The sequence below is a fragment of the Streptomyces sp. NPDC001889 genome (genome assembly GCF_053594535.1).
In genome coordinates this window covers 187,124-281,422 of sequence record NZ_JBSFER010000009.1, presented here as the reverse complement: position 1 = coordinate 281,422, position 94,299 = coordinate 187,124, and the positions used below count along the sequence as shown (strand labels likewise).

Annotated in this window: 76 protein-coding genes and 1 pseudogene; 44 read left to right on the top strand and 33 right to left on the bottom strand. The window is 74.4% G+C overall.

Translation table 11 applies throughout. The annotated features are described in order from the left end of the window. The 5 genes from ACWCRA_RS12845 to ACWCRA_RS12825 form a co-directional block, all read right to left on the bottom strand. A partial coding sequence (locus tag ACWCRA_RS12845) for an amino acid adenylation domain-containing protein (protein ID WP_451067432.1) occupies positions 1–5,279 on the bottom strand: 5,279 nt, incomplete at its 3' end. A gap of 210 nt (positions 5,280–5,489) precedes the next feature. After that, positions 5,490–6,515 carry an ABC transporter substrate-binding protein gene (locus tag ACWCRA_RS12840; protein ID WP_351556303.1) on the bottom strand — a complete coding sequence of 342 codons (1,026 nt, stop codon included), beginning with the start codon at positions 6,513–6,515 and terminating at the stop codon, positions 5,490–5,492. A 79-nt stretch (positions 6,516–6,594) separates the two neighbouring features. Further along, positions 6,595–7,956 (bottom strand): enterobactin transporter EntS, encoded by a 1,362-nt coding sequence (entS, locus tag ACWCRA_RS12835; RefSeq protein ID WP_451067431.1) that lies wholly within the window; start codon positions 7,954–7,956, stop codon positions 6,595–6,597. Then, on the bottom strand, positions 7,943–8,812 hold the full coding sequence (locus tag ACWCRA_RS12830; RefSeq protein WP_351556298.1) for an ABC transporter ATP-binding protein: 870 nt from the start codon (positions 8,810–8,812) through the stop codon (positions 7,943–7,945). Before ACWCRA_RS12830 ends, entS begins: the two co-directional genes overlap by 14 nt. 166 nt (positions 8,813–8,978) lie before the next feature. Beyond that, positions 8,979–9,242 carry a phosphopantetheine-binding protein gene (locus tag ACWCRA_RS12825; RefSeq protein ID WP_351556295.1) on the bottom strand — a complete coding sequence of 88 codons (264 nt, stop codon included), beginning with the start codon at positions 9,240–9,242 and terminating at the stop codon, positions 8,979–8,981. Positions 9,243–9,524: 282 nt separating this feature from the next. Here ACWCRA_RS12825 and ACWCRA_RS12820 point away from each other — a divergent pair, with 282 nt between their 5' ends. Beyond that, positions 9,525–10,049: a GNAT family N-acetyltransferase gene (locus ACWCRA_RS12820; RefSeq protein ID WP_451067430.1), complete on the top strand. Its 525-nt coding sequence runs from the start codon at positions 9,525–9,527 to the stop codon at positions 10,047–10,049. Positions 10,050–10,137: 88 nt separating this feature from the next. Here the strand turns inward: ACWCRA_RS12820 and ACWCRA_RS12815 are convergent, their stop codons facing one another. The 7 genes from ACWCRA_RS12815 to argC form a co-directional block, all read right to left on the bottom strand. Beyond that, on the bottom strand, positions 10,138–10,350 hold the full coding sequence (locus tag ACWCRA_RS12815; RefSeq protein ID WP_351556293.1) for an MbtH family protein: 213 nt from the start codon (positions 10,348–10,350) through the stop codon (positions 10,138–10,140). Beyond that, the gene (locus ACWCRA_RS12810) at positions 10,347–13,118 is read right to left on the bottom strand and encodes a condensation domain-containing protein (protein WP_351556290.1); all 2,772 of its coding nucleotides are present in this window, start codon (positions 13,116–13,118) and stop codon (positions 10,347–10,349) included. The genes ACWCRA_RS12815 and ACWCRA_RS12810 overlap by 4 nt, the downstream gene beginning before the upstream one ends. Positions 13,119–13,129: 11 nt before the next feature. Further along, positions 13,130–14,551: a lysine N(6)-hydroxylase/L-ornithine N(5)-oxygenase family protein gene (locus ACWCRA_RS12805; protein WP_451067429.1), complete on the bottom strand. Its 1,422-nt coding sequence runs from the start codon at positions 14,549–14,551 to the stop codon at positions 13,130–13,132. Positions 14,552–14,625: 74 nt separating this feature from the next. Continuing rightward, positions 14,626–15,828, bottom strand: a complete 1,203-nt coding sequence (locus tag ACWCRA_RS12800; RefSeq protein WP_351556284.1) for an acetylornithine transaminase — start codon at positions 15,826–15,828, stop codon at positions 14,626–14,628. Further along, positions 15,825–16,781: an acetylglutamate kinase gene (gene argB, locus ACWCRA_RS12795; RefSeq protein ID WP_451067428.1), complete on the bottom strand. Its 957-nt coding sequence runs from the start codon at positions 16,779–16,781 to the stop codon at positions 15,825–15,827. Before argB ends, ACWCRA_RS12800 begins: the two co-directional genes overlap by 4 nt. Next, on the bottom strand, positions 16,778–17,929 hold the full coding sequence (gene argJ / locus ACWCRA_RS12790) for a bifunctional glutamate N-acetyltransferase/amino-acid acetyltransferase ArgJ (protein ID WP_451067427.1): 1,152 nt from the start codon (positions 17,927–17,929) through the stop codon (positions 16,778–16,780). Before argJ ends, argB begins: the two co-directional genes overlap by 4 nt. After that, a complete protein-coding gene (argC, locus tag ACWCRA_RS12785; RefSeq protein WP_451067437.1) occupies positions 17,926–18,948 on the bottom strand; it encodes an N-acetyl-gamma-glutamyl-phosphate reductase in 1,023 nt (340 codons plus the stop codon). The genes argJ and argC overlap by 4 nt, the downstream gene beginning before the upstream one ends. A gap of 659 nt (positions 18,949–19,607) precedes the next feature. Here argC and ACWCRA_RS12780 point away from each other — a divergent pair. The 5 genes from ACWCRA_RS12780 to ACWCRA_RS12760 all read left to right on the top strand — a co-directional run bounded on the left by ACWCRA_RS12780 (position 19,608) and on the right by ACWCRA_RS12760 (position 27,512). Next, a complete protein-coding gene (locus ACWCRA_RS12780) occupies positions 19,608–20,411 on the top strand; it encodes a type 1 glutamine amidotransferase (protein WP_351556278.1) in 804 nt (267 codons plus the stop codon). Between the two features lie 207 nt (positions 20,412–20,618). Continuing rightward, complete coding sequence (gene lanKC, locus ACWCRA_RS12775) at positions 20,619–23,228, top strand: class III lanthionine synthetase LanKC (protein WP_451067426.1); 2,610 nt, start codon at positions 20,619–20,621, stop codon at positions 23,226–23,228. A 30-nt stretch (positions 23,229–23,258) separates the two neighbouring features. Beyond that, positions 23,259–23,390 carry a SapB/AmfS family lanthipeptide gene (locus tag ACWCRA_RS12770; RefSeq protein ID WP_351556272.1) on the top strand — a complete coding sequence of 44 codons (132 nt, stop codon included), beginning with the start codon at positions 23,259–23,261 and terminating at the stop codon, positions 23,388–23,390. 136 nt (positions 23,391–23,526) lie between these two features. Beyond that, complete coding sequence (locus tag ACWCRA_RS12765) at positions 23,527–25,731, top strand: ATP-binding cassette domain-containing protein (RefSeq protein ID WP_451067425.1); 2,205 nt, start codon at positions 23,527–23,529, stop codon at positions 25,729–25,731. Next, complete coding sequence (locus ACWCRA_RS12760) at positions 25,728–27,512, top strand: ATP-binding cassette domain-containing protein (protein ID WP_451067424.1); 1,785 nt, start codon at positions 25,728–25,730, stop codon at positions 27,510–27,512. Before ACWCRA_RS12765 ends, ACWCRA_RS12760 begins: the two co-directional genes overlap by 4 nt. Positions 27,513–27,571: 59 nt before the next feature. Here the strand turns inward: ACWCRA_RS12760 and ACWCRA_RS12755 are convergent, their stop codons facing one another. Further along, positions 27,572–28,180 carry a response regulator transcription factor gene (locus ACWCRA_RS12755; RefSeq protein WP_351556266.1) on the bottom strand — a complete coding sequence of 203 codons (609 nt, stop codon included), beginning with the start codon at positions 28,178–28,180 and terminating at the stop codon, positions 27,572–27,574. A gap of 578 nt (positions 28,181–28,758) precedes the next feature. Beyond that, positions 28,759–30,117, bottom strand: a complete 1,359-nt coding sequence (locus ACWCRA_RS12750; RefSeq protein WP_351556263.1) for a hypothetical protein — start codon at positions 30,115–30,117, stop codon at positions 28,759–28,761. Positions 30,118–30,648: 531 nt separating this feature from the next. Here ACWCRA_RS12750 and ACWCRA_RS12745 point away from each other — a divergent pair. The 9 genes from ACWCRA_RS12745 to ACWCRA_RS12705 all read left to right on the top strand — a co-directional run bounded on the left by ACWCRA_RS12745 (position 30,649) and on the right by ACWCRA_RS12705 (position 40,895). Beyond that, positions 30,649–31,743, top strand: coding sequence for a phosphotransferase (locus ACWCRA_RS12745; protein WP_451067423.1), 1,095 nt, complete (start codon positions 30,649–30,651; stop codon positions 31,741–31,743). A gap of 183 nt (positions 31,744–31,926) precedes the next feature. After that, positions 31,927–33,282 (top strand): aminotransferase family protein, encoded by a 1,356-nt coding sequence (locus tag ACWCRA_RS12740; RefSeq protein WP_451067422.1) that lies wholly within the window; start codon positions 31,927–31,929, stop codon positions 33,280–33,282. Then, complete coding sequence (locus ACWCRA_RS12735; RefSeq protein ID WP_351556254.1) at positions 33,279–35,033, top strand: 1-deoxy-D-xylulose-5-phosphate synthase N-terminal domain-containing protein; 1,755 nt, start codon at positions 33,279–33,281, stop codon at positions 35,031–35,033. Before ACWCRA_RS12740 ends, ACWCRA_RS12735 begins: the two co-directional genes overlap by 4 nt. After that, positions 35,014–36,399, top strand: coding sequence for a glycosyltransferase (locus ACWCRA_RS12730; protein WP_351556251.1), 1,386 nt, complete (start codon positions 35,014–35,016; stop codon positions 36,397–36,399). Before ACWCRA_RS12735 ends, ACWCRA_RS12730 begins: the two co-directional genes overlap by 20 nt. Next, a complete protein-coding gene (locus ACWCRA_RS12725) occupies positions 36,380–37,237 on the top strand; it encodes an SDR family NAD(P)-dependent oxidoreductase (RefSeq protein WP_351556248.1) in 858 nt (285 codons plus the stop codon). The genes ACWCRA_RS12730 and ACWCRA_RS12725 overlap by 20 nt, the downstream gene beginning before the upstream one ends. Before the next feature lie 478 nt (positions 37,238–37,715). Beyond that, positions 37,716–38,711: a methyltransferase gene (locus ACWCRA_RS12720; protein WP_351556245.1), complete on the top strand. Its 996-nt coding sequence runs from the start codon at positions 37,716–37,718 to the stop codon at positions 38,709–38,711. An 8-nt stretch (positions 38,712–38,719) separates the two neighbouring features. After that, a complete protein-coding gene (locus tag ACWCRA_RS12715; RefSeq protein ID WP_451067421.1) occupies positions 38,720–39,592 on the top strand; it encodes an endonuclease/exonuclease/phosphatase family protein in 873 nt (290 codons plus the stop codon). Further along, positions 39,589–40,179 carry a sugar O-acetyltransferase gene (locus ACWCRA_RS12710; protein WP_351556239.1) on the top strand — a complete coding sequence of 197 codons (591 nt, stop codon included), beginning with the start codon at positions 39,589–39,591 and terminating at the stop codon, positions 40,177–40,179. The genes ACWCRA_RS12715 and ACWCRA_RS12710 overlap by 4 nt, the downstream gene beginning before the upstream one ends. A 29-nt stretch (positions 40,180–40,208) precedes the next feature. After that, entirely contained in the window at positions 40,209–40,895 is a 687-nt protein-coding gene (locus ACWCRA_RS12705) for an HAD family hydrolase (RefSeq protein WP_451067420.1), read from the top strand. 31 nt (positions 40,896–40,926) lie between these two features. Here the strand turns inward: ACWCRA_RS12705 and lysA are convergent, their stop codons facing one another. From lysA to ACWCRA_RS12690, 3 genes are all read right to left on the bottom strand, one after another. Beyond that, positions 40,927–42,264: a diaminopimelate decarboxylase gene (gene lysA / locus ACWCRA_RS12700; RefSeq protein WP_351556233.1), complete on the bottom strand. Its 1,338-nt coding sequence runs from the start codon at positions 42,262–42,264 to the stop codon at positions 40,927–40,929. A gap of 43 nt (positions 42,265–42,307) precedes the next feature. Further along, positions 42,308–42,700: an SAV_915 family protein gene (locus tag ACWCRA_RS12695; protein ID WP_351556230.1), complete on the bottom strand. Its 393-nt coding sequence runs from the start codon at positions 42,698–42,700 to the stop codon at positions 42,308–42,310. 394 nt (positions 42,701–43,094) lie between these two features. Further along, a complete protein-coding gene (locus ACWCRA_RS12690; protein WP_451067436.1) occupies positions 43,095–43,916 on the bottom strand; it encodes a response regulator transcription factor in 822 nt (273 codons plus the stop codon). A gap of 159 nt (positions 43,917–44,075) precedes the next feature. On the opposite strand from ACWCRA_RS12690, the gene ACWCRA_RS12685 reads away from it, so the two are divergent. Both ACWCRA_RS12685 and ACWCRA_RS12680 read left to right on the top strand, forming a co-directional pair. Then, complete coding sequence (locus tag ACWCRA_RS12685) at positions 44,076–45,755, top strand: AMP-binding protein (protein WP_451067419.1); 1,680 nt, start codon at positions 44,076–44,078, stop codon at positions 45,753–45,755. 59 nt (positions 45,756–45,814) lie between these two features. Further along, entirely contained in the window at positions 45,815–47,443 is a 1,629-nt protein-coding gene (locus ACWCRA_RS12680; RefSeq protein WP_451067418.1) for an AMP-binding protein, read from the top strand. A gap of 8 nt (positions 47,444–47,451) precedes the next feature. On the opposite strand, the gene ACWCRA_RS12675 is transcribed toward ACWCRA_RS12680, so the two are convergent. Both ACWCRA_RS12675 and ACWCRA_RS12670 read right to left on the bottom strand, forming a co-directional pair. Then, positions 47,452–47,958 carry a GNAT family N-acetyltransferase gene (locus ACWCRA_RS12675; RefSeq protein ID WP_451067417.1) on the bottom strand — a complete coding sequence of 169 codons (507 nt, stop codon included), beginning with the start codon at positions 47,956–47,958 and terminating at the stop codon, positions 47,452–47,454. Positions 47,959–48,090: 132 nt separating this feature from the next. Further along, positions 48,091–48,744 (bottom strand): hypothetical protein, encoded by a 654-nt coding sequence (locus ACWCRA_RS12670; RefSeq protein WP_351556215.1) that lies wholly within the window; start codon positions 48,742–48,744, stop codon positions 48,091–48,093. Between the two features lie 122 nt (positions 48,745–48,866). On the opposite strand from ACWCRA_RS12670, the gene ACWCRA_RS12665 reads away from it, so the two are divergent. From ACWCRA_RS12665 to ACWCRA_RS12635, 7 genes are all read left to right on the top strand, one after another. Then, complete coding sequence (locus ACWCRA_RS12665; protein ID WP_351556212.1) at positions 48,867–49,142, top strand: hypothetical protein; 276 nt, start codon at positions 48,867–48,869, stop codon at positions 49,140–49,142. Beyond that, entirely contained in the window at positions 49,139–49,522 is a 384-nt protein-coding gene (locus ACWCRA_RS12660; RefSeq protein ID WP_451067416.1) for a helix-turn-helix domain-containing protein, read from the top strand. The genes ACWCRA_RS12665 and ACWCRA_RS12660 overlap by 4 nt, the downstream gene beginning before the upstream one ends. Before the next feature lie 119 nt (positions 49,523–49,641). After that, the gene (uraD, locus tag ACWCRA_RS12655) at positions 49,642–50,178 is read left to right on the top strand and encodes a 2-oxo-4-hydroxy-4-carboxy-5-ureidoimidazoline decarboxylase (protein WP_351556206.1); all 537 of its coding nucleotides are present in this window, start codon (positions 49,642–49,644) and stop codon (positions 50,176–50,178) included. 37 nt (positions 50,179–50,215) lie between these two features. Next, positions 50,216–50,584 carry a hydroxyisourate hydrolase gene (uraH, locus tag ACWCRA_RS12650; protein WP_351556203.1) on the top strand — a complete coding sequence of 123 codons (369 nt, stop codon included), beginning with the start codon at positions 50,216–50,218 and terminating at the stop codon, positions 50,582–50,584. Between the two features lie 167 nt (positions 50,585–50,751). Continuing rightward, positions 50,752–51,657 (top strand): factor-independent urate hydroxylase, encoded by a 906-nt coding sequence (gene pucL / locus ACWCRA_RS12645; protein ID WP_451067415.1) that lies wholly within the window; start codon positions 50,752–50,754, stop codon positions 51,655–51,657. A 28-nt stretch (positions 51,658–51,685) separates the two neighbouring features. Then, the gene (locus tag ACWCRA_RS12640; protein ID WP_451067414.1) at positions 51,686–53,071 is read left to right on the top strand and encodes an 8-oxoguanine deaminase; all 1,386 of its coding nucleotides are present in this window, start codon (positions 51,686–51,688) and stop codon (positions 53,069–53,071) included. A 955-nt stretch (positions 53,072–54,026) separates the two neighbouring features. Further along, positions 54,027–56,165, top strand: coding sequence for a hypothetical protein (locus ACWCRA_RS12635; protein ID WP_451067413.1), 2,139 nt, complete (start codon positions 54,027–54,029; stop codon positions 56,163–56,165). Positions 56,166–56,175: 10 nt separating this feature from the next. On the opposite strand, the gene ACWCRA_RS12630 is transcribed toward ACWCRA_RS12635, so the two are convergent. After that, positions 56,176–56,826 carry a TIGR03086 family metal-binding protein gene (locus ACWCRA_RS12630; RefSeq protein WP_451067412.1) on the bottom strand — a complete coding sequence of 217 codons (651 nt, stop codon included), beginning with the start codon at positions 56,824–56,826 and terminating at the stop codon, positions 56,176–56,178. Positions 56,827–56,912: 86 nt separating this feature from the next. Beyond that, on the bottom strand, positions 56,913–57,401 hold the full coding sequence (locus tag ACWCRA_RS12625; RefSeq protein ID WP_451067411.1) for a beta-class carbonic anhydrase: 489 nt from the start codon (positions 57,399–57,401) through the stop codon (positions 56,913–56,915). 198 nt (positions 57,402–57,599) lie between these two features. On the opposite strand from ACWCRA_RS12625, the gene ACWCRA_RS12620 reads away from it, so the two are divergent. Both ACWCRA_RS12620 and ACWCRA_RS12615 read left to right on the top strand, forming a co-directional pair. Then, complete coding sequence (locus ACWCRA_RS12620) at positions 57,600–59,276, top strand: YfcC family protein (protein ID WP_451067410.1); 1,677 nt, start codon at positions 57,600–57,602, stop codon at positions 59,274–59,276. 137 nt (positions 59,277–59,413) lie between these two features. Beyond that, on the top strand, positions 59,414–60,364 hold the full coding sequence (locus ACWCRA_RS12615; RefSeq protein WP_351558963.1) for a fibronectin type III domain-containing protein: 951 nt from the start codon (positions 59,414–59,416) through the stop codon (positions 60,362–60,364). Between the two features lie 114 nt (positions 60,365–60,478). Here ACWCRA_RS12615 and ACWCRA_RS12610 read toward each other — a convergent pair. Continuing rightward, a pseudogene (locus ACWCRA_RS12610) lies at positions 60,479–61,069 on the bottom strand (malate synthase A); the annotation flags it as partial. 155 nt (positions 61,070–61,224) lie between these two features. Further along, positions 61,225–61,851, bottom strand: a complete 627-nt coding sequence (locus ACWCRA_RS12605) for a nucleotidyltransferase family protein (RefSeq protein ID WP_351558961.1) — start codon at positions 61,849–61,851, stop codon at positions 61,225–61,227. Between the two features lie 212 nt (positions 61,852–62,063). Between ACWCRA_RS12605 and ACWCRA_RS12600 the strand changes: the two genes are divergently transcribed. Continuing rightward, positions 62,064–62,375 (top strand): DUF5955 family protein, encoded by a 312-nt coding sequence (locus ACWCRA_RS12600; RefSeq protein ID WP_351558959.1) that lies wholly within the window; start codon positions 62,064–62,066, stop codon positions 62,373–62,375. Positions 62,376–62,490: 115 nt separating this feature from the next. Beyond that, positions 62,491–63,183 (top strand): alpha/beta hydrolase, encoded by a 693-nt coding sequence (locus tag ACWCRA_RS12595; RefSeq protein ID WP_351558957.1) that lies wholly within the window; start codon positions 62,491–62,493, stop codon positions 63,181–63,183. A 212-nt stretch (positions 63,184–63,395) separates the two neighbouring features. Here ACWCRA_RS12595 and ACWCRA_RS12590 read toward each other — a convergent pair whose 3' ends face one another. Continuing rightward, positions 63,396–64,208, bottom strand: a complete 813-nt coding sequence (locus ACWCRA_RS12590) for an IclR family transcriptional regulator (protein WP_451067409.1) — start codon at positions 64,206–64,208, stop codon at positions 63,396–63,398. Positions 64,209–64,509: 301 nt separating this feature from the next. On the opposite strand from ACWCRA_RS12590, the gene allB reads away from it, so the two are divergent. From allB to ACWCRA_RS12575, 3 genes are all read left to right on the top strand, one after another. After that, positions 64,510–65,856, top strand: coding sequence for an allantoinase AllB (gene allB / locus ACWCRA_RS12585; RefSeq protein WP_451067435.1), 1,347 nt, complete (start codon positions 64,510–64,512; stop codon positions 65,854–65,856). After that, the gene (alc, locus tag ACWCRA_RS12580; protein ID WP_451067408.1) at positions 65,853–67,091 is read left to right on the top strand and encodes an allantoicase; all 1,239 of its coding nucleotides are present in this window, start codon (positions 65,853–65,855) and stop codon (positions 67,089–67,091) included. The genes allB and alc overlap by 4 nt, the downstream gene beginning before the upstream one ends. Before the next feature lie 130 nt (positions 67,092–67,221). Then, entirely contained in the window at positions 67,222–67,833 is a 612-nt protein-coding gene (locus tag ACWCRA_RS12575; protein WP_351558949.1) for a dihydrofolate reductase family protein, read from the top strand. Positions 67,834–67,908: 75 nt separating this feature from the next. Here the strand turns inward: ACWCRA_RS12575 and ACWCRA_RS12570 are convergent, their stop codons facing one another. Further along, positions 67,909–68,121, bottom strand: coding sequence for a hypothetical protein (locus ACWCRA_RS12570; RefSeq protein ID WP_351558947.1), 213 nt, complete (start codon positions 68,119–68,121; stop codon positions 67,909–67,911). A gap of 145 nt (positions 68,122–68,266) precedes the next feature. Between ACWCRA_RS12570 and ACWCRA_RS12565 the strand changes: the two genes are divergently transcribed. Further along, positions 68,267–69,496, top strand: coding sequence for a sensor histidine kinase (locus ACWCRA_RS12565; protein ID WP_351558945.1), 1,230 nt, complete (start codon positions 68,267–68,269; stop codon positions 69,494–69,496). Continuing rightward, on the top strand, positions 69,493–70,173 hold the full coding sequence (locus ACWCRA_RS12560; protein WP_451067407.1) for a response regulator: 681 nt from the start codon (positions 69,493–69,495) through the stop codon (positions 70,171–70,173). The genes ACWCRA_RS12565 and ACWCRA_RS12560 overlap by 4 nt, the downstream gene beginning before the upstream one ends. Positions 70,174–70,260: 87 nt before the next feature. On the opposite strand, the gene ACWCRA_RS12555 is transcribed toward ACWCRA_RS12560, so the two are convergent. Continuing rightward, positions 70,261–71,265 (bottom strand): Gfo/Idh/MocA family protein, encoded by a 1,005-nt coding sequence (locus tag ACWCRA_RS12555; protein ID WP_351555684.1) that lies wholly within the window; start codon positions 71,263–71,265, stop codon positions 70,261–70,263. 101 nt (positions 71,266–71,366) lie between these two features. Between ACWCRA_RS12555 and ACWCRA_RS12550 the strand changes: the two genes are divergently transcribed. The 5 genes from ACWCRA_RS12550 (at position 71,367) to ACWCRA_RS12530 (ending at position 76,391) form a co-directional block, all read left to right on the top strand. Next, complete coding sequence (locus ACWCRA_RS12550; protein WP_351555682.1) at positions 71,367–72,140, top strand: GntR family transcriptional regulator; 774 nt, start codon at positions 71,367–71,369, stop codon at positions 72,138–72,140. Between the two features lie 156 nt (positions 72,141–72,296). Then, positions 72,297–73,310, top strand: a complete 1,014-nt coding sequence (locus tag ACWCRA_RS12545; protein WP_351555679.1) for a substrate-binding domain-containing protein — start codon at positions 72,297–72,299, stop codon at positions 73,308–73,310. Between the two features lie 191 nt (positions 73,311–73,501). Continuing rightward, a complete protein-coding gene (locus ACWCRA_RS12540; protein WP_351555676.1) occupies positions 73,502–74,518 on the top strand; it encodes a sugar ABC transporter substrate-binding protein in 1,017 nt (338 codons plus the stop codon). Beyond that, positions 74,515–75,576, top strand: coding sequence for an ABC transporter permease (locus ACWCRA_RS12535; protein WP_351555673.1), 1,062 nt, complete (start codon positions 74,515–74,517; stop codon positions 75,574–75,576). Before ACWCRA_RS12540 ends, ACWCRA_RS12535 begins: the two co-directional genes overlap by 4 nt. Continuing rightward, on the top strand, positions 75,543–76,391 hold the full coding sequence (locus tag ACWCRA_RS12530; protein WP_351555672.1) for an ATP-binding cassette domain-containing protein: 849 nt from the start codon (positions 75,543–75,545) through the stop codon (positions 76,389–76,391). Before ACWCRA_RS12535 ends, ACWCRA_RS12530 begins: the two co-directional genes overlap by 34 nt. A gap of 109 nt (positions 76,392–76,500) precedes the next feature. On the opposite strand, the gene ACWCRA_RS12525 is transcribed toward ACWCRA_RS12530, so the two are convergent. From ACWCRA_RS12525 to ACWCRA_RS12500, 6 genes are all read right to left on the bottom strand, one after another. Beyond that, a complete protein-coding gene (locus tag ACWCRA_RS12525; RefSeq protein ID WP_351555669.1) occupies positions 76,501–76,992 on the bottom strand; it encodes a S24/S26 family peptidase in 492 nt (163 codons plus the stop codon). Next, the gene (locus ACWCRA_RS12520) at positions 76,993–77,652 is read right to left on the bottom strand and encodes an ABC transporter ATP-binding protein (protein WP_351555666.1); all 660 of its coding nucleotides are present in this window, start codon (positions 77,650–77,652) and stop codon (positions 76,993–76,995) included. Beyond that, positions 77,646–79,517, bottom strand: coding sequence for an ABC transporter ATP-binding protein (locus tag ACWCRA_RS12515; RefSeq protein ID WP_451067406.1), 1,872 nt, complete (start codon positions 79,515–79,517; stop codon positions 77,646–77,648). Before ACWCRA_RS12515 ends, ACWCRA_RS12520 begins: the two co-directional genes overlap by 7 nt. Beyond that, positions 79,514–80,044 carry a TlpA family protein disulfide reductase gene (locus ACWCRA_RS12510; protein ID WP_451067405.1) on the bottom strand — a complete coding sequence of 177 codons (531 nt, stop codon included), beginning with the start codon at positions 80,042–80,044 and terminating at the stop codon, positions 79,514–79,516. The genes ACWCRA_RS12515 and ACWCRA_RS12510 overlap by 4 nt, the downstream gene beginning before the upstream one ends. 274 nt (positions 80,045–80,318) lie before the next feature. Continuing rightward, a complete protein-coding gene (locus ACWCRA_RS12505) occupies positions 80,319–82,973 on the bottom strand; it encodes an FtsX-like permease family protein (protein ID WP_351555659.1) in 2,655 nt (884 codons plus the stop codon). 87 nt (positions 82,974–83,060) lie between these two features. Continuing rightward, positions 83,061–83,276, bottom strand: a complete 216-nt coding sequence (locus tag ACWCRA_RS12500; RefSeq protein WP_451067404.1) for a hypothetical protein — start codon at positions 83,274–83,276, stop codon at positions 83,061–83,063. Positions 83,277–83,573: 297 nt separating this feature from the next. Between ACWCRA_RS12500 and ACWCRA_RS12495 the strand changes: the two genes are divergently transcribed. Next, a complete protein-coding gene (locus ACWCRA_RS12495) occupies positions 83,574–84,737 on the top strand; it encodes an ROK family glucokinase (RefSeq protein WP_351555653.1) in 1,164 nt (387 codons plus the stop codon). 96 nt (positions 84,738–84,833) lie between these two features. Beyond that, positions 84,834–85,409, top strand: a complete 576-nt coding sequence (locus ACWCRA_RS12490; protein ID WP_351555651.1) for a hypothetical protein — start codon at positions 84,834–84,836, stop codon at positions 85,407–85,409. A gap of 298 nt (positions 85,410–85,707) precedes the next feature. On the opposite strand, the gene ACWCRA_RS12485 is transcribed toward ACWCRA_RS12490, so the two are convergent. Next, positions 85,708–88,428, bottom strand: a complete 2,721-nt coding sequence (locus tag ACWCRA_RS12485; protein WP_451067403.1) for a LuxR C-terminal-related transcriptional regulator — start codon at positions 88,426–88,428, stop codon at positions 85,708–85,710. A gap of 148 nt (positions 88,429–88,576) precedes the next feature. On the opposite strand from ACWCRA_RS12485, the gene ACWCRA_RS12480 reads away from it, so the two are divergent. From ACWCRA_RS12480 to ACWCRA_RS12465, 4 genes are all read left to right on the top strand, one after another. Next, positions 88,577–90,928: an ATP-binding protein gene (locus tag ACWCRA_RS12480; protein ID WP_351555647.1), complete on the top strand. Its 2,352-nt coding sequence runs from the start codon at positions 88,577–88,579 to the stop codon at positions 90,926–90,928. A gap of 256 nt (positions 90,929–91,184) precedes the next feature. After that, positions 91,185–92,480, top strand: coding sequence for a bifunctional 3-oxoadipate enol-lactonase/4-carboxymuconolactone decarboxylase PcaDC (gene pcaDC / locus ACWCRA_RS12475; protein WP_351555644.1), 1,296 nt, complete (start codon positions 91,185–91,187; stop codon positions 92,478–92,480). A gap of 12 nt (positions 92,481–92,492) precedes the next feature. Further along, complete coding sequence (locus tag ACWCRA_RS12470) at positions 92,493–93,119, top strand: MBL fold metallo-hydrolase (RefSeq protein ID WP_451067402.1); 627 nt, start codon at positions 92,493–92,495, stop codon at positions 93,117–93,119. Between the two features lie 30 nt (positions 93,120–93,149). Next, positions 93,150–93,929 carry an exodeoxyribonuclease III gene (locus ACWCRA_RS12465; protein WP_451067401.1) on the top strand — a complete coding sequence of 260 codons (780 nt, stop codon included), beginning with the start codon at positions 93,150–93,152 and terminating at the stop codon, positions 93,927–93,929. Positions 93,930–94,299: the final 370 nt, after the last annotated feature.

Below are 94,299 nucleotides of genomic sequence, written 5' to 3'. Positions count from 1 at the left end.
AGGGCGCGGACGCGCCGGCCGAGGCGTCCGGCCACCGGTTCGTACAGCGCGCGTTCGTGGTCGCGGTAGAGGTTGGTGAGGCCGCCGTGGGTGAGGACGACGCCCTTGGGGCGGCCGGTCGACCCGGAGGTGTAGATCACATACGCGGCCTGGGCGGGATCGACCGGTCCCCGGTCGAGCGGACCCGAAGGCAGCTCGGCCAGCCCTTCGACCGAGTCCAGTACCAGTCGGGGGACGCCGGGGAGTTCGGGTACGTCCTCGGTGGTGATGACGCAGATGGGTGCGGCGTCTTCGAGGAGGTGGGTGAGTCGTTCGGTGGGGTAGTCGAGGTCGAGGGGGAGGTAGGCGGCGCCTGCTTTGAGGACGGCGAGGGCGGCGGTGACGGAGTCGGCGGAGCGGGGGATGGCGAGGGCGATGACGCGGTCGGGTCCGGCTCCGTGGTTGATGAGGAGGCGGGCGAGGCGGTTGGCGCGCTGGTCGAGTTGGGCGTAGGTGAGGTGGGTGTCGCCGGCGATGACGGCGGTGGCGTGGGGGGTGGTGGCGGCGCGTTCGGCGAGGAGTTCGGCGACGTTGGTGGTGGGGATGGTGCGGTCGGTGGTGTTCCAGTGGGTGAGCTGGGCGTGTTCGCCTGCGTCCAGTAGGTCCAGCCGTCCGATGGGGAGTTCGGGGTCGGCCACGGCCTGGTCGAGGAGGCGCAGCAGCCGGTCCGCGAGCCGTTCCACCGACACCCGGTCGAAGAGATCCGCCGCGTAGAACACTTCGAGGTCGAGATCGTCGCTGTGCGCGGTATCGGAGAAGGTGATGTCCAGATCGAACTTGGTGACCCCCGGGTCCACCCGGTCGATCCGCGCCGTGAGACCGAGGAGACGGCGGATGTCCTGGGTGACCGTGCTGTGGGACACCATGGTCTGGAAGAGCGGGTGGCGGGTGAGGGAGCGCTCGGGGTTGACCGCCTCCACCACCCGGTCGAAGGGCAGATCGGTGTGGTCGAGTGCGGCGAGGTCGGTGGCGCGGACCCGCTCCAGCAGTTCGGCGAAGGTCGGGTTCCCGGAGAGATCGGTCCGCAGCACCACCGTGTTGACGAAGAAGCCGACCAGTTCGTCCAGCGCCTGGTCGCCCCGGCCCGCGACCGGGCTGCCGAGGGGGATGTCGTCGCCCGCGCCGAGCCGGTGCAGCAGGGCCGCGACCGCCGCGTGCACCACCATGAAGACACTGCTGCCGCGCTCCCGGGCCAGCCGCCGCACCCGTGCCGCCAGTTCGGCGGGGACCGCCCGGTGCACCATGCCGCCGCTCTGACCTGCCTCGGCGGGTCGCGGCCGGTCGGTGGGGAGGGCGAGCTCCTCGGGGAGCCCGGCCAGCGCCCCGCTCCAGTACGCGGCCTGGCGCGCGGAGAGGGAACCGGCGTCGCCGGGATCGCCGAGCAGAGCGCGCTGCCAGAGCGCGAAGTCCGCGTACCGCACCGGCGGTTCGCCCAGATCCGCCGGCGCGCCCGCGCGGTGGGCGGTGTAGGCCCGCTCCAGGCCGCCCAGGAACGGGCCCATGGACCACTCGTCGCTCGCGATGTGGTGCAGCAGGACGATGAGGGCGTGGGCGCCGGTCGCCGGGTCGCGCAGCACGGTCACCCGCAGCGGCACCTCGGTCGCGAGGTCGAAGCGGTGGCCGAGCGCGGCCTCCGCCTCGGCGTCGAACCGCTCGGCCGGCACCTCCACCACCCGGAGCCGCACCCCGGCGTCCGCGGGGCTCAGCACCCGCTGGCGCGGCTCGCCGCCGCTCTCGGCGAACACGGTCCGCAGCGCCTCGTGGCGGGCGACGACGGCGCGGAGCGCGACCTCCAGGGCCTCGGTGTCCAGCGGCTCGTCGAAGCGGGCGACGAAGGGGATGTTGTAGGCGGCGCTGGGGCCCTGCATCTGATGCAGGAACCACAGGCGCTGCTGGGCGTACGAGAGGGGCAGCGGCTCGGGCCGCCCGGCTCCGGAACCGGCGGTGAGCGCGGGGCGCTCGGCGCCCGTCGGCTCCCCGAGGCGGGCCGTGAGCGCCGCGACGGTCCGGGCCTCGAACACATCGCGGATGGCGCACTCGGCGCCGAGCGCCGCACGGACCCGGGCCACGACCCGGGCGGCGAGCAGCGAGTGCCCGCCGAGGGCGAAGAAGTCGTCATCGGGGCCGACGGCGTCGAGCCCGAGGACTCCGGCGACGATCCCCGCGACGATCTCCTCCCGGGCGCCGCGCGGCGCCCGGGACCCGGCCGATCCCCGCCCATCGGGGCCGGGCGCGGGGAGCGCCCTGCGGTCGATCTTGCCGTTGGCGGTCAGCGGGAAGGTGTCGAGCACCACGACCGCCGCCGGCACCATGTACTCGGGCAGCCGCCCGGCGACGGCCTCCCGCAGCACGCCGGGATCGATCACCGCGCCGCCCGCCCGGTCCCGCCCGGCGGGACGGTCCCCCGGGTCCGGCGGGTTCTGCCCCGCGCCGGCCCGGCCCTGCCCGGCGAGGGCGCGCCCGGCGCCATCGCCGTGCTCTGCGCACGGAGCCCCGCCCGCCTCCGCCGACGGCGTCACATAGCCGACCAGCCGCTGGACCCCGGGCCGGTCCTCGCGGACCACCACCACCGCGCGGCCGACCTCCGGGCGCTCCGTCAGGGCGCTCTCGATCTCGCCGAGTTCGATCCGGAAGCCGCGCACCTTCACCTGGTCGTCGGCGCGGCCGATGAAGTCGATCCGGCCGTCGGGGCGGCGGCGCGCCAGGTCGCCCGTGCGGTACATCCGGTCGCCGGGCGCGCCGAACGGGTCGGCGACGAAGCGCCCGGAGGTGAGCGAGGGGCGGCCCAGATAGCCGCGCGCGAGCTGGGCGCCCGCGAGATACAGCTCACCCGCCCGGCCCGCCGGCACGGGCCGCAGCGCGCCGTCGAGGACATGGGCCCGGGTGTTCCAGAACGGGGTGCCGATGTCGGGGGTCCCGGTGTGACCGGGGTCCAGGGTGACCGATGTCGCCCAGACGGTGACCTCGGTGGGGCCGTACACATTGGTCACCGACCGTGCCGCGCGGGCGAGCCGTGCCGCGAGGTCGGCGGGGAGCGGCTCGCCGCCGACGAGGACCCGGGTGCCGCCGAGCGCGGCCGGCCGGCCGTCCTCCAGCAGCGCGTGCCACAGCGAGGGAGTGGCCTGCATGGCGGCCGGCCGGTGGGCGTCCACCAGCGCGGCGAGCGCGCCGGGGTCACGGACGGTGTCCCGGTCGGCGAGGACCACGGCGGCACCGCTGATCAGCGGTACGTGGATCTCCAGCGCGGCGATGTCGAAGGAGATGGTGGTGACCGCGACCAGCCGGTCCCCGGCACCCAGCGCCAGCTCCCCGGCCTGCGTCTCCAGGAAGTTGGCGAGCGCGGAGTGCGGGACGACCACTCCCTTGGGGCGGCCGGTCGACCCGGAGGTGTAGATCACATACGCGGGGTTCCCTCCGCTCACGGCGCCGCCCGGCGCCGTGGGGGAGAGGTCGGCGAGCGCCGCGAGGGTGTCCGGGGCGTCGAGCACCACGGTCTCCACCCCCGGCACATCGGGCGCGTCGGCGGCCGAGGCCAGGGTGGTGAGCGTGCACACCGGGCGGGCGTCGGAGACCATGAACTCCAGCCGGTCCGCCGGATAGTCCAGATCGAGCGGGAGATACGCGCCACCCGCCTTGAGCACCGCGAGCACGGCGACGATCAGCTCGGCCGAGCGCGGCAGGGCGAGGCCCACCAGCGCCTCGGGGCCCACGCCCCGTTCGACGAGCAGCCGGGCCAGCCGGTTGGCGCGGGCGTCGAGTCCGGCGTAGGTGAGGGTGGTGGCACCGGCCACGACGGCGGGGAGCGGTCCATGGGCGAGCACCCGCTCCTCGAAGGCGTCGACGACCGTGCGGCCGGTCACCTCGTGCGCCGTGCCGTTCCCTGCGGCGAGCACCGCCGCCCGCGCCGCATCCGGCAGCAGATCGAGCCGGCCGACCGGGGTGGCGGGCCCGGCCGCCGCCGCCTCGCCGAGGAAGTGGGTGAACTCGGCGCACCGCGCGGCCAGCGACACGGCGTCGTACGCGCGCGGATTGCCGTCGAACTCGAAGCGGATCGTGCCGCTCGCGGCGTCGTGGTAGAGCCCGAGGGTCAGATCGTCGACCGGCCCGGCGGCGACATTGCGCACGGTGCCGGGGGCGCCGGCGAAGTCCAGGGCGGTGTCGAAGGCCTTCACATTGACCATCGGGCCGAGCAGCCCCCGGCCCTGCTCGCGGCCGACGAGCCCGAGGTCGCGCCGGATGTCCTCGGCGCGGTAGCGCTGGTGGCGGCGGAGGTCGCGGACATGTCCCGCGACCTCGGCGGTCAGCTCCGCGAGGGGGGTGTCCGGCCGGACCGCGATCCGCAGCGGCAGCACATTGACCACCATCGCCGGGACCTTCAGCGCGGTGGAGCCGAGCCGTGCCATGGCGGGCAGCGACAGCAGGACGTCACGGCTGCCGGTGGCCCGGTGGAGATAGCCGGCGAACGCCGCCGTCACCACATCCGCCCAGCTCGCCCTGGCCGCGCGGGCGAGAGCGAAGAGCCCGGCGGTGGCCTCGGGGGTGAGGGTGGCCCCGTCGCGCAGGAAGGTGTGCGAGGCGGGGAAGGAGACCCCGCCGAGCGGCTCCGGCTCGGGCAGCCCGGCGAGCCGGGACATCCAGTACGCGCGGTCCTCGGCGCGGCGCTCGGAGGCGCGGTACGCCAGCTCCTCCTCGACCACCGACGCGAGCGGGCCGAAGGGGGCGGGCGGGGGCTCCTCGCCGTGGGCGAGGGCGGTGTAGACCTCGGCGGTGCGCCGGGAGACGAGCGCGAAGCCGTAGGCGTCGAGCGCGATGTGGTGGGCGCGCTGGTACCAGAGGGTGCGTCCGGGGGCGACGGTGTGCAGCGCGAAGGCGTACAGTGGCTCGCCCGCCGGATCGACCGGGCGGTCCATGTCCGCGCGCATCGCGTCGAGCGCGCAGGCGTACGGATCGGGTGCCGCGCCGTGGTCGGTGATCAGCAGGGCCGGTCCCCCCGGGGGCGGCGGGCCGGTCACCTGGAGCGGCTGCCCGTCCCCGTCCTCCTCGAACCGCACGGTGAGCGCCTCGGCCTCGGCGACGGTCCGCCGCAGGGCCCGGGCGAAGAGCGCCTGATCGAGCGGGCCCTCGATCTCGACGTACTGCCCGACGTTGTAGACGGGGGACGCCGGGTCGAGCCGCTGGCCGTACCAGACACCGGTCTGGGCCCCGGTGAGGGGAAGACGCTGGGAAGCACGCTCGGTCATGGGATCTTGCTCCAGGGGTCGGACGCGACGGGACTTGGGTCGGGGGAGGGGTCGCGGTGGGCGCCGGCCCGGGGGACGGGCCGGGACCGGGGGCCGCCGTGCCGTGCCGGTGCCGCTGTCCAGCGCACCCGCACGGCCACGACGGCCCTCGCGCGGAACCCGCCCGGTCCTGGGACCTGGGAACCGGGCGGTCCCGCAGCCGGGCAGGACCTACGGCAGAGACTTCAGAATCCGCTCGAACCGGTCCAGGATCTCGACGCCCTCGGGGTAGCGGCTGATGAAGAAGCCGGGCACCGGGTGCACCTGCTCCGCCTTGGCGGCCTTCAGCTCGGACCAGTTCTTCTGCGCCATCAGCGACGTGGTCTCCGCGACCGGGGCGCCGTTCGCGCCGTCACCGTCGACGAGGATCACATCGGCGCTCTTCAGCCTGCCGATCTCCTCGAAGGAGAGGTCGTAGGAGAACTCGCCCTTCGGCGCGCCCGGGATCTCGGCGAACTTCATGCCGGCGTCCTTGACGACCGCCCCCAGCCAGGAGGTCTCGGTGTAGACGGAGAACTTCCCGGCCTCACCGGAGTTGACGACCGCGAAGGTGTTCCTCGCGAGCTTGTCGGCGTACGTGCTCCTGATCGCGGCGAGCTTCTCGTCGTACGCCTTCTTGAACCCGGCGCCCTTGTCCGCCTTCCCGGCCGCGTCGAGCACCTTGAGCGACGCCGGGAGCAGTTCGGTCGGCTGTCCGATGCCGTACGACAGCACGGGGGCGATCGGCTTCAGCTTGTCGATGTTGAAGGGGACGTGCTTGGGGGCGGAGATCACGATCAGGTCGGGCTTGAGCGAGAGGATCTTCTCGAAGTTCAGCTCATTGCCCTCGCCGACGATCGTCATCTTCCCGACGGCCGCCTTCTGCCCGGCGTCGAGCGCGCCCTCGTCGATGTCGGTGACGCCCACCATGGGCACCCCGGCGTCCAGCATCCAGGCGGAGGCGTAGGACAGACCGATGATCCGCCGGGGCTCGGCGGGTATTTCCACCGGCCCGTCGGGGGTCTGGACGGTGCGGGTGGACGGCTTGCCGTCCTCGCCGCTCCCGGCGGCGCCGGATTCGTCGGTGGTGGTGGAGCAGGACGCCGTGAGCGTGACGGCGACGGCGGCCACCAGTCCGGCCGCCGCCCTGCGGAAGCGGGCCGCCCTCAGGTGCGGGGCGCGCCCCGGTGCGGTCGCGCGCGCACGGGTTCTGAGCATGCTGGTTCTGCCTCTCTCGGTCCGCGCCGGTGGCGGACGGTGTTGCCGGTTGGGGGGTGTGGGGGTGCGGGGGCGTGGGTCAGGCGGTGGCGGGGCGGGGGTCGCCGGCCGGTACGGGGGTGCCGGCTCCTGGTCCGTCCTCACCGGTGCCGCCGCCGCTCTCGTCCTCGTCCTCCAGGGGGAGGGTGGCCTTGCGCAGCGCGGGCACCGCGATCGCGACCACGACGGCCGTCAGCGCGCAGACCGCGCCGTTGACCACGGCGGCCCCGGCCGGGCTGAACCACTTGGCCACCAGGGCGGCCTCGACATCCCCGAGGAGATCACCGGTGGTGTCCTGGGTGGTGCTGACGCTGACGATCCGGCCGCGCAGCCGGTCGGGGGTGTTGTGCTGGATGAGCGCGTACTCCAGGATCTCGTAGACCGTCCCGGCGCCGCCGGCCAGCGCCAGCATGAGCACGGCGAGGGAGAGATGCGCGGCCTGGCCGAGGCCGATCAGACCGCTCAGCCCGAAGCCGGCGGTGGCGACACCGCCGAGGAAGGCGGCGCCCAGCAGGAGTCCGCCGGGGCGGGTCGCGCGGGTGAGCCGGCCGCTGCCGGCGGAGACGATCACCGAGCCGACGGCGGGGGCGGTGAACAGCACCCCGAGGATCAGATCGCTGTCGCCGAACTCCTCGGCGACCATCTCGGGGAAGAGCACCACGGGCATGGTGAAGAGCGCCGTCACCCCGCCGAGGGTCAGCAGACCGCCGACGACCTTGTTGCGCCAGGCGTAGGCGAAGGCGACCAGCAGCGATCCGGTGTCCTCGGCCGCTTCCTCGTCGTCGTCCTCGCCCACACCGGGCGGCAGCGGGCGTATCCGGGAGATCAGCAGGGTGGTGATCGCCGTGGTGACGGCGGCGAAGGCATAGATGGGACCGGGCCCCGAGAGGGTGAGCAGCACACCGCCGAGCAGCGGCGCCGCGATGGAGCCGATCTCACCGGTCAGTGAGATCAGGGCACCGGCGGCGGGCAGTTGGTCGGGGCGCACGAGTGTGGGGGCGACCGCCATCAGCGCGGTGACGCTGACCCCGGTGGCCAGTCCGTCCCATGCCACACAGAGGAGGATGGCCCAGAGCCGGGGGTTGTCGGAGAACGCGTTGGCCGCGAGTCCGGCGAAGGCGAGCGCGGCGGCGGCCCGGGCGCAGACGATGATGCCGCGCCGGTCCATCCGGTCGGCCAGCACGCCGCCGGCGAGTGAGCCGAGCAGCACCGTGATGCTCATGACCATGCTGGCGACGGCGACCTGGAAGGTCGACTCGGTCAGGTCGTAGACCTGGGCGCTGAGCGCCACCGTCGCCATGCCGAGCCCGAACAGCGAGACGACGCGCGCGATGAAGATGGCGCGGAAGTCGGGGCTGGTGCGGAGGGGGGTGATGTCGATGAGGTGATCACGCACTGACACGCGGGGCCCCTCGCTCGTCGTCTCTCCCCGTCGCCGATGCCCCGGCCGGGAGGCGTCCGTGGCCGGCCCGGGCCTCGCGGGCCAGGGGCAGCACCAGGGGGGTGTCCGTCTCGGGGTCGGTGATGATCCGGCACTCCAGCCCGAAGACCTCCGCCACCAGTCCGGCGGTGACGATCTCGGCGGGCGGGCCCTGGGCGACCACCCGGCCGTCGCGCATGGCGATCAGATGGGTGGCGTACCGGCAGGCGTGGTTGAGGTCGTGCAGCACCGCGACGACCGTGCGCTGCCGCTCCTCGCGCAGTTCGGCGCAGAGGTCGAGGACATCGACCTGGTGGGCGATGTCGAGGAAGGTGGTGGGCTCGTCGAGGAGCAGGATCGGGGTCTCCTGGGCCAGGGCCATGGCGAGCCAGACGCGCTGGCGCTGGCCGCCGGACAGCTCGTCCACCTGCCGGGCGGCGAGTCCGGTGACCCCGGTGGCGTCCATCGCGCTCAGGACGGCGGTGTCGTCATCGGCCGACCACTGGCGCAGCAGCTTCTGGAAGGGGAACCGGCCGCGTGCCACCAGGTCCGCGACGGTGATGCCGTCGGGGGTGGTCGGCGACTGCGGCAGCAGTCCCAGATGGCGGGCGAGCACCTTGGGCGGCATCGAGGCGATGGGGCGGCCGTCCAGGACCACCGCGCCGGCCTGGGGCTTGATGATCCGCGCCAGGGCGTGCAACAGGGTCGACTTGCCGCAGGCGTTGGGCCCGACGATCACCGTCAGCGATCCGTCGGGGATGGCGATGCCGAGCCGTTCGGCCACGACCCGCCGGTCGTAGGCCAGGGTCAGGCCGTCGGCCCGCAGCCTCTCACCCATGAGTGTCTTCCTCCGTGAGTCCGTTGAGTCCGTTGCGTCCGTGGGGGCCCGTTCGCGCCCGCTGGATCTGCCGGGGTCCGCCGGGTTGGCCCGGTTGGCCGGGTTGGCTGTGCCGGCTGTGCCGGCTGGGTTGGCCGCGTCAGGACGGCCGGTGAGTCCGCGCCGGTCAGGACGGGGCGTTGAGCAGCGCGGCCCACTCGGTGAGGGTGGGCCGCTCGGCCAGCTCCACAAAGCTGATCCGCGCGCCGTCGTCGCGCCAGTTCTCGACGAGGGTCATGAGCCGGATCGAGTCGAGCCCCTGATCGAGCAGGTTCTCCGTCACATCGATGTCGCCGGCCTCGGTGTAGAGCAGCTCGGCGACATCGCGGACGAGCCGCTCCAGCGCGAAGGTGCCCTGCGCGGAGGTCTCCCGGGGGGCCGTGTCGGCCATCGTCTGTGTTCCTCTCCCCTGACAGGACTCCGCGAACCAGCAGCGGAGATTAGGTAAGCCTCACCTAACTATCTCTGGTTGTTCCGCGTCAAGCCGGAGGCGCTGTGAGTCCGAGTCCGCCGGGTGCGGCCAACTTCCGCCGGGCGCCCCCGTGGTGGGGGTGGGAGGGCGGTGTCGTAATGTAGCCATTGTTTAGGCAAGCCTTGCCTAAGTATTTGCGGTTGCCGTCGGTGCGGCGCACCGGCGCGCCGCGCACCCCGTGGACCGAGGAGAGGGAATCCATTGACCACGGCCGTGCCCCGTTCCGCCGTCAGGACCCCCGCCGCCCCCGCCCCGCGCCCGGCGGTGCGCCGGGCCCGGCCCGGTGACGCGGCGGCCCTGCACCGGCTCTCCGCGCCGTTCGTCCGCGACGGAGCGCTCCGGGAGCGCCCGCTCTCGCTGTACGCCGCCGACGCGGCCGACTTCCTCGTCGCCGAGCGGGCCGACGGCACTCTCGCGGGCTGTCTGGGCCTGCGCCCGCACCCGCACCCGCCCGAGGGGCCCGCGGGCGTTCTCTACAACTTCTGTGTCGCCGCCGGGAGCCAGGGCGCGGGCGTCGGCTCCGCCCTGCTGCGGGCCGCGCTGACGGCGGCCGGCGCCCACCCGCTGCGGGCGGTGTTCACGGCCACCGGCGGTGGCGGCGAACTGTTCCTGCGGCACGGCTTCGTCCCGGTCGCGGCCGGGCTCGCCCCCCGGTCCTGGGCGAACGCCCTGGACCCCCGGCGCGGTTCACGCGTCCTCGCCCGCACGCTGACCCCCACGAACTGAGCCCGCCCCGGTCCGCGCGCCACACGCCCGTCGGCCGGGCCGGAGCGGCAGCTCCGGCCCGGCCGACGGCGATGGGTCTCCCGGGGCCTCAGGCCGACTGGGCGATCAGGCTGGCCGGGCGCATATCGGTCCAGTGGGTCTCCACGTACTCCGTGCACGCCTGCCGCGAGTCCTCGCCGTGCACCACGGTCCAGCCCGCGGGCACCTCGGCGAACGCCGGCCACAGGGAGTGCTGGTTCTCGTCGTTGACCAGCACGAAGTAGCGCGCGTCGTCGTCCTCGAAGGGGTTGGTGGCAGTCATCGTGTTCTCTCCTCAGTCGTTGTGTACTCGGTCACAAGGGTCGTGATCGTTGCGGTGATACGAGTGGTCAGTACCCGTGCTTCGTCATCCGTGAACAGTCCGCCCGCCCAGCGCCAGCGCAGCGAGGGCCCGCCGCGCCGGCCGGCCCGCACGGTCAGCTCCAGCGCGCCCGGCACCGGCGGCTCCGCGCCGGGCAGGGCCGCGAGGGCGCCGTGCAGCGCCGCGCACTCCCCGGCCGGCGCCCGGGTCCAGCCCGGCAGCTCGTGCCACTCGGGCTCGCCGCCCCGCCGGACATAGCGGACAGGTGCGGGCGCGGCCCGGGCCAGCACGGGTGCCGTCTGCGGGTTGAGATGGCGCAGTTGCTCATGGCCTCGGCCCCGGTCCGGGACGCCCGGGGCGGCGCCGGCGGACCGCCCGGCCGATGGCACCCGTACCGGATGGACGGTCGTCAGCGCGCCGACCGTCCGCGGCGGCCGGGCCGACGACGGCCGTTCCACCTCCACCACCAGGGCGTCGCCGTCCGGCCGCAGTCTCGGCTCGTCCGCCGCCGCCCGGGCCAGCGCGGTGAGCACCGCACGGTCGAACAGGGCGGGGTCGCCGTCGGCGGGAGTACCCGCGCCGGTCACCAGATCCGGCCCGGGCGCGGCGTACCGGACGGGCCGGGGAGCCCCGCCGCCCAGCAGCCGCCGCCAGTAGGGGAGCTCCTCCGCCCGCTCCCGGCCGTGGGCCTGCTCGACCAGCGCGGTGGCCCACCCCCGCAGCCCGCCGCCCGGCGCCCCGGCCGCCGGCGCGCGGCCCCGGGCCGGCGCGGCGCACTCCGCCGCCAGTTCCGGGACGAGCAACTGCCAGGAGGCGTCGTCCACGGACAGCCGGTGCGCGGTGAGCAGCAGCCGCCCCGCCCGCTCCGGACCCGCGTCGAACCAGACGGCGCGCAGCACCGTCCCCGTACCCGGGTCCAGCGCCCGCACCGCCGACCGGGCCTCGGCCGTGATCAGCGCGGTCAGCGCGGCCCCCTCGGCCCGCCCGGCGTCGACCCGGCGCAGGGTGTCCGTGCCGACCACGGCCGGCGCCACCGACGACGGCAGGATCTCCGTCGTCCAGATCCCGTCCACACGGTGCAGCCGCAGCCGCAGCGCCGGATGCGCCCGGGCCAGCCGGGCCAGCGCCCGGCGCAGCACCGAGGCCGTGAGGCCCGGCTCCACCGACAGCAGCACCGAGTCCTGGAGCCGCTCCACGGGGGTGCCCGACTCGCGCAGCCGGTGCGCCGACGGCAGCAGCGGCAGCGGGCCCGCCTCCTCGCCGTCCGGGGCGCCGCCGTCCGCCGGCTCCCCCTCCCGGGCGCGGGCCGGCGCGGGAGCGCCCGCCCCGGTCTCCAGCGCCGCGGCGACCCCGGCCTCGTCCAGCAGCGGGAAGGCGGCCAGCGGCCGGTCCGGCTCGGCGCAGAGCCGCCGCAGCAGATCGGTGTAGCGCACGGCGTGCCGGGCCACCGTACGGGCGTCGTACAGCGCCGGGTTGGCGTCGACGTCCAGCCGCAGCCTGCCGTCCGCGTACCGCACCACCGAGAGCGAGAGATCGTCCACCGGCCCGGAGGCGAGGCTGACGACATGTCCGGGGACGCCCGCGAAGTCCAGTTCGGTGTCGAAGGGGCGCAGATTGACCAGCGGCCCCGGCAGCCGCCCGCTCCGCTGCGGCCACAGCTCCCGGGCGATCTCCTCGCCCCGGAACCGCTGATGGGCCCGGACGGCGGCGAACTCCCGGCCGGTGCGCTCCAGCACACCGCCGAAGGTGTCATCGCCGCTCAGCGGCAGCCGCACCGGCAGGGTGTTCACCGCCATCCCCGGCACCCGCAGGGTGCCCGGCTCGGTGCGGGCCATGGTGTAGAGCGCCAGCACCGGCTCCCGGGTGCCGGTGTCCCGGTGGAGCTGGACCGCGAGCGCGGCGCTCACCGCCTCCGCCCAGGTGACCCGTGCCGCGCGGGCCGCCTCCGTCACCGCCGCGCCGGCCCGCCGGTCCAGGACCGCGGTGTGGCGCAGCGCGGTGTCCGAGGGGGGCGCGGAGCCCGCCGCGAATCCGGTGGCCGGCGGCCGGTCGGCGTACCGTCCGGCCCAGTGGGCGCGGTCGGCCGCGTACTGCGCCGAGCCGGTGTAGGCGCGCTCCGCCGCCACCAGCGTCGCGACGGGGGTGAACGGCCGCCCGCGCGGCACGGTGCCCCGCAGCCGGGCCGTGTAGACCTCCGCGATCCGGCGGGTGAGCAGGGCCACCCCGTAGCCGTCCACGGCGAGATGGTGGAAGAACTGGAAGAGCAGATGGCGGTGCGGACCCACCGTCACCAGCACCGCGCCGGTGAGCGAGGGGGCCGGCCGCCCGATCCCGCCGCCCGCCGTGAAGAGCAGATCCAGCCGGGGCGGGCAGGCGAGCTGCTCGCGCACCAGCTCCACGGCTGCGGCCGTCGGATCGCCCGCCCCCGAGGTGTCCAGCCGGGGCAGCCGCCAGCCGGCCGCGTCGAAGGGCACCGGCTCCTGGTACAGCCGCCCGTCCTCCCCCTCCCGTACCCGGAAGTGGAGCCCGTCGGCCTCGGCGAGCGTGTGCCGTACGGCGTCCTGGAGCGCCGCCGTGTCGAGCGGGCCCGACAGCTCGATGTACTGGCCCACGTTGTACGCGGCGTTGCCGGGGTCGGCGCGCTGGGCGGCGAGCACCCGGGCCTGGGCGGCGGTGAGCGCCACGGGGCCGGTGGTGTGCCCGATCGGTTCGTGGGTGTGCGCGGCCACGGGGGCCGCCCTCAGCCGGTGTGCGCGGCGACGCCGCGCGCGGCCGTGGACAGCGGGCCGTCCGGGCCGTCGTCCAGTTCGTCCGCCAGCCGGTCCAGCTCCTCGCTCCCGGCGCGGCGCAGCAGCAGCGAGTCCCGTATCTCCCCGGAGCGCACGGCGAGCGTGGAGAGCAGGGACGAGGTGATGCCGTGGGTGTGCTCGGTGCCCGCGCCCTGGAGGTAGACGCCCGCGCGGACCCCGTCCGCCATGCGCAGCCGGTGGTCGCGGTCGATGCGCAGCCTGCCCTGGCCGTCCGTCAGGCAGGCGTCCGCGAGCGGTCCGAGCAGCTCCCGGGGGTCGCGCGGCCGGTAGCCGGTGGCCAGCACCACCGCGTCGCAGTCCAGGGCGGTGCGCTCACCGGTGGTGAGCGAGTGCACCACCGCCCGGGCGCCGCCGGCGATCTCCTCGACCCCGGTCAGCGCCGTGGTGTTGAGGACGCGCAGCCGCTCGGTGCCGGCCACCTTCTCCTGGTAGACGGTGCGGTAGAGCTGGTCGATCAGCTCACCGTCCACCACGGAGTAGTTGGTGTTGCCGTGGTAGTCGAGCAGTGCCCGCTTGACCTCCTCGGGCGCGTCGTAGAAGTCGTCCACGGCGCCCGGGTCGAAGATCCGGTTGGCGAAGGGGCTGTCGTCGGCCGGGCTGTAGCCGTAGCGGGTGAAGACGGCGCACACCTGCGCGTCGGGGAAGGCGCGGTAGAGGTACTCGGCGGTCTCGGCGGCCGACTGGCCCGCGCCCACCACCGTGAACCTCCGGTGGGGCCGGTGCGTCAGCCGGGGCGCCCGGAAGAGCAGATCGCGGTTGTGCCAGACGTGCTCCCCGGCCACGACCCCCTCGGGGAGCTGCGGGCGCAGCCCGGTGCCCAGGGCGATGTTGCGGGCCCGCACCACCCGCTCGTCGCCCGCGCCGCCGCCCGAGGGGCGGGTGACCACGTCGAAGCTCTCCACCAGTCCGCCGCGCTCCACCGCGCGGACCGCGACCGCGTCCCTGCCGTACGCCACCCGGTCCGTGAACCGCTCCGCGCACCAGCCCAGATAGTCGTGGAACTCCACCCGGGTGGGGAAGAAGCTCTTCTGGTTGATGAAGTCGGCGAGCCTGCCCCGGTCGTGGAGGTAGCGCAGAAAGGTGAAACGGCTCCCCGGGTCGCGCATCGTGGCCAGGTCCTTCAGGAACGACACCTGCATCGTGGCGCCCTCCAGCAGCATGCCCGGGTGCCAGCCGAAGGCGCTCTGGCGCTCCACGAAGGCCGAGCTGATCGCCCGTCCGGGCGCGCTCTGGCCGTTGTGCTCCGCGATGGCTATGGCCAGTGCGAGATTGGCCGGGCCGAAGCCGATGCCCACCAGATCCTCGGTGGGGGTGGTCTCCTGCTGTGCGGTGCTCGCGTGCCCTGCCGACATGCTCGTCCTTACTGGGTGGGGGGCCGGCTCCTGGGAGGGCCGGTGACGGTGGTCCTGGGGTGTACTGCCGTGGATCAGCCGAGCATGCGGGGCAGCGCCGCGAGAAACGCGTCGGCCTCCTCCTCGGTGAGCGTCAGTGCCGGCGCGAGCCGCACGGTCTCCGGTCCGGTGGCGTTCACCAGGAACCCCGCCCGCTGGGCGTCCCGCTGGACCCGGGCGGCGACGGGCCCGGTGAGGACGAGGGCGAGCAGCAGCCCCTCGCCCCGCACCCGGCTCACCGCCGGATGCCCCGCCCGCTCGATTCCGCGCCGCAGCCGCCTCCCGAGCCGCCGTGCCCGGTCGAGCAGTCCCTCGTCCTCGATGGTGTCCAGGACGGCGAGCGCGGCGGCGCAGGCCACCGGGTTGCCGCCGAAGGTGGAGCCGTGCTGACCCGGGGTCAGCAGCCCGGCGGCCGGACCGAAGGCGAGCGTCGCGCCGATCGGCAGCCCGCCGCCGAGCCCCTTCGCCAGGGTCACCACATCGGGCTCGATCAGCGGGTCCGCCCGGTGGGCGAACCAGTGGCCCGTGCGGCCCGTGCCGGTCTGGACCTCGTCCAGCATCAGCAGCGCGCCGGCGGCGCGGGTGATCTCCCGGGCCGCGCGGAGATAGCCGGCGGGCGCGGGGATCACCCCGGCCTCGCCCTGGACCGGTTCGAGCAGGACCGCCGCCGTCTCGCCGGTGACGGCGGCCCGCAGCGCGGCCGTGTCCCCGAACGGCACATGGACCACCCCGCCGGGGAGCGGGAGGAACGGGTCCCGCTTGCCCGGCTGTCCGGTCAGCGCCAGCGCGCCCATGGTGCGGCCGTGGAAACCGCCATCGGCGGCGACGACCCGGGTCCGACCGGTCCGCCGGGCGATCTTGAAGGCGGCCTCGTTGGCCTCCGCGCCGGAATTGGCGAGGAAGACCCGGCCCGGCCGGTCGCCGCAGAGCCGCAGCAGCCGCTCCGCGAGGGCCACCGGCGGCTCGGCCGCGTACAGATTGGAGACATGGCCCAGCCGGGCGATCTGCTCGCTCACCGCGCGCACCACCGCGGGGTGGGCGTGGCCGAGCGCGTTCACCGCGATCCCGCCGGTGAGGTCGAGATACGCGGTGCCGTCCGCGTCCCACACGGTGCGGCCCGCGCCGCGCACCAGCGCCAGCGGGGGAGTGCCGTAGGTGTCCATCATCACCGCCCGCCAGCGGTCGGTGAGCCGGGCGCCGCCGGAAGGGGCGGGTGCCGGTGCCGCTCCGGGGGTCATCGGCCGGTCCGTTCCGCCGCGACGGCCCGGTGCCGGAGGTCCGGCACCACGGTCGTGCCGGTGTGGTCGTCGGCGAAGACCTCCAGCAGCAGCGCGTGCGGCACCCGTCCGTCCAGGACGTGCGCCATCCGCACCCCGCCGTCGCGCACGGCCCGCAGACACCCCTCCATCTTGGGCACCATTCCGCTCGCGAGACCGGGCAGCAGCTTCTCCAGCTCGCTCACGGTCAGCCGCCCGATCACCTCGGTGCTGTGCGGCCAGTCGGCGTACAGCCCCTCCACATCGGTGAGCATCACCAGCTTCTCGGCGTCGAGCGCGACCGCCAGCGCCGAGGCCGCCAGATCGGCGTTGATGTTGTAGATCTGCCCGTCCGCGCCGCGCGCCACCGGGGAGACGACCGGGATGCGGCCCCGGTCCAGCAGCGCCCTCAGCAGCTCCGGATCGACCCGGACCACCTCGCCGACCAGGCCGATGTCCACCGGCTCGCCGTCCACCCACGCCGGGCGGCGCACCGCCGTCATGGTGTGCGCGTCCTCGCCGGTGAGGCCGGCGGCGAACGGGCCGTGCGCGTTGATCAGGCCGACGATCTCGCGCTGGACGCGACCGGCCAGCACCATCCGTACGACGTCCATGATCTCGGGGGTGGTCACCCGCAGCCCGGCCGCGAACTCGACCTCCAGATCCAGCCGGTTCAGCAGGGCGCTGATCTGCGGCCCGCCGCCGTGGACGACGACCGGGCGCAGACCCGCGTACCGCAGCGAGACGACGTCCTGGGCGAAGGCCCGCTTCAGCTCCTCGTCCACCATCGCGTTGCCGCCGAACTTGACGACGACGACCCGGTCGCGGAAGGTCTCCAGCCAGGGCAGCGCCTCGATCACCGTGCGGGCGCGGCCGGTGCGCGGCCCGGGTGCCGGGGACAGCGGCTTCGCGGGGTCGGCTCTTCGGGCGCTCATGAGCTGTACGCGCTGTTCTCGTGCACGTACTCGGCGGTCAGGTCGTTGGTCCAGACGGACGCGGACTCCCGGCCCGCGCGCAGGTCGACGGTGACGGTGACGTGCCGGCCGGAGAGGTCCGCCAGCCTCCTCGGCTCGCCCTCCGCGCCGTCCCGGCACACCCACACCCCGTTGATGGCCACATCGAGCAGATCGGGGTCGAAGACGGCGTCCGTCGTGCCGATCGCCGACAGCACCCGGCCCCAGTTGGGGTCCTCGCCGTGCAGCGCGCACTTGAGCAGATTGTTCCGGGCCACCGAGCGGCCCACCGTCACCGCGTCCCGTTCGGAGGCCGCGCCGACCACCTCGACGGTGATCTCCTTGGACGCGCCCTCGGCGTCGGCGACCAGTTGCCGCGCCAGGTCCCGGCAGACCGTGTGGACGGCCCGGGCCAGCTCCGCCGGCTCCGGGGTGACGCCCGACGCGCCGGAGGCCAGCAGCAGCACGGTGTCGTTGGTCGACATGCAGCCGTCGGAGTCGACCCGGTCGAAGGTGGTGCGGACGGCCTCCCGCAGCGCCGGGTCCAGGACGGCGGGGGACGCCTCGGCGTCGGTGGTGAGCACCACCAGCATCGTGGCGAGTCCCGGCGCGAGCATGCCGGCGCCCTTGGCCATGCCGCCGACGGTCCAGCCGTCGCCCGCGAACCGGGCCGTCTTGGGTACGGAGTCGGTGGTCAGGATGGCCTCGGCCGCGTCGGGGCCGCCGTCCGGGGAGAGCCGCGCCGCGGCGGTGGCGATCCCGGCGGAGTACGCCTCCATCGGCAGCCGGGTCCCGATCAGCCCGGTGGAGCACACCGCCACCTCATCGGCGGCGGTGCCCAGCGCACGGGCCGTCAGCTCGGCCCCGGTGCGGGTGTCCTCGGCGCCCGGGCGTCCCGTGCAGGCGTTGGCGCCACCGGAGTTGAGGACGACGGCGCGGACGCTGCCGTCCGCGAGCACCCGGCGGGACCAGCGCACCGGGGCCGCCTGGACCCGGTTGGAGGTGAACACCCCGGCCGCCGCGAACGACGGGCCGCTGTTCACCACCAGCGCCAGATCCGGCGCGCCGGACTCCTTGATCCCGGCGGCGATCCCGCTCGCGCGGAACCCCCCGGCGGCGGTCACGCTCATGGTGCCACTCCGTTCATGGGCAGGCCCAGGGTCTCCGGCAGGCCCAGGGCGATGTTCATGGACTGCACCGCACCGCCCGCGGTGCCCTTGGTGAGGTTGTCGATCGCGCTCACGGCGACGAGCCGGCGGGCGGACTCGTCCAGCGCGATCTGCACCTGGGCGGTGTTGGAGCCCAGCACGGCGGCGGTGGAGGGCCACCGGCCCTCGGGCAGCAGATGGACGAAGGGCTCGTCGGCGAAGGCCTTCTCGTACGCCGCGCGCACCTCGCGCACCCCGTCCCGCACCCGGGCCGAGCAGGTGGCGAGGATGCCTCGGGGCATCGGCGCGAGCGTGGGGGTGAAGGAGACGGTGACGCGCTCGCCGGCGGCGGCGGAGAGGTTCTGCGCCAGTTCGGGGGTGTGCCGGTGGCCGCCGCCCACGCCGTAGGGGGTCATCGAGCCCATCACCTCGGAGCCGAGCAGACGGGGCCCGGCCGCCCGGCCCGCGCCCGAGGTGCCGCTCGCGGCGACGATCACCGCGTCGGGCTCCAGCAGCCCGGCGGCGAAGCCGGGGAAGAGGGCGAGGGTGACGGCGGTGGGGTAGCAGCCGGGGACCGCGATCCGGCGGGTGCCGCGCAGGGTCGCGCGGGCGCCGGGGAGTTCCGGCAGGCCGTAGGGCCAGGTGCCGGCGTGCGGCGAGCCGTAGAAGGTCTCCCAGGCGCGGGGGTCCCGCAGCCGGAAGTCGGCTCCGCAGTCCACCACGAGCGTGTGCTCGCCGAGTTGTGCGGCGAGGGCGCCGGACTGCCCGTGCGGCAGCGCCAGGAAGACGACATCGTGCCCGGCCAGGGATTCGGCCGAGGTCTCGACGAGCAACCGGTTGTGGAGGGAGCCCAGTTGGGGCTGGACGGCGCTGAGGGGGCGGCCCGCGCTGCTGTGGCCGGTGAGGGCGCCGATCTCCACCTCGGGGTGGGCGGCCAGCAGCCGGAGGATCTCACCTCCGGCGTATCCGCTCGCGCCTGCTACAGCCACGCCGAAGGTCATCTCGGGCATCTTCTCTTTCGATCGCTGGTGACACGCAGTGAGCGAGCACCCCGCCGACAGGAACTTAGCTTAGCCTAACCTAAGGATCGCTCCAGGTGGGGAGAGTGTGACCGAACGCGCTACCGAACTGTTCGAACCCTGCCCGATGATGGCCGTGTTGACCGGTACGCCCCCGTCGCCCGGGGCCCGGGACACCGGCGGGACGCACCAGGGCGGCCCGCACCGAACACGGAGGCGGATCACCCATGACGATGCCCCGGCGCGTCCCACCACCTCGGCCGCGGCCCCTTCCCGCGCCCCCGGCCGGATCGCCCCCGTGCCCGCGGGGCACGACCCCGTTCCGCCCGCCGGTCCCCACCCCGCCGGGAACGCCTTCCGGCAGCGTGCCGGGTGCGCCGGCGCCGGTCGCCGCTTCGGGGCACCCGCCGGTCACCATCCCGCCGGGCACGACCCCGCCGGGCGCGCCTTCCGGCGCCGTGCGGGGTGCGTCGGCGCCGGTTGCCACGCCGGTGGGTACGGCCCGGGCGGAGGCGCCGCCGGAGGGCGTGCCGGGGGCGGGTGGCTTTCCGGTGGGCGGTCTTCCCCGGGGGGCCGTCGTGGTGGAGGCGGTCCCGGCCGGGCGGAACGCGGTGGCGGAACCTTCGACTCCGCTTCCGTGCGTGCTCGTGGTGCAGCACGAGGACGGGACCGGCCCCGGGCTGGTCGGAGAGGTGCTGCGGCGGACCGGGGTGCGGACCGCCGTCCACCACCCCTGGCGCGGGGAACCGCTGCCCGCCTCCCTCGCCGGGTACGGCGGACTTCTCGTGCTCGGCGGCGCGGCGAACTGCGACGACGAGACGGCGGCGCCCTGGATACCGGCGGTCCGGTCACTCGTGCGCGAGGCCGTCCGGCACCGCGTCCCCCTGCTCGGGATCTGCCTCGGCGGCCAGATCATGGCCTCCGCGCTCGGCGGCACCGTCACGGCCCGCGGCCGGGTTCCCGAGGTGGGCGCCGTGCCCCTGCGCAGACTGCCCGGGGCCGCCGCAGACCCGGTTCTCGGCCGGGTGCCCGACGGGGCGCCCGCCGCCCAGTGGCACTGGGACGAGATCACCGCACTGCCCCCGGGCGCGGTCCCGCTGCTGACCGGGGACGACTGCGCCCACCAGGCGTTCCGGGTGGGCGAGCGGGCCTGGGGCGTCCAGTTCCACCCCGAGGTCCTCGCCGCCCAGGTCGCCGACTGGGCCCGCTCCGACGGCCCGGCGGTCGCGGCGGCCGGCGGCGACCCCGAGGGCGCCGTCGCCTCCGTCCGCGCGGCGGAACCCGCGCTCCGCGCGGTCTGGAGCCGGGCCTCCGCCGCCTGGGCCGCCCTCGTCCACGAGTCCGCCGAGGGCGCGGAACACGCCGAGGGCACAGAGTTCGCCGAGTTCGCCGAATCCGCCGATCCGGCCCGGTGCGCCGGGCCCGCCGGGCGGCCGTCCCTCTGACCAACCGGCGGATGCCGTTCGCAGGCCCCCGCCGTGCGCGTGTGCTCCCCGCACGGGAACGACGCAGGACAACGGCGTGCGCCGGGTGTGCGATTCGCACGCCCGGGCGCACGCCGGAGTGGTGACAGCGACGACTGTCCCGCCGTCCCGGGCCATGACAGTTTCCTCTCGTATCCACTCCACAGCGAGCCGAGAGAGGGAGCACGGGTGAACCCTGAGTACGCCGCGTACACCCAGGCGGACCGCGACTTCTACGACGCCCCCCACCGCGCCCGGCGCGGCGGCACCGGCGACGAGCAGTCGCAGTACGCCCCGGCTCGTACCCCCGCCCCCGAGGGGTGGGAGACATCCCGGCGCGGCGACTGGCTCTCGTACACCCCGCTCGGACTCCAGCTGCCGCCCCAGGGCTGGAAGATTCATGTCTCGGCCGGACTCGACAACGCCGAATCGATCCTGCAACGGGTCTCCGCGTACTGCGTCCCCCGGCGCCTCGCGTTCAAGTTCGTCCCCGGCCCCGGCCTGCTCCTGCTGCGCAACGCCAAGTACGCCGACCGCGCCGGCAGCGGCAAGTTCATCACCGTCTACCCGCACTCCGAGGAGACCTTCCCCGAGGTCTGCACCGACCTCGTGGAACTGCTGGCGGACGAGCACGGGCCCACCATCCTCAGCGATCTGCGCTGCGGCGACAGCCCGGTGCACGTCCGGTACGGCGCGTTCGCCGCGAGGTACTGCGCGGGCCCCGACGGCCGGCTCGTGCCCGCCGTGGCCGACCCCGGCGGCACCCTGGTGCCCGACCCGCGCGGCCCGTCGCTGAAGATCCCCGACTGGGTGACACCCCCCGCCGTCCTCGGACCGTATCTGGCCGCCCGCTCCGCCGTGAGCATGCAGGACCTGCCGTACGAGGTCCTGGGCGCCCTCCACTTCTCCAACGGCGGCGGCGTCTACAAGGCCCGGGACACCCGGACCGGCGAGACCGTGGTGCTCAAGGAGGCCCGGCCGTACGCGGGACTGGCCGCCGACGGCGCCGACGCGGTCGCCCGGCTGGAGCGCGAGCGCGTCGCGCTGGAGCAGCTCGCCGGACTCGACTGCGTACCGGAGGTGCGCGGCACCTTCCAGGTGGGCGATCACCACTTCCTGGTGCTGGAGCACATCCCCGGCACCACCCTCAACACCGTCTTCGCCCGCCGCTTCCCGCTGACCGCCGCCGTCCCCGCCGCCGAACGGCTCGCCGAGCACACCGACTGGGCGCGCGGGATGTACGGCCGGGTGGAGCGCGCCGTCGAGCGGGTGCACGCCCGGGGCATCGTCATCAGCGATCTGCACATGAGCAATGTGATGGTCTCCGACGACGGGAACCGTGTCGTCCTCCTCGACTTCGAGGCCGCTTCCCAGGCCGCCGAGGAGCGCCGCCAGATCGTGGCCAACCCGGCCTTTGTCGCCCCGCCGGACCGCCGTGGCACCGCCATCGACCGGTACGCCCTGGCCTGTCTGCGCCTCGCCCTCTTCCTCCCGCTCACCACCCTCTTCGCCATCGACCGCCACGGCGCGGCCCGGCTCGCCCGGGACATCGCCCGCGTCTACCCGGTGACCGCCGAGGAGTTGCGCCCCGCGGTGGAGGAGATCCTGCGCGGCGCCCCGGAGCCCGCAGCGGCACCGGCCGGGGGCACGGTCCCGGAGCCCGGGGAGTGGCCGCTCGCCCGCGACTCCATGGCCCGCGCCATCGCCGCCTCCCGCACCCCCGACCGCGAGGACCGATGTTTTCCGGGCGACATCGCCCAGTTCGCCAACCCGGCCGGCGGCCAGTGTTTCGGCTACGGAGCGGCGGGAGTGCTGTACGCGCTCCACGAGACGGGAGCGCCGCCCTGTCCCGAAGCCGTGGAATGGCTCCTGGCCCGGATCAAGGACCCCGCGTCCGGCACCCCGGTCGGTTTCTACGACGGCCTCGCCGGCATCGCCTGGACCCTGCACCGCCTCGGCCACACGGCCCCCGCCGCCGAACTGGCCGATCTGATCGTCCGCCAGCCGCTCGACGGCCTCGGCTCCGATCTGCACGGCGGCCACGCCGGGATCGCCCTCGCCCTCGCCGACCTGGCCGACGCCATCGGCGGCACCGAGGCCACCGCGCTGCGCCGGGCCGCCGAACAGTGCACCGCACTCGCCGCCCGCGCCCTCGTGCACGGCCCGCCGTCCCCCCGCACCGGGCTGCTCCGCGGCGCCACCGGCCTCGCGCTCCTCTTCGTCCGCCGCTACGAGTCCACCGGCGACCCCGCGCTGCTCGACCTGGCCGCCACCGCGCTCCGGCGCGATCTGGCCCGCTGCAGGACCGGCGCCGAGGGCGCGCTCCTGGTGGTCGAGGAGAAGCGGACCATGCCCTATCTGGGCGCGGGCAGCGCCGGACTCGCGATGGTGCTGGACGAGTATCTGGCCCACCGGCCGGACGAGTCCTTCGAGACCGCGCGCCAGGAGATCCAGCCGGGGCTGCGCTCCGCCTTCTACGTCCAGTCCGGACTCTTCCGGGGGGTGGCGGGACTCGTTCTGCACCTGGCCCGCACCCCGCTCGGCGACCCGGCCGAACGGCAGCGGGCCATCGACCGCCACACCGCCCTCATCGGCCGGCTGGCCACGCCCTTCGCGGGCGAACTGGCCTTCCCCGGAGAGCAGTTGATGCGCCGGTCCATGGACCTGGCCACCGGCACCGCCGGTGTCCTCCTCGCTCTCGGCAGCGCACACCGGCCCGACCGGGTGTCCCTGCCGTTCCTCTCGCTCCGCGAGAGGCCCACGACCCGGCCCCATCCAGGGGCCGTGCACCACCCATGAGCACATTCGTCCCCACGGAAGGAAATCATCATGGCGCTTCTCGACCTTCAGGCTCTGGAGACCCCGGCGGACGAGGCGTACGGCGACCTCGAAGGCGGCAGCCAGGTCAGCCTGCTGGCCTGTGAGTACAGCTCGCTGAGCATCGTCCTCTGCACCCCGTGACACCAGGGCCGAGGGGCTGACCGGTGAACAACCGCACCGGGCCGCCCCTCGGCCACCGCGCCGGTCCCGGGCCGCTTCGGCCGCCCGGGACCGGTCGCGTGGGCCGGTGCCCGGCCGAGACCGGAAGGAATCCAGTGTGACGAGCAGTCCGCCCCTGGTGAAGTCCTCCCCGCCACGGGCGGCCTCCCTCCGGACGACTCCGGGCGCCGGCCGCCTCTCGCTGGCGGCCGTCGTCGTCTGCTCCACCGGCGCCGCGCTCGCCGCCCTCGCGCTGCCCGCCGCGCTCGGCGCGACCGTCGACGACCTGCTGACCCGGCGCCAGATCCCCTGGTCCGGGCTGCTGCTGTGCGCGGCGCTGACCGCCGCGGAAGTCGCCCTCGACGCGCTCGTCGCCCTCCTCGGCGGCTCCACCACCGCGACCCTCACCGCCCGGCTGCGGACCACCCTCGTCGACCGGGTCGTACGCGCCGAACCCCGCCACGGCCAGGCCGTGGCCTCCGGCGATCTGACCACCCGGCTCACCGCCAACGCCGCTGACGCCGCCACCGTCGCGGTCACGGCCGCCACCGCCGCGTCCGTGGTGCTGCTGCCGCTCGGCGCGGCGGTCGCCCTCTTCCTCATCGACCCCTGGGCCGCTGTCGCGCTGCTCGTCGGCGCCCCCGCCTTCGTCCTGCTGCTGCGCACCCTCATCCGCCGCACGGCCGATGTCTCCGCCGACTACCAGCGCGAGCAGGCCCTGATCGCCACCCGGCTCACCGAGGTGCTGGACGGGATCGACACCGTACGGGCGGCCCGCACCGCGACCTCCGAGCACGCCCGGATCACCGAGCCGCTCTCCGCCCTCTCCGGGCACGGCCACCGCACCTGGCGCATCCACGGACGGGCCGTCGGCGCGAGCGCCGTGCTGCTGCCGCTGCTCACCGTGCTGGTGCTGGCCGTCGCCGGGCTGCGGATGTCGACCGGGGCGATCAGCGTGGGCGACCTCTTCGCCGTCTCCCGCTACGCCGTGCTCGCCGTCGGTCTCGGCGCGCTGACCGGCGCGTTCGCCGCGATCTCCCGGGGCCGCACCGCGGCCCGCCGGCTGGAGCCGCTGCTGGATCTGCCCGCCGTGCCCCACTCCTCCCGCACCCTGCCGCCCGGCGGCCCGGGGACGGTTGAGCTGTGCGGCATCGAGGTCGTACGGGACGGCAGGCGGCTGTTGCGCGGGGTGAGCCTCACCGTGCCCGGCGGCAGCTCGCTGGCCGTGGTGGGACGGTCGGGTTCGGGCAAGTCCCTGCTGGCGGCGGTGGCCGGGCGGCTCACCGACCCCGACGCGGGCACGGTCACCCTGGACGGGGTGCCCCTGGACGGGGTCGACCCGGTGCGGCTGCGGGACGAGATCGCCTTCGCGTTCGCCCGGCCCGCGCTGCTCGGCACCACCGTCGAGGACACCATCGCCTTCGGTGCCACAGAGCCGCCCCCGGCCACGGTCCACGAGGCCGCCCGGGCCGCCTCCGCCGACGGATTCATCGCCCTGCTGCCGCTCGGCTACCGGACCCCGCTGGAGCGGGCGCCCCTCTCGGGCGGCGAGTGCCAGCGCCTCGGCCTCGCCCGGGCCTTCGCGCACCGGGGCCGGCTGCTGATCCTCGACGACGCCACCTCCAGCCTCGACACCATCACCGAGGCCCACGTCCAGCGCGCCCTGGCCCGCCACACGGGCACCGGCACGACGATCGTCGTCGCCCACCGCGTCTCGACGGCCGCCGGGGCCGACCGCGTGGTGTGGCTCGACGACGGCGCGGTGCGCGCCGTCGCCCCCCACGCCGCGCTCTGGCGGGACCCCGCCTACCGCGCGGTCTTCCACACCCCCGCGGACGCCCCCCCGGAAACCCCGAACCCCGGCCCGAACGGCCCCGGCCCGGACGGCCCCGTTCCGCCTCGGGCGCCGGAGGGTTCGGGGCCTGCTGTGCCCGTCCGCCCGGAGGGGCCCGCTCCGGCGCGGGCGCCGGAGACCTCGCCGTCTGTCGCGACTGCTCGTACGGAGGAGATCGTTCCGCCTCGGGCGCCGGACGGTTCGGGACTCGCTGGGCCCGTCCGCCCGGAGGGGCCCTTTCCGGCCCGCGCGCCGGGGACCTCGCCGTTTGCCGCGGCCCCCCGCCCGGACGGGCCCTGTCCGGTCCCGGCGTCCGGGCGGTCTGCCGCGACTGCTCGTGCCGACGGGCCCGCTCCGGCGCGCGCGCTGGAGACCTCGCCGTCTCCCTCAGCCCCCCGCCCGGACGGGCCCACCCCCGGGGCCTCGCGGCACGCGGTGCCGCCCGAGTCCCGGAATGGGGCGCCCGCCGGGCGGGAGGAGGTCCGATGACTGCCGGCGAGGCTCCCCCGGAGCAGCGGCGCACCACCGGTGAGGGCTCGCTGGGGCGGGTGTGGCGTGAGGGGCGGCCGTTTCTGCGCGTGCGGACCGGGGTGATGGTGCGGCTCGGCGGGTGGTCGCTGCTGGAGTTCGCGCAGACCTTCCTGGGCGGCTTCGCCATCGCCACCGCCATCGACCGCGGCTTCCTCGCCGGCTCCCCGGCCACCGGCCTCCTCTGGCTGGCCGTCGCCGCCGTCGCCACCCTCCCGGCCGCGCTCGCGACCCGGGGCATCTTCGGCCGGCTGGCGGATCTGGTGGAGCCGCTGCGCGACGGCCTCGTCCGCCGCGCCGCCGCCCGCGCCATCGGCACCGCGCTCGGCGGCCCGGGCGCCGCCACCACCACCCGCTCGGTCTCGCAGGTCACCCACCAGAGCGAGATCGCCCGCGACGGCTGGGCCGGCCTGGTGCTCTCGCTCCGCTCCTTCGTCTTCACCTCCGCCGGAGCCCTCGCCGGTCTCGCCGTCCTCTCGCCGAGGCTCCTCCTGGTGGTCCTGCCGCCGCTCCTCCTCGGCCTCGGGCTCTTCCTCGCCACGCTCATCCCCATGGCGGCCCGCCAACGGGCCTATCTCACCGCCGATGAGACCTTCGCCGCCCACGCGGGACAGACCGCGTCCGCGCTCCGGGACATCGCCGCCGCGGGCGCCGCCGGGCGGACCGTCGACCGGGCTGCCCTGCTCGCCGGCGAACAGGCCGTCGAGGCCCGTGCCCTGGCCCGCTGGGCGGCCGTGCGGATCGTCGCGCTCGGCGTCTGCGGCCGGGTTCCTCCGCTGGTCCTGCTGCTCGCCGCGCCCTGGCTGATGCGCCACGGCCTCACCAGCGGCGCGCTGGTGGGCGCGTTCACCTATCTGACGTACTCCCTGGCCCCCGCCCTGCACGCCCTGCTGACCGTGCTCGGCACCGCCGGAGGGCGGCTGGTGGTGGTGCTCGACCGCTTCACCGGGGCCGCGCCCCTGCCGCCCGCGCCCGGCGCGGACCCCCGCCGGGCCCCCGCGCCCCGCCCCGCCCCGGTGGTCCCCACCGCCGAGCTGCGGGCCGTCAGCTTCGCCTACGGCCCCGCCGCCCGCCCGGTGCTCGACCGGCTCGACCTCACGCTCCGGAGCGAGAGCCGGCTCGCCGTCGTCGGCCCGAGCGGCAGCGGCAAGTCCACCCTCGCGGCCGTACTCGCCGGGGTGGCCGCGCCCACCGGCGGCGAGGTGCGCTGGCTCGGCCGCCCCGCGACCGAGGTGGAACCCACCTCCGTACGCACCCTCCTCCCGCAGCAGCCCTATGTCTTCACCGGCACAATCCGCGACAATCTGCGCTATCTGCGCCCCGCCGCCCGCGACCCGGAGATCTCCGCGACCGTCGCCGCGATCGGCCTCCACGAACTGCTGGAGCGGCTCGGCGGGCTCGACGCGCCGCTCGACCCCCGGCTGCTCTCCCAGGGCGAGCGCCAACTCGTCGCCCTGGGACGGGCCCATCTGACCACCGCGCCCCTGCTCATCCTGGACGAGGCCACCAGCCATCTGGACCCCGTCGCCGAGGCCCGCGCCGAGTGCGCGCTCGCCGAGCGAGCGGGAGCCCTGGTGGTGATCGCCCACCGGCTCACCTCGGCGGCCCGCGCCGACCGGGTGCTGGTGATGGACGGCACCCGCACGGTCTGCGGCACCCCCGCCGAACTCCTCGCGGAATCAGCGCTCTACCGCGATCTGACCGGCCACTGGTCCGGTTCCGGTTCCGGTGCGTCCCGCTGACCGGGCGGCGCGCCCTCCCGGCCCGGCCCGCTCCCGCCGCCGCGCCGGCCCGCCCGGGCCTACAGCCAGCCGAACTCCCGCGAGAGTCTTATCGCGTCGAGCCGGTTCCGCGCCCCGGTCTTGCGGATCGCGGCGGCCAGATAGTTCCGCACGGTACCGCTGGCCAGATGCAGCACGCTGGCAATGGACGACACGGACTCCCCCTCCGCCGCCAGAGCCAGCACGCGTAACTCCCGTGCGGAGAGCGGCACCTCACTGGCCTGGAGCAGACCGAAGGCCAGCGACTGATCGATATGGCGCCCACCGGACGCGACCTTCCGCACCACCTCGCAGAAGTTGTCCACGGGGCCGAACTTGTCGATGTAACCTCTGGCCCCCGCGTCGGAGGCGCGGCGCAGATCCCCGGCCCGGTCGCCGCGGGCGAGCACGACCAGCGCGGTGCCGCCCCGGCCCGACGGCTGCCGTAACGACTCGACGAGCGTCAGCACTTCCACGGAATCCGGACAGTCGAGATCGGTGACCAGTATGTCGGCCGGGCACTCCTCCATGGCGGCACGCACTCCGCCCTTGTCCGTGGTGCGCACTCGGAAGCTCTGATCCTTGCTCAGCAGGCAGGCAAGCGAGGCGCGCCACAGGGACACCCCGTGCACCAACAGAACCGTCGTCATGGACCGCTCCTCTGACTTTCTTCAACGGCTGTCTTCACGAGCTCTCTCAACGGTCTTGTATCCAGCAAATGTTCTGTGTGCAACTACCACCAGTTCACCGCAGAAGGTCCGGGTTTCACTGACGAACTGCCTAATACCCCTGACAGGCGGACGTGAGGGGGGCGTGCGAAGGCACGCGCTCACCTCCTGTGCGCCTCTGTTGACCATGCTCCGCTTCCACGCGCGGGTTTAGCAGGGGAGTGCCGGAAGTGCCGGAAGTGCTGTACGCCCCGGGGGTACGATCTCCGGTTCGGACCGGCTCCGCCCCTCGGTGGGCCGGGCTCTCCGACGGAGCGGCGGACCGGCGGGGAAGCGTCTTCCCTGTGGCGGCGGAAGCAGTCACCCCGGGCCGGTTCCGCCCGCGGCCCGCCGCCACCTGTTCGTATGAAGATCCCGGCCCACCGGCCCCGCCGGGCCCGGGCCGCCGCCTCCGGGGCGGCAGGGTGGCGGCCATGCAAGATCCCCGCGCCTACGCCCTCGCCTTCCCCGCTCCGGCACCCCGCCCCACCGGAGGCCCCACCGGAGGTCCCGGAGCGGGCTCACCCCGCCGCGTCCGCCCGGGCGAGGAGTCCGGCGGCGGCCGGGTAGGCGCGGTGGGGCCGCAACTGCCGCCGCAGGGCGGCCAGCCGGCGGGCCGCCCGCACGGAGTCGAGTGACGGATACGCCTCCAGGAACGCGTCCCAGTGGGGGAGCGCGGCGTCGAGATGCCCCAGCCGCAACTGGGTCTCGGCCAGCCGGGCGTGGGTGAGCGTACGGGCGTGGCGCTCCCCGGGCGTACGGGCCCGGAGCGAGTCCGTGAGCGCGCCGACCGTCCCCGCCCGGTCGCCCAGCGCGGCGAGCGTCTGGGCCCGCTGGTAGTGCAGGGCGCCCAGCGAGTAGGCGGTGAAGGGCCCCGGCGCCGCGTCGTGCGGGGTGTGCAGCCGTTCCGCCCGCGCCAGCGAGGCCAGCGCCGCGCGGCGGTCGTGCCCGGCCTGGAGCACCGCCAGATGGGCCTGGGTGTACGCCTGGACGACGGGCGGCGCGTGCCGCGCGTGGTCCGACGCCCGCTCCGCGAGGTGGAGCACCGCCGGTCCGCGGTGGCCGAGTTCGAGGGCGTGGGTGGCCATGGTGCGCAGCGCTATGGCGAGCGTGGCGTGGTCGCGGGCGTCCGCGGCCAGCCGGGCGGCGAGCAGATGGTAGTGCTGCGCCACCGCGTCGTCGCCGCCGTCGGCGCAGATCCGGCCCAGCAGCAGCGTCAGCTGGGCGGCCTTGGACAGCAGCCCCCGGTGGACCGCGTCCGGCGCGGGCGCGTGGAGCCGCGCGGTGACATCCCGGGCGAGGTAGGCGGCCAGCGCGGCCCGCACCGGACCGCCGCCGAACTGCTCGGCCGCCGAGGCGAACACCCCGGCCATGGCGTGCATCTGCTCGGCCCCCGGCTCCCGGGCACCGGGCCCGGGGTCCGCCGGGGCCGGGTCCGAGGCGGCCCGGCGCGGCCGGGGCAGCAGCTCCGGCACGGCGAACGCGAGCGGGCTGAAGACCCCCGAGGCGAGCAGCCGCCGCCGGGCCGGGTCGAGTTCGGCCTCCGTGAGAAGGGTGAGCGTACGGAGCGGAGCGCTCTGCCAGGAGACCACCGGCACCCGGTCCGGAGCGCGGGTCAGCCCCGCCTGCTGCGCGGTGACCGGTCTCCCCAGCCGGCGGGAGAGCGCCTCCAGCAGAAAGGCGGGCACGGGCGGTCTGGGCTGGGCGCCCGCGAGCCACCGGACGACCGACGAGCGGTCGCAGGCCAGCCGCCGGCCGTGCTCCCCGGCGACCGAGCGGACCGCGCGGGCCAGCTCGCCGGCGTTCCACCCGGACGCCTCCAGCAGCAGCCGCAGCCGGGCGTTGGCCACGGGGGGCACGGTCACTTCTTCCGAAGACATCGGATCACCCTGCCTTCACAAACGCACGAAGTCGCACGGAGTGCCCTCCGCTCGCGGCCCTGAACTCTTGTGCGAGCAGGGCCGGGGACGGTCCAATGTGCTTACCCGGCAGTCCCGTCGGCGCACCAGATGTGCGCCGGTCCAATTCCGTATGGATATGCGCGACCGGGCCCGGCCCGGCGGGCACGGGGAAGTGCCCGAGGCACCGGCACACCGGCACACCGGGAACCGCGCCCGCCGCGCGCATCCGCCCCGGGCGGCACCCTTCCCCGTACGGCACCCCCGGACCGGCCACGGGGGCGTCGGCCGGGGAGCGGAACCGGAGCCCGCGGCCCGGAATCAGGTGGGGGCGTGATGCAGCAGGACGAGGACCAAGGCAGCGGAACCGGAACCGGAACCGGAATCGACACCGGCACAGGCATCGCCACAAGCACAAGCACAAGCACAGGCACAGGCACAGGCACAGGCACAGGCACAGGCACCGGGGCCGTCCTCCCGCGCGGTCGTGACCGGCCCGGGCGGAGCACCGCCGTGGGACGGCCGCCGCCCGGCAGCGCGCCCTGGGTGCGCCGGCTCCTCGCCGGCCGGTGGGGTCTCGACGCCCGGCACACCCTCGTCCGTCCCCTGCTCGTCGACGGCGCGCCGCCGCTCAGCCACACCGCCGGGCTCTGGCGGGTCCGGGGCCCGGCGGGCGACCATGTGCTGAAGGTCCGGCTCGTCCCCGAGGCCCTGCGCACACCGGAGTTCTACGGCCTCAAGGAGGAGATCGGGGCGCACTGCCGGCGGCACGGAGTGCCGGTGGCCGCCGCGATCCCCGCCCTCGACGGCACCACCACCGTCCGCTGCGACCACACCGTCTGCGAACTGACCCCCTGGTACCCGGGCCGGCCCGCGGACCCCGCCGACCCCGCCCAGTCCGCCGCCGTGGTCCGCTGCGGAGTACGGCTGCGCCGGGCCCTGGACCGGCTCCCCGCGAGCGCCCTGGACCGCCTCGCGTCCGTACCCCTCCCGCTGCTCGTCGAGGAGGAGGAGTGGCGGGCCGCGCTCCTGGACGCCGAGCGGCGGCTGCTGCCGCTGTCCGCCGGCCGCGCCGACGCCTTCTCCCGGCGGGCCGCCGCCGCGCTGCGCGCCGCTGTCGCCGCCGGGCCCCTGCTCCACGGCAGCCTCGGCGGGCTCCGCGCCGCCGAACCGGCCGCGATCCACAGCGATCTCCATCCCCAGCACTTCATCGTCGCCCCGCGCCCCGGCTCCACCGCGCCCGGCGGCGGCACCTGGGAGGTTCTCGCCGTGCTCGACTTCGACAATCTGCACACCGGCGACCGCCGGCTCGATCTGGCCTGGCTCGCCGAGACCGCCGGACGCGTCCGCGGCGACACCGCCCGGCGGCGGGCGCTGGCCGCCTTCCTGGACGGGACGGCCGGGACCGGCCTGCTCGGCGCGGGCGACGAGGCCCTGCTGATGCCCCTGCTGATGGCGCACTCGCTGCCCGTCGTCGTCGACATCGCCAAGGACATCCTGGAACGGGGCGACCTCAGCGACCAGTGGCCGGCCTATCTCGAACTGCTCTCCCCGGAGCGCAGAGCGGGCGTCCACGACTCCCTCACCGCCGCGTCCCGCGCCCGCTGACCGCCCCGCCACCGCCCGTCCCCGCCCGCCCCCGCCCGTCTGCGGACTCCGTCCGCTGACCGCCCCGCCCGTCCCCGCCCGTCCCCGCCCGTCCCCGCCCGTCTGCGGACTCCGTCCGCTGACCGCCCCGCCCGCCCCGTCCCGCGTCCGTCACCGGAACTCTCCCTGGGAGGCGACTTCGCCATGCTGTCCCCCGAGACCCCGACCGACTCGCCCTGGCCGGCCGATCTGTCCTCCTACTGCTTCGAGGTGCCCCACGCGCCGGACACGGTCCTCTTCGCATCCGGGAAGGGTGTCCGGCTCGCCGACACGGCGGGCCGGCCGTATCTCGACGGTCTCTCCGGCGTCTTCGTCACCTGCTTCGGCTACGACTGCGCCCCGATCGTCGCCGCCGTCACCGAACAGCTCCGGACGCTCCCCTTCCACCCGCCCCTGCACGGCACCAACCCGGCCGCGCTCGCCCTCTCCGCCGCGCTCGCCGCCCTCGCGCCGCCCGCGCTGACCACCGTCAGACTGGTCAACGGCGGCTCCGAGGCGGTCGAGGCCGCCATCCGGCTCGCCCGGCTCCACCACCGCTCGGAGGGCGAGCCCGGCCGGCTGAAGATCCTCAGCCACTACCACGGGTACCACGGGGCGACCTTCGGGTCGCTCTCCCTGACCGGGCGGCCCGATGTCGGACGCTTCGGCCCCGGAGTGCCCGGCGTGGTCCATGTCTGGCCGCCGGACTGTCTGGAGGCCACCCTCGGCGTGCCGCCCGGGGAGTCGGGGGAGCGCGCCGCCGAGCTGATCGAGCGGACCATCGAGGCGGAGGGCCCCGAGACCGTCGCCGCGCTGGTCGTGGAGCCGGTGATCCATCTGCGCGGTATGGCCGTCCCGCCGCCCGGCTATCTCGCCCGGCTGCGGGAGATCTGCGACCGGCACGGCGTCCTCCTGGTCTTCGACGAGATCGTCACCGGTTTCGGCCGCACCGGAGCGCCCTTCGCCGCCCAGACCTTCGGGGTGGTGCCCGATCTGATGTGCGCCGGCAAGGGAGTCTCCGGCGGGTACGCCCCCCTCGCGGCGGTCCTGATGACCGAGCGGATCGCGGCCTGCCTGGGCGGCGACGGCGGCCCGTACTCCTTCGCCCCCACCCACACCTACGCCGCCAACCCCGTCTCCGCCGCCGCCGGGCTCGCCGCCGTGACCCTCTTCACCGAGCAGGACTTCCCCGCCCGGATCAGCGCACTCGCCGCCCATCTGGAGCCCGGGCTCCGCCGGGCGCTGGACGGGCGCGGCACCCTGCGCGCCATCGGCCTGCTGTACGGACTCACCCTCACGGGCGGCCCCGACGCGGGCGAGCGGCTCGCCCGGGCCTGTCTGCGGCGCGGGCTGATCATCCGGGGCCAGGACGACTGGGCCGTGCTGGCGCCCGCCTACATCACCACCCGGGCCGAGGCCGACGAGATCGCCGGCATCCTCGCGGCGGCGCTCGACGAGACAGCGGCTCCCGGGACCCCGGGCGGCCCCTCCCGGCACCACACATCCCCGGGGCTCCGTTGAACACCCTCTTCCGGGGACCCGCCCGGGCCGCCCTGCCGCGCCTCACCCCCGAGGAGGCGTCCGTGGTGGAACGGGAGCTGGCCGAACTCGACAAGGGCGGGTACGACGGCCCGCTGCCCGGCGCGCTGCGCAGACTCGCCGCCGCCGTCCCGGAACGGCTCTACCACGACAGCGCCCGGCTGCTGCTGCGGATGCACCAGCTCGCCGGGACCGGCAATCTCTCCAGCAACCTCTCCTCCCTGGCCATCGTGCGGGCCTGCTTCGACCTGGGCCTGGTCCCCGACGGCCGCCCCGGCCCCGCCGAACTCATCGTGGGGCGCGGCCATATCGCCCCCGCCTTCTACGCCGAGCGCTATGTGCGCGGCACCTTCCCCTTCGTCCCGCTCGCCACCCTCCACCAGGGCGGCCTCACCGGGGTCATCAACCGCGCCACCGGCTTCACCAACACCATGCGCTACAGCCTCGGCGTCGGGGTCGCCCAGGCCGTCAGCCTCGCCTGGGACCTCGCCCGGCGCGGCGACGACCGCAAGGTCGTCTGTCTCGCCGGGGACGGCGAACTCCAGGAGGGCGTCGTCTTCGAGTGCCTGCGCTTCGCCCACGAGCACGACCTCCGCAATCTGATCCTGGTGGTCGACGCCAACGGCAAGGGCATCGAACCCCTCCCCAAACCGGTCAGCCTCGCCTATCTGAGCGCCTATCTGGGCCGGGTCGAACCCGTCGACGGCCACGACCGCCCCGCCGTGCGGCGCTCCCTGCGCTCCCTGCTCGCCGGGGACGGCCGGGCCGCCCTGGTCTGCCGCACCCGCAAGGGCGACCACAGCTTCCGCCCGCCCCCCGCCGGAACCCCCGCCCGGCCCTCCTTCGCCGCCGGGACCGGCCGGATGCTCGCCTCCCACCAGCGCCGCACCGGACGCGAACTGGCCGTCTTCACCGCCGACATGGCCGCCAGGTTCGGGCTGCGCGGGCAGGTCCCGTACACCAACACCGGGCTCGCCGAGACGCTCGGCGTCGGTCTCACCCTCTCCCTGCCCGAGCCCGTGCTCAAAGTGGTCGCCACCGACGCGATGTACTACATGGACTCGCTCAGCATGCTCACCGAGGCCACCACCGGCGTCCGCAATCTGCTGGTGCTCGCCGGGCGGAGCTGGGGCGCGTGGGGCGGCGCGCACAACGCCACCAACCTCCTCGGCCAGCTGCTCCACACCCGCGTCTACGAACCCGTCACCGAGGCCGAGTTCGCGGCCTGTCTCGACCGGCTCGCCGCCCACCCCGCCACCGCCCATGTGCTGAGCATGGTGGACGCCCGCTTCGACCCGCTCCCCGTGGACTGCTCGGCCGACCCCGACGGCGGGGTCTGGGTCACCCCCCTCCGGCGCCAGGGTCCCCGAACGGCGGTGGTCACCTTCGGCTACGCCGGGGTGCTGGTCGCCGAGGCCAACCGGGGGCCGCGAGTGCCGCATCTGCACTGCGCCGCTCTCGCCCCCGAACTCCCCGGCGCCACCCTGGCCGCCCTCGCCGCGTGCGACCGGATTCTGACCGTCGAGTACAACGGGGCCCACGGCGGCTTCGGCGAAGGGCTCCGCCAGCGCCATCTGCTCCCCGCGGCCGTGCACGCCGTACGCCGGGACATCGGCACCTGCGTCCACGGCGAACAGCTCCGCCGTCACGGGATGAGCCCGCCCCAGCTCCGCGAACTCATCGAACGGACCGCGACCGGGCAGGAGACGGACAGTGCGTCTGTACGCGCATGACCCCCGCTCGCCGCAGTCGGCGGGCACCGTCGACGGCGCCGTCCTCATGCACCGGGAGGCCGCCACCCTGATCGCCGCCTCCGGGCTGCCGGTGAGCTGGCACGACCTCACCCGGGGGCCGTGCGGCCTCGCCACCGCGGGCCCGAGCGACGTGGTGTACGCGGGCTCGGGCCCGTACGCCCATCTCCACCACGCCTGGCGGGAGGAGACCGGCGGCGGCTACCGGATCGTGCGCGAGGTCCACACCGCGCTCTGGTCGGGGTACTGGACCCAGGAGGAGCTGTGCGCCCCGCTGACCCGCCCCGGCGATCTGGTGCTCTTCCCCACCGAGTACACCCGCGGGCTCTATCTGCGGCATCTGCCCGGCGCGCGCCCGGAGAACTCCGCCGTCGTCTACCCCCTGCTGGACCTGCTCCCGCCCCGGCTGCCCGCCCGCCCCCGGCCACCGGCGGACCGGGTGCTGCGCATCGGCTATCTGGGGGCCCTCTCCCTGGCGAAGAACTTCGACCAGGTGCTCTCCGTGGTCGCCCGCTGCGGACGGCGGAGCCCCGTCACCCTGCTGTACGCGGGCAAGCCCAACCACCCCCGCTGGGAGCCCGCTTCCATCGGCCGGGAGCTGGCGGCGCTCGGCGCCGCCCCCGGGACGGCCCGGACGGCCGGGGTGGTGGGGAGGGCGCGGCTCGCCGGGTTCTTCGCGGACATCGATGTGCTGCTCTTCCCGAGCACCGCCTCCCGCGAGACACTCGGGCGGGTGGTGCTGGAATCCCTCACCCACGGGGTGCCGGTCCTGGCCGCCGACGCCGGCCCGGCGGCCGAACTGCTCCCCGCGCGGAATCTGGTCCCCACCCTGCTCGACACCACCACCGCGTTCACCATGGACCGGGTCGTCCCCCTCGGCCGGGTCGACGAGGACGCCCTGGTGGCCAAGCTCCTCGCCCGCGACTTCGCCCCCGCCGGCCCCGTCGACCGGGCGCGCTACGGCACCCGTGCCTTTCTGCGGGCCCTGGCCGGTGACCCCCCGAGCCCCGGGGGGCCCTGCGATCCGACCGTACGGGACCGGCTGACCGTCTCCCCGAGGCCGGAGCCGTCCCCCGCCCCGGCCCTCTCCCGGGCCCGGGAGGTGTTCGCCGCCTACTTCACCCGGCGCGACGACCGCGCCCTGCTCGACGCCATCGACAGCGCACCCGACGGTACGGACCGGGCGGCCCTGCGGGAGATCGTCCGCCGGCCGCACCGCGACCCGTCCGACTACCGGGCCTTCCCCCGGCTCGTCGACGCCCTGGTACTGCCGCCCCTCGGCTACGGCTTCGGCCGGCCGCCGGACCACGATCGCGAGGACCCCACCGATGGACGATCCACGCCCTGACCCCGTCACCTTGCCGCCCGGCAGCGAACTCACCGGCAGAACCGCCCTGGTCGTGGGCGGCGGCCGGGGCATCGGAGCGGCCGTGACCGAGGCCCTCGCCCGGCGCGGGGCCGCCGTCACGGCCGCCGACACCGACCGGCTGCCCGACGCCTGGAACCACTACACCTCCACCCGCGTCGGCGGATTCGCCGAGGCGACCTCGCTGGCCGCCCGCCTCACCCGGCAGGGCCTGAAGGTCACCGCCGAACAGACCGACGCCACCGACGAGGACGCGGTCGTCGCCCTGATGGACACGGTGGCGGAGGGGTCCGGGCGGCTGGACATCCTCGTCAACGCCTTCGGAGTCACCCATGTCAGCACCGTGGAGCGGATGGAACTCCCCGAATTCCAGTCCGTGGTGCGGGGGAATCTGGAGGGGGTCTTCCTCACCGCGAAGCACGCGATCCCGCTGATGCGGGCCCATGGCGGCGGGTCGATCATCAACTTCTCGTCCGTGTCCGGGCGCTCGGGGTTCGCGAGGATCGCGCACTACTGCGCGGCGAAGTTCGGGGTGATCGGGTTCACGGCGGCGCTGGCGCAGGAGGTGGCGAGGGACGGGATTCGGGTGAACGCGGTGTGCCCGGGGGTGGTGCGGTCGAATATGTGGGGGTATCTGCTGGGGGAGTTCGTGAGGGAGGGGGAGAGTGAGGAGGAGTGCTGGGAGCGGATGCGGGGGATGATTCCGCAGCGGGAGTTCCAGACGCCGGAGGATGTGGCGGCCCTCGTGGTCTTCCTGGCCTCGGCGACCCGCATCACGGGCCAGGCCCTCTCCATAGACGGCGGCATGTCCGCCCCCTGACTCCCCCCTCGGCCCCCGCCCGCCCGCCGTTTGAGGACGGCCCCCGCGCCACGGGCAACCCGGGCAATCCCAGCCCGTCCGGCGTTTGAGGACGGACCCTGTGCCACAGGACCCCGCATCCCGCGGGCTTCGGTCGGGGGCCTGCCCCCGAACCCCCGCTCCTCAATCGCCGGAGGGGCTGAGGGTGGCGGCTCACACGCCGGAGGGGCTGGGGGTGGCGGCTCACACGCCGAGGGGCTTGGGTGTGCTGCCTCGGCCCGGCCCGAGGTGCTGGGGTGGCGCGCGTCAACCACCGGCCGGGCTGAGGTTCCCGCCCGCCCGCCGTTTGAATACGGACCCCGCGCCACGGGTAAGCCGGGCAATTCCAGCCCGTCCGGCGATTGAGGACCGCGGGGTCCCGCGCGGCGGGGGAGAGGGGGAGGGGTGGGGGCGGTAGCGTGCTCCGGGTGGCCGGCCGCCCGGGACAAGGAGCCCCCGCATGCTCTCCCCCCTCCCCATCACCACCCTCATGTGGTCCCACTGGCAAACCCGCACCCTCCTCAGCGCCATCGAGCTCGGCGTCTTCCCCGCCCTCACCCACCACCCCCTCCCCGCCGCCGAACTGCGCGAGCGCCTCCGCATCCACCCCCGCCCCGCCACCGACTTCTTCGACGCCCTCGTCGCCCTCGGCCTCCTCGAACGCCACGACGGGCACTACCGCAACACCCCGGAGACCGCCGAGTACCTCGACCCCGCCCGCCCCCACAGCTACCTCGGCGCCGCCCTCGCCGCCCAGGGCGCCGGGCTCGCCGACGAACTGACCGCCGTCCTCCGCACCGGCCGAGCCCTGCGCGGCGCCCGCGACGGGCGCGACTACTACGGCGGCATCTGCGCCACCACCCCCACCCTCCGCGCCTTCCAGCGCGACATGACCGCCCTCAGCATCGGCTCGGCCCGCGCCATCGCCGAGAAGTTCCCCTGGCCGGACCGCCGCACCCTCGCCGACATCGGCTGCGCCGAGGGCGCCCTCGCCGGCCAGGTCCTCTCCCACCACCCCCATCTGCGCGCCATCGGCTTCGACCTCGCCCCCGCCCGCACCGGCTTCGAGGAGTACGCCGCCCGCCTCGGCCTCACCGACCGGATGACCTTCCACGCCGGGGACTTCTTCCGCGACGAACTCCCCACCGCCGATGTGCTGGTCCTCGGCCACGTACTGCACAACTGGAACCCGGACGAACGGCTCCTGCTGCTCACCAAGGCCCACCGCGCCCTGCCCCCGGGCGGCGCCGTCCTCGTCTACGAGACCCTCATCGACGACGACCGCCGCCGGAACACCACCGGTCTGCTGCTCAGCCTGATCATGCATCTGGAGGTGCCCGGCGGCGCGGACTACACCGGCGCCGACTGCCGCCGCTGGCTCGCGGAGACCGGCTTCACCTCCTCGTACACCGAACACCTCGACGGCCCCGAGTCCATGGTCGTCGGCATCAAGTGAGCGGCCCCGTGCACACCTCCCGCCCGGCGGACGCCCCCGCCTCCGCCCCCACCGACCTGATCATGTTCTGGAATCTGTACGAGGCCGCGATCGAGCGGCTCGACGGCGACCACGCCCGCTGGGAGGCCCAGCGCGAACTGATCACCGCACACCGGCCCCGGGTCCTGCTGACCACCGAGGGCTGGGGCTGGCACCGCGACGGCCGGAAGCTCTTCGACGACACCCGGGACGCCCTCGGCATGGACGGGGTGCTCTTCCCCGCCAAGACCGAGTGCGACCTCGCGGTCTTCTGGCAGCCCGACATCACCCGGGTGGAGACCGAGACCGTCCCCCCGGAACTCGCCGCCTGGCACGGCCACGGCGCCGTCACCCTGCGGCTGCCCGGCCACCCGGAACCCCTGCGGTTCGCCGTCGCCCATCTCGACCCCTTCAGCCCCACGAACCGGCTGATCGAGTCCGACCGGCTGCGGCGGTACGCCGACCCGGCCGGCCCCCCGACCATCCTGGCCATGGACGCCAACACCGTCCCGCCCGGCGACCCCGAACCCGACTGGGAGCAGGTCCCCGCCCACCGCCGCGACGACCACCTCCCGCCGGACTCCGGCACCGCCGACCGCACCCCGCTCCGCCGGCTCCTCGGCCGCCCCGGCGCCCCGCTCTTCCTCGACGCCGGCGCCCACACCGCCGACCGCGCCCCCACCTTCGGCTTCCACCCGCCGTGCGAGGCCCCCCGCCGCATCGACCTGATCCTCCTCGCGCCCGCCCTCGCGGAGAGCCTCGCCGGCTACCGCGCCCTGGACGACCCCCTGCTGACACCCGGCCCCGACCGCCCCGCCGCCTCCGACCACCGGCCGGTCACCGTCCGGCTGCGCCGCCGGTGACCGCCGCGCGGGCCGGGGGTCCGGCCGCCCTGGAGCGGTTCAAGGACCGGATGGCGCGGGGCGAGATGTACGACGCGTCCGATCCGCTCCTCGAACCCCACCGGCTGCGCTGTCTGGATCTGCTCGACGCCTTCAACCGCACCGCGCTGCGCGACTTCCCCGCGCGGGAGGCCATTCTCCGCCGACTGCTCGCCCGGGTCGGCCCCGGCGGCTGGGTGATGCCCCGGTTCCTCTGCGAGTTCGGCTTCTTCATCGAGCTGGGGCCCCGGGTGCGGATCAACTACGACGCCGTCCTGCTGGACTGCGCCCCGATCGTCATCGGCGCCGATGTCTGGATCGGCCCCCGCTGCCAGCTCTACACCGCCAACCACCCCTTCGACCCGGAGCTGCGCGGAGCCCTGCGCGAACAGGCCAGACCCATCGAACTGGGGGACAGCGTCTGGCTCGGCGGTGGGACCATCGTGCTCCCCGGGGTGTCCATCGGCGCGGGCGCGGTGGTGGGCGCCGGCTCCGTCGTGACCAGGGACCTGCCCCCGTCGGTGGTCGCCGCGGGCAACCCCGCGCGGGTGATCCGCCCGCTCCCCTGAGGCCGCGCCCTCGAAGGAAGGGCTCCGCCGTGCTCCCACCCCAGCGTCCCGCCGTCCGGGCCGTCGTCTTCGACCACGACGGCACCCTCGTCGACACCGTCCGCGCCGACTTCCTCTCCTGCTCCGCGCTCTTCGAGGAGTACGGAGCCCCGCTGCCGGCCCGGCGCTGGGCCGCCGAGGTGTGCGGCCACCCCGACGGCTACGACCGTCTCCTCGCCATGCTGCACGCCCTCGGCGGACCGCCCGTCGCGGCTCTCCGCGTCCGGCTGGAGAGCCACTGGGAACGGTTCTTCACCCCCGAGCACATACGGCTGCTGCCGGGCGTCCGCGAACTCCTCGACGCGCTCCGGGCCGACGGGGCGCGGCTCGCGGTGGCCTCGGCGGCCGACGGGCCGTGGGTGGGCCGCTGGCTCACCCACTTCTCCATCGCGGACCGCTTCGAGGCCGTGGTGACCGGGGACCAGGTGCCCTTCCGCAAGCCCCACCCCGCCGTCTATCTGGAGGCCGCCGCCCGGCTCGGCGTGCCGCCCGAGGAGTGCGCCGCCGTCGAGGACTCGATCACGGGTGTGGCCGCGGCGCGGGCCGCCGGGATGACCGTGATCGCCGTTCCCACCGAGCTGACCCGGCACTGCGACTTCACCGGGGCCCACCATCTGCTGCCCGGCATGGCCGCCCTGGAGGCCCTCGCCTGGCTCCGCCCCGGCACGGCCCGGTGAGGGGCCGCCGGGGCCCGGCCGGACGCGGCGCTCAGAGACCCACGTCCCGCCCCCGGTGGTCGTCGAAGGTCTCCCGCCGCACCAGCAGCCGGGACCGGCCCCCGGCGACCGCCACCACCGGCGGACGGCCCGTCAGGTTGTAGCCCGACGCCATCGACACGTGGTAAGCGCCCGCCGCCGGCACCGCCAGCACATCCCCGGGCCGCAGATCCTCCGGCAGCTCCACCGACTCCGCGAGCACATCGCCCGCCTCGCAGTGCCGCCCGACGACGGTGGTCGCCCGCATCGGCGCCGCCGACGGGCGCCCCACCATCCGCACGGTGTACCGGGCGCCGTAGAGCGCGGGCCGCGGATTGTCGCTCATCCCGCCGTCGACGGCGGCGAACACCCGGCCGCCCGTGCGCTTGAGCGCCAGCACCCGGTAGAGCGCGACCCCCGCCGGCGCCATGATCGAACGGCCGGGCTCCACGGTCAGCCGGGGCAGCGGATAGTCGAACTCCGCGCAGCAGCGGACCAGCGCGTCGTTGACGCGCCGGCCGTACGCCGCCGGGGCGGGCGCCGGGTCCCCGGGCCGGTAGGCAACGGCGAAACCCCCGCCGAGATCCAGCTCCGGCAGGGTGATGCCGAAGCGGTCCCGGACTCTCGCCATGAACGCCACCAGCCGCCGCACCGCGAGCGCGTACGGCTCCGGGGAGGCGATCTGCGACCCCAGATGGCTGTGCAGCCCGGTCAGCTCCAGACACGGCTGCCCCAGGATGCGGGCCACCGCGTCCTCCGCGTCCCCGTCCGCGATGGAGAGCCCGAACTTCTGCCCCTCCATGCCCGTACGGATCTTCCGGTGGCCGCCCGCCTCGATCCCCGGCAGCACCCGCACCATCACCTGCTGGGCCTCCGGGCCCGGCACCTGGGCGGCGAGCCGCGCGATCTCGCACTCGGAGTCGATGACGATCCGGCCCACCCCGAGCCGCAGCGCTGTCCGCAGATCCTCCGGAGACTTGGCGTTGCCGTGCAGCACCATCCGCTCGGCGGGAAAGCCCCGGGTGGCGGCGAGTTCCAGCTCGCCGGCCGAGCAGAGGTCGAGCCCCAGCCCCTCCTGCTCCATCCAGTCCACGACCGCCCGGCAGAGGAACGCCTTGGCCGCGTAGACCACATCGGCGTCCGGCAGCGCCCGCCGCCAGGCCGCCGCACGGGCCCGCACCTCCCCTTCGTCCAGCACATAGGCGGGGGTTCCGTACCGCTCGGCCAGCTCGGTCAGCGACACCCCTCCCACCGCCACATCGCCGCCGGGCGCCAGCACGGCGGAAGCGGGCCACACCGAGGGGGCGGCCAGCTCGGGCAAGCGCACCGGGTTCGCGGGTACCACCGTCATCCGTACACCTCTGTCCATGGGTCGAGTGCTTCGCGCGTGCGGGTCAGCCGGAGACGGCGGGGGCCACGGCGTCCGGGCCCCACTCCCGGCGGCGGGCACAGACTCCCGCCGCCGAGCGGGCCGTGGACCCGCGGGCGCCCGGGGCCGGGGCGGTGAGCCGGGGGTCCACCGTCACCGCGGTCACCCCGAGCGGCTCCGCGAGAGAGCGGAGCGCGGGCTCCGCGAGCCTGATCCACCGCTGGTCCGGGCCGAGCGCCCCGGCCAGCCGCTCCGGGCTGGTGAAGCCGACGGCCGTCCGCACCCCGAGCGGGGTGCGCAGAAAACGCAGCTGCCTGCCTCCGGCGGAGCCGAGCCGCACCGGCACGTACAGCGGCCCTGCCGGGCGGCGTTCGTCGGGGTCCGCGGTGTCCGCGCCCGCGGGGGTGGGGAATTCCATGGTGTGTCCTTCGCAGGGAAGTCGGTGAATGCTCCGGCCACCCGAAGCTATGCCCCCGCCACCGCTCCCCGGCACCTCCCTGACGCCCCGCTGACCGCCCACCCCCGCTCTTTGACGCCGCCCTAGCGCCGGGGAGGGATCATGCCGCCGCCCACCTGTCCGCCCGCCTGTCCGCCCGCCTGTCCGCCTGGCGCCCGCGAGTCCGCCCGGTCCTGCCCGTCCTGCGGTCCGTGCGTCCGCCTGCCTGCCCGGCGGTCCGGTCCTGCCAGGCCCCCGACTCCCGCGCCGGGAGGTGCCCCCCCGGGAAGCCCCCGGGGGCACGCGGGTGCCTCTTTCCGCCCCTCCGCCTGTCCCCACCCTGCGGGCCGGGGGCGCCGGGCCGCGCCCGGCGGGGCTACGGCAGCAGCCCCGCCCGGCGGGCCGCCACCACCGCCTCCAGCCGGGTGTGGGCGCCCAGCTTCCGCATCGCCGCGCGCAGATACCCCTTCACCGTCTCCGGGCGCAGCCCCAGCCGCTGCGCCGCCACCGCGTTCGTCGAGCCCGCGGCGACACACGCCAGCACATCCACCTCGCGGGGCGCCAGCGACACCGTCCCCGCCCGCTCCCCGGCGCCCGTCCCGGCAAGCGGGCCCGCGCCGGCCGCGGCCAGCCGCCCGCAGACGGCGGTCAACTGCTCCCGCAGCAGCGGGTCGGCGACCCGGGGGGTCAGCGCCCGCAGCACTCCGTGGATCTCCCGCACCTCCTCCCAGGCGCCGAGCCCCGCCGTGGGCTCCCGGGCGATGGCCAGCAGCCCCTGCACCTCGTCCCTGACCACCAGCGCCTGCTCCACATCACGCGCCGCCGCCACCGCCGCGTCGAAGGTCCGGTCACCCAGCGGCACCGGCCGCCGCAGCGCCCCGTACAGCACCCCGCGCACCTTCCGCCGCACCACCACCGGCACCGCGAGCACCGAGCGCAGCCCCTCCGCCGAGACGGCCGCGTCGTACTCATGGCTGATGTGCCGGGCCTCGCGGTAGTCGGTCACCGCGCACGGGCGCGACAGCGCCATCGACTTGCCGCCCAGACCGTTCCCCGCACAGATCGCCAGCCCGTGCAGCGCCTGCGTCTGCGCCCCGCTGAGCTGCGCGATCCGCAGCCGCTGGGCATCGAGCAGCAGCCCCCCGAAAGTGATCGGAATCCCGGTCGCACGGCGCAGCCGCAACAGCGCCGCCCGCATCTCCACCGCCTCGGCCGGTTCGGACACCGCTCCACTTCCCGTTCTCCCGCAGGGGGTCTCCCGCGGGGGGCCCGGCGGGGCCACCCCCGATCGGGGGTGGTGAGACGTACGTCACTGATTACACGATGCTACTGAGTGGTGAGGCAATGAGGAGGGCACATGACGGCAAGCAGCGGCGCTACCGGGGAGTTCCGGGCGGCCCGGGACTTCCTGCTGCGACACCGGGAGGAGTACCGGAGCGCGTACGACGGCTTCGCCTGGCCCCGGCCCGAGCGCTTCAACTGGGCGCTCGACTGGTTCGATGTCATCGCCGACGGCAACGACCGCACCGCCCTGCACATCGTGGAGGAGGACGGTACCGCGATCGAACTCTCCTTCGCCGAACTGTCCCGCCGCTCCGACCGGACCGCCAACTGGCTCCGCGCCCAGGGGGTACGGGCCGGGGACCGGCTGGTCGTGATGCTCGGCAACCAGCACGAACTGTGGGAGACCGCCCTCGCGGCGATGAAGCTGCGCGCCGTCGTCATCCCCGCCACCCCCCTCCTCGGCCCGCTCGATCTGCGCGACCGCGTCGAACGGGGCCGGGCCGCGCACGTCCTCGTACGCACCGAGGACACGGCCAAGTTCGACTCCGTACCCGGTGACTACACCCGGATCGCGGTCGGCGCCGAACCGCCCCCCGGCTGGCTCGACTACCGCGACGCCGCCTCCGCCGAAGCGGAGTTCCGGCCCGACGGGATCACCCGATCCGATGACCCGCTGATGCTCTACTTCACCTCCGGGACCACCGACCGCCCCAAGCTCGTCGAGCACACCCATACGTCCTACCCCATCGGCCATCTCGCCACGATGTACTGGATCGGTCTGCGCCCCGGCGATGTCCACCTCAACATCTCCTCGCCCGGCTGGGCCAAACACGCCTGGTCCAACCTCTTCGCGCCGTGGAACGCCGAGGCCACCGTCTTCATCCACAACTACCGCCGCTTCGACCCGGCCGCGCTGATGGCGCGGATGGACCGCGCGGGCGTGACCAGCTTCTGCGCGCCCCCCACCGTGTGGCGGATGCTGATCCAGGCCGATCTGAGCCGGCTGCGGGTGCCGCCCCGCGAGGCGGTCGCGGCGGGGGAGCCGCTCAACCCCGAGGTCATCGAGACCGTGCGGCGCGAGTGGGGCGTCGCCATCCGGGACGGCTTCGGGCAGACGGAGACCGCAGTCCAGGTCTCCAACAGCCCCGGCCAGCTCCTCAAGGCCGGATCGATGGGCCGCCCCAGCCCCGGCTACCGGGTGGAGCTGCTCGACCCGGTCACCGGTGAACCCGGCGCGGAGGAGGGGGAGATCGCCCTCGACCTCTCGGCGCGCCCGGTGGGTCTGATGACCGGCTACCACGGCGACCCGGAGCGGACGGCGGAGGCGATGGCCGACGGGTACTACCGCACCGGGGACATCGGCGCGCGCGACGCCGACGGGTACATCACCTACATCGGCCGCTCCGACGACGTCTTCAAGGCGTCCGACTACAAGATCTCCCCCTTCGAGCTGGAGAGCGCGCTCCTCGAACACGAGGCGGTCGCGGAGGCGGCGGTCGTCCCCGCGCCCGATCCGCTGCGGCTCGCCGTCCCGAAGGCGTACGTCGTGCTGGCGGACGGCTGGCAGCCGGGCCCGGAGACCGCACGGCTCCTCTTCGCCCACTCCCGTTCCGTCCTCGCCCCGTACAAACGGGTGCGGCGGATCGAGTTCGCCGAGCTGCCGAAGACCGTCTCGGGCAAGATCCGCCGCATCGAACTGCGCGAACGCACCGCGAAGGGCTCCACCGACGAGTACGCGGAGGACGAGCTGTGACATCCCGCTCCGCGCCGACCGAACCGCCCGAACCGCCCGCACGACAGACGGGACCCGCCATGGCCACGGACCGCGCCGGAGCACTCTCGTACGACCGCGGCACCGCCACCGCGCCGCTGCTCCGCGACACCATCGGCGCCAACCTCGACCGCGCGGTCCTCGCCCACCCCGACCGCGACGCCCTGGTGGTCGCGGGCGGACCCCGCTGGAGCTACGCCGAGTTCGGCGCCGAGGTGGACCGGCTGGCGCGCGGACTCATCGGCACCGGCGTCGGCCGGGGCGACCGGGTCGGGATCTGGGCGGTCAACTGCGCGGAGTGGGTGCTGGTGCAGTACGCCACCGCCCGCATCGGCGCGATCATGGTGAACATCAACCCCGCCTACCGGTCGCGGGAGCTGGAGTACGTACTGAACCAGGCCGGCGTCTCCGTGCTCTGCGCCTCCCCGCGCCACCGGACCACCGACTACCGCGCCCTGGTCGAACAGGTCCGTCCGCGCTGCCCCGGACTGCGGTCCGTCCACTACATCGGGGACACCTCCTGGGAGGCCCTGCTCGCGGCGTCCGCCGGGGTCACGCCGGACGAGCTGGCGGCCCGCGAGGCACGGGTGGAGTGCCACGACCCCGTCAACCTCCAGTACACCTCCGGCACCACCGGCTTCCCCAAGGGAGCCACCCTGTCCCACCACAACATCCTCAACAACGGCTACTCCGTCGGGGAACTGCTCGGCTACACCGAGCAGGACCGGATATGCATACCCGTGCCCTTCTACCACTGCTTCGGCATGGTGATGGGGAATCTCGCGGCCACCTCGCACGGTGCGTGCATGGTGATCCCCGCGCCGTCCTTCGACCCGGCGGCCACCCTGCGCGCGGTCGACGAGGAGCGCTGCACCTCCCTCTACGGGGTGCCGACGATGTTCATCGCCGAACTCCAGCTCCCCGACTTCCCCTCCTACGACCTCACCTCGCTGCGCACCGGCATCATGGCCGGCTCACCGTGCCCGGCGGAGGTGATGAAGCGGGTGGTCACCGAGATGCACATGGCCGAGGTCTCCATCTGCTACGGCATGACCGAGACCTCCCCCGTCTCCACCCAGACCCGGCGCGACGACGACCTGGAACGCCGCACCGGCACGGTCGGGCGGGTGCTGCCCCATGTGGAGGTGAAGATCGTCGACCCGGCGACCGGGGCCACGGTGCCGCGCGGGCGCTCCGGTGAGCTGTACACCCGCGGCTACAGCGTGATGGTCGGGTACTGGGACGAGCCCGAGCGGACCGCCGAGGCCGTCGACCGCGACCGCTGGATGCACACCGGGGATCTCGCGGTCATGCGGGAGGACGGCTGTGTGCAGATCGTCGGCCGGATCAAGGACATGATCATCAGGGGTGGCGAGAACGTCTACCCGAGGGAGATCGAGGAGTTTCTGTACACCCACCCCGGGGTCGCCGATGTGCAGGTCGTCGGTGTTCCGGACAGCCGGTACGGCGAGGAGATCCTGGCCTGTGTCATCCCCCGCGACCCCGCCGCCCCGCCGACCCTGGACGACATCGCCGCCTTCTGCCGGGAGCGGCTCGCGCACTACAAGATCCCGCGCAGGCTGGAGATCCTGGAGACCTTCCCGATGACCGTGAGCGGGAAGGTGCGGAAGGTGGAGCTGAGGGAGCGGTACGGGACGGGCGGGGGGTGAGCCGGGCGTCAGAGCTCCCGGCGCATGCAGACCCGGGGCCAGCGGTCCAGACCGAGCCGCTTCTCCACCCGTCTGACCTCGCGCAGGCCCTCGGTGAGCTCGTCCTCACCGAGGGTGCGGAAGCCGAGGCGGGTGTAGTAGGGGGCGTTCCAGGGCACCTCCGCGAAGGTGGTGAGCGTGATGCCGGCCGTCCGGTCCGCCGACGCGCGGGCGGCGAGATGCTCGATGAGCGCCCGCCCCACGCCGCGCCGCGCGGCGGCCGGGTGCACCGAGACCTGCTCGATATGGGCCGCCCCGTCGATCTCCTCGTGCAGCAGATACCCGACCACGACTCCGTCGTCGCCGACGGCGGCCCAGGCGCTCTGTGCCGCCCGGTAGCGCTCCAGCACATCCAGCCCGGGCGGATCGTCGTCGGCGATCTCCCCCATCCCGAGCCCCCGGAACGGTTCGCCCGCGGCGCGCTCGATGTCCTGGAGCCGTGGCAGCTCCGCGTCAGTGACCAGTCGGATACGCATCCCTCAAGTATCCTCCGCCCCCTGGAGACCTCACCACGCGCCTCCTCCGCCCCGCCCCGCCGGGGAGCCCCGCGCCTCCGCCACACGAAGAGCCCTCCGCCGGCTCCGAGCGGGTCGATCCCGCCGCCGCACTCAGGCCCCCGTGAGCACCAGCCGCATCGCCGCCGCGTTCACCGGCTCCGCCCTCCCCGTCACCTCCAGCACGAACAGCGGCACCCCCAGCCCCTCCGCCCGCGCCCTCGTCTCCTCCGCGTACCCCGCCAGCGCGAAGTACGCGGTCGACGCCGACGCCGCCATCCCGCTCAGCCACAGACACTCCACCTCGCGCGGCAGCACCGGCCGCGCCGAGGGATCGACCCGCGCGATCAGCCCCGCCGCCCGTACACCGGCCCCGCCGGGCGGCCGGAACTCCTGCCGCACCACATCCCGGTACCCCAGCCACCGCAGATACCGCGCCGCCACGGTCACGGCGTCCCGCTCGTTCCGTATGGTGACGGGCCGGAACAACGGGCGCGGCGACGGCCCCGCCGGACGCACCGGCATCCGCAGCACCACCCCGCAGGGACACCCCAGCTCCGGCTGCGGCCAGTGGTCGCGCCGACCGCACCCGCCGCAGCGCACCAGCACCCAGTCCTCCGCCCAGGTCCTGCGGGTCACCCGCTCCGGCGGCGCGGCCGGCAGCAGCGGCGGGGCCAGCGGCTCGCCGCACGCACAGGGGTAGACCGGCGCGGTGTACTCATGCTCGCGCCGGCAGGACGGACAGCGCACCGGTACCGCGTCGGACATCCCTCACCCACCCCACCGTCACCACCGTTGTGCCTCCATCGTCCACCAACGACCCCACCGGAGGGAGAGGTTCCCCCATCCCGTCGCCCCGGCCCCCGCTCCCGGGGCGTTAGGTTGTGCGGGTGCGACTGAGAGTGGAGTTCACCACCGAACCCTTCGACCTGGACGAGACCCCGGCCCACGCCGTCGTCGCCCGTGAGGTCATCGGGGCGCCCGGGGCCGGACTCGACGCCGTGGACGTGGGCCCGTTCGGCAACACCGCCGAGGGCACCGCCGACGCGGTGCTCGGCACGGTCGGCGCGCTGCTGCGCCGCACCCTGGCCGCCGGCGCCACCCGGATCTCGCTCCAGGTCACTGTGGCCGATGAGGTCAACACGGCCGTCGAGGACGGCACATGACCGGGCCCCCGCCGGGCGACCACCCGCTCGCCCGGGCCGTCGGCCCGCTGGTCGAGGCCCTCGGCGCCGAGCTGATCGCCCCCGGGCAGGCCGGCCCCGACGACGTGGTCCTCGCCTGGGAGGGCGAGAGCGTCGTCGCCGTGCGGCTGCCGCAGCTCTCCGAGTCGCTGGGCCGGCTGCTGGCCGCCCTGGAGCGCCGCCACGGCAGGCCGCTCGCCGAACTGGACCGCAGAACCAAGCAGTCGGTGGTGCGGAGCCTGGAGGCGCGGGGCGCGTTCTCCGTGCGCCACGGGGTGGAGACGGTCGCCGAGGCGCTCGGAGTGAGCCGCTTCACCGTCTACAACTATCTGAACAGGGAGAACGCGGCGAAGGGCGGCTGACCCCGGCCTCCGGGCGCCCCATCGTGCTTCAACAGACTGTTGACGGCACCGGGCGGAGGGCGTTAGCTGTGGGCCCACCCCGCGCGCTCCCGCCCGCCCCACGGCCCACGGAGGCTCCCGTGACGTCGACTCCGCACCGCCCGCCGCCCACCCCTCCCGTACCGCCCGCCGGGCTCGGCCCGTTCAACGCCGCGCCGGAGCACTCCGCCGCCGCGGCGCTCCACCGGGTCTGCGCCAGCACCACCTGGTGCGAGCGGGTGCTCGCCGGCCGCCCCTACCCCGACCCGGAGGCCCTGCTCGCCGCCGGTGACACAGCCCTGGCCGCGCTGACGCCGGACGACCTGGCCGAGGCCGTCGCCGGGCACCCGCCGATCGGCCGCCCGGAAGCGGGGGACCCGCTCTCCTCCCGGGAACAGCGCGGGATGGACGGCGCCGACGACGCGCTCAGAGCCGAGATGCACCGGCTGAACCTCGCCTATGAGCGAAGATTCGGCCATGTCCTGCTGATCTGCGCCACCGGTCTGACGGCCGGACAGCTGCGGGACCGGGCCCGGCTGCGGCTCGGGAACCCGCCCGAACGGGAGCGGGAGGCGATCCGCGCCGAACTGGGCGGCATCAACCGCATCCGGCTCGCCCGCCTCGCGGCCGACATCTGAAGCGCGGGCCCCGACGCCTCACGGAGGAGGACAGCGCATGCGCACGGACACCACCGCGTCGGTCTCCACCCACGTCCTGGACACCGCCGCCGGACGGCCCGCCGCCGGGGTCGCCGTCACCCTCTCGGCCCGGCGCGGGCCCCGGGCCGCGTGGGTGGAGATCGGAGCCTCCGCGACCGGCCCGGACGGCCGCTGCCAGGATCTGCCGCCCCTCCCGGCGGGCACCGTCCACGCCCGCCTCGACTTCGCCACCGGGCCCCACCTCGCCCGGGAACACCCCGGCACGGACCCCTTCCTCCCCTTCTTCCCCGAGGCGGCCGTGACCTTCGCGGTCGTGGCCGGTGAGCACTACCACGTACCCCTGCTGCTCAGCCCGTTCGGCTACTCCGTCTACCGGGGGAGCTAGGGCCCTGCGCCGGGACCTCGCCGGGACCTCGCCGGGCTCGCGTGTCCGGTGGGCACGGGAGGCACGGGAGGCACCCCCACCGCAGTGGCGCGATCCTCCGCCTGGCGACGCACGGCACCGGACCCCGCTCACTGATCCCGCCCGATCCCGACGAAAGGCCCTGGTCCATGCCCACGATTCTCGGCCAGAACCAGTACGGCAAGGCGGGTGTCCGCGTCGTCCGGGTCATCCGCGAGGGCGCCGTCCACCACATCAAGGACCTCACCGTCTCGGTGACCCTCGCCGGAGAGTTCGACGAGGCCCACTACTCCGGCTCCAACTCCGGCCTGCTGCCCACCGACACCACCAAGAACACCGTGTACGCCTTCGCCAAGGAGCGGGGGATAGCCTCCGCGGAGGAGTTCGGGATCGAACTGGCGCGCCACTTCGTCACCTCGCAGCCGGCGGTCCACCGGGCCGGCATCCGGATCGAGGAACACGGCTGGAGCCGCGTCGAGAACTCCCCCGGGGACGGCGGAACGGGGCACTCCTTCGTCCGTACCGGGCGGGAGACCCGGGTCAGCCGGATCGGCTACGACGGCGAGCGGTGGCAGGTGGTCTCCGGGCTCGACGGCCTCACCGTGCTGAACTCCACGGACTCCGAGTTCTCCGGCTATGTGAAGGACAGGTACACCACACTCCAGGAGGCGTACGACCGGATTCTGGCGACCGATGTCCGTGCCCGCTGGCGCTACTCCTGGGCCTCGGACGCCACCCGTGCGCCCGACTGGGACACCTCGTACGGACAGGCGCGCGCGAACCTGCTGCGGGCCTTCGCCGAGACCTACTCGCTCTCCCTCCAGCAGACCCTCTACCGGATGGGGGCGTCCGTCATCGAGGGCGACGGGGAACTGGACGAGATCCGCCTCTCCCTGCCGAACAACCATCACTTCCTGGTGGATCTGACCCCTTTCGGCCTCACCAACGACCACGAGGTCTACCTCGCCGCCGACCGCCCCCACGGGCTGATCGAGGCCACCGTCCTCAGGGACGGAGCCCCCTCCCTGATCCCGCCCGGCCCGGGCGCGGTCTGACCGTCCGACCGAGGAGAGAGGTTCCGCCATGCCGGGTGCGCGTCGCATCGTCATCGAGAACTGCGCCATCGCGACCGTGGACGCGGAGGACACCGAGCACCGCCGGGGGCATCTCGTCGTCGCGGACCATCTGATCGAGTCCGTCGGCGCGGGGGACGCGCCGGGCGGGCTGGAGAACGTCGTCCGCCGTGTCGACGCGTCCGGGCACCTCGCCACCCCCGGGCTGATCAACACCCACCACCACTTCTACCAGTGGATCACCCGGGGGCTCGCCACCGACCACCGTCTCTTCGACTGGCTCGTCGCGCTCTATCCGACCTGGGCCCGGATCGACGAGGAGATGGTGGGCGCGGCGGCACGCGGCTCGCTCGCGATGATGGCGCGCGGCGGGGTCACCACCGCCGCGGACCACCACTATGTGTATCCACGGGGCGCCGGGGATCTGTCCGGGGCGATCGTCGGCGCCGCGCGCGAGCTGGGTGTACGCCTCACTCTCGCGCGGGGCTCCATGGACCGGGGCACCTCCCTGGGAGGGCTGCCGCCGGACTTCGCCGTCGAGACGCTCGACGGCGCGCTCGCCGCCACCGAGGAGACCATCGCAGCGCACCACGACCCCTCGCCCGGGTCGATGACCCGGATCGCGGTGGCGCCCTGCTCCCCGTTCTCCGTCTCCACGGAACTGATGCGCCAGGGCGCCGAACTCGCCCGGGGCGCGGGCGTGCGGCTGCACACCCACGGCTCGGAGACCGCGGAGGAGGAGCGGTTCTGCGAGGAGCTGTTCGGGATGGGGCCCACCGACTACTTCGCGTCCACCGGGTGGCTCGGGCCGGATGTCTGGCTCGCCCACTGTGTCCACCTGGGCGACCGGGACATCGCCGCGTACGCCCGTACCGGCACCGGTGTCGCCCACTGCCCCTCCTCCAACGCCCGGCTCGGCGCCGGTATCGCCCGGGTCCCCGATCTTCTGCGGGCCGGGGTGCCGGTCGGCCTCGGGGTCGACGGGACCGCCTCCAACGAGTCCGGCGAACTCCACACCGAACTGCGGAACGCCCTGCTCATCAACCGGCTCGGCGCCCACCGGGAGGCCGCGCTGACAGCCCGCCAGGCGCTGCGTCTGGGCACCCACGGCGGCGCCCGGGTGCTCGGCCGCGCGGACCACATCGGCTCCCTGGAGCCCGGGAAACTCGCGGACCTGGTCCTCTGGAGGCTGGACACCCTCGCCCACTCGACCATCGCCGACCCGGTGGCGGCGCTGGTGCTGGGGGCGCCCGCGCCGGTGAGTCTGTCGCTGGTGCACGGCAGGGCGGTGGTGGAGGACGGGCGGCTGACCACCGCCGACGAGGCCACGATCGCGCGGGTCGCCCGCGGGGAGGCGCGCCGCCTGGCCCGTATCGCCGCCGGGGACCCGCCGTAGCGACAACCCGGGCACCCCGCAGCCCGGGCGCGTGCGCCATCGCCCCCACCGAACCGTGAGCGGCACGACCCCGGCCGGCCGGTTGAGCGGCACGACCCCAGCCCCACCGGTTGAGCCGTGCGACCCCCGCTTTTTCATGGGTTGAGCCGTGCGACCCCCGCCCCACCGGTTGAGCCGTGCGACCCCCGCCTTTTCATGGGTTGAGCCGCACGACCCCCGCCTCTCCGCGGGTTGAGCCGCACCTCTCCGGTTCCTCCGGAGCGTAGGCCAGGCCCACCCAGGCTCTCCGGCGTGTGAGCCACCCCTCCCAGCCTCTCCGGCGTCTGGGCAGCACCACCTCACCCTCGCAGGTGGGCGAGGCACGAAATCCAGCCTCGCTGGGGGCACCTCCCAGAGGCAGCTCTGGGGGAGTTTGAGGCAGCACCACCCCCAGCCCCTCCGGCGTTTGAGCCGCAGCACCCCAGCCCCTCCGGCAAGCTGAGCCGCCACCCCCAGCCCCTCCGGCGATTGAGCAGCACCACATCAGCCCCTCCGGCGTTTGAGGAGCGGGGGTTCGGGGGCTGGCCCCCGACCGTGGCCCGCAGGGTGCGGGGTCCTGTGGCACGGGGTCCGTCCTCAAGCGCCGGACGGGCTGGGTTTGCCGAACGGGCTGGGTTTGCCGGACGGGCTGGGTTTGCTCGGGCTGTCCGGGGTGCGGGGTCAGTCCTCAAGCTCCCCCAGAGCCGGCTCTGGGAGGTGCCCCCAGACGGGCTGGAGTTGTGCGGGTCACCTGTGGTGCGGGGGCCGTCCTCAAGCTCCCCCAGAGCCGGCTCTGGGAGGTGCCCCCAGACGGGCTGGTTCTTGCGGGGTGCGGGGTCCTGTGGACCAGGGGCCGTCCGGGAGGTGCCCCAGACGGGCTGGAGACGCACAGGTGCGGGGCGGGGGGTTGTCAGACCCCCGTGGGATGCTCGGGAGCATGGACCGTGAGCAGCTTTTCGCAGATCTCGACCGCGTGCGCTGGCGCGACCTCGACCACGCCTACGGCGAGGCCGACGACCTGCCCGCCCTGCTCCGCGCGCTCGCGGCCGACGACGAGCGGGCGCAGGAAGCCCTGGAGGAGCTGTGGAGCACCATCCTCCACCAGGGCACGGTCTACGCGGCCACCGCCGAGACCGTCCCCTTCCTCGCCCGCCTCGCCTCCACCGGAACCCTCCCCGCCGAACTGCTCGCCCTCCTCGGCGGCATCGCCGAGAGCCGGGACGAGCACGGCACACCCCACCCCGGGTCCTGCCGCGCGGCCGTCGCCCGCCAGCTCCCCCTGATCCTCCCGCTGTTCGGCTCGGACGACCCCGAGGTGCGCGCCTCGGCCGTCTGGGCCGCCGGCCGCACCGGCTCCGTCGCGGCCCTGCCCGAGCTGCGCCGCCACTGGCGGTCGCGGGAGGAGCTCCCCTCGGTGCGGGCCGAGTTGCTCGCCGCCATCGCCGCGGTGGACCCGGTGGGCGGCGCGGCCGCCGCGTTGGCCGCCCTCACCCCCGACACCCCGGCCGAGCTGCGCGTCGTCGCCGTGCTGACCTCCCTGGACCTGGGCCTCGCCTGGACCCCCGCGCACCGGGAGGCGATGGTGTCGCTGCTGCCCGCCGGCCCGCATGTGGCCGGCCGTATCGACGCCGACCACGGCGAACCCCTCCACTACGCGGTGGACGCGCTGCTGCGCCGCGACACCGACGCCGACCGGACCGGGGCGTACGAGCTGATCGAGGCCGCGCTCCGGCTGCCGGACCCCGGGGCGCGGGCGGAGGCGCTCTGGGCGGCGGAGCACGCCTGCATGATCTCGCGCGGCGCCCCGGCCCGGCTGGCCCCCGCGCTGCTGGCCCTGATCGGGGACCCGTCGTCCACGGTCACGGCAGCCGCCCTGCCGGTCCTCGGCAAGCTCGGCGGACACGCGGCCCCGGCCGCCCCGCTGCTCGCCGCGCTCGCCGCCCCGGCCGGCGATCTCGCGGACCGGGCGCTCGAAGCGCTGCTCCGGATCGCGCCCGAACAGGCGGGCCCGCTCCTCGCCCGCGATCTGGACGGCAGGCCCCGCACGATGCGCGCGGTGACCGGTCGTCCCGGCCGCCTCCCCGCCCTCGGCATCCCCTACGCCACGGAGCTGCTGAACGCGATCCGCATCAGGCTCACCCGGATCGCCGGCGCCGACGACCCCGCCGCGGGCGACCCCGACGGCCTGGCCGGGCTGCTGCGGAGCTGGGGCCCCCGGGCCGCCGCCGCCCTGCCCGAGCTGTCGGCCCTCTGCGAGCGGTTTCCCACCGGGACGGCGGAAGCGCTCGCCGCGGTCTGTCCGCCGGAGCACCGGGAGGAGACCGCCGCTCTTCTGCGGCGTGCCGCCGCTGCCGAGTCGGCGCGGGCGGCGGGCCGCCGGGCGGCGGCCGAGGCCCTGCGGACCCTCACCGGGGAGACGGGCCCGCTGGTGAGCGCCCTCCAGGAGGCGCTGGCCGAGAGCCCGGACCCCGGGACGGCGCGGGCGGCCGGCGAGCTGGGCCCCGAGGGGAAGACGCTGGTCCCGGAGCTGCGGCGGGCCCTGACCCCACGGGGCCGGAAGCGCGTCGCCCATCAGCTGAACACCGACACGCAGGCCGCGCTGGCGCTGTGGCGGCTGACGGGCGAGGCCGAGGAGCCGGTGCGGGTGCTCGGGGGAGTGCTCGCGGAGGCGGCGGACGGGATGTGGACGCGCGGGGAGCTGGCGCTCGCGGCCCGCGCGGCCGGCTGCCTGGGCGCCGAGGCCACGTCCCTGGCCCCCGCCCTGGAGGGCCTGCTCGACGACCCCCGGCAGGCTCCGGGCGCCCTGCTCGCGCTGCACTCCATGGGTCAGCCGGCGGACCCGGTCCGGGCCGCCGGTCTGCTGCTTCTCTCGGCCGAGCTGGGCGTGGAGTGGGAGACGGCCCTGGAGGCCCTGGACACCCTCGGCCTGGTGGCACTGACCCCGGAGGTGACGGCCCGGCTCACCGCGCTCGCCGAGCGCGATCCGCGCGTGGTGGTCTCGGGCCCGGAGCCGGAGATCATCCCGGGTGACGAGCGGCTGCGCGCCCGCGCCCGGCAGTTGCTGGCACCCTCCTGACCCGCCCGGCTCAGCCCCCGGGGCGCCAGTCGGGCCGGCTCCCGCTCAGACCCACCACCCGGTCGAGCAGCGGCGCCGTGCCGGGGACCTCCACCACCGGCCCGAACATCCCGGCCCGGCCCGCGTCGTCCCCGTCCGGGCTCAGCAGCCGGTAGGAGGTGCGCAGACTCGACTCCGCGGGCGCGTACTCCTGTCCGGTGGCACGGGCCAGATCCCATCCGTGGACGACCAGCTCATTCACCGCCACCCGGCCGGCGATCCCGGCGGGCAGCTCCACATTTCCGGCCCGGGTCGTCCCCTCCCACGCGGCGGGCCGCTCCCAGGCCGCCGCCAGTTCGGTGAGCCGCCGGGGGAGCAGCGACCGCCACTCCTCGTCCAGCACCGGCAGCGATTCCCCCGGGTCGGTGTCGGTCGTCGGGCCGAACTCCTTCCGGGCCGCGTCGCGGAAGGCCGCGGAGAGCAGGGTGAGATGCCCGAGCAGCTCCCGTACGGCGTACCCGGGGCAGGGTGTGGGGTCCCCGAGCCGGTCGTCCCCGATCGCGTCGAGCAGCCGGGCCACTCCGTCGGCGGCCGGCCGCATTCCGGCGTCGTCGACCGGGTCGGGGGCGCCGGAGCGGTCGGAGGTGTGCGGGGTCGGTGGGGTCGGTGAGGTTTCGTTCATACAAGAGGAGACCATCCCGGAGCCGGAAACTCATCTCCGCGCCGCCGCCTTCGGAACGGAATCCCCCGTGTGCCCCCTGCCCGCGCTCACTTCACTTCCGTCAGCCTTCCGTCGGCCACGTCGAAAACGAATCCGCGGAGGGATTCCTTGTGCGGAATGGAGGGGTCGACCTCGATGCGCCGCACGGACTGCCGTACATCGTCCTCAAGGTCGCGGAAGGCCTCCGGAGCCCAGGAGGGACGGATTCCGGTGTCCCCTTCGATCTGCTGTTTGAATTCATCGTCCTTGAAGGTCAGCATTCCACAGTCGGTGTGGTGGATCAGCATGATCTTCCTGGTGCCGAGGAGCCGCTGGCTGATGGTCAGCGAGCGGAGTACGTCCTGGCTGACGACCCCTCCCGCGTTGCGGATCACATGCGCGTCGCCCTCCCGGAGCCCCAGAATCCGGTAGATGTCCATGCGGGCGTCCATGCAGGCGACAACCGCAAGCCGCCGGGCCGGCGGCAGCGCGAGCGGCCCCGAGAAGGCCGCCGCGTACGACACATTGTTCGAAACGTATTCATCGATGACGGACATGATTTCCTCGCACGTCGAATGACCCGGCCGAGCTCCCGGATTCCCACCGGGAAAGGTAGCGATCGAGAATTCGAACACGGAAGACCTCACCGGAAAATGTCACGGCGCGGCAACAATAGGAGCGCCGGACCCCTGTGATCCATTGTTCTCACTCACCTTGAGCCGAGCCGGCCGCACGGGCCGTGAGGGGGTCCAGCGATGTATCCGGAATCCGGGGCCGAAGGCCCGTCCGGCCCGCCGGCGACGGCCTCGGGACGGACCCCGGAGCACACCTCGCGGCGGACCGGGGAGCGGGCCGGGGAGCGGGCCGGAGGGCAGGGGCCGGGGCAGGTCCAGGGACCGCCTTCGGGACCGGCTCCCGGCGGGCCTCCCGACGGGCCGGCGGACGGAGCGCGCAGGGCCTTCCCCAGCGCGCTCACCGTGCTGGTCCTGGTCACCCTCGCGGTCTGGGCGGTGGCCTTCCTCATTCCCCCGGGGTCCTACGACCACGACCCGGACGGCGCGCCCGTCGAGGGCACCTACCACCGGGTCGACAGCGGGCGGAGCCTCACCGACCGCCTCGGCGATCTCTTCCTCGCCCCGGTCAACGGCCTCTACGGCATCCAGGACCAGAGCTCCGGAGAGGTCGGCCCCGATCTCACCGGCGAGTTGTACGGGAGCGCCGGGGTCTTTCTCTTCGTCCTCGCCATCGGCGCCTTCATCACCGTGGTCTTCGCCACCGGCGCACTCGACCTCGGCATCGCCCGTCTCGCCCACCGGCTGCGCGAGCGCGGTGCCCTGCTGATCGCCGGGGTGATGCTGGTCTTCTCCCTCCTCGGCACCGTCGAGGGCTTCGCCGAGGAGACCCTCGGCTTCTACGGGCTGATCGTGCCCCTGATGCTCGCCCTCGGCTACGACCGGATGGTGGCGACCGGCACCATCATCCTGGGCGCGGGCATCGGGGTGCTCTGCTCCACCGTCAACCCCTTCGCCACGGGGGTCGCCTCCTCCGCCGCGAACATCTCCGTCGGCGACGGCATCGCGCTGCGGGCCGCGATGTGGGTGGTCCTCACGGCGGTGACGATCGGTTACGTCGTCCACTACGCGCGGCGCGTCCGCCGGAACCCGGACCGCTCCCTCTCCGGCTTCCTCCCCGGCGACCGCGAGCACGCCGTGGCCCGGGAGGAAGCGGGCGCCCCGCCGGAACTGACCGCCCTCCACCGGACCGTACTGATCGTGGTCGCCCTGGTCTTCACCTTCATGATCTTCTCGGTGGTCCCCTGGGCGAGCGCCCTGAGCGGTGACGCGGACGCGGTCCCGTACGGCTTCGAACTCGGCTGGTCCTTCCCCCAGCTGGCGGCGCTCTACCTGGTCGCCGCCGTCCTGGTGGGGCTGATCGCCCGCTTCGGCGAGCAGCGGCTCAGCGCCACCGTGGTCCAGGGGGCGGCGGACTTCATCTCCCCGGCGCTGGTGATCGTGCTCGCCCGGGGGGTCACGGTCATCATGACCAACGCGCAGGTCACCGACACCGTGCTGCACTCCATCGAGGGCGTGGTGCGCGGTACTTCCTCGGGGCTCTTCGCGGTCATCGTCTTCGTCGTCAACCTCCCCTTGTCCTTTCTCATCCCCTCCACCTCGGGCAACGCCACCCTGACGATGCCGATTCTCGCCCCGCTCGCCGACTTCGCCGGGGTCTCGCGGGCCGTGGTGGTGACGGCGTGGCAGTCGGCGAGCGGCTGGATGAACCTCTGGGTCCCCACCACGGCGGTCACCATCGGCGGGGTGGCGCTGGCGAAGGTGGGATACGACCGGTATCTGCGGTTCGTCTGGCCGCTGCTGGCCATTCTGGCGGTACTGATCTGCGGATTCCTGGTGGCCGGCGCGAACCTGACCTGAGCGGTGGCCGAGGGGCGGCCGAGCGGCGGTGGCCGACCGTGGGCCGACCGGGAAATCCCGGTGAGGTCTTGATGTACGGACGTCCGGTGTGTCATATAGGTCTGGACCATTCTCGTCCGCTTGCGGAGGTCCCACCCGTGCAACGTCCCCCCACACTCCTCGCGCTGGCCGTTCTGACCGCGCTCACCCTCACCGCCTGCGGAGGTGACGACAAGGACACCGAGTCCCCCACGACTCCGTCCGGTGTCACCGCGCAGGCGGGCAGCGCCACTTCCGTCCATGTGATGTGGGAGAAGTCCTCCGACAACCGGGCCGTCACCGGCTACGAGGTGTTCCAGAAGGGCAAGAAGGTCCACTCCCTGCCCGCGACCAAGACCATGGTCGACGTCGACCGGCTGAAGCCCAGCACCGCGTACAGCTTCACCGTGCGGGCCCGGGACGCGGAGGGCAATCTCTCCGAGCCCAGCCCGGCGATAGCCGTGACCACGCCCAAGCCCACCCCCGAGGACAAGAAGCCGCCGACCCGGCCGGTGCGGCTCAAGGGCGAACTGGACGGCAAGCGGGCCGTCGTCCTCACCTGGGGCAAGGCCACCGACAACACGGCCGTCACCTCGTACGACATCTACCAGGAGGACTCCCGTGTCCACAGCGTCGCGGGCACCGAGTCCCGCGCCAGGGTCACCGGGCTGCGCCCCGGCACCGTCTACACCTTCACGGTGCGGGCGCGGGACGCGGGGGAGAACTCCTCGCCGGACAGCAACGCCGTGGATCTGACCACCGCCGCCGACCCCGGCGAGGGCCCCAGCACGGCCCCCACCGATCTGCGGGCCGAGGTCCGCAAGGGCAGCATCGAACTGAGCTGGACCCCGCCGAAGGCCGACGGCGAGATCGACTCCCATGAGCTGTATCTCAACGGGAAGCCCGCGACCACCATCGTCTGGGGCGCCATGCCGGCGGACGGCAAGGCGAAGTACACCATGACCGTCACCGAACCGGCCGGCACCCGCTACAGCATCAAGCTCCGGGCGAAGCTCCCCGACGGCAAGTGGGGCGACTTCTCGGCCCAGCGGACGGTCGTCGTCCGCTGAATCGACTCGCGGTGTCCGCCCCGGCCCGGGGGGCGGGGCGGGCACCGCGGAGTTCAGCCGCCGGCCGGGGCGGCGGAGGCGAGGGCCCGGCCGGCCGAGCAGCCGTTCAGCCGTTCAGCCGGTCAGCCGTTCATGGGCGGGCAGGGTCGGAAAGCCGGCGCGGCTCTCGTCCGGGGCGACCGTCAGCGGCAGATCGTGGGCCTCCCGCCACTTGCCCTCCGCGAAGGCGGTCTCTCCGAGTTCGGCGCGCAGGGCGTCGAGTTCCCCGGCGGCGGTGCGGCGGGTCAGCTCGGCGGCGGCCGTCTCGCCGGTCTCGAAGACCACCCCGGCGTTGATCCACTGCCAGAGCTGGGAGCGGGAGATCTCGGCGGTGGCCACATCCTCCATCAGACCGAGGACGGCGACCGCGCCCGTGCCGCGCAGCCAGGACTCGATGTGACGGACGCCGACCCGGACCGCGTTGCGCGGCCCGTCGAGGGTCGGCCGGGCGTCGGGCGAGTCGACGGCGATCAGCTCAGCCGCCGTGACCGCGACCTCCTCGCGCAGCCGGTCCTTCCGATGGGGCCGGTCGCCGAGGACCGCGTCGAAGGACGCCTGTGCCAGAGGCACCAGATCCGGGTGCGCCACCCAGGAGCCGTCGAAGCCGTCGGCCGCCTCCCGGTCCTTGTCCGCCCTGACCTTCTCGAAGGCGATCCGGTTCGCTTCCTTGGGATTGTGCGGGGTCCTGTGGTGCGGGGTCCGTCCTCAAACTCCCCCAGAGCTGCCTCTGGGAGGGGCCCCAGAGGGGCTTGGTTCGCCCCCAGGGCCCGGGTGGGCCGGGGGTGGTCGAGTTGTGTGTGGTGCGGGGGCGCTCGTGGTCGTCATCCCAGGCGGGTGAGATCCTCGGGGGTGTCGATGTCGTACGGCTCGGCGACATCCCCGCACTCGACCAGCCGAAGCACACCGGAGTGCGCCTCCAGATATCCCCGGGCCCCCCGATCGCCCACCGCCCCCGCCCCCACCGCCCCCCAGTGCCCCGCCCCGATGAGCACCGGATGGCCGCGCTCGCCGCCGTACGAGGCCGTCGCCAGGGTCCCGGGGGAGCGGTACGCGCCCCTGACGCGGGCGACCGCAGCCGCCCCGATGCCCGGCTGGTCCACCAGCAGCACCAGGGCCGCCCCCGCTCCCGTCCCCGCGAGGGAGGCGAGCCCGGCCCGCAGCGACGAGCCCATCCCCGTGGCCCAGTCCGGGTTGTCGACCAGCACACAGCCGCCGAACTCCGCCTCCGCCCGCACCCGGTCCGCCGCCGCGCCCACCACCACGTGCACCGGGCCGCAGCCGCCCGCGCGCAGGGTCCGTGCGGCGTGCTCGGCCAGCGGACGGCCCCGGTGGCTGAGCAGTGCCTTCGGCCGGCCGCCGAGCCGCCGTCCGCCGCCCGCGGCGAGCAGCAGCCCGGCGACGGCCCGGCCGGACGAGGGGAGTGGGGGTGAGGGCTGCGGTGAGGTCATGGGGACACCCTGTCGCACGACCGGCGCGGAAAGCGGCAGGGCGGCGCGGCCGGGGCCGCGATACCGGGGGTTCGTCCAGCCGTCACCGTGAATTCGGTCCGCGGAGTGGCGCTCACCGAGTGAGATGGCGTTAACTTGCCCGCAACTCAGGGTGGTTGACCGTCGACTGACGGTCGTGGGGACCGTCCCCGGGGTGTGCGAGGGGGAGTGCTTTGTTGCGGAGCGTGGGACAGACGCCGGTGACAGGGAGCGGGAAGGACCCGCGGGCGGCGGCGCTGGGAGCCGCGGTCTCCCGGTTGCGCCGGGAGCTGGCGGGCCATCCGGGGCGGCTCCCCGACCGGGGGATCGCGGACGACGAACTCGCCGTGCTGGCCACGATGGCGGCATCGGGCACGCCCGACATTCCGCGGATGCGGCGCTCGCTGCTGCTGATCGCGGGTGCGATCGGCTCGGTGAGCGCGCTGGGGCCGGCCCTGATGCAGGTGCGGCACGCGGTGGACCTCTTCGGCGGAGGCGGCCGGTAGCCTCCCGGCGGTCCGCCCGGGCCGGCCCCCGTCAGCGGTGGCGGGCCCGGCGCGGGCGTTTTAGCGTGGGGAGGAAAGCGTCAAAACGACCTTCTAGCACGCAAGGGAAGCCGCTATGGCCGATAAGCCGGCAATCGTTCTGGTGCATGGGTTCTGGGGAGGCGCGGCCCACTGGGGGAAGGTGATCCTGGAGCTGAGGAACCGTGGCTACGGCTCCCTCTACGCGGTGGAGAATCCGCTCACCTCGCTGGCCGAGGACGCCGAGCGCACCCGCAAGATGGTGAAGCAGGTGGACGGACCGGTCGTTCTCGTGGGCCACTCCTACGGCGGCGCGGTCATCACCGAGGCCGGCGATCTGCCCAATGTCGTGGGTCTGGTCTATGTCGCGGCGTTCGCACCCGACGCGGGGGAGAGCCCGGGGCAGATCAGCCAGGAGAACCCTCCGGCGGCCTTCGAGAACCTCGCACCCGACTCCGACGGCTATCTCTGGATCAAGCAGGACAAGTTCCACTGGAGCTTCGGCCAGGACCTCGGCGACGACGAGGCGACGATCATGGCGATCACGCAGAAGGCGCCGCTCGCCTCCACCTTCGGCGACAACATCACCGCCCCGGCGTGGCGGAAGAAGCCCACCTGGTACCAGGTCTCCACCAGCGACCGCATGATCCACCCGGACAACGAGCGCCGGATGGCCGAGCGGATGTCGCCGCGCAAGATCATCGAACTCGACGCCAGCCACGCGTCGCTGGCCTCCCACCCGAGGGAGATCAGCGATCTGATCGAGGCGGCGGCGGCCGAGGCGTCCTGAGGCGCGGACCCGCCGCGACCGAGGCGACGAGGAGCGGGCGGGGACCCGGGAGAGCGACCGGGTTCCCGCCCTTCCCGCTGCCCCGCCCCGCCGTCCATCCGCGCTCGTGGTCCTCGCCCCGTGGCTCACCCGCGCTCGTGGCGCCCGCGCCCCGGGCCCGTGCCCGCGCTTGAGCGCTCGCCCCCGGTCCGTACCCGCGCCTCGTGGTGCTCTCAGCCCGTGGCCGTGGCGGCCGTGCCCGCGCTCGTCAGCACCGCCGACAGCTCCCTGGCGACCTCCTGGAGCACCGGAACGATCCGTACCGTCACCGCGTCCGTCACCCGCCCGGCCGGGCCGGAGATCGAAATGGCCGCCGCCGTCGGCGCGTTGGGCACCGGGACCGCGAGACAGCGCACCCCGATCTCCTGCTCGCTGTCGTCCACCGCGTACCCATACCGCCGCACCTGCTCCAGCGCCTCCAGGAAGGCGTCCGGGCTGGTGATCGTCTTCTCGGTGGCGGCCGGCATTCCGGTCCTGGCCAGCAGCGCCCGTACCGCATCGGGCGGCGATCCCGCGAGCAGCGCCTTGCCGACCCCGGTGGAGTGGGGCAGCACCCGCCGCCCGACCTCGGTGAACATCCGCATCGAGTGCTTGGACGGCACCTGCGCCACATAGACGATCTCATCGCCGTCGAGCAGGGCCATATTGGCCGTCTCGCCGGTCTCCTCCACCAGCCGGGCGAGATGGGGACGGGCCCAGGCGCCCAGCAGCCGGGACGCGGACTCGCCCAGCCGGATCAGCCGGGGCCCGAGCGCATAGCGGCGGTTGGGCTGCTGGCGGACATAGCCGCAGGCCACCAGTGTGCGCATCAGCCGGTGAATGGTGGGCAGCGGCAGACCGCTGCTGACGGACAGCTCACTCAGCCCGACCTCGCCGCCCGCGTCGGCCATCCTCTCCAGCAGGTCGAAGGCCCGCTCCAGGGACTGCACACCGCCGTTGCCGGCGGACTTGGCGGCATCGGAGGCACTGGCGCTGGACGTCGGCACGGGTGACGGTCCTTTCGAGCGGACGGACAAGAGAGCAGCCTACCGGGCCCGGTGTCCCCGGCACCGCGCCGTCCGGCGGGCGTCCGGGCCGGTCGGAGGGTGTCCGCCCGGCCCGGACCGCACGCGCCGGGAGGGTGTCCGCCCGGCCGCGGCGGCCCGCGCCGGAAGGGTTGCCGCGGGGGCGTCGGCAGTCTTGACGGGGGGCGGAGCCCGGGTGAGACTCCATCAGCGGTTCGTTCAACAGTTCGTAGAACTGCACGGCGAGTTGCCGGGCGCGCGGGGAGCGGCGAGAGGGGGACGGGTGGCGGCGGTCGGCGAGGTGACCCTGCTGGTGCGCTCCACCCGGGTGGTCACTCCCCGGGGCACTCTGCCCGCCTCGGTCGCCGTCGCCGGCGACAGGATCGCCGCGGTACTGCCGTACGGCGCCGGAGCCGGGCCCGCCACCCGGGTCGAGGACGTCGGCGACGACGCCGTACTCCCCGGTCTGGTCGACACCCACGTCCATGTGAACGACCCGGGCCGCACCGCGTGGGAGGGGTTTCCCAGCGCCACCCGGGCCGCCGCGGCCGGCGGGGTCACCACCCTGATCGACATGCCCCTCAACTCCCTCCCGCCGACGACCACGGTCGGCGCCCTGCGGACCAAACAGGCGGTGGCCCGCCCCGGGGTGCGGGTCGATACCGGCTTCTGGGCCGGTGCGGTGCCCGGCAACACCGGCGAGCTGCGCGCCCTGCACGACGCCGGGGTCTTCGGCTTCAAATGCTTTCTGTCACCGTCCGGGGTACCGGAGTTCCCGGAGCTGCCACCGGCCGAGCTGGCCCGCGCCCTGACGGAGATCGCCGGCTTCGGCGGGCTGCTGATCGTGCACGCGGAGGACCCGGAGCGGCTGACACCCCAGCGGCCGGGCCCCCGGTACACGGACTTCCTCGTCTCCCGCCCCCGCGCCGCCGAGAACAGCGCCGTCGCCCGGCTCATCGCGCTGGCCCGCCGTCTCGGCGCCCGGGTCCACATCCTCCATCTCTCCTCGGGCGACGCCCTGCCGCTGATCAAGGCGGCCCGCGCCGACGGCGTACGGATATCCGCCGAGACCTGCCCCCACTTCCTCACCCTCACCGCCGAGGAGATCCCCGACGGGGCGACGGAGTTCAAGTGCTGCCCGCCCATCAGGGAGGCCGCCAACCGGGACGCCCTCTGGGCGGGCCTCGCCGACGGCATCATCGACTGCGTCGTCTCCGACCACTCGCCCTGCACCACCGACCTCAAGTCCCCGGACTTCGCCACCGCGTGGGGCGGTATCTCCTCGCTCCAGCTGGGCCTGCCCGTGCTCTGGACCGAGGCCCGCCGGCGCGGGCACACCCTCGACGACCTGGCCCGCTGGATGTCCCGGGGGCCCGCGCTCCTCGCCGGGCTCGCGGGCAAGGGGGCCATCGAGCCGGGCCGGGACGCCGACTTCGCGGTCCTCGCCCCCGAGGAGACCTTCACCGTCGACCCCGCGCGGCTCCACCACCGCAACCCGGTCACGGCCTACGCGGGCAGAACCCTCCATGGAGTCGTCCGCTCCACCTGGCTGCGCGGCAGGCGCGTCGCGGCGGACGGCACCCCGGGCGGCCCGGCCGGCCGGCTGCTCGAAAGGAGCGACGGACCATGACCCCCTCCCCCTCCGATCCCCCCTCCGATCCCTCCTCCGATTCCCCCTCCGAGGGCCCGGCGGCCCCCTCCGCCGACGGCCCCGGCGCCCCCGCCCGCTTCACCGGGGACGCCCGCCCCTACACCGGCGGCGATCCGTACGCCGACTACCGCGCCGCGCCCCTCCCCTTCACCCACCACACCGACCTCGCCGACCGCCGTCTCGGCGCCGGGGTCCTCGCCGCCAACGATGAGTTCTTCGCCCAGCGCGAGAATCTGCTGCTCCCCGGCCCCGCCGTCTTCGAACCCGGGCTCTTCGGCCACAAGGGCAAGATCATGGACGGCTGGGAGACCCGCCGGCGCCGGGGCCCCTCCACCGGCCGGCCGCACCCGGCCGGCGACGACCACGACTGGGCGCTGATCCGGCTGGGCGCCCCCGGCGTGGTCCACGGGATCGTGGTCGACACCGCGCACTTCCGGGGCAACCACCCCCGGTCCGTCTCCGTCGAGGCCACCGCCGTGACCGGTACCCCCGCGCCGGAGGAGCTGGGGAGCCCGGAGGTGACCTGGACGCCGCTCGTCCCCCGTACCGTCGTCGGCGGCCACGCCGCCAACGGATTCACCGTCACCGCCGGGCGCCGCTTCACCCATCTGCGGCTCCGCCAGTACCCCGACGGCGGCATCGCGCGGCTGCGGGTGCACGGGGAGGTCGTGCCCGACCCGGAGTGGCTCGGGGCGCTCGGCACCTTCGACCTGGTGGCGCTGGAGCACGGCGGACGGGTGACGGACGCCTCCGACCGTTTCTACTCCCCGCCGGAGAACACCATCCGCCCCGGGCGCTCCCGCCGGATGGACGACGGCTGGGAGACCCGCCGCCGCAGGGACGGCGGCGGCGACTGGATTCGCTACCGGCTCACGGAGCGGGCCCGTATCCGCGCGGTGGAGATCGACACCGCTTATCTGCTGGGGAACAGCGCCGGCTGGGCACGGCTCTCGGTGCGCGACGGCGACGGCGACGGCGGCGACGGACGCGGCGGTGGCGGTGAGGGCGGCGGCGCTTGGTCCGAACTGCTGCCGATGACCCGGCTCCAGCCCGACACCAACCACCGCTTCGTCCTCCCGGAGCCGCGGGTGGGGGATGGTGTACGCATCGACATCCACCCGGACGGAGGGATCGCGCGGCTGCGGGTCCTCGGGGAGCTGACGGACGACGGAGCGGCCCGGCTCCGGGAGCGCCACCGGCTCCTCGGCGGCTGAGCCGCCGCACCCGCCCGAGGGAGGCTCCGCCCCGGCCCGGCCGATGAGTTCCGGCCCCCGGCCGGGCCGGAACCGGCGACCGCACCGCGCGGCCCGGCTGATCCGCACCTCACGGAAGCAGGCACCCGCCATGGCCCAGCTCACTCTCACCACGTTCGTCACCCTCGACGGGGTCATGCAGGGCCCCGGCGGCCCCGACGAGGACCGCAGAGGCGGCTTCGAGCGGGGCGGCTGGTCCGTGCCGTACGGGGACGAGGACTTCGGCGCCTTCGTGACCGAGGTCTTCGACCGGGCCGGGGCGTTCCTCCTCGGACGGCAGACCTACGAGATCTTCGCCGGGTACTGGCCGAAGGTGACCGACCCCGGCAACCCGATCGCCTCCCGGCTCAACACCCTCCCCAAGTACGTGGCGTCGACCACGCTCACCTCCGCCGACTGGCACAACACCACCGTCATCGGCGGCGGCGACCTCGCCGAGGAGGTCGCCGCGGTGAAGGCCCGTACGGAGGGCGAGGTGCAGGTCCACGGCAGCGGGCGGCTCGCCCGGTCGCTGCTGGAGCGGGATCTGGTGGACAACCTCCATCTGCTCGTGTTTCCCGTGGTCATCGGTCAGGGGCTGCGGCTCTTCGCCGAGGGGGCCACCCCCACCGCCTTCCGCCACACGGCCGCCCGCACCACCGCGTCGGGCGTCGCCATCCTCAGCTACGCGCAGGCGGGCCGCCCCGCGTACGGCTCGTACTGACGCCGTACCGACGCGGTACCGACGCCGTGCGAGAGACCGCGCTCCCGGGTGCCCGGCGCGCCCGGGAGCCCTCGGTCACCTCATCCGGTCGCCGATCATCAGCAGGGCGAACCCCACCACGGCCACCACCACATTGGCGAAGATCACCTGGTCCTCCGGAACGCCGATGCCCTCCGTGAGGAACCGGGTGAACCCCAGGAAGGTGAACCAGCCCGTCAGCTCCCGGAGCACCCCGCACCCACCGCCGAGCAGCAGCAGAAAACCCGCACCTTCGAGAATCCTCTTCATGCGCCGATCCTGGAGCGCCCGGCCGGAGCGCCGCGTCGGCCCTCCGGATGGGCCGCCCGGCCGAAAGTCTCCCGTTCCCCGACTTTGGTAGCTTTCCGCCGCCGGTGGCACGGTCCGCCCGCGCCCGGTGCGTAGGTTGTTCGATATGACCCGTACGGAATACCGCTGGCTGCTCCCCTCGGCCATGGCGGACCCCCCTGTCGCGGAACTCGCGGGCGACCCGGCCCCGGGCAGACCGCGGCGGACCGTGCGCGACTGGCTCATCGACACCCTGGTCTTCCTGCTCGCCGCCGGCGTGGGACTGGCCGCCGCCGAGGCCAGCGGTGAGATCAACGGCTCGCACGCGATCGTCGTCTTCGACCAGCTGCTCGGTGCCGCGGCCTGCTGCGCGCTGTGGCTGCGCCGCCGCTGGCCGGTGGGGCTCGCCCTGGCCCTCGCGGTCGCCGGCGCGCTGACGCCCGTCGCGGGCGGGGCGTTCGTGGCCAGCCTCTTCAGCGTCGCCGTGCACCGCCCGTTCCGGCCCGTCGCCCTCGTCGGGGCGGTCGGTCTGGTCACCGCCGTCATCCAGCCGCTCCTGCGTCCCGATCCCACCCTCAGCGTCCTCGGCTCGATCATCGCCGGGGTGGTGATGACCCTGCTCGCCATGGGCTGGGGCATGCTCGTCCGCTCCCGCCGGCAGCTCGTCGTCGTGCTGCGCGAGCGCGCCCACCGGGCGGAGGCCGATGCGGAGCTGCGGGCCGAGCGGGCCCAGCGGCTCGCCCGCGAGGCCATCGCCCGTGAGATGCACGATGTGCTCGCCCACCGGCTGACGCTGCTGAGCGTGCACGCCGGAGCGCTGGAGTTCCGGCCGGACGCGCCGCCCGCCGAGGTCGCCCGTGCCGCCGGGGTGATCCGCGACAGCGCGCACGAGGCGCTCCAGGACCTGCGGCAGATCATCGGCGTGCTGCGCACCCCCGGCGAGGCCGAGGCGGGCGACCGGCCCCAGCCGACCCTCGCCACTCTCGACGCCCTGATCGCCGAGTCCCGGGCCGCCGGGATGACGGTCGTCCTCGACAACCGCATCCCCGACCCCGCCGCCGTCCCCGCGGCCACCGGGCGCACCGTCTACCGCATCGCCCAGGAGGGCCTGACCAACGCCCGCAAGCATGCCCCCGGAGCGGAGGTCACCGTCGCGGTCACCGGCCGCCCCGGCGAGGGGGTCACCGTGGCGGTCGACAACCCGGCCCCCGTCGGCGAGGTCCGCGCGGTGCCCGGCTCGGGGCAGGGGCTCATCGGCCTCACCGAGCGGGCCACCCTCGCCGGCGGAAGCCTCCGGCACGGCCGCACGGGTGACGGCGGGTTCCGGGTCCGGGCCTGGCTACCGTGGGCCGCATGACTATCCGGTTGCTCGTTGTCGACGACGATCCCCTGGTGCGCGCGGGGCTCTCCCTCATGCTCGGTGGCGCGGAGGATCTGCTGATCGTGGGGGAGGGGGCGGACGGCGCCGAGGTTCCGGCGCTGGTCGACCGGCTGGCACCCGATGTGGTGCTGATGGACATCCGGATGCCGGCGGTGGACGGGCTGACGGCCACGGAGGAGCTGCGCCGCCGCCCCGAGGCCCCGCAGGTCCTCCTCCTCACCACCTTCCACGCCGATGAACAGGTGCTGCGGGCCCTGCGCGCCGGGGCCGCGGGTTTCGTCCTCAAGGACACCCCGCCCGCGCAGATCGTGGAGGCGGTCCGGCCGGTGGCGGCCGGTGATCCGGTGCTCTCCCCGGCGGTCACCCGTCAGCTGATGTCCCATGTCGCGGGCCGGGGCCAGGACCGGGGCGCCGATCCGCGCGGGCGGTCGGCGGCGCGGCGGCTGGGGGCGCTGGCCGAGCGGGAGCGGGAGGTGGCGGTCGCGGTGGGCCGGGGCCAGTCCAACGCGGAGATCGCGGCGGCCCTCTATATGAGCGTGCCGACCGTGAAAACCCATGTCTCGCGCATTCTCGCCAAACTCGGCCTCAACAACCGGGTCCAGATCGCGCTGCTCGCCCATGACGCGGGCCTCCTTGAGCAGAAGGAGGAGTAAGGAGGGCTGAGACGGGCCGGCCCCTCCCGTGTCCGCCCCGCCGGGTGTCGCCGCCGGGGCGGACACGGGAGGGGCCGGCCCGCCCGTTCAGCCGGCCGGGATCTCCTCCGTCCGCACCGGCCGGTGCTCGCGCCGGGACAGCTCGCAGGCCTCCGCGATCCGCAGCGCCGCCAGCGCCTCCCACCCGTCGCACGGGTTCTCCGCCTCTCCCCGCAGCAGCCTGACGAAGGTGTCCAGCTCCGCCTCGTACGCGGGCGCGAACCGCTCCAGGAAGCCGGGCCACGGCCTGTCCGCGTGCGGCGGGCCCTTCGGCTCCGTCGAGGTGATCGGCGTACGGTCGTCCAGCCCCACCGCGTACTGGTCCAGCTCGCCCGCCAGCTCCATCCGGACGTCGTAGCCCGCGCCGTTGAACCGGGTCGCCGTCGCCGTCACCAGCGTGCCGTCGTCCAGGGTGAGCAGCGCCGCGGCGGTGTCCACATCACCGGCGGCGCGGAACATCGCCCCACCCGCGTCGGAGCCGGTCGCGTACACCTCCACGACCTCCCGGCCGGTCACCCAGCGCACCATGTCGAAGTCGTGCACCAGACAGTCCCGGTACAGCCCGCCGGAGAGCGGCAGATACTCCGCGGGCGGCGGCGCCGGGTCCGAGGTGATCGCCCGTACGGTGTGCAGCCGGCCCAGCCGCCCCGAGCGCAGCAGCTCGCGGGCGGTCGTGTAGCCCGCGTCGAAGCGGCGCATGAAACCGAGCTGGAGGACGGTGCCCGCCGCCTCCACCTGGCGCAGCGCGCTGATCGTGCCCGGCAGATCCGCCGCTATGGGCTTCTCGCAGAAGGCCGGGAGCCCGGCGCGGGCCGCCCGGGCGATCAGCTCGGCGTGCGAGGCGGTCGCCGAGGCGATCACCACGGCGTCCACGCCCCAGGAGAAGATCTCGTTGGCGCTGGGGGCCGCCGTGGCGCCGGTGCGCTCGGCCACGGCCGCCGCCCGCGCCGGGTCCGCGTCCGCCACGACCAGTGAACCGACCTCCCGGTGGCGGCTGAGCACGCCCGCGTGGAAGGAGCCGATCCGTCCCGTCCCGATCAATCCGATGCGCATGGGCCAAAAATGGCGCCGCGCCGCCACCGTGTCAACACTTTGTCCTGACAATCGAACCTCACGACTTCCCGTCACCTGGGGCGGCGACTACGCTCGCCCCCGTGCCCAAGCAGCCCAGACACGTGACGGCCTCGTCCCTGTCTCTCCAGCTGAGCGTGGACCGCACCAGCCCGGTCCCGCTCTACTTCCAGCTGTCCCAGCAGCTGGAGGCGGCGATCGAGCGCGGCGTGCTCACCCCCGGCAGCCTGCTCGGCAACGAGATAGAACTGGCGGGCAGACTCGGTCTCTCCCGGCCGACCGTGCGCCAGGCCATCCAGTCCCTCGTCGACAAGGGCCTGCTGGTACGCCGCAGGGGAGTCGGCACCCAGGTCGTGCACAGCCAGGTCCGGCGCCCGCTGGAGCTGAGCAGCCTCTACGACGACCTGGAGGCGGCCGGCCAGCGCCCGGCGACCGTGGTCCTGGGCAGTGCCCCCGAGCCGGCCGGCGCCCGGGTCGCCGCCGCCCTCGGTCTCGCGGAGAACAGCGAGGTCCAGCGGATCGAGCGGCTGCGGTACGCCCACGGCGAGCCGATGGCCCTGCTGACCAACCACCTCCCCGCCGGGGTGCTCGACTGCGCGACCGAGCAGCTGGAGGCCACCGGCCTCTACCGGCTGATGCGGGCCGCCGGGACCACCCTGCACAGCGCCCGCCAGTCGGTCGGCGCCCGGGCCGCCACCGCCGCCGAGGCCGAGCTGCTCGCCGAGGAACCGGGCGGACCGGTGCTGACGATGGAGCGCACCACCTTCGACGACACCGGGCGCGCCGTCGAATTCGGCTCCCACCTCTACCGCGCCTCCCGGTACTCCTTCGAGTTCCAGCTCCTGGTCCGCTCCTGACCCGCGCGGGTCCGCGGCCCGTGCGGGTCCGGTCCGGGAGAGCCCCGGCCCCCGCCGCGTAAGGATGTTCGGACAAAGTCTTGACGGCGCCGGGTGGCCGCCGTAGACACTCACCCAGCCGCAACCCGGCGGCCGGGAGAGAAGGCGGAATCCACCATGCGTACCTCTCGCACGGCAACGGCCCTGCTCACCGCGTGCGCGCTGGCCCTCATCGCCGGATGCAGCGGCTCCGGCGGCAAGGAGGCCACGGACGGCGGCGGCACCGGGGAGCCGGGGAGGGCCGGGGGCGGCGGAGCCCCGGCGACGGGTGAACGGCTGAAGATCGCCATGGTGACCCACTCCGGCGAGGGCGACACCTTCTGGGACATCGTCCAGAGCGGCGCGAAGGTCGCGGCCCGCAAGGACAACGCGGACTTCCTCTACGCCGCCCACAAGGAGGGCAAGGAGCAGGCCCAGCTCGTCCAGACCTACATCGACCAGAAGGTCGACGGCATCGTCGTCACCCTCGCCAAGCCCGAGGCGGTCGGCGCGGTCGTGAAGAAGGCCGTCGCGGCCGGGATACCCGTGGTCACCATCAACTCCGGCGCCGATTTCTCCCGGGACCTCGGCGCCCTCGGCCACATCGGCCAGGACGAGACCGTGGCGGGCGAGGCGGTCGGCGAGGCGCTCAACGAACGGGGCCGGAAGAAGGCCCTCTGCGTCATCCACGAGCAGGGCAATGTCTCCCTGGAGGCCCGCTGCGACGGGGTGCGGAAGACCTTCGGCGGCACGGTCGAGAACCTCCACGTCGAGGGCACCAACATGCCCCAGACCACCTCCTCCGTCGAGGCGAAGCTCCAGAGCGCCGCGTCCATCGACAGCGTGGTCACCCTCGGCGCGCCGTTCGCCGCCGCCGCCGTCAAGGCGAAGTCGGGCGCCGGCTCCCGCGCCGAGATCAGCACCTTCGACCTCAACGCGGAGGTCGTCGCACAGCTCAAGGGCGGGGAGATCGGCTTCGCGGTCGACCAGCAGCCCTACCTCCAGGGCTATCTCGCCGTCGACCAGCTCTGGCTCCACAAGGTCAACCGCAATGTCACCGGCGGCGGCCGTCCGGTCCTCACCGGCCCGGCCCTGGTCACCGGGAAGGACGTACCCGCCCTGGAGAGGCTCACACGGGAGGGCACCCGGTGACCACCGCCCACAGACCCCCGCCGGACCGTCGCACACGGCACCGTACGAGGTACGGAGCGTGTCCATCGGGGCACCCGGCGTACCCGATGCCCACCCCCCGACCTGGCGTGACCCATACTTGGGCGGCTGGGGCGCGATATGTCGCCCCCCGGTCGCACCGGAAAGCAGTACGGCAAGAAGGGCACGGCGTCGTGGCAAGGGCAAGGACAGGGGTACGCGCACTCGGCGCGCTGCTGGCGGCGGTGCTCGGAGCGTCCCTCGCGGGATGCAGCAGCACCGGCGGCAAGCGCGCGGAGGACGCCCGCAAGGCCCAGGCGGCGACCGCCGGCAAGGCCGCGGTGACCACACCCCGCTGGACTTTCGCCATGGTCACCCACTCGGGCGACGGCGACACCTTCTGGGACATCGTCCAGAAGGGAGCCGAGGAGGCCGCCGCCAAGGACAACATCAACTTCCTCTACTCCAAGAACGACGAGGGCCAGCAGCAGGCCCAGCTCGTCCAGACCGCGATCGACAAGAAGGTCGACGGGCTGATCGTCAGCCTCGCCAAGCCCGACGCCATGAAGGACGTGGTGAGGAAGGCCGTCGCCGCGGGCATCCCCGTGATCACCGTGAACTCGGGCTCCGAGCAGTCCAAGGCCTACGGCGCGCTCACCCACATCGGTCAGGACGAGACCGTCGCCGGTGAGGCCGTCGGCGACGAGCTGAACAAGCGGGGCGAGAAGAAGGCCGTCTGCGTCCTGCACGAGCAGGGCAACGTCGGGCACGAGCAGCGCTGCGCCGGAGCGAAGAAGACCTTCGACGGCGAGATGCGGAACCTCTACGTCGACGGCACCAACATGCCCGACGTCCAGGCGACCATCGAGGCCAAGCTCCAGACCGACCGCTCCATCGACGCGGTCGTCACCCTCGGCGCGCCCTTCGCGGACACCGCCGTCAAGGCGAAGAAGTCCGCCGGGAGCAAGGCCGAGATCGTCACCTTCGACCTCAACGCCAAGGTCGCCGGCGCCCTCAAGGCCGGGACGCTCGGGTTCGCCGTCGACCAGCAGCCGTATCTCCAGGGGTACGAGGCGGTCGACCTGCTCTGGCTCTACCGGTACAACGCCGATGTCCTCGGCGGCGGCCGGCCCGTGCTGACCGGACCGCAGATCATCACCCGGGCGGACGCCGCCGAGCTGGAGGAGTACACGAAGCGGGGGACGCGATGAGCGCCGGCGCACCGGCCGCCGCACCGGGGCGGCCCCCGGCCGCCGACGAACGGCTGCTGCGCACCTCACCCCTGCGCAGGCTGCTGGGCAGGCCCGAGCTGGGCTCGGTCGTCGGGGCCGTCGCCGTCTTCCTCTTCTTCGCGGTCGTCGCGGACTCGTTCCTGCGCGCCGCCAGCCTCTCCACCGTGCTGTACGCGGCCTCCACCATCGGGATCATGGCGGTGCCGGTCGCGCTGCTGATGATCGGCGGGGAGTTCGACCTCTCGGCCGGTGTGCTGGTGACCAGCTCCGCGCTGATCTCCTCGATGTTCAGCTACCAGATGACGGCGAACGTCTGGGTCGGGGTGCTGGTCTCGCTGCTGGTGACCCTCGCGGTGGGGGTCTTCAACGGGCTGCTGCTCACCCGTACCAAACTGCCCAGCTTCATCATCACCCTCGGCACCTTCCTGATGCTGACCGGGCTCAATCTCGGCTTCACCAAGCTGATCAGCGGGACGGTCTCCACCAAGTCCATCGGGGACATGGAGGGCTTCGCCTCGGCGAAGGCGCTCTTCGCCTCCGAGTTCACCCTCGGCGACGTCACCATCAAGGTGACCATCCTGTGGTGGATCGGGCTGGTCGCCCTCGCGACCTGGATTCTGCTGCGCACCCGCTTCGGCAACTGGATCTTCGCCGTCGGCGGCGGCGCGGACGCCGCCCGCGCCGTCGGTGTGCCGGTCGTCCGGACGAAGATCGGCCTCTACATGGGGGTCGCCTTCGCGGCCTGGATCTCCGGGCAGCACCTGCTGTTCTCGTTCGACGTGGTGCAGTCGGGCGAGGGGGTCGGCAATGAGCTGATCTACATCATCGCGGCCGTCATCGGCGGGTGTCTGATCACCGGCGGGTACGGCTCCGCCATCGGCTCGGCGGTCGGCGCGCTGATCTTCGGTATGACCAGCAAGGGGATCGTCTACGCGGAGTGGAACCCGGACTGGTTCAAGTTCTTCCTCGGGGCGATGCTCCTTCTGGCCACCCTGCTGAACGCATGGGTCCGCAAGCGGGCGGAGGCGACACGATGACCGAGGCTCCTGCTGCCGCTCTGGTCGAGCTGGACGAGGTCAGCAAGTACTACGGGAACATCCGGGCCCTCGAAGGGGTGTCGCTGGAGGTGCACGCGGGGGAGATCACCTGCGTCCTCGGCGACAACGGGGCCGGGAAGTCCACCCTCATCAAGATCATCGCGGGTCTGCACCAGCACGACTCGGGCACCCTCTCGATCGAGGGCGAGCAGATCCGGCTGGCCAACCCCAGGGACGCGCTGAACCGGGGCATCGCCACGGTGTACCAGGATCTGGCGGTGGTGCCGCTGATGCCGGTCTGGCGGAACTTCTTCCTCGGCTCCGAGCCGACGAAGGGGGCCGGCCCCTTCAGGCGGCTCGATGTGGCGCGGATGCGCGAGACCACCCGCTCCGAGCTGCTCCGCATGGGGATCGATCTGCGGGACGTCGACCAGCCGATCGGGACCCTCTCGGGCGGGGAGCGCCAGTGCGTCGCGATCGCCCGCGCGGTGTACTTCGGGGCGAAGGTGCTGGTGCTGGACGAGCCGACAGCGGCGCTGGGGGTGAAGCAGTCCGGGGTGGTGCTGAAGTATGTGGCGGCGGCGCGGGACGCCGGGCTCGGGGTGGTGCTGATCACGCACAACCCGCACCACGCGTATCTGGTGGGGGATCGGTTCGTGCTGCTGAAGCGGGGGGCGATGTCGGCGTCGCACACCAAGGACTCGGTCACGCTCGATGAGCTGACGCGGCAGATGGCGGGGGGGAGTGAGCTGGACGACCTCCGCCACGAACTGGAGCGCGCCCCGACCCCGCCCCACCTCGGCGGACCCGAGTAGCCCGCCCAGCACATGGAGAGCCGCGCCGGCGTTTGGGGCGCGGGGGTTCGGGGCTGGTCCCCGACTGCGGCCCGCACGGTGCGGGTGTCCTGTGGTGCGGGGTCCGTCCTCAAACGCCGGACGGGCTCAAGTTGCCCGGGACGCGCGGGGGCCGGGGCCGGAGGGGAAGGATCATCAGGCCGAGGATCTGGTGGACCGGGCACGGGCCGTACTGCTTCGAGTCCTGGCTCAACGGATAGTCCCCGATCACCACCACATGCCCCACCGGCACCCGCCCCCCACCCCCCGCCACCCCCCTCGGCATCCGATCCCCCTCCACCGCCACCACCCGCTTGATGCACCACTCCACCGCCCCCAGCTCCCCGCTCACCGGCCCCTTCCCCCGCCAGGCGGTCGCCGGGTCCGGGTCGGGGGAGGCGAGGACCGCGATACGGCCGCGGCGCAGGCCCGCCGTGCCGCGGCGGATCAGCACCCGGCTCCCCGGCCGCAGCGCCGGGGACATCGACTCCCCGTCCACGGTGATCGCCACACAGCGCCGGCGGACCCACCACACCACCCCCGCCAGCACCCCCACCCCGGCCCCCGCCCACACGGCCCGCACTCAGCACACCCGTCCGTCGCGCAGCTCCACCGCACGGTCGCACCGGTCCACCACCGAGGCGTCGTGGGTGGCCATCACCACCGTCGTACCGAGGCTCTCCCGCAGCCCCAGCAGCACATCCACGATCTCCGCGCCGGTGCGCGAGTCGAGATTCCCGGTCGGCTCGTCGGCCAGCAGCAGCGCGGGCCGGCCGATCAGCGCCCTCGCTATCGCCACCCGCTGCTGCTGCCCGCCGGAGAGCTTCGACGGCAGCGCGCCGGTGCGCTCCCCGAGCCCCACCGTCTCCAGCAGCCCGCGCGCCCGTGCCCTCTTGTCGAAGGCGGTCCGGTACGGCAGTACCGGGACCATCACATTGTCCAGCGCTGTCAGCGTGGGCAGCAGATGGAAGCGCTGGAAGACGAACCCGACCCCCCGCCGGTAGGCCGCCAGCTCCCGCCGTCCCAGCCCGGTGATCTCCCGTCCGTCGACCTCGATGGTCCCCGCGTCCGGTGTGTCCAGCGCCCCGATGAGATGGAGCAGCGTGGACTTCCCCGAACCCGAGGGCCCGGTCAGGGCGAGCACCTCGCCCCGGCCGGCGCTCACCTCCACCCGGTCGCAGGCGTGGACGGGCGAGCCCGAGTCCGCCCGGTAGGTCTTGCACACTCCGCTGACGGTCAGCAACGCTTCCCCGCCTCCTCCGCGTCGTCGGTGTAGCCGGCGGCCTGAATCGCGAAGAGGCGGGCATAGGTCCCCCCGTACCGCATCAGCTCCGCGTGGGTGCCCGCCTCGGTGATCCGTCCTCCGTCGAGCACCACGATCTCATCGGCCCGCCGCACCGTGCCCAGCCGATGCGAGATCAGCAGGGTGGTGGCGCCGTCGGCGAAGGCCCGCAACCGCTCGTGGACGCGTTCCTCGGCCGCCGCGTCCAGCCCCGCGCTCGGCTCGTCGAGGATCAGCAGATCCCGCCCCTCGCGCATCATCGCCCGGGCCAGCGCCAGCCGCTGCCACTGCCCGCCGGAGAGCGTCACCCCGGTGTCGCCCTCTCCCGCCCCTTCGCCCTCCTCGGCGAAGATCCGCGAGAGCAGCGTTCCGTACCCCCGGGGCAGCGCGGACACCAGGTCGTGGGCGCCCGCCCGCTCGGCCGCGGCGACGATCCTGCCGAGGTCGTCGCGGTGCGCCAGATCCCCCAGGCCGATGTTGTCGGCGACGGAGAAGTCGTACTCCACGGAGTCCTGGAACACCGCGCTGATCCGGTCCCGCAGCCGCTCAGGGTCCAGCTCCCGCAGATCCACCCCGTCCCAGCGGATGGCGCCGCGCACCGGGTCGTACAGCCGGCAGGCCAGCTTGACCAGGGTGCTCTTCCCCGCTCCGTTGAGTCCCACGAGAGCCAGGGACTTGCCGTGCGGAAGAGTGAGGCTCACCCCGCGCAGCACCCAGGGCCCGCTGTCGCCGTAGCGGAACCAGACATCGTCGAAGGTGATCCCGCGCTCCAGCGGCCCGGTGGGGAGCGGCTCCTCGCGGACCGGGAGATCGGGGCCGGCGGCCGTGATGTCGGTGAAGTGGCCGAGCAGCAGCAGCGCGTGGTACGCCCCGGTGCACTGGAGCACCAGGGCGATCAGCGCGCCCTGCACCCCGGCGACCGAGGCGATGAAGGCCGAGACATCGCCGATGGTGAACTCGCCCCGTACCGCCGCCATGGTCATCCAGGCCAGCCCGCCGCCGGCGATCAGCGCCCCGAGGGCGGTCAGCGGGCCCTGGCGCAGCAGCGAGCGCCGGTCCATGCGCTCCTCGGCGGCGTTGATGAGCCGGGTCTCGTGGTTCATCCGCGCCAGCAGAAAGCCGCCGAGCCCGAAGAGCCGGATCTCCTTGACCGCCGCGAGGTCCAGCAGCATCCGCTGGTAGAAGAGCTGCCGCCGGTTGCGCGGGCTGAGCGCGAACATCATCCGGGCGCGCTCCCGGCTGAGCGAGACCTCCACCAGCAGCACCGGCAGCGCGGCGGCGACCGTGACCACCGTCATCACCGGTGAGACGGTGAAGAGCACGGCGGTGAGACCGGCGAGGGTCAGGAAGTGCTGGACGACCGCGAAGAGCGAGGCGGTGACCTGCTCGGGCGCGGAGAAGGCGGCCTCCTGGGCCAGCCGGAGCCGGTCCAGGAAGGACGGGGTCTCGAACCGGGCCATGCCGGTGAACCGGTTGACCGTGCCGTAGAGGCGGTCCTGCACCACCAGGGCGATGCCCCGCTGGAGCCGGGCCCGCGCGTACTCGGAGAGCTGGGGCAGCAGCGCGTACAGCGTGGTCAGCAGGCAGAGCCCGGAGACCAGGGCCAGGGGCTCCGGCCCGTCCGTCCGCCCGCCGTGCTGGAGCCGGTCGAGAAGCTCCTTGGTGAGCCAGGCGATCGAGGCGGGGAGCAGGCCCTGGACGACGGCGAGCAGGGCGTGGAGGAGACAGCTCGGCGGCCCCGCCCGCCAGGTCAGGGCCAGTGCCTCGGCGGTGCGGCGGGCCAGCTCCCGCCCGCCGCCGGCCCGCCCCGGCGGGGCTCCGCTCACGCGGTGGCCAGGTCGCGCAGCGGCTGGGAGCCCGCCTCCGCGTGGGTGACCCGGCCGTCCGCGCCGACGATCACGGTGGTGGGTGTCCCGACGACCGAGAAGGTCTCGCTCAGCGCGCCCGGGGAGGGCTGGACGACGATGGTCGCCAGCTCCGCCAGCGGTTCGATCAGCTCGGCGGCCTCCGACTCCTCACCGGTGATCACGACGATGGTCTGCTGCCGGGCCAGCCCGGTGGCCCTGACGTACTCCCTGAGGTGGGGGAGGGCGGCCGGGCAGGCGGGGCAGCCGGTGGACAGGAAGGTGAGGACGGCGAGCCGGCCGTCGAGATCCGCGCGGGAGACGGAGCGCCCCGAGACGTCGACGGCGGAGAACTCCGGGAGGGTCTCACCGGGGCGAGGTCCGCTCGCCGTCCGCCCGCTCGCGGCCTCCTCCTGACGGCGCAGCCGCCGGATCACCGCGGTGATCAGCAGCAGATTGAGGACGCCGATCGCTCCGACGAGCACCAGACCGGCAACTACGAAAGCCATCTCTCTCTCCAGCATCGGGGGCATCAGATCGTGGGGGCATTCCGGCTCTGCCGGGGGGCCTTGACTGTGGCCCGCGGGGTGCGGGTTCCTGTGGCGCGGGGTCCGTCCTCAATCTCCCCCGGAGCCGCCTCTGGGAGGTGGGCCTGGGCGAATTCAGCCTCGCCGGCGTTTGAGGCGCGGGGGTTCGGGGGGCTGGTCCCCGACCGGGGCCCGCGCTGTGCGGGGACCTGGGGCGCGGGGGGCGGTCTCAGGGGGCCGAGGGGCTCTCGGTCGCTCATGCGCGGGCCAGCAGAAGAGCCACCGGCTGCCGCCGCAGCGCCACCACCGGCACCGCGGTGCCGGCCACCGCGAGCAGCACCCCGCCCACCACGGTGACCACCCCCACCCCCACCAGCGACGCGGTCACCCCGCCCGGCGCCAGCCACACCGTCACCCCGGCCGCCACCGACGCCCCCGCCACCGACCCGGTCAGCCCGAGCACGGCCCCCTCCGTCAGCACCAGCCGCGCGAGCGTCCGATCCGTCCACCCGGTGGCCCGCAGCGCGGCGAACTCCCCCATCCGGTCACGGATGTTCAGATACATGACGTCCCCGACGGCGACCGCGGCCAGCAGCACCATCATCCCCACCGCGGCGATGTCCGCGGCCCGTATCCGTACCGAGACCGCATCCCCCAGCAGCGACCCCGCCAGCACCCCTTCGAAGGTGTGCACCGCCGCCACCAGCAGGGTCACCGAGCCCGCGGCGATGGCCGAAGCGGTGACACCGAGCAGCGTCCGGGCCCGGGACCGGACCAGCCCGGCCAGCGCGAGAGAGGTGACCCCGCCCACGGCCCGGCTCCGGCGCCCGGCCGCGACGGCGGGCCGCAGCGCCTCCAGCGGCGCCGCGCGTGACGCCCGCCAGGCCGGGACCAGTCCGCCGAGGGCGGCGACCCCGACCGCGCCGGGCACCGCGAGCAGGGCGTACGAGGCGCTCACCCCGACCCCGGACAGTTCCCCGGCGGCCAGCGCGGCCCCCACCCCCAGCACCCCGGCGGCGGTCCCGATCAGCGCGGACTCCCCGAGGACGGCCGCGAAGAGCCGCCCCCGTCCCCAGCCGACGGCGGCCAGCAGCCCCAGCTCCTCGCGCCGGGCGCGGACCGACGCGGCGGTGGCGTTCGCGGTGAAGAGGGAACAGACCGTGAGCATCAGCACCAGCAGGACCACGCTCTTGCGGTCCACCGCCTCGGAGATCACGGCCACCACGTTCTTCTTGCTCCACCACTCCTGGAGCCGCAGCTCCGGGCGGCCGAACTCCCCCTCGGGCAGGGCCACGGTCTGCGCGGCGGGCGACGACCCGAGGGCGATGTCGACCTCCAGGCCGGTGCGCCGGGTGATCGATTCCGCCACGGCGCGCACCCGCTCGCGCGAGACCTCGTCGGCGCCGGTGACCCCGGTGACGGCGACCCGGACCGCGGAGACCGGCGCGCGGTGCTGCCGGCCGGTGAGATAGCCCGCGCGCCCGAGCCAGGCGGCGGCGTCGAGGGTGGTGAGCATCAGCGGCGGCTGCTGGAGGTAGCCGGTGGGCGAGACCCCGGGCAGCAGGGGCCCGCCGCCGAGGAGCTTCCGGGACGCGGCGTCCGCGCCGCTGAGCCCCGGGGCGGTGTACGCGCCGAGCGGCACCCGCGCGGCGGAGTCGTAGGCGGGCAGCCGCCGGGGGTCGAAGGTGCCGGTGTTCCGGCCGTGGACCGGGGGACGGTTCGCCGCCCCCGGGCCGTCCCCGGCGGGCAGCGCCCGGAACCAGAGGTCACGGCCGTCGAGGGGGAGTTCCGCGGTGCGCGGGACGGTGCGCGGGCGCAGGGCCCCGTCGGAGCCGGTGGTGTAGCGCACGGGTCCGGCCGGGAGCAGCCCGTCGAGCGGGCTGACGGTGCCGGGGGCGCTGTCGCGCGCGGTGCCGGCCGTGTCCAGCTCCGCGCGGTGCACGGTGGCGCCGTCGCCCAGCCGCCGCACCTCGGTCCGGACGGTGAGCCCCGACTCCGCGCCCCGGGTGCGCAGCAGGGGGAGTTCGACCGAGTCCGCGAACCCCTCGCGCCGGACGGTGCGGGGCGCCCCGGGGGTCAGATACGTCCCGGCGGTCAGGGCCCGGTCGAGCCCGAGGAGCCGGGCCTCGGCCGCCGGGTCCACCCCGGCGACGACCTGGGAGGCGGGGAAGGTGAAGACGGCGGTGGTCGGGGGGAGGTCGCTCGCGACCGGCCGGCCGTCGTGGCCGATGGTGGTGACGGACGCCCAGGACAGACAGACGACGGGCTCCTCGGCCGCGTGCGGGTCCCCCTCCGACACCGCCCGGTGCCGCCCCTCGCAGACCTCGACCTCGCGGCCCGATGGCAGACGTTCGAGATAGCGGTTGGTGATCCGCCGGTGGCCGTCGCCCACCCCCACGGTCTCCCCGGCGCGGACGGTGATGGGGTGGGGGGTGATGTAGACGCGCCTGCTGTTCTGCGGGATGGCCGACAGACCCCGGTCGTATGTCCAGCTACGGGAGATGTCGTAGGTGCCCTTGGTGCCCTTGGGGAGGAACTCCGCGAAGTCGAGGACGGCGCGTCCCGCGGTCGGGGCGAAGCCCAGTACGGCGATCGGCGCGGCGACCCGTACGCCCGGGGTGGCACCGATCCGGGCGACCTGCGCGGTGGTGATGCCGCCGTACACCTCGGACACCGCGTTGGGCCGGATCAGGCCCCGGGCCGATTCGACGGGGCCGGCGGAGTCCCGGGGGCGCACCAGGATGTCGTACGCGCCCCGGTCGCGGGAGAGGGTGCCGAGCACATCGAGCCGTGAGGACTCCGTCGTCGACGACAGGACGACGAACGAGGAGACCGCCACCAGCAGCCCCAGCAGCAGGGCGAGCGATCGGAGCAGTCTTCCTGCCAGCTGTCGCCGGACGAAAAGTAACACCCGGCCCCTCCCCAGGTCGTCGGGAACTCTGTGTACCGGTGGCGCGGCCCCGCCCCCGGGGACGGGGCCGAGGGCCGGAGCGGTCCGCTAGCAGAACCGCCCGGTGTACTGCCATGAGCCGCAGTAGGACTGGGAGCAGTGCGGAGGCTTCGCCCGGTAGCAGCACCGCTCGTGCAGGCGGAAGGTGATGCAGGTGTACTCCTTGCTGGAGGGACAGCCGGAGTTGCAGGTCAGGGCCGAGGCGCGGGCCTGGGGGACCAGTCTCTCCAGCAGCGCATCGCCGATTTTCCGCAGGGCGTTCATATGTTCCCTTCCATCGGGGATGAAGCGCGTGAAGTCGATCACTGGACTAGACCTGTCCGCAACGCACTCCCGTCCAATGTGGCTCAGCTCACACCGGGGCCCCGGCGGGCCGCCGGCGGCGGGCCACCCCCGCTCCCTCCGGCCCCGGGAGTGGCAGAATCGCCCTTGGCGGGCGCCGTCCGCCGCCGGCCCGGGGAGAACCACTCGCCGTGTGCCGGCCGGCCCCACGACACCAGGGACGACGCGACCCGTGCGAGCACCCGCCACCACCCGCTCCGCCGCTTTGGACCACGCCCTGTGAGCACCTACCGCGAATTCGCCCACCGGGGCTCCGCCCGCGCCACCGTCCTGCGCACCGTCGGCACCCGCGAACGCCGCTCGCATCTGAGCGCTCCCCGCGTGCCCACCGTGGGGATCGACATCGGCGGTACGAAGGTCATGGCGGGGGTCGTCGACGCCGACGGGGTCATCCTGGAGAAGATCCGCACCGAGACCCCGGACAAGTCCAAGAGCCCCAAGGTGGTCGAGGACACCATCTGCGAACTCGTGCTCGACCTCTCCGACCGGCACGATGTGCACGCGGTGGGCATCGGCGCGGCCGGCTGGGTGGACGCCGACCGCTCCACCGTCCTCTTCGCGCCCCATCTGGCCTGGCGCAACGAGCCCCTGCGCGACGCGCTCTCCGCCCGGCTCGCGGTCCCCGTCCTCGTCGACAACGACGCCAACACCGCCGCCTGGGCGGAGTGGCGCTTCGGCGCGGGGCGCGGCGAGGACCATCTGGTGATGATCACCCTCGGCACCGGCATCGGCGGCGCGATCCTGGAGGACGGCCAGGTCAAACGGGGCAAGTTCGGGGTCGCCGGTGAGTTCGGGCATATGCAGGTGGTGCCCGGCGGGCACCGCTGCCCCTGCGGCAACCGCGGCTGCTGGGAGCAGTACAGCTCCGGCAACGCCCTGGTCCGCGAGGCCCGGGAGCTGGCCGCGGCGGAGTCCCCGGTCGCCCACTGCCTGATCGACCGGGTCGGCGGCAGCGTCTCGGACATCACCGGCCCGCTCATCACCGAGCTGGCCCGCGAGGGCGACGCCATGTGCGTCGAGCTGTTCCAGGACATCGGCCAGTGGCTCGGCGTGGGCATCGCCAATCTCGCCGCCGCGCTCGACCCCTCCTGCTTCGTCATCGGCGGCGGGGTCAGTGCCGCCGACGATCTGCTCATCGGACCCGCCCGGGACGCCTTCCGCCGCCATCTCACCGGCCGCGGCTACCGCCCCGAGGCCCGGATCGCCAAGGCCCAGCTCGGCCCCGAGGCCGGCATGGTCGGCGCGGCCGATCTCGCCCGCCTGGTCGCCCGCCGCTTCCGCCGCGCCAACCGGCGCCGGGTCGAGCGGTACGAGCGGTACGAGCGCTACGCCCAGGCGCTGCGCAACACGGCCTCACCCCGTGCGACGCCACCGGCACCGTAATCCTCCATTCCGCTTCTCCCGCCCCGGAAGTCCCGGAAACCGTAGACTGCGGATTCCGACCGAGCTCCCCCCCACAGCACCAGGAACCACGCAGTCATGACCGTGCCCCGCCAGCCCACGTCCCCGGACGAGAACCTCCGTCCCCCCGAGGGCCGGCGGCAGATGATCATCCGCCGCTGGCTCACGGCGGTCATCATCGTCCTCCTCATCGGCATCCCCGCCGGCTATCTGGTGATCTCCGCCGAGCAGAGCCGCGAGAGCGGCCGGGACAAACAGGCCGAGTCCCAGGCGCGCGGGCTGCGCGACACCTGGCCCTCCCAGATGAAGCGGAGCGCCTTCGGGGTGCCCATTCCGCCGAAGTCCACCGACGTCGCCTACTTCGAGACCAGCAACTGGAAGACCAGCAGGCTGTACGCGCAGTTCACCACCACGGCCGGCGGGCTCGACCGCTTCCTCGAAGAGGCGGGCACCAGCCGGGACGCGCTGGAGGACGGCAGGATCACCATCAGCGCGCGCGACGCCGACACGGTCGGCTGGGACTTCCGCTCCGGCATCCCCTGGGCGGGCACCCGGCACGAGGACAAGGACCCCCAGCCGAGCCAGGACATCGTCGTCGACATGACCGATGCCGCCCACCCCCGGGTGTACGTCGTCGCCACCGCCAACCCCTGACCGGCCCGGCCCCGGGACCCGGGCCCGCGGAGCCCCTCCCGGCCGGGCCCCGGACGCGGGGGGCCCTCCACCGGGGCCGCCCTCGCGGTGACCGGCGTCGGCCGGGCTCCGCCGCGCCCGGTGGACCCTCCGGATCTCCCGGCCGCGATCACCGGCTCGCGAGGAGGGTTCGCCGTCCCTTCCCGCGAGACCCCCACCCGCGCACCGTTCCGGCCGCGGCGGAACCCGCGTACGGCGCGCGGGTGCCCGCCTGGGGCCGTCCGGGTCCGCCGCGGCACCGTCCCGCCGCGACGGCCCCTCACCCCGTGTCCCCGGCGCCCGTCCCCGGCCCCTCCCGCGCCAGCACCGACACCAGTTGCGCACGCCGTGCGATCCGCAGCTTCCGGTAGGCGCTGGTGAGATGGGTCTCCACGGTGCGGCGGGTGAGGCACAGCGCGTCGGAGATCCGGGCGTTGCTGTGACCCGCCGCGGCCAGTTCGGCGACCCGGCGCTCGGCCGCGGTCAGCCCGTGAGGGACCCTCGCCCTCCGCGCCGGGACCTCGCCCAGCGCCTTCTCGGCCACACCGAGGAGACGGCCGGTGACGGCGCCGCCCCCGCTCCCGGGGGCGGGGACAGCCAGCCGCAGCGCCACGGCGCGCGCCTCACGCAGCGTGTCACGGCCCTTCCGGCCGTTGCCGATCTCGATATGGGCCCGGCCGAGATCGACGAGGACCTCCGCCAGCTCCACGGGCGCCCGAGCCGGTCCGAGCAGCTCGGCGGCCTCGGTCAGCGAGTCCAGCGCCAGCCTGCCGCTCACCGCCGAGGCGTACGCCCGCAGCGCCCGGCCGACGGTGCGCCGGGTTCCCCAGGTCCGGGCGTGGCGCAGCTCCTCCTCGGCCAGCTCGCGGGCCTCCTCCCGCCGCCCGAGCCGCACCAGCGCCAGCGCCGCTCCGGAACGCCACGGTGTGGCGACCGGACTGACGAAGTCATGGGCGCTCTGGCCGGCTCCGCAGCGCAGATGGTCGTCGAGGGCCGCCTGCCAGTCGCCGTCCGCCGCGTGCAGGAGGGCCCGCGCGTAGCTCAGCTCGTTCCACTCCCAGGAACTGTCCGCACCGGACGGACCCGCGCCGGCCACCGCCGCCCACGCCTCTTCGCGCCGGCCGGTCTCGCACCGGGCGATCGCCACCATCGCCGCCAGATGCGGCAGCCGGACGCCCTGCCCGGCCCAAGCCCGTACCAGGGGCGCGTTCTCGGCGATGACACGCTCGAACTCTCCCGCCCAGAGCGCCGCCTCGGCCCGGACACTGAGCAGGCACTGAAGCCCCACGTCCGTCAGATCCGGGGGAATGGGCGGCGGGGGCAGACACATGTCGGCGAGCTCGCGCGCCTCCTCCAGACGGTCCGCCCACTGCAGAAGGGTGGCCGCGCTGCCGAGCCAGGCGGTCCGCAGGCGCGGGTCCACCGGTGCCGCCAGGCGCTGCTGGACCCGGGCGCGCGCCTCGGCCGCCGAGCAGAGCCCGGCTCCGGCCTCGTACTCGGTGATCAGCCCGCACACCAGGGGCTCGATGGTGGCCGGCGCCACCGGCGCGAGCGCGCGCAGACCCGCGACGGCCCCGCGCCAGGCCGCGCTGTCGTGCGAGGAGACCAGCGCGCTGAGCGTCTGCAGGACCTGGACGAGTTCGTCGTCGCCCGCGGCGCGCGTGGCCTGGTGCAGGACCCGGAGCGCGGCATCGGGGTACCGCCCCGCGACGAGGCCCGCGCTGAGCGCGGTGGCGGCGATCACACGGTCCCGTACATCGGTGTGCAGCTCCAGACCGGTGTAGAGCCGGCGGATGCCGGCGGTGGCGCTGTGCGGAAGCTCCAGGGCGCCCAGGCGCATGGTGAGGGCGGCGCGCCGGTCCGGAGCGAGCCGGCCGCGCAGCGCGTGGCGCAGATACGCGGCGGACTCGGCGACCCGGCCGGCGCGCACCGCCGCCTCGGCGGCTTCGTCCAGACACCGGGTCATCCAGGCCTCGCCCGGCCGGTCCACATGGAGCAGCCGGGAGGCGACGGCCGTCGCGGGGGCACCGCTCTCCGCGAGTGTCGCCGCGATGCGTGAGTGCAGCGCGGAGATCTCCTCGGGTTCGGCGGCGGCGAGAACGGCCTCCCGCGCGAGGGGGTGGTGCAGCAGCGTGCCGAGACGTCCCACCGACCGCGCGCGCCGGGAACGCCGGTGCGGGCGCGGGCCGGACACCTGGTCGAGGAGGCCGGGGCCGGCCGCCGTCCCGCCCTCGGCCGCGACGGCGAGGGCGAGGAGGATGCGGCGCGAGCGCGGATCGGCCCGGTGCCGGACCCAGCGGGTGATCGTGTCGCGGTAACGACTGTGTGCCGGGGCGGAGGGCGGGCGGGGGAGCGGGCCGTCCCCGAGGTCGGTGACGAGCGCCTGCACCAGCGCCGGAATGCCGGCACTCGCCTCGACGCAGGTCGCGGTCTCCTCCTCGCCCAGACCGGCGGCCCGCGCGATGCGGATGACGGCGGACGCGCTGAGCGGACGGAGAGCGAAGGACGTGCCGGTGGAGGCCGGGAGCACCAGCGGAGCGGACGGGCCGTCGCACTCGGTGGCCAGCAGCAGTACGGGAAGGCCGGCGACGCGGTGCGCGAGGTGGCCGATCCAGCGCCGGGACGTCTCGTCGGCGTGGTGCAGGTCGTCCACCGCGATCAGTACCGGACGCTCGGCCGCCGACCGGGCCAGCCGGGTCACCAGCCGCTGGAACAGACGCTGTTCGTCCGGCCCGGCCGGCACCGAGAAGGGAACATCGCCGTCGTCCGCGAAGAGCTGCCGGACGAGCCCGAGGGGGAACGCCGTCTCCTCCGGCGCGCTCCGGGCGCGCCTGACCCGCATGGTGCCCTCCGCTGTCTGCCGCCGCACGATCGTTTCGAGCGCCGCCGTCCGGCCCATGCCGGCCACCGCCGCCGAGAGCAGCATCCAGCGTCCGCCGCCCGCCCGCGCGGCCTCCGCGGCCGCCTCCAGCACCTCGTCGCGCTCCCACAGCACCCGCATGCTCCCCCCTCGCGGCCCCACCCCTGCGGCGTCGAGTCCACCATCCGGCCGCCGGCGTGACCAGGCGGAACCACCGGCAGAAGTACGTCCGTAATACTTCTGCCGGATGACCGCGCCCCGCCGGGGCACACGCCAGGGGAGCCTGACCATGACCGGGACGACATCGGACGATTTCGGGCAGCTCCTGCGCGGCCTGCGCCTGGGTGCCGGGTTCAGCCAGGAGCGGCTCGCCCTCGCCGCGGGAGTGAGCGTGCGGGCGCTGGCGGACCTGGAACGCGGCCGTACCACGGGGCCCCAGGGACGGACCGTCAAGGCCCTCGCCCGGGCGCTGGGGCTGAGCGCCGAGGAGGCAGGGTCCCTGGAGGCGGTGGCGGCCCCGGGGCGGCGGCGCCGGCGCCCCGCCACAGATCCGGCGTCGGCGGGGATACTGTCCCTGCCGAGGGACACCCGGGACTTCACCGCGCGCGGCCCCGCCCTCTCGGCCCTTGAGGCGCTGGCCGACGCCGCGCGGCCCGCCCATCCGCCGGTGGTCGTCGTCGCGGGCTCACCCGGTCTCGGGAAGACGGCGTTCGCCGTCCACGCGGCTCACGTCCTCGCCCCCCGGTTCCCCGACGGCCGGTTCCATGTCGACCTGTGCGGCATGGACGACGAGCCCGCTCGGCCGGGCGACGTCCTGGCCCGGCTGCTGGGCGCCCTCGGGGTCGCCGAGCGGACGCAGCCCCGGGGTGTCGAGGACCGGGCGGGGCTGTTCCGAACGCTCGCGGCGAGCCGCCGCCTGCTGCTGGTCCTGGACAACGCCGCCGACGAGGATCAGGTGCGCCCCTTGCTGCCGAGTTCCGGCGCGTGTCTCACGATCGTCACCAGCCGTGGCGGCCTGACCGGACTGGAAGCGGTCCACCGCATGGAACTCCCCCTGCTGCGGGGCGAGGAGGCGGTCGAACTGCTCACCCGTATCGTCGGCCCCCGGCGCGTCGCCCGGGAGGCGCGGGCCGCCCGCGAGCTGGCCGATCTGTGCGGGCATCTGCCGCTGGCCCTGCGCATCGCCGGCCAGCGCCTCGCCGCCCGGACCGAGGAGAGCCTCGGCAAGCTCGTCGCCCGGCTCGCCCGCGAGGAACGCAGGCTCGACACCCTCCAGTCGGGTGATCTGAAGGTCCGGGCCGCCTTCACGCTCTCCTACCGGCAGCTCGACTCCTCCTCCCGGCTCCTGCTGCGGCGCTGCGCACTCGCCGCGGGCCCGGACATCGGCCCCGAGACCGCCATGCTCCTGGCCGGCGTCCCGCTCCGCGACGCCGAACTCCGCCTGGAGGAACTCTGCGACCGCGGCCTGCTCCAGGCCGACCCCGCGGCCGAGCGCTACCGGTTCCACGACCTCCTCGGGCTCTTCGCGGCCGAACGGCTCGCCGCCGAGGACGCCCCGGCGACCCGGGACGCGGCCCTGGACCGGGCCGCCCGCTGGATGCTCGCCCGGGCCACCGCCGCGGCGCTCCATTTCGACGCCGAGCGCCACCACCTGCCGGCCGGCGACCCCGACCCCGCCACCGCGCCCGTCGGCCGCGAACAGGCCCGCGCCTGGCTGGAAGCCGAGCGGGCCCAGTGGCTCGCCGCCCTGCACCGCGCCCACGCCACCGGCCGGCACCGGGAGGTCCTCGACACTGCCGAGGCCATGCACTGGTTCTCCGATCTGACCCAGCACTGGTCCCAGTGGGTCGAGGTCTTCCGGTGCGCCGTCGACGCCGCCCGGGCACTGGACAGCCGGCGGGAGGAGGCCACCCACCTCAACTACCTCGCCTGGGCCCACGACATATGCGCCCACGACCCTCACGCCGCCCTCGAATCCGCCCGTTCCGCGCTCCTCGCGGCCCATATGTGCGGCGACCTGCTCCAGACGGGCTGGGCACTGCACTACGGCGCCGGCGCGCTGCGCCGGCTGGGCCGGATCAACGAGGCCATCACCTGGCTCCGGGAATCGGACGAGCACCACCGCGAGAACGCCTCGCCCCAGGGGAGACTCGCCCTGCTGAGCACCCTCAACAGCCTGGGCAGCGCCCTGCGCGAGCACGGCCACCCCGACCAGGCCCTTGAGATCCACCGCCGCAGTCACGACATCTGCCGCCGGGGAATCCCCGGCCAGTCCCCCCAACTCCTCGCCACCTACCGGGCCGTCACCCTGCGGCACCTCGGCAACGACCACGCGGCCCTGGGCCGGTGGCAGCAGGCGGAGACCGCCCTGCGACGGGCCCTGACCACCTTCGAGACCCTCGACGTGGCGGCGTGGACCGGCCCCACCCAGCTCGAACTCGGACGCGTGCTGCGCCACCTCGGCCGCCACGGGGAGGCCCGCGCGGTCCTCACCGCCGCCCTGCGCACGCTCACCGCGCACCATCACCCCCGCCGGGCCGAGGCCGCCGCCGAACTCCGCCTCACCGGCCGGTACACGGCTGACGGGCGCGCGTCGGACGGGTACACCGCTGACGGGCCGGGCGACATCCGGCTTCCCTGACCGGCCGGGTCCGCGAACCGTGTCACGGACCTTGCCGCGAACCGTGTCACGGACCGTGTTGCGAACCGTGTCACGGACTGTGTCGCGGACCGTGTCGCGACATGGAGGGAATGGACGCCCATCACCTCACATCAACCACCCTTCCGGGAACCGGCCCCCGCCCGGCCCCGGCGCCGGCGCGCCGGGCCGGACGCGCCGCCTCGGTCTCCGCCGACCCCCTCCTGAGGCAGGGAGCGGGATATGGGAGCGTGAGGGGGTGAGTGAGACGCAGACGCCCCCCACCGAACCGCCGACGTCCCCCCGGACCCTCCAGTACCGGATCGACGGTCCCGACGACGCCCCCGTCCTCATCCTGGGCCCCTCCCTCGGAACGACCTGGCACATGTGGGACAGGCAGATCGCCGATCTGTCCCGCGAGTGGCGCGTCTTCCGGTACGACCTGCCGGGCCACGGCGGGGCACCCGCCCACCCCGCCACCGCCATCGGTGAACTCACCGACCGGCTGCTGGCCACCCTCGACGGCCTCGGTATCCAGCGCTTCGGCTACACCGGCTGTTCCATCAGCGGCGCCATCGGCATCGACCTGGCGCTGCGCCACCCCCACCGCATCGCCTCGCTCGCCCTGGTCTCCACCTCGCCCCGGTTCGGGACCGCCGACGACTTCCGCCGCCGCGGTGTGGTCGTCCGCACCAACGGGCTCGACCCGATCGCCCGCAGCGCCCCCGAGAGCTGGTTCACCCACGGCTTCGCCGCCGCGCAGAGCGCGATCGTCGAGTGGGCCGTCCAGATGGTGCGGACCACCGACCCCGGCTGCTACATCGCCGCCTGTGAGGCCCTCGCCGCCTTCGACGCCCGTGCCGACCTGGGCAGGATCGGGGTGCCAACGCTGGTGGTCGTCGGCTCCGACGACCAGGTCACCGGCCCCGCCGAGGCCCGCACCCTGGTCGCGGGGATACCCGACGCCCGGCTCGCGCTGGTCCCCGGCGCCTCGCACCTCGCCCCCGTCGAGCAGCCGGCCGCCGTCACCGATCTGCTCGGCCGGCACTTCGCCGGGGTCCCGCAGGACACCCTGACCGCGATACCCGTACCGCCGTCCCCCGTGGTCTCCGCGCCGGTCACCCCGATCGCCGAGATCGCCCCCGCCATGCCGCAGATGGCCGCGTCCGGCCGCCCCGACCCGTACGAGCCCGGTATGAAGATCCGCCGAGAGGTCCTCGGCGACGCCCATGTCGACCGGGTCACCGAGGAGGCCGACGGCTTCACCGCCGATTTCGAGGACCTCGTCACCCGCTACGCCTGGGGCGAGGTCTGGACCCGCGACGGACTCGACCGGCGCACCCGCAGCGTGATCACGCTGACCGCGCTGGTCGCCGGCGGCCACCGGGAGGAGCTGGCCTCCCACACCCGGGCCGCGCTGCGCAACGGGCTCACCCCCGACGAGATCCGCGAGATCCTCCTCCACACGGCCGTGTACTGCGGCGTTCCGGCCGCGACGGCGGCCTTCGCGGTGGCCAGGACCGTGATCCAGGAGGAGACCACCCCCAGTCCGTAGCAGGATGGAGGGATGAGGCTCACCAAGAAGAAGCACTCCTGCGTCCGGCTGGAGAAGGACGGGGCGACGCTGGTCATCGACCCCGGGGCCTTCAGCGAGGAGGACGCCGCCGAGGGCGCCGACGCGGTCCTGATCACGCATGAGCACCCGGACCACTTCGACGAGGGACGGCTCCGCGCGGCCCTGGCGGCCGGCGCGGAGGTGTGGACGCTCGGGAGCGTCGCCGGGCAGCTCGCGGCGGCGTTCCCGGGGCGGGTGCGGACCGTCGGGCACGGCGACACCTTCACCGCCGCCGGATTCGATGTGCAGGTCCACGGCGAGCTGCACGCGGTGATCCACCCGGATCTGCCCCGGGTCACCAATATCGGCTTCCTGGTCGACGGTTCGCTCTTCCACCCCGGCGACGCGCTCACCGTGCCCGACCACCCGGTCGACACCCTGATGCTCCCCGTCCACGCGCCCTGGAGCAAGATCTCCGAGGTCATCGACTATGTGCGCGAGGTCCGCCCGAGGCGTGCCCTGGACATCCACGACGCCCTGCTCACCGAGATCGCCCGGCCCGTCTACGACACCCACATCGCCAACCTCGGAGGCGCGGAGCACGGCCGGCTGACCCCGGGGGAGAGCGCCGATCTGTGACTGTCGGACCCCGGCATTAGGCTTTCCCCCATGCGCATCGCCACATGGAACGTCAACTCGATCACCGCGCGGCTGCCCCGGCTGCTCGCCTGGCTCCAGAGCAGCGGCACGGACGTCCTGTGCGTTCAGGAGACCAAGTGCACCGAGGAGCAGTTCCCCGCCGCTGAGCTGCGGGAGATCGGTTACGAGTCCGCCGTGCTCGCCGACGGCCGGTGGAACGGCGTGGCCGTGATCTCCCGGGTGGGCCTCGCCGATGTGGTCAAGGGCCTGCCCGGCGGGCCGGAGTACGGCGGGGTGCCGGAGCCGCGCGCGATCGCCGCGACCTGCGGGCCGGTGCGCGTCTGGTCGGTCTATGTGCCCAACGGCCGCGAGGTCGCCCACGACCACTACGCCTACAAGCTGCGCTGGCTGGCCGCTCTGGAGGAGGCGGTGGCGGCCGACGCGGCGGGAGACCGGCCGTTCGCGGTGCTCGGCGATTTCAATATCGCCCCCACCGACGAGGATGTCTGGGACCGCTCCGTCTTCGAGGGCAGTACGCATGTCACCGAGCCGGAGCGGGCGGCGCTGGCGGCGCTCCGAGGGCGCGGCCTCACCGATGTGATGCCCCGACCGCTGAAGTACGCCCACCCCTTCACGTACTGGGACTACCGCCAGCTGGGCTTTCCGAAGAACCGGGGGATGCGGATCGATCTGGTGTACGGGAATGGGGCGTTCGCGGAGGTGGTGGAGGACAGCTATGTGGACCGGGAGGAGCGCAAGGGGAAGGGGGCGTCGGACCACGCCCCGGTGGTGGTCGACCTGACCCCCTGACCCCCAGCGCCCCGGTTGCCCCGAGCCCCCCGGCCCGTCCACCCCGCGCCCCGGGTGACCCGAGCGAACCCAGCCCGTCCGGCGTTTGAGGACGGTCCCCGTGCCCCGGGTGACCCGAGCGAACCCAGCCCGTCCGGCGTTTGAGGACGGACCCTGTGCGACAGGTTCCCGCATGCTGCGGGCCTCGGTCGGGGGCCGGCCCCCGAGCCCCCGCTCCTCAATCGCCGGAGGGGCTGGGGTGGTGCTGCTCGATCGCGGGAGGGGCTGAGAAAACCCAGCCGGTCCGCCGCTTGAGGACGGCCCCCGCGCCCCGGGTGCCCGGGCAATCTCAGCCGGTCCGCCGCTTGAGGACGGCCCCCGCGCCCCGGGT

What these genes read in the sequence shown, in the direction of transcription:
- ACWCRA_RS12680 (WP_451067418.1), top strand. Translation starts at nt 45,815, where the DNA reads ATGGCCACGGACCGCGCCGGAGCACTCTCGTACGACCGCGGCACCGCC.
- ACWCRA_RS12760 (WP_451067424.1), top strand. Translation starts at nt 25,728, where the DNA reads ATGACTGCCGGCGAGGCTCCCCCGGAGCAGCGGCGCACCACCGGTGAG.
- ACWCRA_RS12815 (WP_351556293.1), bottom strand. Translation starts at nt 10,350, where the DNA reads ATGACTGCCACCAACCCCTTCGAGGACGACGACGCGCGCTACTTCGTG.
- ACWCRA_RS12660 (WP_451067416.1), top strand. Translation starts at nt 49,139, where the DNA reads ATGACCGGGCCCCCGCCGGGCGACCACCCGCTCGCCCGGGCCGTCGGC.
- ACWCRA_RS12535 (WP_351555673.1), top strand. Translation starts at nt 74,515, where the DNA reads ATGAGCGCCGGCGCACCGGCCGCCGCACCGGGGCGGCCCCCGGCCGCC.
- ACWCRA_RS12595 (WP_351558957.1), top strand. Translation starts at nt 62,491, where the DNA reads ATGGCCGATAAGCCGGCAATCGTTCTGGTGCATGGGTTCTGGGGAGGC.
- ACWCRA_RS12725 (WP_351556248.1), top strand. Translation starts at nt 36,380, where the DNA reads ATGGACGATCCACGCCCTGACCCCGTCACCTTGCCGCCCGGCAGCGAA.
- ACWCRA_RS12840 (WP_351556303.1), bottom strand. Translation starts at nt 6,515, where the DNA reads ATGCTCAGAACCCGTGCGCGCGCGACCGCACCGGGGCGCGCCCCGCAC.
- pucL (WP_451067415.1), top strand. Translation starts at nt 50,752, where the DNA reads ATGCCCACGATTCTCGGCCAGAACCAGTACGGCAAGGCGGGTGTCCGC.
- lysA (WP_351556233.1), bottom strand. Translation starts at nt 42,264, where the DNA reads ATGACGGTGGTACCCGCGAACCCGGTGCGCTTGCCCGAGCTGGCCGCC.
- ACWCRA_RS12625 (WP_451067411.1), bottom strand. Translation starts at nt 57,401, where the DNA reads ATGTCCGTCATCGATGAATACGTTTCGAACAATGTGTCGTACGCGGCG.
- argC (WP_451067437.1), bottom strand. Translation starts at nt 18,948, where the DNA reads ATGACCTTCGGCGTGGCTGTAGCAGGCGCGAGCGGATACGCCGGAGGT.
- ACWCRA_RS12770 (WP_351556272.1), top strand. Translation starts at nt 23,259, where the DNA reads ATGGCGCTTCTCGACCTTCAGGCTCTGGAGACCCCGGCGGACGAGGCG.
- argB (WP_451067428.1), bottom strand. Translation starts at nt 16,781, where the DNA reads ATGAGCGCCCGAAGAGCCGACCCCGCGAAGCCGCTGTCCCCGGCACCC.
- ACWCRA_RS12490 (WP_351555651.1), top strand. Translation starts at nt 84,834, where the DNA reads ATGACCGTGCCCCGCCAGCCCACGTCCCCGGACGAGAACCTCCGTCCC.
- alc (WP_451067408.1), top strand. Translation starts at nt 65,853, where the DNA reads ATGACCCCCTCCCCCTCCGATCCCCCCTCCGATCCCTCCTCCGATTCC.
- ACWCRA_RS12755 (WP_351556266.1), bottom strand. Translation starts at nt 28,180, where the DNA reads ATGACGACGGTTCTGTTGGTGCACGGGGTGTCCCTGTGGCGCGCCTCG.
- ACWCRA_RS12830 (WP_351556298.1), bottom strand. Translation starts at nt 8,812, where the DNA reads ATGGGTGAGAGGCTGCGGGCCGACGGCCTGACCCTGGCCTACGACCGG.
- ACWCRA_RS12470 (WP_451067402.1), top strand. Translation starts at nt 92,493, where the DNA reads ATGAGGCTCACCAAGAAGAAGCACTCCTGCGTCCGGCTGGAGAAGGAC.
- ACWCRA_RS12630 (WP_451067412.1), bottom strand. Translation starts at nt 56,826, where the DNA reads ATGAACGAAACCTCACCGACCCCACCGACCCCGCACACCTCCGACCGC.
- ACWCRA_RS12560 (WP_451067407.1), top strand. Translation starts at nt 69,493, where the DNA reads ATGACTATCCGGTTGCTCGTTGTCGACGACGATCCCCTGGTGCGCGCG.
- ACWCRA_RS12670 (WP_351556215.1), bottom strand. Translation starts at nt 48,744, where the DNA reads ATGTCCGACGCGGTACCGGTGCGCTGTCCGTCCTGCCGGCGCGAGCAT.
- ACWCRA_RS12720 (WP_351556245.1), top strand. Translation starts at nt 37,716, where the DNA reads ATGCTCTCCCCCCTCCCCATCACCACCCTCATGTGGTCCCACTGGCAA.
- ACWCRA_RS12605 (WP_351558961.1), bottom strand. Translation starts at nt 61,851, where the DNA reads ATGACCTCACCGCAGCCCTCACCCCCACTCCCCTCGTCCGGCCGGGCC.
- ACWCRA_RS12800 (WP_351556284.1), bottom strand. Translation starts at nt 15,828, where the DNA reads ATGACCCCCGGAGCGGCACCGGCACCCGCCCCTTCCGGCGGCGCCCGG.
- ACWCRA_RS12690 (WP_451067436.1), bottom strand. Translation starts at nt 43,916, where the DNA reads ATGCGGGCGGCGCTGTTGCGGCTGCGCCGTGCGACCGGGATTCCGATC.
- ACWCRA_RS12620 (WP_451067410.1), top strand. Translation starts at nt 57,600, where the DNA reads ATGTATCCGGAATCCGGGGCCGAAGGCCCGTCCGGCCCGCCGGCGACG.
- argJ (WP_451067427.1), bottom strand. Translation starts at nt 17,929, where the DNA reads ATGAGCGTGACCGCCGCCGGGGGGTTCCGCGCGAGCGGGATCGCCGCC.
- ACWCRA_RS12685 (WP_451067419.1), top strand. Translation starts at nt 44,076, where the DNA reads ATGACGGCAAGCAGCGGCGCTACCGGGGAGTTCCGGGCGGCCCGGGAC.
- ACWCRA_RS12635 (WP_451067413.1), top strand. Translation starts at nt 54,027, where the DNA reads ATGGACCGTGAGCAGCTTTTCGCAGATCTCGACCGCGTGCGCTGGCGC.
- ACWCRA_RS12675 (WP_451067417.1), bottom strand. Translation starts at nt 47,958, where the DNA reads ATGCGTATCCGACTGGTCACTGACGCGGAGCTGCCACGGCTCCAGGAC.
- ACWCRA_RS12555 (WP_351555684.1), bottom strand. Translation starts at nt 71,265, where the DNA reads ATGCGCATCGGATTGATCGGGACGGGACGGATCGGCTCCTTCCACGCG.
- ACWCRA_RS12465 (WP_451067401.1), top strand. Translation starts at nt 93,150, where the DNA reads ATGCGCATCGCCACATGGAACGTCAACTCGATCACCGCGCGGCTGCCC.
- ACWCRA_RS12565 (WP_351558945.1), top strand. Translation starts at nt 68,267, where the DNA reads ATGACCCGTACGGAATACCGCTGGCTGCTCCCCTCGGCCATGGCGGAC.
- ACWCRA_RS12825 (WP_351556295.1), bottom strand. Translation starts at nt 9,242, where the DNA reads ATGGCCGACACGGCCCCCCGGGAGACCTCCGCGCAGGGCACCTTCGCG.
- ACWCRA_RS12805 (WP_451067429.1), bottom strand. Translation starts at nt 14,551, where the DNA reads ATGTCGGCAGGGCACGCGAGCACCGCACAGCAGGAGACCACCCCCACC.
- ACWCRA_RS12480 (WP_351555647.1), top strand. Translation starts at nt 88,577, where the DNA reads ATGACCGGGACGACATCGGACGATTTCGGGCAGCTCCTGCGCGGCCTG.
- ACWCRA_RS12640 (WP_451067414.1), top strand. Translation starts at nt 51,686, where the DNA reads ATGCCGGGTGCGCGTCGCATCGTCATCGAGAACTGCGCCATCGCGACC.
- ACWCRA_RS12750 (WP_351556263.1), bottom strand. Translation starts at nt 30,117, where the DNA reads ATGTCTTCGGAAGAAGTGACCGTGCCCCCCGTGGCCAACGCCCGGCTG.
- ACWCRA_RS12695 (WP_351556230.1), bottom strand. Translation starts at nt 42,700, where the DNA reads ATGGAATTCCCCACCCCCGCGGGCGCGGACACCGCGGACCCCGACGAA.
- ACWCRA_RS12575 (WP_351558949.1), top strand. Translation starts at nt 67,222, where the DNA reads ATGGCCCAGCTCACTCTCACCACGTTCGTCACCCTCGACGGGGTCATG.
- ACWCRA_RS12545 (WP_351555679.1), top strand. Translation starts at nt 72,297, where the DNA reads ATGCGTACCTCTCGCACGGCAACGGCCCTGCTCACCGCGTGCGCGCTG.
- ACWCRA_RS12485 (WP_451067403.1), bottom strand. Translation starts at nt 88,428, where the DNA reads ATGCGGGTGCTGTGGGAGCGCGACGAGGTGCTGGAGGCGGCCGCGGAG.
- ACWCRA_RS12740 (WP_451067422.1), top strand. Translation starts at nt 31,927, where the DNA reads ATGCTGTCCCCCGAGACCCCGACCGACTCGCCCTGGCCGGCCGATCTG.
- ACWCRA_RS12510 (WP_451067405.1), bottom strand. Translation starts at nt 80,044, where the DNA reads ATGGCTTTCGTAGTTGCCGGTCTGGTGCTCGTCGGAGCGATCGGCGTC.
- ACWCRA_RS12500 (WP_451067404.1), bottom strand. Translation starts at nt 83,276, where the DNA reads ATGAACGCCCTGCGGAAAATCGGCGATGCGCTGCTGGAGAGACTGGTC.
- ACWCRA_RS12530 (WP_351555672.1), top strand. Translation starts at nt 75,543, where the DNA reads ATGGGTCCGCAAGCGGGCGGAGGCGACACGATGACCGAGGCTCCTGCT.
- uraH (WP_351556203.1), top strand. Translation starts at nt 50,216, where the DNA reads ATGCGCACGGACACCACCGCGTCGGTCTCCACCCACGTCCTGGACACC.
- ACWCRA_RS12570 (WP_351558947.1), bottom strand. Translation starts at nt 68,121, where the DNA reads ATGAAGAGGATTCTCGAAGGTGCGGGTTTTCTGCTGCTGCTCGGCGGT.